Origin of the sequence: Pedobacter sp. UYP1, assembly GCF_040547305.1 — a bacterium.
Taxonomy (GTDB): Bacteria; Bacteroidota; Bacteroidia; order Sphingobacteriales; family Sphingobacteriaceae; genus Pedobacter.
In genome coordinates this window covers 576,210-691,552 of the sequence record NZ_JBEPPL010000001.1, presented here as the reverse complement: position 1 = coordinate 691,552, position 115,343 = coordinate 576,210, and the positions used below count along the sequence as shown (strand labels likewise).

General features: G+C 38.3%; 114 protein-coding genes and 1 pseudogene (1 of these 115 only partly in view). 61 read left to right on the top strand and 54 right to left on the bottom strand.

What is annotated here, in order from left to right:
* Positions 1-66: 66 nt before the first annotated feature.
* Positions 67-753: a response regulator transcription factor gene (locus tag ABIB30_RS03060; RefSeq protein WP_354299282.1), complete on the bottom strand. Its 687-nt coding sequence runs from the start codon at positions 751-753 to the stop codon at positions 67-69.
* The gene (locus ABIB30_RS03055; RefSeq protein ID WP_354299281.1) at positions 750-2,093 is read right to left on the bottom strand and encodes a sensor histidine kinase; all 1,344 of its coding nucleotides are present in this window, start codon (positions 2,091-2,093) and stop codon (positions 750-752) included. The genes ABIB30_RS03060 and ABIB30_RS03055 overlap by 4 nt, the downstream gene beginning before the upstream one ends.
* Before the next feature lie 127 nt (positions 2,094-2,220).
* On the opposite strand from ABIB30_RS03055, the gene ABIB30_RS03050 reads away from it, so the two are divergent.
* Complete coding sequence (locus tag ABIB30_RS03050; protein WP_354299280.1) at positions 2,221-4,659, top strand: outer membrane beta-barrel protein; 2,439 nt, start codon at positions 2,221-2,223, stop codon at positions 4,657-4,659.
* On the opposite strand, the gene ABIB30_RS03045 is transcribed toward ABIB30_RS03050, so the two are convergent.
* Positions 4,656-5,072 carry a MauE/DoxX family redox-associated membrane protein gene (locus ABIB30_RS03045; RefSeq protein ID WP_354299279.1) on the bottom strand — a complete coding sequence of 139 codons (417 nt, stop codon included), beginning with the start codon at positions 5,070-5,072 and terminating at the stop codon, positions 4,656-4,658. The genes ABIB30_RS03050 and ABIB30_RS03045 overlap by 4 nt on opposite strands.
* Before the next feature lie 193 nt (positions 5,073-5,265).
* Between ABIB30_RS03045 and ABIB30_RS03040 the strand changes: the two genes are divergently transcribed.
* The 3 genes from ABIB30_RS03040 (at position 5,266) to ABIB30_RS03030 (ending at position 9,744) form a co-directional block, all read left to right on the top strand.
* Positions 5,266-7,710 carry an outer membrane beta-barrel protein gene (locus tag ABIB30_RS03040; protein WP_354299278.1) on the top strand — a complete coding sequence of 815 codons (2,445 nt, stop codon included), beginning with the start codon at positions 5,266-5,268 and terminating at the stop codon, positions 7,708-7,710.
* A gap of 184 nt (positions 7,711-7,894) precedes the next feature.
* Positions 7,895-8,749, top strand: a complete 855-nt coding sequence (locus ABIB30_RS03035) for an SDR family NAD(P)-dependent oxidoreductase (protein ID WP_354299277.1) — start codon at positions 7,895-7,897, stop codon at positions 8,747-8,749.
* Positions 8,750-8,850: 101 nt separating this feature from the next.
* Entirely contained in the window at positions 8,851-9,744 is an 894-nt protein-coding gene (locus ABIB30_RS03030; protein ID WP_502931078.1) for a helix-turn-helix domain-containing protein, read from the top strand.
* 260 nt (positions 9,745-10,004) lie between these two features.
* Here ABIB30_RS03030 and ABIB30_RS03025 read toward each other — a convergent pair whose 3' ends face one another.
* A complete protein-coding gene (locus tag ABIB30_RS03025; protein ID WP_354299275.1) occupies positions 10,005-10,802 on the bottom strand; it encodes a M57 family metalloprotease in 798 nt (265 codons plus the stop codon).
* Between the two features lie 241 nt (positions 10,803-11,043).
* Here ABIB30_RS03025 and ABIB30_RS03020 point away from each other — a divergent pair, with 241 nt between their 5' ends.
* From ABIB30_RS03020 to ABIB30_RS03010, 3 genes are all read left to right on the top strand, one after another.
* Complete coding sequence (locus ABIB30_RS03020; RefSeq protein WP_354299274.1) at positions 11,044-11,877, top strand: AraC family transcriptional regulator; 834 nt, start codon at positions 11,044-11,046, stop codon at positions 11,875-11,877.
* Positions 11,878-12,005: 128 nt separating this feature from the next.
* Positions 12,006-12,806 carry an MBL fold metallo-hydrolase gene (locus ABIB30_RS03015; protein WP_354299273.1) on the top strand — a complete coding sequence of 267 codons (801 nt, stop codon included), beginning with the start codon at positions 12,006-12,008 and terminating at the stop codon, positions 12,804-12,806.
* Positions 12,807-12,949: 143 nt separating this feature from the next.
* Complete coding sequence (locus ABIB30_RS03010; RefSeq protein ID WP_354299272.1) at positions 12,950-13,585, top strand: OmpW/AlkL family protein; 636 nt, start codon at positions 12,950-12,952, stop codon at positions 13,583-13,585.
* 155 nt (positions 13,586-13,740) lie between these two features.
* On the opposite strand, the gene lepB is transcribed toward ABIB30_RS03010, so the two are convergent.
* On the bottom strand, positions 13,741-14,850 hold the full coding sequence (lepB, locus tag ABIB30_RS03005; RefSeq protein WP_354299271.1) for a signal peptidase I: 1,110 nt from the start codon (positions 14,848-14,850) through the stop codon (positions 13,741-13,743).
* Between the two features lie 386 nt (positions 14,851-15,236).
* Between lepB and ABIB30_RS03000 the strand changes: the two genes are divergently transcribed.
* Together ABIB30_RS03000 and ABIB30_RS02995 are read left to right on the top strand one after the other, a co-directional pair.
* Positions 15,237-15,530, top strand: coding sequence for a hypothetical protein (locus ABIB30_RS03000; protein WP_354299270.1), 294 nt, complete (start codon positions 15,237-15,239; stop codon positions 15,528-15,530).
* Complete coding sequence (locus ABIB30_RS02995) at positions 15,530-16,834, top strand: hypothetical protein (RefSeq protein WP_354299269.1); 1,305 nt, start codon at positions 15,530-15,532, stop codon at positions 16,832-16,834. Before ABIB30_RS03000 ends, ABIB30_RS02995 begins: the two co-directional genes overlap by 1 nt.
* Positions 16,835-16,918: 84 nt before the next feature.
* Here ABIB30_RS02995 and ABIB30_RS02990 read toward each other — a convergent pair whose 3' ends face one another.
* Both ABIB30_RS02990 and ABIB30_RS02985 read right to left on the bottom strand, forming a co-directional pair.
* Entirely contained in the window at positions 16,919-17,827 is a 909-nt protein-coding gene (locus ABIB30_RS02990) for a helix-turn-helix domain-containing protein (protein WP_354299268.1), read from the bottom strand.
* A 64-nt stretch (positions 17,828-17,891) separates the two neighbouring features.
* Positions 17,892-18,695 (bottom strand): SDR family oxidoreductase, encoded by an 804-nt coding sequence (locus ABIB30_RS02985; RefSeq protein WP_354299267.1) that lies wholly within the window; start codon positions 18,693-18,695, stop codon positions 17,892-17,894.
* Between the two features lie 202 nt (positions 18,696-18,897).
* Here ABIB30_RS02985 and ABIB30_RS02980 point away from each other — a divergent pair, with 202 nt between their 5' ends.
* The 4 genes from ABIB30_RS02980 to ABIB30_RS02965 all read left to right on the top strand — a co-directional run bounded on the left by ABIB30_RS02980 (position 18,898) and on the right by ABIB30_RS02965 (position 22,723).
* Positions 18,898-19,809 carry an SDR family oxidoreductase gene (locus ABIB30_RS02980; protein WP_354299266.1) on the top strand — a complete coding sequence of 304 codons (912 nt, stop codon included), beginning with the start codon at positions 18,898-18,900 and terminating at the stop codon, positions 19,807-19,809.
* A 152-nt stretch (positions 19,810-19,961) separates the two neighbouring features.
* Positions 19,962-20,852: an SDR family oxidoreductase gene (locus ABIB30_RS02975; protein WP_354299265.1), complete on the top strand. Its 891-nt coding sequence runs from the start codon at positions 19,962-19,964 to the stop codon at positions 20,850-20,852.
* Positions 20,821-21,783, top strand: coding sequence for an SDR family oxidoreductase (locus ABIB30_RS02970; protein ID WP_354299264.1), 963 nt, complete (start codon positions 20,821-20,823; stop codon positions 21,781-21,783). The genes ABIB30_RS02975 and ABIB30_RS02970 overlap by 32 nt, the downstream gene beginning before the upstream one ends.
* A 16-nt stretch (positions 21,784-21,799) precedes the next feature.
* Positions 21,800-22,723 (top strand): helix-turn-helix domain-containing protein, encoded by a 924-nt coding sequence (locus tag ABIB30_RS02965; protein WP_354299263.1) that lies wholly within the window; start codon positions 21,800-21,802, stop codon positions 22,721-22,723.
* A gap of 13 nt (positions 22,724-22,736) precedes the next feature.
* Here ABIB30_RS02965 and ABIB30_RS02960 read toward each other — a convergent pair whose 3' ends face one another.
* On the bottom strand, positions 22,737-23,411 hold the full coding sequence (locus ABIB30_RS02960) for a M15 family metallopeptidase (RefSeq protein WP_354299262.1): 675 nt from the start codon (positions 23,409-23,411) through the stop codon (positions 22,737-22,739).
* A gap of 169 nt (positions 23,412-23,580) precedes the next feature.
* On the opposite strand from ABIB30_RS02960, the gene ABIB30_RS02955 reads away from it, so the two are divergent.
* Both ABIB30_RS02955 and ABIB30_RS02950 read left to right on the top strand, forming a co-directional pair.
* On the top strand, positions 23,581-24,180 hold the full coding sequence (locus ABIB30_RS02955) for a hypothetical protein (RefSeq protein WP_354299261.1): 600 nt from the start codon (positions 23,581-23,583) through the stop codon (positions 24,178-24,180).
* 62 nt (positions 24,181-24,242) lie between these two features.
* The gene (locus tag ABIB30_RS02950; RefSeq protein ID WP_354299260.1) at positions 24,243-25,091 is read left to right on the top strand and encodes an NAD-dependent epimerase/dehydratase family protein; all 849 of its coding nucleotides are present in this window, start codon (positions 24,243-24,245) and stop codon (positions 25,089-25,091) included.
* Positions 25,092-25,398: 307 nt separating this feature from the next.
* On the opposite strand, the gene ABIB30_RS27265 is transcribed toward ABIB30_RS02950, so the two are convergent.
* Positions 25,399-25,545, bottom strand: coding sequence for a hypothetical protein (locus ABIB30_RS27265; RefSeq protein WP_502931077.1), 147 nt, complete (start codon positions 25,543-25,545; stop codon positions 25,399-25,401).
* A 337-nt stretch (positions 25,546-25,882) separates the two neighbouring features.
* On the opposite strand from ABIB30_RS27265, the gene ABIB30_RS02940 reads away from it, so the two are divergent.
* Positions 25,883-26,449: a PAS domain-containing protein gene (locus tag ABIB30_RS02940; RefSeq protein ID WP_354299259.1), complete on the top strand. Its 567-nt coding sequence runs from the start codon at positions 25,883-25,885 to the stop codon at positions 26,447-26,449.
* A 193-nt stretch (positions 26,450-26,642) separates the two neighbouring features.
* On the opposite strand, the gene ABIB30_RS02935 is transcribed toward ABIB30_RS02940, so the two are convergent.
* On the bottom strand, positions 26,643-27,014 hold the full coding sequence (locus ABIB30_RS02935; RefSeq protein ID WP_354299258.1) for a winged helix-turn-helix transcriptional regulator: 372 nt from the start codon (positions 27,012-27,014) through the stop codon (positions 26,643-26,645).
* Positions 27,015-27,138: 124 nt separating this feature from the next.
* On the opposite strand from ABIB30_RS02935, the gene ABIB30_RS02930 reads away from it, so the two are divergent.
* Together ABIB30_RS02930 and ABIB30_RS02925 are read left to right on the top strand one after the other, a co-directional pair.
* Positions 27,139-27,891: an SDR family NAD(P)-dependent oxidoreductase gene (locus ABIB30_RS02930; protein ID WP_354299257.1), complete on the top strand. Its 753-nt coding sequence runs from the start codon at positions 27,139-27,141 to the stop codon at positions 27,889-27,891.
* Positions 27,892-27,905: 14 nt separating this feature from the next.
* Positions 27,906-28,652, top strand: coding sequence for an SDR family NAD(P)-dependent oxidoreductase (locus ABIB30_RS02925; RefSeq protein ID WP_354299256.1), 747 nt, complete (start codon positions 27,906-27,908; stop codon positions 28,650-28,652).
* A gap of 107 nt (positions 28,653-28,759) precedes the next feature.
* On the opposite strand, the gene ABIB30_RS02920 is transcribed toward ABIB30_RS02925, so the two are convergent.
* Positions 28,760-29,767: a hypothetical protein gene (locus ABIB30_RS02920; protein WP_354299255.1), complete on the bottom strand. Its 1,008-nt coding sequence runs from the start codon at positions 29,765-29,767 to the stop codon at positions 28,760-28,762.
* Positions 29,768-29,876: 109 nt separating this feature from the next.
* Between ABIB30_RS02920 and ABIB30_RS02915 the strand changes: the two genes are divergently transcribed.
* Positions 29,877-30,437 carry a TetR/AcrR family transcriptional regulator gene (locus ABIB30_RS02915; RefSeq protein WP_354299254.1) on the top strand — a complete coding sequence of 187 codons (561 nt, stop codon included), beginning with the start codon at positions 29,877-29,879 and terminating at the stop codon, positions 30,435-30,437.
* A gap of 64 nt (positions 30,438-30,501) precedes the next feature.
* Here ABIB30_RS02915 and ABIB30_RS02910 read toward each other — a convergent pair whose 3' ends face one another.
* The 5 genes from ABIB30_RS02910 to ABIB30_RS02890 all read right to left on the bottom strand — a co-directional run bounded on the left by ABIB30_RS02910 (position 30,502) and on the right by ABIB30_RS02890 (position 35,541).
* Positions 30,502-30,765, bottom strand: a complete 264-nt coding sequence (locus ABIB30_RS02910; protein WP_068399623.1) for a hypothetical protein — start codon at positions 30,763-30,765, stop codon at positions 30,502-30,504.
* An 87-nt stretch (positions 30,766-30,852) separates the two neighbouring features.
* The gene (locus ABIB30_RS02905) at positions 30,853-31,701 is read right to left on the bottom strand and encodes an endo alpha-1,4 polygalactosaminidase (protein WP_354299253.1); all 849 of its coding nucleotides are present in this window, start codon (positions 31,699-31,701) and stop codon (positions 30,853-30,855) included.
* A 194-nt stretch (positions 31,702-31,895) separates the two neighbouring features.
* Positions 31,896-33,281 carry an MFS transporter gene (locus tag ABIB30_RS02900; RefSeq protein ID WP_354299252.1) on the bottom strand — a complete coding sequence of 462 codons (1,386 nt, stop codon included), beginning with the start codon at positions 33,279-33,281 and terminating at the stop codon, positions 31,896-31,898.
* Positions 33,282-33,399: 118 nt separating this feature from the next.
* Positions 33,400-34,701, bottom strand: a complete 1,302-nt coding sequence (locus ABIB30_RS02895) for a sensor histidine kinase (protein ID WP_354299251.1) — start codon at positions 34,699-34,701, stop codon at positions 33,400-33,402.
* A gap of 408 nt (positions 34,702-35,109) precedes the next feature.
* Positions 35,110-35,541: a hypothetical protein gene (locus ABIB30_RS02890; protein WP_354299250.1), complete on the bottom strand. Its 432-nt coding sequence runs from the start codon at positions 35,539-35,541 to the stop codon at positions 35,110-35,112.
* 171 nt (positions 35,542-35,712) lie between these two features.
* Between ABIB30_RS02890 and ABIB30_RS02885 the strand changes: the two genes are divergently transcribed.
* The 3 genes from ABIB30_RS02885 (at position 35,713) to ABIB30_RS02875 (ending at position 37,791) form a co-directional block, all read left to right on the top strand.
* On the top strand, positions 35,713-36,102 hold the full coding sequence (locus ABIB30_RS02885) for a tautomerase family protein (protein ID WP_354299249.1): 390 nt from the start codon (positions 35,713-35,715) through the stop codon (positions 36,100-36,102).
* 202 nt (positions 36,103-36,304) lie between these two features.
* Positions 36,305-36,916 (top strand): TetR/AcrR family transcriptional regulator, encoded by a 612-nt coding sequence (locus tag ABIB30_RS02880; protein WP_354299248.1) that lies wholly within the window; start codon positions 36,305-36,307, stop codon positions 36,914-36,916.
* A 35-nt stretch (positions 36,917-36,951) separates the two neighbouring features.
* Positions 36,952-37,791 carry a sialate O-acetylesterase gene (locus ABIB30_RS02875; protein ID WP_354299247.1) on the top strand — a complete coding sequence of 280 codons (840 nt, stop codon included), beginning with the start codon at positions 36,952-36,954 and terminating at the stop codon, positions 37,789-37,791.
* A gap of 59 nt (positions 37,792-37,850) precedes the next feature.
* Here ABIB30_RS02875 and ABIB30_RS02870 read toward each other — a convergent pair whose 3' ends face one another.
* From ABIB30_RS02870 to ABIB30_RS02860, 3 genes are all read right to left on the bottom strand, one after another.
* Positions 37,851-38,303 carry a VOC family protein gene (locus tag ABIB30_RS02870; RefSeq protein ID WP_354299246.1) on the bottom strand — a complete coding sequence of 151 codons (453 nt, stop codon included), beginning with the start codon at positions 38,301-38,303 and terminating at the stop codon, positions 37,851-37,853.
* A 91-nt stretch (positions 38,304-38,394) separates the two neighbouring features.
* Entirely contained in the window at positions 38,395-39,738 is a 1,344-nt protein-coding gene (locus ABIB30_RS02865) for a hypothetical protein (protein WP_354299245.1), read from the bottom strand.
* Positions 39,739-39,825: 87 nt separating this feature from the next.
* Entirely contained in the window at positions 39,826-40,194 is a 369-nt protein-coding gene (locus ABIB30_RS02860) for a winged helix-turn-helix transcriptional regulator (protein WP_354299244.1), read from the bottom strand.
* A 171-nt stretch (positions 40,195-40,365) separates the two neighbouring features.
* Between ABIB30_RS02860 and ABIB30_RS02855 the strand changes: the two genes are divergently transcribed.
* Positions 40,366-41,352 carry an MBL fold metallo-hydrolase gene (locus tag ABIB30_RS02855; RefSeq protein WP_354299243.1) on the top strand — a complete coding sequence of 329 codons (987 nt, stop codon included), beginning with the start codon at positions 40,366-40,368 and terminating at the stop codon, positions 41,350-41,352.
* A gap of 30 nt (positions 41,353-41,382) precedes the next feature.
* Here ABIB30_RS02855 and ABIB30_RS02850 read toward each other — a convergent pair whose 3' ends face one another.
* Positions 41,383-42,027 (bottom strand): CatA-like O-acetyltransferase, encoded by a 645-nt coding sequence (locus ABIB30_RS02850; RefSeq protein WP_354299242.1) that lies wholly within the window; start codon positions 42,025-42,027, stop codon positions 41,383-41,385.
* A gap of 212 nt (positions 42,028-42,239) precedes the next feature.
* Positions 42,240-42,635 (bottom strand): RidA family protein, encoded by a 396-nt coding sequence (locus ABIB30_RS02845; RefSeq protein WP_354299241.1) that lies wholly within the window; start codon positions 42,633-42,635, stop codon positions 42,240-42,242.
* A gap of 155 nt (positions 42,636-42,790) precedes the next feature.
* On the opposite strand from ABIB30_RS02845, the gene ABIB30_RS02840 reads away from it, so the two are divergent.
* The 6 genes from ABIB30_RS02840 (at position 42,791) to ABIB30_RS02815 (ending at position 47,336) form a co-directional block, all read left to right on the top strand.
* Positions 42,791-43,678, top strand: a complete 888-nt coding sequence (locus ABIB30_RS02840; RefSeq protein ID WP_354299240.1) for a helix-turn-helix domain-containing protein — start codon at positions 42,791-42,793, stop codon at positions 43,676-43,678.
* 234 nt (positions 43,679-43,912) lie between these two features.
* Positions 43,913-44,701: an alpha/beta fold hydrolase gene (locus tag ABIB30_RS02835; protein ID WP_354299239.1), complete on the top strand. Its 789-nt coding sequence runs from the start codon at positions 43,913-43,915 to the stop codon at positions 44,699-44,701.
* A 1-nt stretch (position 44,702) separates the two neighbouring features.
* Complete coding sequence (locus ABIB30_RS02830; RefSeq protein WP_354299238.1) at positions 44,703-45,824, top strand: PAS domain-containing sensor histidine kinase; 1,122 nt, start codon at positions 44,703-44,705, stop codon at positions 45,822-45,824.
* A 244-nt stretch (positions 45,825-46,068) separates the two neighbouring features.
* Complete coding sequence (locus ABIB30_RS02825; RefSeq protein ID WP_354299237.1) at positions 46,069-46,431, top strand: VOC family protein; 363 nt, start codon at positions 46,069-46,071, stop codon at positions 46,429-46,431.
* A gap of 10 nt (positions 46,432-46,441) precedes the next feature.
* The gene (locus tag ABIB30_RS02820) at positions 46,442-46,879 is read left to right on the top strand and encodes an EVE domain-containing protein (RefSeq protein WP_354299236.1); all 438 of its coding nucleotides are present in this window, start codon (positions 46,442-46,444) and stop codon (positions 46,877-46,879) included.
* Positions 46,872-47,336: a MarR family winged helix-turn-helix transcriptional regulator gene (locus ABIB30_RS02815; RefSeq protein WP_354299235.1), complete on the top strand. Its 465-nt coding sequence runs from the start codon at positions 46,872-46,874 to the stop codon at positions 47,334-47,336. Before ABIB30_RS02820 ends, ABIB30_RS02815 begins: the two co-directional genes overlap by 8 nt.
* Positions 47,337-47,433: 97 nt before the next feature.
* On the opposite strand, the gene ABIB30_RS02810 is transcribed toward ABIB30_RS02815, so the two are convergent.
* From ABIB30_RS02810 to ABIB30_RS02795, 4 genes are all read right to left on the bottom strand, one after another.
* Positions 47,434-47,946 (bottom strand): cupin domain-containing protein, encoded by a 513-nt coding sequence (locus ABIB30_RS02810; protein ID WP_354299234.1) that lies wholly within the window; start codon positions 47,944-47,946, stop codon positions 47,434-47,436.
* Entirely contained in the window at positions 47,943-48,332 is a 390-nt protein-coding gene (locus ABIB30_RS02805) for a DUF4267 domain-containing protein (protein ID WP_354299233.1), read from the bottom strand. The genes ABIB30_RS02810 and ABIB30_RS02805 overlap by 4 nt, the downstream gene beginning before the upstream one ends.
* A 79-nt stretch (positions 48,333-48,411) precedes the next feature.
* Positions 48,412-48,990, bottom strand: a complete 579-nt coding sequence (locus ABIB30_RS02800; protein ID WP_354299232.1) for a Crp/Fnr family transcriptional regulator — start codon at positions 48,988-48,990, stop codon at positions 48,412-48,414.
* A 201-nt stretch (positions 48,991-49,191) separates the two neighbouring features.
* Complete coding sequence (locus ABIB30_RS02795; RefSeq protein WP_354299231.1) at positions 49,192-49,560, bottom strand: VOC family protein; 369 nt, start codon at positions 49,558-49,560, stop codon at positions 49,192-49,194.
* A gap of 181 nt (positions 49,561-49,741) precedes the next feature.
* Between ABIB30_RS02795 and ABIB30_RS02790 the strand changes: the two genes are divergently transcribed.
* Together ABIB30_RS02790 and ABIB30_RS02785 are read left to right on the top strand one after the other, a co-directional pair.
* Complete coding sequence (locus tag ABIB30_RS02790) at positions 49,742-50,551, top strand: SDR family oxidoreductase (protein ID WP_354299230.1); 810 nt, start codon at positions 49,742-49,744, stop codon at positions 50,549-50,551.
* The gene (locus ABIB30_RS02785; protein ID WP_354299229.1) at positions 50,552-51,517 is read left to right on the top strand and encodes a helix-turn-helix domain-containing protein; all 966 of its coding nucleotides are present in this window, start codon (positions 50,552-50,554) and stop codon (positions 51,515-51,517) included.
* 10 nt (positions 51,518-51,527) lie between these two features.
* On the opposite strand, the gene ABIB30_RS02780 is transcribed toward ABIB30_RS02785, so the two are convergent.
* Positions 51,528-52,016, bottom strand: a complete 489-nt coding sequence (locus ABIB30_RS02780) for a cupin domain-containing protein (protein ID WP_354299228.1) — start codon at positions 52,014-52,016, stop codon at positions 51,528-51,530.
* Positions 52,017-52,232: 216 nt separating this feature from the next.
* Between ABIB30_RS02780 and ABIB30_RS02775 the strand changes: the two genes are divergently transcribed.
* Complete coding sequence (locus tag ABIB30_RS02775; protein WP_354299227.1) at positions 52,233-52,862, top strand: hypothetical protein; 630 nt, start codon at positions 52,233-52,235, stop codon at positions 52,860-52,862.
* Between the two features lie 100 nt (positions 52,863-52,962).
* Here ABIB30_RS02775 and ABIB30_RS02770 read toward each other — a convergent pair whose 3' ends face one another.
* On the bottom strand, positions 52,963-53,859 hold the full coding sequence (locus ABIB30_RS02770) for a helix-turn-helix domain-containing protein (RefSeq protein WP_354299226.1): 897 nt from the start codon (positions 53,857-53,859) through the stop codon (positions 52,963-52,965).
* A 185-nt stretch (positions 53,860-54,044) separates the two neighbouring features.
* On the opposite strand from ABIB30_RS02770, the gene ABIB30_RS02765 reads away from it, so the two are divergent.
* Positions 54,045-54,620 carry a sugar O-acetyltransferase gene (locus ABIB30_RS02765; RefSeq protein ID WP_354299225.1) on the top strand — a complete coding sequence of 192 codons (576 nt, stop codon included), beginning with the start codon at positions 54,045-54,047 and terminating at the stop codon, positions 54,618-54,620.
* Positions 54,621-54,816: 196 nt separating this feature from the next.
* Here the strand turns inward: ABIB30_RS02765 and ABIB30_RS02760 are convergent, their stop codons facing one another.
* A complete protein-coding gene (locus tag ABIB30_RS02760) occupies positions 54,817-55,161 on the bottom strand; it encodes a winged helix-turn-helix transcriptional regulator (protein ID WP_354299224.1) in 345 nt (114 codons plus the stop codon).
* Positions 55,162-55,289: 128 nt separating this feature from the next.
* Here ABIB30_RS02760 and ABIB30_RS02755 point away from each other — a divergent pair, with 128 nt between their 5' ends.
* Complete coding sequence (locus tag ABIB30_RS02755; protein WP_354299223.1) at positions 55,290-56,243, top strand: alpha/beta hydrolase family protein; 954 nt, start codon at positions 55,290-55,292, stop codon at positions 56,241-56,243.
* 193 nt (positions 56,244-56,436) lie between these two features.
* Here the strand turns inward: ABIB30_RS02755 and ABIB30_RS02750 are convergent, their stop codons facing one another.
* The 8 genes from ABIB30_RS02750 to ABIB30_RS02715 all read right to left on the bottom strand — a co-directional run bounded on the left by ABIB30_RS02750 (position 56,437) and on the right by ABIB30_RS02715 (position 67,651).
* Complete coding sequence (locus ABIB30_RS02750) at positions 56,437-57,201, bottom strand: CHASE3 domain-containing protein (protein WP_354299222.1); 765 nt, start codon at positions 57,199-57,201, stop codon at positions 56,437-56,439.
* Between the two features lie 219 nt (positions 57,202-57,420).
* Positions 57,421-58,176, bottom strand: coding sequence for a class I SAM-dependent methyltransferase (locus ABIB30_RS02745; RefSeq protein ID WP_354299221.1), 756 nt, complete (start codon positions 58,174-58,176; stop codon positions 57,421-57,423).
* A 105-nt stretch (positions 58,177-58,281) separates the two neighbouring features.
* Positions 58,282-59,787 (bottom strand): RagB/SusD family nutrient uptake outer membrane protein, encoded by a 1,506-nt coding sequence (locus ABIB30_RS02740; RefSeq protein WP_354299220.1) that lies wholly within the window; start codon positions 59,785-59,787, stop codon positions 58,282-58,284.
* 19 nt (positions 59,788-59,806) lie between these two features.
* Positions 59,807-62,893: a SusC/RagA family TonB-linked outer membrane protein gene (locus ABIB30_RS02735; RefSeq protein WP_354299219.1), complete on the bottom strand. Its 3,087-nt coding sequence runs from the start codon at positions 62,891-62,893 to the stop codon at positions 59,807-59,809.
* Between the two features lie 551 nt (positions 62,894-63,444).
* The gene (locus tag ABIB30_RS02730; protein ID WP_354299218.1) at positions 63,445-64,878 is read right to left on the bottom strand and encodes a TolC family protein; all 1,434 of its coding nucleotides are present in this window, start codon (positions 64,876-64,878) and stop codon (positions 63,445-63,447) included.
* Positions 64,879-64,886: 8 nt separating this feature from the next.
* Positions 64,887-66,248 (bottom strand): HlyD family secretion protein, encoded by a 1,362-nt coding sequence (locus ABIB30_RS02725; RefSeq protein ID WP_354299217.1) that lies wholly within the window; start codon positions 66,246-66,248, stop codon positions 64,887-64,889.
* Positions 66,241-67,248 (bottom strand): ABC transporter transmembrane domain-containing protein, encoded by a 1,008-nt coding sequence (locus ABIB30_RS02720; RefSeq protein WP_354299216.1) that lies wholly within the window; start codon positions 67,246-67,248, stop codon positions 66,241-66,243. Before ABIB30_RS02720 ends, ABIB30_RS02725 begins: the two co-directional genes overlap by 8 nt.
* Positions 67,249-67,300: 52 nt before the next feature.
* The gene (locus tag ABIB30_RS02715; RefSeq protein WP_354299215.1) at positions 67,301-67,651 is read right to left on the bottom strand and encodes a hypothetical protein; all 351 of its coding nucleotides are present in this window, start codon (positions 67,649-67,651) and stop codon (positions 67,301-67,303) included.
* Between the two features lie 334 nt (positions 67,652-67,985).
* Between ABIB30_RS02715 and ABIB30_RS02710 the strand changes: the two genes are divergently transcribed.
* Positions 67,986-69,377, top strand: coding sequence for a DASH family cryptochrome (locus ABIB30_RS02710; RefSeq protein WP_354299214.1), 1,392 nt, complete (start codon positions 67,986-67,988; stop codon positions 69,375-69,377).
* Between the two features lie 127 nt (positions 69,378-69,504).
* On the opposite strand, the gene ABIB30_RS02705 is transcribed toward ABIB30_RS02710, so the two are convergent.
* The gene (locus tag ABIB30_RS02705) at positions 69,505-70,098 is read right to left on the bottom strand and encodes a hypothetical protein (RefSeq protein WP_354299213.1); all 594 of its coding nucleotides are present in this window, start codon (positions 70,096-70,098) and stop codon (positions 69,505-69,507) included.
* A 172-nt stretch (positions 70,099-70,270) separates the two neighbouring features.
* Between ABIB30_RS02705 and ABIB30_RS02700 the strand changes: the two genes are divergently transcribed.
* On the top strand, positions 70,271-71,152 hold the full coding sequence (locus ABIB30_RS02700; protein WP_354299212.1) for an AraC family transcriptional regulator: 882 nt from the start codon (positions 70,271-70,273) through the stop codon (positions 71,150-71,152).
* Positions 71,153-71,329: 177 nt separating this feature from the next.
* Here the strand turns inward: ABIB30_RS02700 and ABIB30_RS02695 are convergent, their stop codons facing one another.
* The 4 genes from ABIB30_RS02695 to ABIB30_RS02680 form a co-directional block, all read right to left on the bottom strand.
* Positions 71,330-73,057 carry a RagB/SusD family nutrient uptake outer membrane protein gene (locus ABIB30_RS02695; RefSeq protein WP_354299211.1) on the bottom strand — a complete coding sequence of 576 codons (1,728 nt, stop codon included), beginning with the start codon at positions 73,055-73,057 and terminating at the stop codon, positions 71,330-71,332.
* Between the two features lie 9 nt (positions 73,058-73,066).
* Positions 73,067-76,069: a SusC/RagA family TonB-linked outer membrane protein gene (locus ABIB30_RS02690; protein WP_354299210.1), complete on the bottom strand. Its 3,003-nt coding sequence runs from the start codon at positions 76,067-76,069 to the stop codon at positions 73,067-73,069.
* 170 nt (positions 76,070-76,239) lie between these two features.
* Positions 76,240-77,838: a SusR-related protein gene (locus tag ABIB30_RS02685; RefSeq protein WP_354299209.1), complete on the bottom strand. Its 1,599-nt coding sequence runs from the start codon at positions 77,836-77,838 to the stop codon at positions 76,240-76,242.
* 261 nt (positions 77,839-78,099) lie between these two features.
* Positions 78,100-78,588, bottom strand: coding sequence for a hypothetical protein (locus ABIB30_RS02680; protein WP_354299208.1), 489 nt, complete (start codon positions 78,586-78,588; stop codon positions 78,100-78,102).
* Positions 78,589-79,035: 447 nt separating this feature from the next.
* On the opposite strand from ABIB30_RS02680, the gene ABIB30_RS02675 reads away from it, so the two are divergent.
* The 4 genes from ABIB30_RS02675 to ligD all read left to right on the top strand — a co-directional run bounded on the left by ABIB30_RS02675 (position 79,036) and on the right by ligD (position 87,526).
* Positions 79,036-79,770, top strand: a complete 735-nt coding sequence (locus tag ABIB30_RS02675) for an ImuA family protein (protein ID WP_354299207.1) — start codon at positions 79,036-79,038, stop codon at positions 79,768-79,770.
* A gap of 2 nt (positions 79,771-79,772) precedes the next feature.
* Positions 79,773-81,281, top strand: coding sequence for a Y-family DNA polymerase (locus ABIB30_RS02670; protein WP_354299206.1), 1,509 nt, complete (start codon positions 79,773-79,775; stop codon positions 81,279-81,281).
* A gap of 12 nt (positions 81,282-81,293) precedes the next feature.
* Positions 81,294-84,524 carry an error-prone DNA polymerase gene (locus ABIB30_RS02665; RefSeq protein ID WP_354299205.1) on the top strand — a complete coding sequence of 1,077 codons (3,231 nt, stop codon included), beginning with the start codon at positions 81,294-81,296 and terminating at the stop codon, positions 84,522-84,524.
* Between the two features lie 248 nt (positions 84,525-84,772).
* The gene (ligD, locus tag ABIB30_RS02660; RefSeq protein WP_354299204.1) at positions 84,773-87,526 is read left to right on the top strand and encodes a DNA ligase D; all 2,754 of its coding nucleotides are present in this window, start codon (positions 84,773-84,775) and stop codon (positions 87,524-87,526) included.
* Here ligD and ABIB30_RS02655 read toward each other — a convergent pair.
* On the bottom strand, positions 87,523-87,702 hold the full coding sequence (locus tag ABIB30_RS02655) for a hypothetical protein (RefSeq protein ID WP_354299203.1): 180 nt from the start codon (positions 87,700-87,702) through the stop codon (positions 87,523-87,525). The two genes, ligD and ABIB30_RS02655, sit on opposite strands and share 4 nt — an antisense overlap.
* A gap of 191 nt (positions 87,703-87,893) precedes the next feature.
* Between ABIB30_RS02655 and ABIB30_RS02650 the strand changes: the two genes are divergently transcribed.
* The 3 genes from ABIB30_RS02650 to ABIB30_RS02640 all read left to right on the top strand — a co-directional run bounded on the left by ABIB30_RS02650 (position 87,894) and on the right by ABIB30_RS02640 (position 91,225).
* Positions 87,894-88,682: a carbon-nitrogen hydrolase family protein gene (locus tag ABIB30_RS02650; RefSeq protein WP_354299202.1), complete on the top strand. Its 789-nt coding sequence runs from the start codon at positions 87,894-87,896 to the stop codon at positions 88,680-88,682.
* Positions 88,683-89,019: 337 nt separating this feature from the next.
* Positions 89,020-90,099: a GAF domain-containing protein gene (locus tag ABIB30_RS02645; protein WP_354299201.1), complete on the top strand. Its 1,080-nt coding sequence runs from the start codon at positions 89,020-89,022 to the stop codon at positions 90,097-90,099.
* Between the two features lie 28 nt (positions 90,100-90,127).
* The gene (locus ABIB30_RS02640) at positions 90,128-91,225 is read left to right on the top strand and encodes a GAF domain-containing protein (RefSeq protein WP_354299200.1); all 1,098 of its coding nucleotides are present in this window, start codon (positions 90,128-90,130) and stop codon (positions 91,223-91,225) included.
* Between the two features lie 76 nt (positions 91,226-91,301).
* On the opposite strand, the gene ABIB30_RS02635 is transcribed toward ABIB30_RS02640, so the two are convergent.
* The 4 genes from ABIB30_RS02635 to ABIB30_RS02620 form a co-directional block, all read right to left on the bottom strand.
* Positions 91,302-91,940 (bottom strand): DUF2306 domain-containing protein, encoded by a 639-nt coding sequence (locus tag ABIB30_RS02635; RefSeq protein WP_354299199.1) that lies wholly within the window; start codon positions 91,938-91,940, stop codon positions 91,302-91,304.
* Between the two features lie 66 nt (positions 91,941-92,006).
* Entirely contained in the window at positions 92,007-93,152 is a 1,146-nt protein-coding gene (locus tag ABIB30_RS02630; protein ID WP_354299198.1) for a helix-turn-helix domain-containing protein, read from the bottom strand.
* A 35-nt stretch (positions 93,153-93,187) separates the two neighbouring features.
* Positions 93,188-94,057 (bottom strand): DUF1932 domain-containing protein, encoded by an 870-nt coding sequence (locus ABIB30_RS02625; RefSeq protein WP_354299197.1) that lies wholly within the window; start codon positions 94,055-94,057, stop codon positions 93,188-93,190.
* 167 nt (positions 94,058-94,224) lie between these two features.
* On the bottom strand, positions 94,225-94,785 hold the full coding sequence (locus ABIB30_RS02620) for a chemotaxis protein CheB (RefSeq protein WP_354299196.1): 561 nt from the start codon (positions 94,783-94,785) through the stop codon (positions 94,225-94,227).
* A 177-nt stretch (positions 94,786-94,962) separates the two neighbouring features.
* On the opposite strand from ABIB30_RS02620, the gene ABIB30_RS02615 reads away from it, so the two are divergent.
* Positions 94,963-95,427, top strand: a complete 465-nt coding sequence (locus tag ABIB30_RS02615; protein WP_354299195.1) for a hypothetical protein — start codon at positions 94,963-94,965, stop codon at positions 95,425-95,427.
* A gap of 13 nt (positions 95,428-95,440) precedes the next feature.
* Here the strand turns inward: ABIB30_RS02615 and ABIB30_RS02610 are convergent, their stop codons facing one another.
* The gene (locus ABIB30_RS02610; RefSeq protein ID WP_502931081.1) at positions 95,441-95,803 is read right to left on the bottom strand and encodes a hypothetical protein; all 363 of its coding nucleotides are present in this window, start codon (positions 95,801-95,803) and stop codon (positions 95,441-95,443) included.
* A 700-nt stretch (positions 95,804-96,503) separates the two neighbouring features.
* Between ABIB30_RS02610 and ABIB30_RS02605 the strand changes: the two genes are divergently transcribed.
* On the top strand, positions 96,504-96,986 hold the full coding sequence (locus ABIB30_RS02605) for a hypothetical protein (protein ID WP_354299193.1): 483 nt from the start codon (positions 96,504-96,506) through the stop codon (positions 96,984-96,986).
* 104 nt (positions 96,987-97,090) lie between these two features.
* Here the strand turns inward: ABIB30_RS02605 and ABIB30_RS02600 are convergent, their stop codons facing one another.
* Positions 97,091-97,486, bottom strand: a complete 396-nt coding sequence (locus ABIB30_RS02600; RefSeq protein ID WP_354299192.1) for a winged helix-turn-helix transcriptional regulator — start codon at positions 97,484-97,486, stop codon at positions 97,091-97,093.
* 51 nt (positions 97,487-97,537) lie between these two features.
* Here ABIB30_RS02600 and ABIB30_RS02595 point away from each other — a divergent pair, with 51 nt between their 5' ends.
* The 4 genes and pseudogenes from ABIB30_RS02595 to ABIB30_RS02580 form a co-directional block, all read left to right on the top strand.
* Entirely contained in the window at positions 97,538-97,828 is a 291-nt protein-coding gene (locus ABIB30_RS02595) for a Rossmann-fold NAD(P)-binding domain-containing protein (protein ID WP_354299191.1), read from the top strand.
* A gap of 196 nt (positions 97,829-98,024) precedes the next feature.
* Positions 98,025-98,387 carry a helix-turn-helix domain-containing protein gene (locus ABIB30_RS02590; protein ID WP_354299190.1) on the top strand — a complete coding sequence of 121 codons (363 nt, stop codon included), beginning with the start codon at positions 98,025-98,027 and terminating at the stop codon, positions 98,385-98,387.
* Between the two features lie 58 nt (positions 98,388-98,445).
* A complete protein-coding gene (locus ABIB30_RS02585; protein WP_354299189.1) occupies positions 98,446-99,216 on the top strand; it encodes an SDR family NAD(P)-dependent oxidoreductase in 771 nt (256 codons plus the stop codon).
* A 515-nt stretch (positions 99,217-99,731) separates the two neighbouring features.
* Positions 99,732-100,034, top strand: a pseudogene (locus tag ABIB30_RS02580) (DUF6630 family protein); the annotation flags it as partial.
* Between the two features lie 319 nt (positions 100,035-100,353).
* Here the strand turns inward: ABIB30_RS02580 and ABIB30_RS02575 are convergent.
* Complete coding sequence (locus ABIB30_RS02575; RefSeq protein WP_111633128.1) at positions 100,354-101,106, bottom strand: SDR family NAD(P)-dependent oxidoreductase; 753 nt, start codon at positions 101,104-101,106, stop codon at positions 100,354-100,356.
* A gap of 92 nt (positions 101,107-101,198) precedes the next feature.
* The gene (locus ABIB30_RS02570; protein ID WP_354299187.1) at positions 101,199-101,786 is read right to left on the bottom strand and encodes a Crp/Fnr family transcriptional regulator; all 588 of its coding nucleotides are present in this window, start codon (positions 101,784-101,786) and stop codon (positions 101,199-101,201) included.
* Between the two features lie 229 nt (positions 101,787-102,015).
* Here ABIB30_RS02570 and ABIB30_RS02565 point away from each other — a divergent pair, with 229 nt between their 5' ends.
* Genes ABIB30_RS02565 through ABIB30_RS02555 form a run of 3 tightly spaced genes read left to right on the top strand, consistent with a single transcriptional unit; the run spans position 102,016 to position 104,678 of the window.
* On the top strand, positions 102,016-102,993 hold the full coding sequence (locus tag ABIB30_RS02565) for an aldo/keto reductase (RefSeq protein WP_354299186.1): 978 nt from the start codon (positions 102,016-102,018) through the stop codon (positions 102,991-102,993).
* 13 nt (positions 102,994-103,006) lie between these two features.
* A complete protein-coding gene (locus tag ABIB30_RS02560) occupies positions 103,007-103,744 on the top strand; it encodes an SDR family oxidoreductase (RefSeq protein ID WP_354299185.1) in 738 nt (245 codons plus the stop codon).
* Positions 103,745-103,763: 19 nt separating this feature from the next.
* On the top strand, positions 103,764-104,678 hold the full coding sequence (locus ABIB30_RS02555) for a helix-turn-helix domain-containing protein (RefSeq protein ID WP_354299184.1): 915 nt from the start codon (positions 103,764-103,766) through the stop codon (positions 104,676-104,678).
* A 138-nt stretch (positions 104,679-104,816) separates the two neighbouring features.
* On the opposite strand, the gene ABIB30_RS02550 is transcribed toward ABIB30_RS02555, so the two are convergent.
* From ABIB30_RS02550 to ABIB30_RS02535, 4 genes are all read right to left on the bottom strand, one after another.
* Positions 104,817-105,419, bottom strand: coding sequence for a hypothetical protein (locus ABIB30_RS02550; RefSeq protein ID WP_354299183.1), 603 nt, complete (start codon positions 105,417-105,419; stop codon positions 104,817-104,819).
* 138 nt (positions 105,420-105,557) lie between these two features.
* Positions 105,558-106,001 (bottom strand): carboxypeptidase-like regulatory domain-containing protein, encoded by a 444-nt coding sequence (locus ABIB30_RS02545; protein ID WP_354299182.1) that lies wholly within the window; start codon positions 105,999-106,001, stop codon positions 105,558-105,560.
* A gap of 72 nt (positions 106,002-106,073) precedes the next feature.
* The gene (locus tag ABIB30_RS02540; RefSeq protein ID WP_354299181.1) at positions 106,074-106,595 is read right to left on the bottom strand and encodes a hypothetical protein; all 522 of its coding nucleotides are present in this window, start codon (positions 106,593-106,595) and stop codon (positions 106,074-106,076) included.
* Between the two features lie 384 nt (positions 106,596-106,979).
* Entirely contained in the window at positions 106,980-107,534 is a 555-nt protein-coding gene (locus ABIB30_RS02535) for an SMI1/KNR4 family protein (protein WP_354299180.1), read from the bottom strand.
* A 450-nt stretch (positions 107,535-107,984) separates the two neighbouring features.
* On the opposite strand from ABIB30_RS02535, the gene ABIB30_RS02530 reads away from it, so the two are divergent.
* The 9 genes from ABIB30_RS02530 to ABIB30_RS02490 form a co-directional block, all read left to right on the top strand.
* Positions 107,985-109,868, top strand: coding sequence for a type VI secretion system Vgr family protein (locus tag ABIB30_RS02530; RefSeq protein WP_354299179.1), 1,884 nt, complete (start codon positions 107,985-107,987; stop codon positions 109,866-109,868).
* A gap of 1 nt (position 109,869) precedes the next feature.
* On the top strand, positions 109,870-110,730 hold the full coding sequence (locus tag ABIB30_RS02525; protein WP_354299178.1) for a hypothetical protein: 861 nt from the start codon (positions 109,870-109,872) through the stop codon (positions 110,728-110,730).
* Positions 110,731-110,733: 3 nt separating this feature from the next.
* Positions 110,734-112,308: a PAAR-like protein gene (locus ABIB30_RS02520; protein WP_354299177.1), complete on the top strand. Its 1,575-nt coding sequence runs from the start codon at positions 110,734-110,736 to the stop codon at positions 112,306-112,308.
* A 27-nt stretch (positions 112,309-112,335) separates the two neighbouring features.
* Positions 112,336-113,049, top strand: coding sequence for a PoNi-like cognate immunity protein (locus ABIB30_RS02515; protein WP_354299176.1), 714 nt, complete (start codon positions 112,336-112,338; stop codon positions 113,047-113,049).
* A gap of 6 nt (positions 113,050-113,055) precedes the next feature.
* Positions 113,056-113,562, top strand: coding sequence for a DUF6630 family protein (locus ABIB30_RS02510; protein WP_354299175.1), 507 nt, complete (start codon positions 113,056-113,058; stop codon positions 113,560-113,562).
* A gap of 133 nt (positions 113,563-113,695) precedes the next feature.
* Positions 113,696-114,169: an SMI1/KNR4 family protein gene (locus ABIB30_RS02505; RefSeq protein WP_354299174.1), complete on the top strand. Its 474-nt coding sequence runs from the start codon at positions 113,696-113,698 to the stop codon at positions 114,167-114,169.
* 138 nt (positions 114,170-114,307) lie between these two features.
* Positions 114,308-114,718, top strand: coding sequence for a hypothetical protein (locus tag ABIB30_RS02500; protein ID WP_354299173.1), 411 nt, complete (start codon positions 114,308-114,310; stop codon positions 114,716-114,718).
* Between the two features lie 178 nt (positions 114,719-114,896).
* Entirely contained in the window at positions 114,897-115,295 is a 399-nt protein-coding gene (locus tag ABIB30_RS02495; RefSeq protein ID WP_354299172.1) for a hypothetical protein, read from the top strand.
* 5 nt (positions 115,296-115,300) lie between these two features.
* Positions 115,301-115,343: the beginning of a hypothetical protein gene (locus ABIB30_RS02490; RefSeq protein ID WP_354299171.1), read on the top strand. 422 nt of this gene lie beyond the right edge of the window; 43 of the gene's 465 nt are visible here — the first part of the coding sequence; it begins with the start codon at positions 115,301-115,303; its stop codon lies off the right edge, out of view.

The window sequence follows — 115,343 nt, the reverse complement described above, 5'->3', positions numbered from 1 at the left end:
TTATGAATCTGAAAAAATGCTGTTTAGATCAAAATAGGCGGTATTTTCTCCGGAAAACTTGCAATGTCATCGGTTATCAATGATAAAACGGAAGCCAATTCCTCGTATACTTTCAATATGAATGGCTTTATCTTGTGCTAAATACTTTCTGAGGCGGCTGATAAACACATCCATACTCCGGCCGTTAAAGAAATCGGATTCTTTCCATAGGTGATTGAGTATATCATTTCGTTTTATAATCTGGTTCTGATGCAGACATAGGTAATGAAGTAAATCGGCCTCCTTTTCTGTAAGTATCTTTTGATCTTCGGAAGAAGTCAGTATTAAATTCCCTGGTTCGAATTTATAAATACCAATTTGAATGATTTCCTTGGCAACTGGATTAATCTTAGTTCGTTTTAAAATATTCCGGACGCGCTGAATCAACTCATCTGCGTCAAAGGGTTTTAATATATAATCATCGGCGCCAAGTTTGAGGCCATGGAGTATGTCTTCTTTTAGCTTACGGGCAGTTACAAACAGAAAGGGGAGTTGCGGATAAGTTTGTACTAGTTTTTCTGCCAAAGTAAATCCATCTTCTTTTGGCATCATTACATCAATGATCAAAATATCATAAGTTTCTCTTTTTAGTTCTTCGCGGGCTTCAATACCGTTATATACCCGGTGAGCTCGAAATTTGTTTATTTCCAGATATTGTTTCAACAGGTTTCCCAGATCAACATCATCTTCTACAATTAATACTTTGATATTCATACTGGTAAACTGATTATAAATGTACTGCCTTTGCCAGGTTTACTGCTCACAGTAAGCTCAGCGCTGAGCTGGAAGGTTGCTTGTTTAGCCAGGTATAATCCCAGGCCTAAACCTTTAACGGTATGCTTATTTTGCTCTGGAATGCGGTAAAACTTATCAAATATATGTTGTTGATATTGTATAGGGATACCAGCTCCCTGATCGGTGATTTCTATCTGATAATGAGTTTGGGTTTGGAAAGCAGTTAAATAAATTGATACCCCTTCTTCGCTGTATTTTGCAGCATTATCAACTAATATATTTAATATCTTTTCTAACGTTGCAGCATTGGTCAGTAACGTTCGCGGAATTGTCTCTATTTTAGCTATCAGCTCATGATTGGCCATAGCTAAATCTCCGGCATATTCCTGCAGAAAACTTGTGATCTCCAATTCTTTTTGCTCCACTTTTATTGCCGTTACCATCGCACTGTCCAGTACGCTATCCACTAGCTTCCTTATTTTTCCATGTTGCCTGTTTAATGATTGCAACAGATCATTCAACAGAGCAGGTTTTGCCTGTACTTCTTTTAGCAAAATGCTCTTCAGGATTATACTCACCGAACTTAAAGGAGTTTTCAGCTCATGCGTAATATTATTTGCAAAATCTGTTTTTATTTCTGCCAGTTTCTTCTGCCTGATCATTGCGCTAAAAACCAGATATAATAAAATAGTCACTGCTACAATTAAACCAATAGCGAGAAATAAGACACCAGACATCCGTTTGATAACTTCATTTTCCCGCCTGGAAATATCCATGAAATTTGATTGCCTGATTATAATACGTAAATCTTCTCCAGTGCTCAGCGTCACATCTCTATTTAAAATAATGGTATGCGCTGTATGGAAATCATCCCCGGAAAATACAACAGGCTTGGCAGGGGCAATCAGCAATGTATCGGATTTTCCATTGATCTCAAAGATGATTTCATCAAATTGTGATTTATAAACTATGCCTTCAAGGTTAGGTTTTTTATCCAGCATTTTTTTTAGATACCTATTGAATTGATGACCGCTTTCCTTCGTGTTGCTTTTTAATAATTTTATAAAACCAGGTTTGCTCATTGGGTTGGTCACATACTGGATCACAGTTTGCCGTAACTCAGCTCTGATTTGCTCTTCTACGAAAATCATAGCTTGGGTGTTGGTGACCCTGAGTATTTCTTCTTTTACCTCAGTATAAAAGTGATCTCTGGTAAGCCTGTAAGTATTCCTGACCAGATAAAACTGAATAAAGGATAAGGTGAATACAATAAGTATGCAGGCTATTAGAAGGGCCCTGGTTGTGTGATTCTTATTCATCTGATCTGTCAAATATAATGATACTACAATTATTTAAGTCATAACCCAATGACCATTAACTCTTCATTAACTCTTTATTAACCATCTCTTCTGTGGAACGAAGGCATTTTTGTTTCAACTCAAATAAATGATGATGAAACTTAGAATTATAACGCTATTGGTCACCTGGCTAATTACAATCTCAAATTTCGCGGCTGCACAAAGTAATTTACTATTAAGTGGTCAGGTTAATAGCAATATTCCATTGGATGGCGCTACTGTTTATCTTTATAAAATTGCGGATTCAGTACCAGTGCAAACTGCAATGACAGATTCAAAAGGAACATTTAGTTTAACTCATTTAAAAGCTGGGAATTATCGGATCGCTGTGATGATGATCGGATATTCAGTTTATAAGGGAGATAGTTTCCAATTACAAGGCAATACAGTTTTACCTGTAATTCAGCTGCAGCAAACTGGGCTGGCTTTACAAGAGGTGAAAATAAGCAGTCAGAAAGCCCTGGTTGAAAAAAAGATTGACCGTACCGTAATCAATGTAGAGGCAATGATCAGCAATGCAGGAAGTACTGTTTTGGAAGTGCTGGAAAAATCTCCTGGAATTATGGTTGATCAAAATGGTAAAGTAAGTTTAAAGGGAAAAGGCGCTACTATATTCATTGATGATAAGCCAACCTATCTTTCAGGAGCTGAATTGGAAAGCTATTTAAAGTCGCTTCCTTCGTCCACTGTTGACCAGATTGAACTGATGCCTAATCCACCTGCTAAATATGATGCGGCTGGAAATGGGGGGATTATCAATATCCGGACAAAGAAGAGCAAATTGAAAGGGTTTAATGGTGGGGTCAATCTGAGCTATGTCCAGGGGAAATATATGCGGACTAACAATAGTTTTAACTTCAATTACCGCTATCATAAAGTGAACCTGTTTGGTAATTTAGGTCTTGCTGTGATTAATAGCTATAGCGACCTGGATATTAACCGCCATTTCGAAAATATTAACGGGGAAATCGTTTCTAATTTCTTACAGAATTCTTTTTCCCGCACAAGGGGGCAAAGCTACACAAGCAAAGTTGGTATGGATTATTATTTATCTGACAAAACCACTTTTGGTATTGGTCTTACTGGGTTATACCGGCGTTTGAAACAGAAAATGCGCGTTAAAAGTGTTTTTACGAATGCTCAGAATTTGATTGACTCTACAGTGCTAGCTGATAACAGCGAGCGGAATAAATTTAGGAATATGGGTGTAAATTTAAACTACAGGCACTTATACGATAAAAATGGCAGAGAATTGACAGCGGATATAGATTATGTCAATTACAAAACTCAGAATGATCAATCATTTGATAATAATAGTTATCTGAAAGATGGACTGGCAGCAAACAATTATTTGTTAACCGGATCTCTGCCTGCCGGGATTAATATATATTCAGCTAAAATTGATTACTCACATCCTTTGAAGAGCGGCGTCAAATTGGAAACAGGATTAAAAACCAGTTATACACAGACGGACAATATTGCTGATTATTTTTATACAGTAAACCAGCTAACCAAACCTGATTACAATAAGACTAATCATTTTTTATACAAAGAGCATATCAATGCAGCTTATGTGAATGCGAATAAAGAGTTTAACCGTTTAACAGTACAGGCTGGACTGAGGCTGGAGAATACGGTTTCTAACGGACATCAATTAGGAAATATACAGAAGACGGATTCGACTTTTAAACGTAACTATACCGGACTGTTTCCTACTTTATATTTACAGTATAAATTGGATACCGCAAGTACTAATTTGTTAAGTATTGATTACGGACGGAGAATTGACAGACCTTACTATCAAGATTTAAATCCGTTTTTATCACCGATTGATAAGTTTACTTATTATACAGGGAATCCATTTTTGAAGCCATCTTATACAAATAGTATAGAACTTTCGCATACTTATAAAGGCAAGTTTACCACGTCTTTAAGTTATGGAAAATCAATAGATCAGGTAAATGAGACTATTGAAATTGTCAATGGTATTTATTACAGCAGGCCTGGTAATATTGGGAGTGCTATAGTGAAGTCGCTGTCTTTTGATGGTAGTTTTGATTTGGCTTCCTGGTTTAATTTTCACTTTTATGGACAGGTCATCAATATTCATACAGTCAGTGCATTTTATACTGGGGAACTGGATACGAAAGGGACATTCTTTTATTTAAAACCAATTTTACAGTTTAAAGCCGGAAAAGACTGGACGATACAGCTGGATGGTTATTACCAAAGTAAAGTAACGAATGCTCAGTTTGTTGCTGGCGAACAGAAGCGGATGAATGTAGCGGTTGCAAAAAAAATATCACCGAGTACCACAGTTAAACTGGTGGTTAATGATGTGTTTCATTCGTACGTGAATAGTGGTGTGATTAATAATTTAGCACTAACCAAAGCGGATTATCATAGTGTAGGGGACAGCCGTACCGCGGTTCTTTCTTTGAGCTACAGATTCGGTAAAGCTATTTCTAATCTGCGTAAACATGAGGGAAATGGAGCGGAAAGCGAACAGAAACGGGTAAAGAATTAATGCGGTAAACGTTCCAGCAAGATTACGCCGACTAGAGCGAGCACGGTCAGGGCAATATTCACTTTGAAATGTTTTCTCCATCCCATATGACTAAAAAGCCCTCCGCAAGGACAAGGATAACGGTCATATGCCTGGTACATTATTCCTGCTACGTAAATCGTGAAAATGAGCATCATCGTTAACGATAAATACATTCCAAATAATCTGGTGGTCGAGTTGATCAGGAGAATAATAATACCGATTTCAGTTAAAGGTAGTAATATAGTAAGGGGTGAAACAATCCATTTAGGGATTGCCTGACTGCGTAGTATTGCTCTGAAATATCTCAGGTTACGGAATTTTGGAAAGGAAGCGTAAGACCAAAGTGCAATGAAGATGCCAGTGATGGAATAAGTCAGGATTGTAAGTATCATATTTTTCCTTGTTGGTTAATACCAATGTCTGAAGATTTTCGGGCTATGGGTAGGGACAAAAGTCCCAAAATCAAGCGTTGTCAGTTGTAGCTCAGTATAGCGAATTAGAATTTTTATCGTTCCGATGGTTAAATTATCTTAACTTTCTCTCCACTATACTATAATATAACCGAAATATCATAGCTCTTTATTCATGACTGATTCTAACTTAAAGCAAAATATTCTGTTAATTTTTCTGCTGCTATGTTTCTCAACCGGCTTCGCACAAAGCAATAATAACAACATCATCTTAAAAGGTATCATCAAGAACGTCGATAACGTAGCAATTGATGGTGCAACTTTGTTTTTAAAAGATGGTCATACAGGTCAGGTCGTTAAACAAGAATTAACCAGTATAGATGGAACTTTTGCTTTTACTGCAGTTGCTGGAACCTATGTAATCTCGGTAAGTTATCTTGGTACATTGTCTTATCAGAGTGAGTTGCTGAAATTAGCTGGAAGTATAGATCTAGGAGTGATTAAAATTGAAACAACAGCACGTAGCTTAAAGGAAGTTGTTATTCAGAGTTCTGGAAATAAACCTATTGTAAAGATTGAAGGCAGGAAAATGATATATAATATCCAGAAGAGTGTAACTGCGCAGGGTACAAATGTACTGGAAGCCCTAAAGAAAACTCCAGGTGTAATTGTCAATCAGGATAACACAATTACGCTCAATGGGGCTAATGGTGCGCTGGTCATGATTAATGGCAGACAAACTTATTTACAGGCTGCGGAACTGGCACAACTGTTGAAAACTATGTCTTCCTCCGACTTAAAATCTATCGAGATTATTAGAAATCCGTCTGCAGAATACGATGCTTCCGGCACCGGTGGTATTATTAATCTTGTCCTTCAGAAGTCAATTGCTGAAGGTTTCAATGGGAGCATCAACAATGGGGTTGCATACGGGCAAACTTTGAAGCAAAATACCAATATGAATCTTAATTTCCGCGAAGGAAAAGTTAATCTCTTTGGCAGTTACAATCACAATTTTGGACATTTTGCGATGGACTATGACAATGACCGGACCACAAATGGAAAGATTTATCTGAACTTGAATCATGACGTAGATAAACGGCATAGTATAGGGTCAACTTTGGGTGCGGATTATGCGATAGACACGACCAAAACGATTGGAATAGTGATGAATGGTAATTTTTCGGGTGGTGGTGGTTTGATCACTCCTTTAACGAATATCTATGACCAGCCAACAGGCCAGCTTTTACAAACTTTAAAGAGTCAGAGTGACTATCCAGATCAAAAGGCCAACAGGTACAATTTCAACTTAAATTACCGGTATAAAAGTATTAATAATACGACCCTGGATATAGATGCAGATTATGGAATCTTCGATGCAGCGACAAAAAACCTGAGTACAAATAGTTTTTATGCTCCAAACGGCGATTTTCAATCCTCCAATAATTTCCTGGTGGCTAACAGCAGGGATATTAAATTGTATGCGGCTAAAATAGACTATGGCTTTCCAGTTGGGAAGGGCAGAATGGTAACTGGTGCAAAATTTTCTAGTGTAAACGCTAATAATATATTTGATCAGTATGATGTAAATGGCAGTGTAAATATCATTGACATAAACGTATCAAATACCTTTAAATATCAGGAACAAATAACTGCAGGATATTTAAAGTACGAGACACCTGTTAACGATAAACTCAGTATGGATATCGGTGTAAGATTGGAAAATACGCATTCTAAAGGAGATTTGCAGCCAAGAGAAGGTAGTAGCCAGTCGCCGGCTTTAGTAGTTAGAAATTATTTGAATGTGTTTCCAACAGCCGGAATTACTTATAAAACCGGGCATTCAGGTACTTATAATTTGAGTATTGCCCGTCGTATTGATCGTCCCGCTTATAATGATCTGAATCCATTTTCATATCCTGTTGACGAGCTTTCTTATTGGAAAGGAAATCCATTTCTTAAGCCTCAATATGCAAACATATTGTCACTTCAGTATAGTTATAAGAGTACAACGATATCCGCTGGTTATACCAAAACAAGCGATCTGAGTAGCGGAATAACTGAGGTTTTGGAAGAGAACAGAATTATTATGATACCCAGAAATATAGGGTTTCAAAATAACCTTAATCTGACCATTACCCAACAAATTACCTTGGCCAAATGGTGGAATGTGAGTTTGACGGGGATAGGGTATCGTTTAGAGAATAAGGTAGGAACTCTGGAATATGGAGATTATAGCCGCAGTCGTTTTGCAGGTACAATTAATATACAACAAACTTTTAACCTGCCTGGCCATATGACGGCTGAAGTTGCTGGTGTGGTGAACTCAAAGAATATAAGTAGTCTGAATACTTATATAAAAAGCAATTCACAGCTGGACCTTGGCTTGCAAAAGAATTTAATGAAAGATAAAGCAACAATCAGATTGGCAGTTACAGATCTGTGGAGGACAAATAAGATAAATACAGCTACACAACTGAATAATTTACTGCTTCATACCACCTATGTAGGGGAAAGCCGTCAGATACGCTTGAATTTTACCTATCGTTTTGGCAATAATAAGATCAAGACAAAAGATAACCGCGAATCGGGGCTGCAAAATGAATCACAAAGATTGTAATAACTCAATACCTGTTGAAATCCTCATTGCAAAGACTTGATTCTTTATCCCGCGCAGGTGAACAAGATGAACGAAGCAACATAAGTTCCATAATTCTCAATTTGGCTACAAATGTCCTCAATTGGGCTACATTCGGGAAATTCCATTTATCGACGTTTGTTGTGTAAAATAAAAAGCAAAAATTATGACACAACAAAATAATAATCCAGTTACCAGTAAAGTTTGGTTCATTACAGGAAGTTCACGAGGTTTTGGAAGGGTTTGGGCCGAAGCAGCACTTAAGCGAGGTGATAGAGTCGCAGCAACAGCTCGTCAATTGGCCAGTATTGCTGATCTTAAAGAAAAATACGGTGAAAATGTACTGACTTTAGCGCTGGATGTAACGAATGCTGAGCAGGTTAAGGCCGTTGTAGCACAAGCGCATGCCCACTTTGGCAAATTGGATATCGTATTAAACAATGCAGGTTACTCGTTAGTGGGTACTATAGAAGAAGGCAGCGCAGAAGATATCAGGGCAGAATATGAAACTAACGTATTAGGGCCAGTTGCAGTAATCCAGGCTGCTTTACCTTTGTTACGTAAACAGGGTGGTGGGCATATCCTTGGAACATCAAGCAATCTCGGCCATGTTACATTACCGGTTATTGGCTATTATTGTTCTTCAAAATGGGCATTCGAAGCAATTCACGAAAGTTTAGCTTTAGAAGTTAAAGCTTTCGGGATTAAGGTAACAATCATAGAGCCGGGTGCTTATGCGACAGAGTTTGGCAGTCCGGAATCTTTAAAATTTGCAGCAGGTCTTGATATTTATGAGGATTTCAAAATGCAATTTTTTAACAGTTTAAGAGAAATGGAAAGAGGCGATCCTGGTGCAACACCAGAAGCAATGTTTAAAGTCGTTGATTCGGAAAATCCACCTCTGCGAATTAATCTGGGTAGTAATAATTTATCATGGACACGTGCTGTATATGCGGAAAGAATGGCTACCTGGGAAGAATGGGATACTGTTGCTATAGCAGCGCAAGGTACTTCAAAGTAATTTTTCGGTAAACAATTAATTATAGCCGGTATTCAACAGTATTACCGGTTATAATTGCATTAAATTTAAATATGAAAAAGGAAGGGATAATCCATGTTAAAATGGAATCATTATCAGATATGCACCGGACCTTTGGTTTGCCTGCACCGTCACATCCATTAATTAGTTTAATAGACGGTGCAACAAACCGGGTCATTCTGGGTAGTTTGCCAACCTCCCATGTTTTAAATTTTTATAAAATTTCTTATAAGCCAAGTATTGGCGGCAAGTTAAAATATGGTCAGGATTATTATGACTTTGATGAAGGAGGTTTGTTATTTGCTGCACCTAACCAGGTTATTGGAAACCATGCGAACAATGATACAGAAATATGTTCCCAATATACTTTATTGATTCACCCGGACTTTTTCTGGAATTATCCTTTAGCAAAAAGAATAAAGCAATATGGTTTTTTTTCTTATTCGGCAAATGAAGCATTGCACCTGTCGGAAAAGGAGAAAGCAACGATTATTTCTATTTTTAAAATCATTGAAGAAGAGTTAAACAGCAGAATAGATGACTTTAGCCAGGATGTGATCATCTCCCAGGTTGAGTTATTATTAAACTATGCTAATCGATTTTACAAACGGCAATTCATCACAAGAAAAGCAGTTAGCAATAGTTTGCTGCAAAAGCTTGATGATATATTAGATGAGTATTTCAGGGGTGATAAATCTGCAGATCACGGAATACCAACAGTACACTACCTTTCTGAAAAACTGAATATATCACCGAGTTATTTGAGTGATATGTTAAGGTCGCTTACCGGGGAAAATACCCAGTATATTATACACCAAAAGATCATAGAAAAAGCGAAAGAAAAACTATCTGCCACAAGTTTATCAGTAAGTGAAGTTGCCTATGCGCTTGGATTTGGGCATCCGCAATCTTTCAATAAACTATTTAAGGCGAAAACTAAATTATCGCCTTTAGAGTTCAGGAAGTCATTTAACTGAGTCCAGAAGTTCATAAAACTTCAGTACGTGATTTTAATACTGGTTTGCAGGATGTTGTGTATTTACGTTAAGTGTCAATACATCTAAAATTACCTGGGATTCCCCGAATCATCCGGTACGATTTTAATAATCCTTCGCAGACATAGCCGCATTTAACCAGTACACTTTCAGCACGTGAATTTGTTTCAAGAACAACTGCTTATATTCTGAGATATGACATGAAGCAGCATAATAAGGCTTCATGTCATATCCTGGGGTTATCAGAATATTTTTGGATATAAATTCTTAGTAGCCAGAACATCTCCTGCAGTAAAGTTGCTCCAAGGTAATACAGTAGAATTCATCACAGATCCGGGATCTACAAGAGGAGTATCGAAGTAAGGGAAAGTTCCCCTGATAAATGATCCTTTGTTCTCATCAGTATGATTGAAACCGATCGTATGACCCATTTCATGTGTAATTGCAAAAAGCTTCTCACTCGCTGGCAAATTATTGAATTTGCTGTTGATCTCAATACTCTGGCCAGCTCTGCCATTTGATCCTGGCAGGTAAGCACGTGCAATCCAGTTCGCATCTTCATATCCCATGAATATCCTGACATCTCCACCGGCGCTGGATGCTAATAATGACATATTGAGTGTCATATAATAATGATCCTCCATGTTATTCCAGTTCATTACTGCGCCCAGGACTGCACTATTCCATTCAAATGGTACGCCCGCATCCATATAATACTTAATGTTCTTTTGATAAGGATCTTTGACCAGATAGGGTCCTCTCCAATGTTCGGTCTGCGGAGTGGTTTCATTTTTCATCCTCGTTTCCACTTCTTCCCTGGTAATTATAATGTCCTTTTCGAGGATGAATCTTCCGTCCTTATAAGCAATGTTTTCAGCTCTGAATCCTTTACCAGTGAGATAAGCAGTAAGCTGTTTAATATTATCTTCCGCTTTTGGATTTGTAGCGGCTTCATCCTTTTTACAGGAAGAGATAACCATACTCAGGCAGGCCATCGTAAACAGTAATTTGATTGTCTTTTTACAAATTTCTTTTTTCATGTTTTCCTTTGGTTAAATTTAGGTTAGATTTTTTATGAATATACGTATTATAAGTGTATTTATTATCTTTAATTTGTTTATGATTGGTATTGTCTGAAATATTATTCTTCTATGGTTAAATTTGTTGGAGAAGGATGAGCTGGGTTTGCAAGGATAAATGATAATTAAAAATCTTTTGTTTTGAGCGGCACAGACCTGGAAAACTTGTTTTAAGTTATATTTGCTGCAGATAGTTTTAATCATGATTTTCGAAAATGCCTCCAAAGAGTTTCTGTGCCTCATGGAACTGAATAATGAAAATAAACATACTGTTTTTGATTTTCGGGAAACAGATAAGACCTTGATCTGGAATACCGGTGATTTTCTAAATATTACTGTAGATAAGGTTCCATACCAATTGTCAAAGAATGAGCTCATCTTTTTAACGGAGTTTCACAAAATTGACGATATCGGGTTTGATACTGCCCGGATGGTTCGTTTTAACAAATCATTTTTCTGCATGATTGACCAGGATAATCAAGTGGGCAGTAAAGGATTGTTATTTTATGGCGCAGCGCATATACAAATAGTCAAAGTGGATATTACTGTAATTGAAGATTTTGAAGCCTCATGGGAAATCTTCTATAATGAAATGCAGCAGGAAGACATTCTCCAAAAAGAGATGTTGGAAACGATGCTTAAACGAATGCTAATTCTTTCGGTCAGAATTTTAAGAAAGTCAACCTATTTACATCAGCTGGAAAAAAGCCAGGTAGATATCATCAGAGAGTTTAATTTCCTGGTAGAGAGTCATTTTTATAAACACCATGACGTGGCATTTTATGCTTCAAAACTAAACAAGTCTCCAAAAACATTATCCAACTTATTTTCTAATACCTTTAACCGGTCTCCACTAGGTATTATTCACGATAGGATTATGATCCATGCTAGAAGACAAATCGATTACACCAGCTTTTCTATCAAGGAAATTGCGCATCAATTAGGTTATAAGGATATACAAACGTTTAGCAGATTCTTTAGAAATAAAGAAGGTATATCTCCAGCTCAGTACCGTGAAAAACACACATTGTCTTAAAGCTATACTATACTAACTATCAATTTCAGGAAGAATCGTTAACTCTTCGGGAATATCTGTCTATCAACTGCCTTGTTTTTAGCTGCACATTTGCTGCATCAGAAATTAAATGTAAAAAGGCAGAACTCATGAAAAGTACAAAAACCAGGTGGCGCAGATTAGGTTGGGCAGGAATAGAAATTGAGTGCGCAGGCGAAACGCTCCTCATAGATTATATACAGGACACTTCACAACTTGCCATGATCCGGACTCCAAATGAATCCTTTCCGGCTTCATCAAATCAAGGCTTTACCTCAGTCGCACTTTTAACCCACCTCCATGCAGATCATGCCGACCCCGGTGCATTGGCTTTGGCTCTTCGCAGTGGCGCACCGATCTTTCGTCCTGTACCTGCAACTGGAAGTGAGGCAGATCTTGCATTAACACAGCATGCAGAAAAAGAATTTAATAAATATATGCTCGCCACTGAAGTAGTAGGAGAATGGGAAGAACGGGAAGTAGGGCCATTTCGAATATTCTCAGCTCCGGCCGTTGATGGATTTGGTGATCCGCAGCTGAGCTGGATTGTTGAATGCGGAGGACATAGGATTATTCATGCTGGAGATACTTTATTTCATGGCTTTTGGTGGCGCATTGCCAATAAATTCGGGCCATTTGATATTGCTTTTTTGCCAATTAATGCACCGGTCGTTGATTTTCCGCCTCTTCAGCCAATGAGTCCTCTTGAAGCCGTGATGACACCGGAACAGGCGGCAATTGCAGCTCACATTTTGAAAACCAGATCTGTGGTTGCAATTCATTTTGGTTCCATGCATAAACCTCCGATGTATATCGAAACACCACATCCGGTAAAGCGTTTAAGTGATCAATTAAACGGGGTAGGAATCGGTATTATATTTGATGAACCAGGTGTATGGTTCGGACTTTGATAATTTAATCCCGTTATATATGCAAGTATTATACTGCTTATTGATAATTATTTCATGATATAGATCATGCTGAAAACTGTTTAAGCTCATTTGGAGGCTGGGTAGTCCTAAATACATTTGATCATAATTTAAATGATTTCATTATGAAAAAAGTATGGATACTAGCGCTTTTGGTAAGCGTGACATTGACAAGTTTGGCGCAACAAAAAGGGGAGTGGCGCGTAAGATTACGTGGAACAGTAGTTGCTCCTGATGCCAGTGCAACTATCAGTACAATAGGTGGATCGGCAGATATTAGCACAACGGTAATTCCTGAACTGGATTTTACTTATTTCTTAACTAAGAATTTCTCTGCAAATCTAATCCTAGGTACAACCCGCCATCAAATAACAGCGACAGAGACTGCTTTAGGAGATGTAAATGTTGGTAAAGTGTGGTTATTACCACCGACTTTAACATTTCTGTACCATGCGCCAGTTGCAAAAGGCATTTTACCTTATGTAGGTGCCGGTGTCAATTATACTATTTTTTATAGCGCTAAAAATGGACCTGCTATTGCGCATACTGACTATAAAAATAAATTTGCCTTCGCTGCACAGATTGGTAGTGACTTTGATATCGGCAAAAACTTATTCCTGAATATAGATGTAAAGAAAATCTGGCTAAGAACAGACGCAACAGTAACAACCATACCAAGCGTTGCTGGTGGAGCAACTGTAATTGCCAATACAAAAATAGACCCCTGGTTATTTAGCCTGGGTATCGGAAAGAGGTTCTAATATTAAGCGTGCGGGAAAAGAGTCAAGGTATTGAACAAGAATGAAAAGATTCTTAGTATTGAAAGTGAAAAGGGTTATTAGTCGATAATAACCCTTTTTTATGAAATATTTATAGAAAGTGATGGTTTTTAGGTTCAGCCTAAGTCAAAACTTTGTTAATCAATTGGTTTTAAAATCCTGTTCCACCTCACTTTATTCAGAAAATTTTTTGCCGAATCAATGCTCATCCAGGTAATTAAAGCTTTGCCAATTACATGGTCTTCTGGTACATATCCCCAGAAACGTGAATCCAGTGAATTGTGGCGATTGTCACCCATCATCCAGTAATAGTTCATTTTAAACGTATAGCTATCTGTTTTTTTACCATTGATCAGTATATCCTTTCCGGCTAATTCAACTTTATTGTGCTCATATAACTCAATTGCCCTGCGGTATAAGATTAAATTTTCTTGATTTAACGGTACTGACATGCCTATTTTCGGTAAAGTCAGCGGGCCAAAATTGTCTTCATTCCATTTGAACCTTTCGTTATGAGGGAAAACAGCTGCATCGTAGCTGCCCGCCGGCTCTACTACTGGTGTTACACTTTTGATGTAAGAGAATCCTTTAAAAGTTGTCAACTGTTCTTTCGGTATAATCATTTCATAAGTATTGATATCAATTTGCTGGCGGACTTCAATATTCATATCACGAAAAACGTCAGTATTAATCATATCTCCAGAGGTGATTACTTGATAAGATGTCTGAGCCTTTTCGGCATTTGGAGCAGCTTTTCCATTGATATAAACCTGCGAATTTACAATCGTCAGCACATCTCCAGGCGTGGCCTGACAACGTTTAATAAGGTTCGTTCTTACATCTACAGGTTTATCATAAGCAGGATCAGCTTCTTCAGGTTTATTGAACACCACAATATCCCCCTTTTTAATCTTTGTTAAACCTGGCAAGCGGAAGTATGGCAACTTTATACCATCCCAGTACGTTTTGATATGATATTTTGTAATTGTAGATTCCAGAAAAGGGTTTTGAACAGGTGTAAAGGGCATTCTTGGGCCATAGCTGATTTTGCTCACAAACAAATAATCTCCAGTAAGCAACGTTCCTTCCATTGAACCCGAAGGGATAGCATAGGCTGAGAATACCAGGCCCCGGATAATAGTCGAGGCGATAAGGGCAAATAACAAGGCATCAAACCATTCCCGTTTTTTTGTTTTTCTGGGTTTGGTTGTTCCTGTATTTCTCTTGAGGGGGAAATTCCATTTCATAACTTTAGTTTTTAGTAAGCTTTTGACAGTGCAATTGAAGGTTTGTTACAACGCTATCTTTAGAAGATTTACTTTGTTTCTTCAAATGACGGAGAGATTAAACCAGTTTAAATGAAATTGCTTTAGCCATTAAATATTCCATTTCTGCAATAAAAACCATTTGATCCATAAGCTTATCATGTAGATGTTCACTTATAACTAAAAGCACAGCATGTCATTAAGATCGTAATTAAATATCATCATATGATTAATCTGTAAAATTAAAAGATAACTTAATGATTTCATTTACAGCACTTTATTGTTATTTAATATTTAAAACACTTTAAGTGAATTTATATTGAAATTGACTACTTTTGTGAAAAATATTATATTTATAATTATACAAAATGAGAAAAAAATTTACTAAAAGTGTCTGTAGTTTATTTTTACTATTTGGACTAGCTACTACACTTTGTGGCTGTGCTAAGGATGTAGTTCAACCAGTTGCAATTAATCGTGAAAAAATGGAAAGAATTGAACGATTTATATCGATCATGTGGGAAGTTCCTAAAAAAGATATAGTATTCGATAACAAAAATAACGAATATATATTTGGTCAATTTAAATTTGATATAGAAAGAATGGAATACTTATACGACACGTCTAATAATTATAAAGCTAAATACGAAAACAATAAATAATGAAAAATATTAAAATAATTACTTTGCTATTTCTGTTTTCAATTATAGCCATCAAAGCAAATGCTGGTGTAGATATCACAAAGTTCATCATCGATAGTCAATATTTAACTAACAACCTTAAGTTAAGATTAAATCCTAGCGGAGAAACATCATTCACAGCTAAATTTACCGTGGTAAAAGGAATAGAAATAGGAATTACTAATGCTGTTCTTGAGGTCATCCTTCAGGAAGGATCAACACAAACAGTGATCAGCAATCAATTGACAAGATATAGTGGAGATTGGCCAAGTCAAAATAATGTATGGGAGGGCGCTATAGATTGTAAGCTTCCAGCTGGGAAAAAAACTGGGGATATTTATCTAAGACTTACCAGATATGAAGGGTCAGTAAAATCAGCAGTTACTCTTTCTGTAACTAAAACTAGCTTAGATGGTCCCACAGTACCAGTTGGGCCAAATAGACCCGCTCCTGCAACGCCTGCACCGGATATTGCTGGAGCAATACCTTTTCTTGAATATTATGGAGATAATTACAATCTATATTATTTAAGAACTGCCCCGCAGGGAATGCCTCCAATTTCTGTGTTCAGAGGCTTATTAGGATACGGTGCGCCTGAGAATACACCTGGGTCTGTACCCTTATACTGGTATTCTGAATATAAGAATCCGCCGGCAGATGAGTATTATACTATTAATAAACAAGAATATGAAAGACTTACTTATAATAGTACCCCTTTTAATGTCTTTACTACTCAAATAACAGGTACAAAACCAATATACTGTCACTGGAATCCTATAACTAAGACACACCGTTATATGAATGCTCCAGGCATGATAGGTAGTGAATGGGTATTTGAAGATGTGAAATTTTATATGTATCAAAACAAACAGATAACGACACATCCTTTGCCAGAAGTTGATTGTGAAGAGTTATATGAATATTACAATTATGGAAAAATAGATCACTATTTAACAACGAAAAAAATGGATTACGGAGACTGGAAATATGTCAAGGTATTAGGATATATATCTACCATTCAGAAACCAAATACCGTTCCTTTGTACCAGTATTATGCTAACAATAAAACTGATCATTACTATACGACTACTAAAAAAGATTATGGAGAGTGGATATACGAAGGTATTTTAGGATATGTGTATGCAGAAAGCCAGCCAACAACGGTTCCTATTTATGAGTTCTACGATTATTCTAATTTCGACCATTACTTTACTCCGGTAAACCGAAATTATCCAGGTTATGGGGCAGTGGGGTTAAGATTCCATATACTTCCATATCCTTACTAACAACTTACAATACTTTTCTAAGACCAGATTGATTTATGATTAAATCAATCTGGTCTTTTATAATATATTATCCTGCGTGATACCTTATAAATTAAACGATTGCCGGAACTTTAAAGGAGAAATGCTGGTTTTCTTTTTAAACAGTTTATTAAACGACTGCGGGTATTCAAAACCTAACTGGTAGGCAATTTCGGCAACAGTAAGATTAGTTATAGAAAGGTATTCTTTAGCCTTTTCGATCAGTTTTTCCTGGATGTGTTGCTGAGCACTTTGGCCGGTAAGATTACGTAAAAGATCACTTAAATAATATGGCGACATATGAAGTTGATCAGCCAGGGCTTCAACAGTAGGTGGGCCTGTTTTTAAGATTTTCTCCTCGTCAAAATATTCGTTTAGCAATAATTCCATTTTGGTTAGCACATCATGATTTACGGCTTTTCGGGTAATAAATTGTCGCTCATAAAACCGGTTGCAGTAACTTAATAATAAATCAATTTGAGAAAGGATGATATCCTGCGTATGCCGGTCAATATGCTGGTATTCTTCCTCGATCTTATGAAATATCTCTTCCACATTCTTTTCTTCTTTTTCCGAAAGATGCAATGCTTCATTTACAGCATATGAAAAGAACCCATAATTTTTGATTGCAGTTGCAAGCGGATGTTTGTATAGAAAATCAGGGTGGATCAATAATGCATATCCAGATGCGGGGCTGAGTATATCCATTTGATCCGCATCCAGCGACATTACCTGTTTAGGCGCAAGAAACGTCATTATACCTTTATTGTAATCATAATATTGCTGACCATATTTTGTTTTTCCTGCAATATTTCTTTTCAGAGATATACAATAGAAATTGACAGAAAACTGTCTCCATATCGGATCGTCTTTAAAACGCATATCTGAAATGCGAACTACACTCACCAGTGGATGTAAGGGCTCCGGTAAAGAAACCAAACGATGTTTTTCGGATATGGAATTAATAATTTTCATTTGAACTGGTTTTATAAATTTACAACAAGCAATGCAATTTTCTGTCAATTAGCTCTATTAGTTTTTATCCTGATATTTGCTTTCTTATTTCTTTCCTGAATTCTTCATTGCCAATTTCCAAACGGCGTGCATACATTGCTTTTGCATCTTCACCAGCCAAATAACGAACCTGATCCTTATTGTCGGTTGCTGCTTCAAAAACTACTTCGGCAATTTGTTCTGCAGTCGAAGCCATCTCCATCATTCCATCTATAGCCGAAAATAACTTGTCTTCTATTTCCTGATATTCAGGATGCGAACTTCTATCGAGTGATCTTCCTGTAAAATCTGTCGCAATACCACCAGGGGCAATAGTTTTAATCCCGATATTGTGCAAACCCAATTCAAATGACATGCTCTCTGACCAGCCCTCTATAGCAAATTTTGTGGCATGATAAATAGAATGCAACGGAAATCCAAATAGCCCGCCTATTGAGGTTGTACTGATAAATAAACCACTTTTCTTTTCCCTGAAATGAGGGATAAATGCCTGCGTAACCCGTAATACTCCCAAAAGATTAGTGTTGATCTGTCTTAAAATTTGTTCATCACTCAATGCTTCCATGGCGCCCATCAAGCCATACCCTGCATTGTTAAAGACTACATCGATAGTGTATAAAGAAATAGCCTTAGCTACAGTGGTTTTAATTTGTTCTGGATTGGTTACATCCATTGGTAAAATAGTTACATTTTCCAATTCAGTGAGTTCCATTTCCTTTTTCGGATCCCGCATCGTACCAATTACATTCCAACCTCTTGACTGAAATAATTTGGCAGTTGCTTTTCCCAAACCCGCCGATGCTCCTGTAATAAAAATTGTCTTTTTCATTTTTCTGCTTTTAATTTGTACACTACAAAGATTCTAGATAAATTAAAGACCTGTGTTTCCAAACCGGGGTTAATTGTATCCAAGTTTGGGTAAGAGATAATAATTTTGAACTGACTCCGCCATTTGGCTACAACAAGTAGGTATTTGGTTATTTTTCCCATTACATTGCTTCCGAAATTTGTCTCAGCAAAACACAAATTTTATGAACATTATACTTACAGGTTCCATCGGAAACATTGGAAAACCCCTTACCCAGACTTTAGTACAAAACGGTCATACCATAACAGTCATCAGTAGTCAAGCAGACCGGCAGCCTGCAATTGAAGCACTTGGTGCTCAAGCAGCAATTGGCTCCATGCAGGATGCTTCTTTTCTAGCCAGGACTTTTCAAGGTGCAGATATAGTATATCTTATGGAAACGCTCGATACCGCCGGCGGAGACGAATCTGATGAGGAAGTAGATTTTATTAGTATAATTAGCCAGATCGGGCTTAATTACAAGCAGGCGATCGAACAATCAGGAGTCAAAAAAGTAATCCACCTCAGCAGCATTGGCGCACACATGGATAAGGGCAATGGCTTTTTAGTATTTCACCATAATGTGGAGCATATATTGAAACAGTTGCCTGCTGAAGTATCTATTAAAACTTTACGCCCAGTAGGCTTCTATACCAATATGTTCTCCTTCATTTCAACTATCAAACACAGAGGCGCTATCATCTCTAACTACGGCGGTGATCAAAAAGAACCATGGGTTTCTCCTTTGGACATTGCGTCGGTGATAGCAGAAGAAATTGGACAGTCTTTTGAAGGAAGAACTATGCGTTATATTGCCAGCGACGAGGTGTCACCTAATGAAATTGCCCGGGCGCTTGGAGACGCAATCGGAAAGCCTGACTTGCAGTGGAAAGTCATTTCCGATGAGCAGCTTTTAAATTCTTGGTTAAGCGCCGGGTTTAACCCTCAGATTGCTCAAGGCTTCATAGAAATGCAAGCCAATCAGGGCACTGGCAAATTGTACGAAGACTACTACCGTAATCAACCGGTTTTGGGCAAAGTCAAACTTGCCGGATTTGCGAGAAACTTTGCTGCAGTTTACCAGCAGGAAGAATAAGTTTTATGCCACATAAATAAGATCATCAATGGGTGATTTAGCTTTAATTTCCCTTTGATGATTTTTACGGTTTTGGCTAAATCAAACGCAGATTTGGATAAATCCAGCTAACCAAAACAGCCCATGTTTGTATAAACAAAAGAAAGTTAATTATGCGTGTATTTGTCACCGGAGCCACAGGCTTCATTGGTACTGCCATTGTGCAGGAATTAATAAATGCAGGTCACCAGGTAACGGGACTTGCCCGTTCAGACGCCTCAGCAAAAAAGCTGATCGATGCTGGTGCGGAAGTTCATCGCGGAGACCTCGAAGACCCAGACAGTCTGCGTAGTGGCGCTGCTCAAGCAGACGCCGTTATCCACGCTGGTTTTATTCATGACTTTACCCGGTTTGCGGAGGTTTGCGAGGTGGATAAAGTTGCTATTGAAACTATTGGAGAGGTATTGGCAGGTTCTGATCGCCCGTTTATAGTTACCTCTGGTACAGCTCTGGTTAGCCCGGGAAAGCTCGCTACCGAAGATATCGCGCCTCCAATCGATCCCGCCTGGCCGCGTGCTTCTGAACAAACTGCAGATGCGGTGGCTAAACTGAATGTACGTGCAGCAGCCATTCGCTTATCGCCATCGGTACATAGCGACCAGGATAAACACGGATTTATACCCATATTGTTCAATATAGCCAAAGAAAAAGGAGTGTCAGCTTATATCGGCGATGGACAAAACCGCTGGAATGCTGTACATGTGCTGGATGCCGCTCATTTATTCCGGCTAGCCCTGGAAAACGCTACTCCAGGTACTCGCTATCATGCTTCTGCCGAGGAAGCTATCACACTTAAAACGATAGCAGAAGCCATAGGCAAACAACTGAATATTCCGATAGTTTCGGTAGCGCCTGAAGCAGCAGCTGAACATTTTGGATGGTTCTCGCACATGGCTGCTATTGACTGTCCTGCATCAAGTAAGTGGACACAAGAACATTTAAACTGGCAGCCAACGAACACTACCTTACTTGTTGATATCGAAAACGGCGTTTACACTAAATAAAGCAATGAAAATTATTATAACCGGTTCTTTAGGAAATATCAGCCAACCACTGACAGCAATATTAGTTAGACAGGGGCATACTGTAACCGTGGTCAGCAGTAACCCGGAGAAAAAAACAGCTATCGAAAAATCAGGTGCGGTACCTGCTATTGGCTCGATCTCTGATGTCAACTTTTTGACGCATACATTCAAAAATGCAGATGCTGTTTACGCCATGATACCCTTGAGTTTTACTGAGCCTGATCTGGGTGATTATTTACGGCGGATGGCACAGAATTATGCACAGGCACTCAAGGAAGCTGGTACCAAACGGATCGTGGTCATGAGCGGGTGGGCGGCAGATTTGGTTAAAGCCGAAAACGTCGAACACTTATTTGATGATTTGGACGCTTCCATTACGATCATGCGGCCGGGCTCATTTTATACCAATTTCTATCAATCCATAGACCTCATTAAAGGTAGGGGACTCCTGGGCAAATTCCTGACACTGCGTTACTCCGGCCTGTGGTCCTTGCTCACTGGCAAGACTGGTCTTTTGATGGGAAACTATGGTGGAGATGACCGGGTTGTTTTTGTTTCGCCAGCGGATATAGCAGATGCGGTTGCCCGGGAACTATTATTACTACCTAAAGGGAAAACAATCTGTTACGTGGGCAGCGAGGAAATGACCTGTAATGAAGCCGCAAAGATCATTGGCACAGCGATAGGTAAACCCTGGCTTAAATGGGTGCTGCTCTCGGATAAGGAGATGTTACAAGGGTTGAAGATGGCCAAATTGCCCGAAAAGCTCGCCGGGACACTGGTAGAAATGCAAGCGGCGATGCATAGCGGAAAAACGCTGGAGAATTTTCACAAGAACCAGCCAAAAATGGGTAAAGTCAAACTCGCTGATTTCGCACAAGAGTTCGCTGCAGTTTATCATAAAAAATAACGAAATTAGTATAGCTATGAATAATCACCAGCTTTTTCGCTTCCATACGATTACCGAATATCATCGGGCAGCGGGGCTGCTTAATCCTGCACATCCGCTCATTAGTCTGGTGCATATGGACGAGCTCAACAGGCCACTTGCCGAAGGCTCATTCAGTTTGATCTATGATTTTTATTCGGTCTCCATGAAAAGAGTCAAGAACACTAAATTTAAATATGGCCAGCAGGCCAGTGATTTTGACGACGGTGTATTGTTCTTTATGTCGCCCGGTCAGGTATTTGGGATGGAGATTGAAAAGGGGAGTGTGATACACCGTCCCGAAGGCTGGATGATCCTGATCCATCCTGATTTTTTGTGGAACACACCGCTCGCCAAAACCATTAAACAATACGAATTCTTTAATTACTCGGTTCATGAAGCGCTTTACTTATCTGATAAAGAAGAAACGATGCTCACAACTATTGCGCAAAATATCGAACAAGAGTACAATGCGAATATCGACCGTTTCAGCCAAAGCGTGATCATTGCTCAATTAGAGCTCTTACTTACTTATTCCGAAAGATTCTATCAGCGCCAGTTCATCACCAGAAAGATTACCAGCCACCAAGTATTGACCAAATTGGAAGATCTGCTGACCAATTATTTTAACAGCGGCGCATTGGCTCAAAAAGGGCTGCCCAGTGTGACTTATATTGCCGAGAACTTAAACATCTCACCAGGTTACCTCAGCGGTTTGCTTAAATCCCTTACCGGACAGAATACGCAGCAACATTTGCATAATAAGTTAATTGATCTGGCTAAAGAAAAACTCTCTACTACCAATCTATCGATCAGTGAGATTGCTTACGAATTGGGTTTTGAACATTTGCAATCCTTCAGCAAACTTTTCAAGACCAAGACCAGTTTTTCACCAATGGAGTTCAGGCATTCCTTTAATTAAATGCAGGTCTGTCTTAAAGACTTTTGAAAGGAATGTCCATCAACGCATAATTCTGCCACCCAATAAAATCATAGTGCCACCATTCGTTTTTGATGACCCTGAAACCATATGTCCGCATTGTTCGGATCAGGAAATCCCGGTTGCGGATAATGGCAGATGGTAATTTTTGGTAGGCCGCGGCGGCCTCGGGAGCAAAACTGTCATAGGGGGTGGGCATTGGAACTTCTTTCTTCGTTTTGAAATCGATCAGGGTAAGGTCTACCGCACAGCCGCGGTTGTGCTTCGAACCCTTTGCAGGGTTGGCTACAAAACGTTTATCAGAAGCTCTTTTGTAAAAGGAAACCGTGATAGCGTAAGGACGGTAAGCATCATAAATCTTTAATCCATATCCTCTTTTGCGGAGATCTGCCTGAATTTTTTTCAGCTGTTCTGCAACTGGCTTTCTGGTAAAAGCGCGCGCTTGCGAATACATAACCTGTTTCATGAAATTGTTTGCCGTTGCATATCGAATATCCAGAACCAAATCAGGAATTATTTTTTTGAGCTCTATTAATTCCTGATTTGGATCCCGTGCACAAGTGCTTTGATAGACTTTCAAGGAATTAATCACCTTCAAGCTGATCTTTTGCTGTGCAGACAGGGGATGTGTCAGCAGAGCAAAAAGCAATAATGCAGTTGTTTTTATCATGCTGCTGATCGGATATGACGGATAGTTCAATATCATTTATAATGAATTAAATTAATAATAATAACCTGAACGGATGAAGGTTATACGTTGAAGATAAAAATATTATATTTGATAATATGAATTGAACTTATTATCATTCAGTTGATGTAATCTTATAAAAAATAATTCTATGAAATATTTCTTTTTACTTCTGATAGGAATCACTGTTATCTCTTGTAACTCACAGACAAAAACTGATCTTTTAGCATTAAAATTTGATAAAAATGTATTCAGCATTGTTCAGGGAGATAAGCAATTGAAAAAGGATCAGGATCCTAATCTTGGATTGAGAAATTATACTACAAATAAACCAGATAATTATGTGCTGGGCGGCATTAAACTTAGTACCTATTCTTTTCCAGATGGAAACCTTGCAGATTATAATAATTTGTCTTTGTTTGTTGCGGATAATAATAAACCAAACTATTTAGGGTTTAACTATTCTTGTGTCAATCAAGAAGAAACGAAGTCGATTGTCGACTACTTAAAAAAGACATATCCAAATTACGAGCGAAGAAACACAAAAGGAAATGGCGAATCTTTTTTTTGGGATATACCCACCCTTAATGCATGGATTTTTATATATCAGGGAATCTCGAATGATAAGAACAATAAAAACTTTTTTACTACCAATTTTATTTATGTAAAAAGAGGTACACGGATGGAGAATAGTACTGACCCGAAAGTTATAACGATTAAGGAATATTATAATATGATGTATCCGGATTAATTATATAACCACATAAATGATGTTTAAGTACTCCGCTGCAAATTATTGAAAAGGTAACAATTATGAAATTACTAGTAACAGGCTCATCTGGTAAATTAGGTAGTGTAACTATTAAACTTCTAAGAGATTTTGGTCATGAGGCTATAGGTGTCGATATTGTAGATAGTCTAACGACAAATCTCATTGCTGATGTGAAAAATAAACATCAAGTATTCGAAATGACGAAAGGTATCGATGCAGTTATACATACTGCAGCTTTGCATGGCAGACACATGGATTTAAATTACTCCCGCGAAGATTTTGTAAATACAAATATCAATGGTACGCTGAATCTTTTGAACGCGTGTGTAGCCAATGGTATAAGCAAATTTTTGTTCACCAGTACCACATCTATTTATGGAAAATCTTTAGTAGATAGTAATCAGGCCGTTTGGGTGGATGAAAATTTACCTATACAACCAAGAGATATCTACGACATCACTAAGCAAACATGTGAAGAACTCTGCCGCGAGTTTTTCGAAAAAGAGAGTATACAAGCAACGGTGTACCGTGTCGGCCGTTTTCTTCGTGAACCTGATAACTTAATGTTGAACCATCGGCTTTACAGGGGGCTTGACGAAAGAGATGGAGCTGAAGCATTAAGACTGGCTTTAGATTACAACTTTAAGCAGTTTGAAATTTTTAATATTTCCAGCGGGTCACCTTTTTATAAAGAGGATTTGATTGGATTAAAGCATAATGCACCTATTGTAATTGCTAAATATTATCCTGCGGCAATTGAGTTATATAAACACAATAACTGGAAATTGCCGGAAAGTATTGACAGGGTATATTGCGCTGATAAAGCGAGGCACATATTGAACTATCAGCCTAAATATACTTTTGGATATCTTTTGAATGAACATTTATAAATTATACTGAGCAAGCAAATAGCAAGATTGCAAAAAGACAACAGGTTGTGATTACTCTACCCATTGCCTGTGCTAGTCTGCTTGCGATAGCTTTTCCGATTTCTTTAGTTCTTCCCGTTACCCAGGCAATTTCATCTTTAAATTCTGTGTTTGTTTGGCCATTAGTCGGGGAGATTTATTGAACCTAAAAGGAGTTTTTATTTTTTTTTGAAACTGAGACCTCCACATTCATCCCTGGCCGGATTAAATCTATAATCATCTTTAGATGAAGTGATTTTTATTTTTACAGGGATACGCTGTACTACTTTTACAAAATTTCCCGGAGCGTTGTCAGGAGGCAGTAATGCCATTTTTGCGTCAGTGGTACCTGCAAAATTATATACTTTACCACGAATAAATCAGGATAAGCGTCCACTTTAATCTGAACATCCTGACCACGTCTGATATATTCCATTTGTGTTTCTTTAAAATTAGCAGTTACATATAAACTTTTCTCATCGACCACAGAAAATAACGTTTGTCTGGCCTGTACAAGTTGTCCGTTTTGTACCCTTAAGAGAAAAGGTTATTTCAAAAGGCTATATCCGTGCGGCGTTTAAAAAGAAATACGGTATTAACCTGGGAAAACTGAAATTCTAAAAAGCTTCTGAATAAGCCAGATAGTTTTTATATGAAAACTAAATCAGCTATTCATTTGTAATGTATGTTTAAGGAAATGATGATATTATAAACTGGGCAATGGCAGTAAATCTCTTTGCTTACTTGTGATAGCTGATTCTATTTTTATATAAATGACAGGTAATCAACAATTTGAAGTAATTAAATCTCTATTGGGAGACTCAGGAACCTATTATCTTATAGCGGTAGATATGAATTCTAACTATAGCTATATAAATAGACGGTATGCAGACATTTTTAAACCTATCCATGGAGATCTTGTCGGTAAGCACTACGCCATAACTATGCATCCTGATGATCAGCAAACCTGTCAAATTGTTTCAGAAATGGCCTTTAACAATCCTGATTTGGTTTTTCCGGCAACTATTCGTAAATATGATGGACATGGCGGATTCATTATTACACGATGGGAGTACAAGGCTGTTTTTGATGATACAGGGATTCCTGCCGGAATTTATTGTATTGGTCATGATATCACAGAACTGATGAAAATTACCAGTGAACTCCAGCAGGTGAAAATAAGTCACTCTCATTTAGTACGACGGCATGTCGCAAATTTAATTGGACTTGGCAAAATAATGCAAAGTAGTACTGAGATTGGTGACATGCAAGATGCCGCAAAGATGATTATTCAAAGTGCAACCAACCTGGATGAGGTTATGAAAGAACTTTATAAATAATTTGTGTTTAGTCAAATTACAACATTTTTCACCTTTTACAAAAATGGTTGGTATATTTTTGCCGATTTATCAAATGCGTCAGCCACTTTTAATATTTTCATAGCCCCATCCTCGATCGGTCACTGTTAAAGTTGAGAATGATGAGCTATCCAGACAAGGGCAATATGCCCTGTCAGCGCTTTCCATATAGCAATCAAGTCATTTGTGAAGTTACTTCAACTTTACCTTTCTCTTTCGCAATTTTCTTATCTCCCCATTCTTTCAAATAGGTTATAAAAGGAATAAGTTCCAATCCGGTTTCCGACAAAGAATATTCCACCATAGGTGGTACCTGGTGATAGACTTTTCTGATAATTAAATCATCTTTTTCCAACTCCCTTAAGGTTTGTGTTAACATTTTGGTTGTCACATCTGCTAAAATCCTTCCCAACTCTCCAAACCGTATAACTTTATGCTCATTTAAAGACCATAAAATCCTGCCTTTATATTTGCCACCAATCCTTCTAAATGCATAATCCACTGAACAAGTTGGTGAGTCAGAACATTTCCTTGTCATTTTTGCCATTTCTGTAATATTAATATACTGATAATCAGTTTACTTACTTTTTGGTAGCTAGGCTACTAAAAAGTAGGTACTTTCCATAAAGATATATACAATTTAGTTTTGTAGTCTACTAAAGATTAATCAAATGACATTGAAATTAAAAGATAAAGTTGCTATAGTAACCGGAGCATCAAAAGGGATAGGCGCAGGTATTGCCAAAGCATATGCCTTGGCCGGAGCGAAAGTGGTTGTAAACTATGCTAAGGACAAAATCAGAGCTACGAAAATTGCTGATGAAATTGTGGCGCTTGGCGGTAAAGCAATTGCTGTTCAAGCCGATGTATCAAAAGCGACGGATGTTGAAAGGCTATTTAATGAAACCATAAAAACGTTTAATAAAGTAGACATCCTGGTCAATAACGCTGGTATTTATGATATTGTTATGCTCGAAGCTATTACAGTAGAACTTTTGCAGGCTAATATCAACACCAATTTAATAGGTGCTATCCTTTGTGCACAAAAAGCAGCTGAGGTTATGGAAAAGGATGGGGGTAATATTATTAATATTAGCTCTACTGTAAGTATAAACCCTATGCCAGGTACGCTAATCTATGCTGCAACAAAGGCAGCTATAGATAACGTAACTAAAGTACTTGCGAAAGAGCTAGGGCCAAAAAAGATAAGAGTCAATACAATATCGCCTGGTATAACCGAGACAGAAGGTGCTCATGAACAGGGTTTTATAGGGGGTGAGTGGGAAGCGCAACTTCTTGCGCAAATTCCATTAGGCCGGATAGCACAGCCCGTTGACATTGCCAAAGTTGCTGTTTTCTTAGCATCAGATGATGCTGGATGGGTGACTGGAGAAAGAATTCAAGTTTCTGGTGGACAATTATAAATAAATAAAAGTAGATGAAATTAAAAGACAAAGTGGCGGTCATTACCGGATCGTCAAAAGGAATTGGCGCTGGGATAGCTAAAGAATATGCAATAGAAGGTGCCAAAGTAGTGGTGAATTATTCATCCAGTAAAGAATCAGCAGATAAAGTTGTCGAAGAGATTATCCAAAATGGTGGAACAGCTATCGCAATACAGGCAGATATTTCAAAGATTACTGACATAAAAAAACTCTTTGAGGAGACTAAAAAAGCTTATGGCAGGTTAGATATCTTAGTCAACAATGCAAGTGTATGGAGGTATGAAAAATTAGAGGACATCAGTGAAGAAACCTTTCACTTACAGATTAATACCGGTCTTATGGCGCATATGTTTTGCGCACAACAAGCTGTGGCTATGTTTGGTGGAAGCGGAGGAAGTATCATTAACTTAAGTTCCACTATAAGTTTGAATCCAATACCAGGTACATTGATTTATTGCGCTATTAAAGCTGCTGTCGATAGTCTGGCAAAAACACTTGCTAAAGAACTTGGACCCCGAAATATAAGAGTCAATACCATAGCTCCAGGTATGACAGAATCAGAAGGTTCTACTGCAGATGGGAGACCTGGTAGTGAGATGGAAAAACAATTTCTTGCTTTGACACCACTAGGACGTATTGGGCTACCGATAGATATTGCAAAAGTTGCAGTTTTCCTGGCCTCAAACGATGCTGGATGGGTTACCGGCGAAAGAATTACTGTTTCAGGTGGCTTATTATAATCGTTTAGCAGTATCAAAAAGAGAAGGTTTGCCGAAGAGCTTAGCATAGCAAAGAACAATAACCTCTCTCTATTTATCATAGAGAGGGGTTATTGTCTTTGCTAATTTTAATTAAAACTCTCTTCAGTAATATGGAGATCAAACTCTTCCAAACGGCTCATGATATTAGCTGTTGACACAATAGTTTCAGGAAGATATATACCACCTTGCTGCGGAGCAGATTGGCCACCTAAACCAAATATCCCTTCCGTTATTAGAAATACACCAACGGCGGTTAAATGAGATACTCCTTTTGGATCAGAAATTACAGCCCGTAGCTTAGTTTTTTCTCCAGATAACAAGACACCTTCAATATCAATATACAGATCATGAGAGGCTGCCAGCCCATTTTTACTACCTATGGATTTCCCTGTAACGAAATCAAAGCGAATATTTTTGGCATTAGTAAAAGCAGCAATGCTTGGTACATCAAGTGTACTCATAGGATAACCGGTAATTGATGAATAATCAGTTAAACGAATTGTTCTGGCATTCTCTTTCGCGTCTACAAACTGCCAATTTCCATTTTGTCGCATTAATGCTCTGCCAACAAAGCTATCAACCTGACTCGCTACCAGGGGCCCAACAGGATCTAGCTCGTCATACAATCCGGCAGTTTCCACGCTGGTTATTTCGCTGAACCTGGCTGCTAGTTGTTTAGCAGCGAGTGTTATTATTCCTGCCTGCCAATGCGCCGCCAAAACAACAGGAGCGGAAAAAGTTTGATGCAGAGAAAGAAATACGGTCGGGGAAATATCCTCCGCCAGTTCAGTAATAGTAATACAAGCAATTCCATTCGAGACCGCAGTTTCCCTCAAAATGTTCTTATAATCCTCCACTGCTATAATGATAAGATCTAAAGCGCCATAAAGACTCAGTTCAAAACCATCTTCCAAATTAAGATAAGCAGTTTCTGCATTCGTCAATTCTTTAGCGAGCACTTCTCCATTCTGAGGATTTCTCCCAGCTAGAATTAATTTAATGGATTCATATTCTTTCCTGATCAGACGTGCAATGTTGGTTCCTACAAGTCCATAACCGCCAACAATTAAAATACGTTTTTTGTGTAATTCCATGAGATTATTTTAAAATATCATATAGGTCACATGACCTACTCAGGTAAATATAGGTCATGTGACCCATATGATGGATGTACTATTATTTTTCTTTATTTTTGAATGACAAATGGATAAAAAAGAGGAAAGGTTAAATCAAATTATAGTCGCAACAATAGATATTCTTAGTAAAGAAGGAGCAGACCAGCTTTCTATGAGGAAAGTTGCGAAAGCCGCAAATCTTTCTTTAAGTAATCTTCAATATTATTATAGAGATAAGAATTTGCTGTTAATAGCAACAGTAGAACAATATTTTCAATCGTGCAAAGTAGAAGTAACACATACTTTGAACGCGTTAAAAGCCGAAAGTACGCCTTCAATTGAAGTGTTTTTAGAGAAACTATTGAACTTACTGCTATTAAATGGTAAGTCTAATAATCAAACCATGATGTTTCAGGAGATATGGGCCTTGTCATCAAGAAATGATGAACTTAAACAAGCTGTAGAAACCTACTATAGAAATTATTGTACCTGGATGGTAGCGCTCATCGCTGCATTCTCTAAGCAACCTGAAGAAGTAGTAAGTTTGCTTGTACCCTATGCAGAAGGTTATACGATTGTAGGTACTGTGCTTCCTTTGAATAAAGAAAGTATCATTAAGCTATTAGTGAAACTAGTCTTAAAGATGTAAAACTATTTCACTAATAGCTAAGCTGGCTTAGTAACCAGGCGGGTTTAATAATGTTCTGCCTTGATTAAAGATTTTTATCTTTTGTAGCGGTAACTATTTCAGAAGTATGTGCAAAGTTGCCCTTGCGCCATCCATTGTTAGTAGCATCAGTGTTGGTAATATATGCACCCGTTTTGGTGTCTAAAATAACCACTCCATTTACTCCTACAGCTGTCTGATATCTTCCAACTGGTTCAGCACCATCCTGTTTGAAACTAAAAGCGCCGAATAATAGTGTTGCGATAAAAAGGCCAATTGTAACCGATTTAATGTCAATTGAATACTTCATAAGATTTAAGTTTAATTTGTGTGATAAAACTAATATACAAAATTGACAGCAAATTAATCAGAAACAGTCCAGGTAATCAATAGCTGATTAATTGCAGCGATCCACCCATTGCGATAAATCCCGTTTTTTTAATATTGCAGTATACTTGAGCTGTTTAGCTGAAGGGCAAACAGTTGCCTGGAAATTTGATTGGGACATTTTGTCGGTGTACTCAACAGCAAAAACAGGCTTGTTCAATTTGATGTAGCCAGACAACTGATTCTGCCAACCCTGCGCGAAAGCATCTTCTGTTAAAGCCCAGTCAAATTTAGAGGCATAATCCGCTGTTAATTCTTTGACATTTTTCTGTCCAATAGATAATCCGTTGCTATGTGCCAAACTGATCAGGTAATCTGCATATTTTCTGGTATCAGCTAACTGAATGTTAAAACCAGGATCATTATCATAACTATCCATATTGTCTGGTTCAATACCGTCAAATCCTTTTTTTAAGATCATATTTATTCTGGAGTTTAGCCAAGGTTTAAGCTTGTCTATCTGGCGGATATCCAGCCACTTTTCTTTTGGCCATTCAGGATATTGCTTTCCAATAACCTCAGCAGGAATTAACGAAGCATCATTGCGATCATTTTCAATAGTTCCGACCGACAGATAGGCAATTACCTTTTTTCCTTTGGCGTGCAAAGCTGCTACCGTCTCCGCACTGGTTGTAAAGGCATCTACATCTACTACATCGGCCGAAAAACTTGATGCGCTATTAATATCATCAAGCTGCCAGTCAAAACTAACACCCGCAGCAGGTTGCCACCAGGATGTCTTGTTCCCAGCAGGTTGCGAGGGGTCATTTGGAGATGCATCAACGTCCCTGTCTTTTTTGCATGCTACAGCTATGGTCGTAACTGCAACTAATAATAAAATTGATTTTTGATAATTCATTGTGTGTGTTTATTATGATTTTAAACATTCTAAACGGAAAAATATATTGGTTATTGTAATAGAATAGTTACATAAAATCTAATTGTTTCAAAGCGAAAAACAGCTGAAATGACAATGCTAAAAGGAATAAATTGAAAATTGACAGGATAATTATTATACCAGATAATCATTATAAAGGTAGGGAGTTAAGCTCTTCAGACACCTTTTTTAAGGTATTTCTGACTGAGAACAATGGTAACGATTGTGCACACAATAGCAGCAATAATACTTACCGTTATAGTATGTAAAATCGCAACTCCGCCATTTGCTGCAATAGCGCCAAAAACAGCCACCCCAATTGCACCAGCCGCCTGTCTAACCGTATTCAAAGCTGCAGAGGCAGTTCCTGAAAGTGTTTTGTCAACGCTGGAAAGAATACCAGTAGTCATCGACGGAACAGCAAGGCCCATACCTAAAGAAATAAGCAGGAATGGAATTGATAATTGCCAGAAAGAAGTATGCATACCAGCTGTAAACAGGCCTGAAAATCCAACTGCAAAAAGCGTTAGTCCTATCAGAATAGGGGTACGCAGACCATAACGGTTAATGATATTGCCGCTTAATAGATTAGAGATCACAAATCCGGCAGTCAAAGGTAAAAAGGCGAGGCCGGCTGTAAGCGGGGGATAGTGTAATATATTTTGCAAATAGAGGCTTAATATGAAAACCGTTCCATAGTAAAAACCATTGAGCACTGCGCCTAAAACTAACAATACATTGAACGAAACTGAATTAAAAAGATTCAATGGCAACATTGGATAACTCGCTTTATTTTCAATGATCAGAAAAGCAATAAAGGAGGCCCCGCCAAGCAATAAGCTACCATAAATTAATGGGTGGGTGAAGCCCAGTTTAGACCACTCAATCACTGCTGCAATCAGCAGCGTAATGGAAAGCATCCAGGCAACTTGTCCCGGTATATCAAATTTTCTAACAAGGGTTGGTTTAGTTTGTTTTTTAAGAAAAAAAGTAAGCAGGATGCCCGCAAGGCAGATAGGAGCATTGATGAAAAATATAAAACGCCAGTTGCTAAGTTTAATAAGTACCCCGCCAACTATTGGCCCCGCTGCAATGGCGGCACTTCCTGCTGCTGTCCACAAACCAATAGCTTTAGCTCTTTTGTTTGGTGTGTCAGCAAAGGTCTGGTTCAAAATAGCCAATGAACTAGGAATCATCGTTGCTGCACCAACACCTTGAAATACCCTTGCAGCAATCAATAGAAATGGGCTGGTCGCTAATCCACAAGCTATTGATGAGATCCCGAAAATGACCAAGCCAATCTGAAAGAGACGCTGGGCTCCAAAAAGATCACTTAAGTTTCCAGCAGATAACATCAGCACAGCAAAGGCAAGTGTATAGCCATCCACTATCCACTGCAAAATATTGATATCGACCTTATAAGTATCAGCAATTTGTGGTAGTGCAATATTTACAATGGAAACATCAAGCTGCGCAACGACAAAAGCAAGGCTGGTTATTACTATTGTTAAACCATAGGCTGGTGTCTGAGAAGATAATGTTGTCGGTTTGTTTAAACTCATTGTACTGAAAGATAAAATGTCGTCCTTTTTAATTTTACAAAGCTGAACAGAAAATGGCGTTTTACAATTGTCAATTGACAAAACACAGGATAAATACTTAAAATAGGCTCATCCAGCATTAATCTCTCTCATTGTAATTTATAAAAATAAAAAAGTGTGAACCAAATCCCGGATTACTTTCAAACCCTATTCTCCCGCCTTGCCGCTCTATAAACTCCTTGCATAATACCAAGCCTAAGCCAATTCCTCTTTCATTATCCGTACCAAATTCAGGTTCGGATTTAATAGAAAAAATATTTTCCTGTTTATCCAGCGGAATCCCTTTCCCATTGTCGCTAATACTTATTTTACATTCATCAGATAACACTTCGGCTTTGATCGTAACCTGTCCTCCATGCGGAGTGAATTTCAACGCATTGCTGATCAGGTTGCGTACTACCAGCTGGAGCATATTTACATCAGCAATGACTTCTAGTGCAGGAGGGATCTGATAATTCAAGGATATGTTTTTTTTTAAGGCATGGATACTTTCCATTTCTATTGTAGCCTGTAGTATTGTCATCAAATTCACAACAACCAGATCTACACTAGGGCCTTCCATCTGCGACTTAGACCAACGCAATAAATTGGTAAGCATTTCCATCGTATTGTTCGTAGATTTAAGCAATCCCTTTTCTAATAATAGCCGGTCTTCTGGATCTACTACACTTGTATTTAATAACTCCAGGTAGCCTTGTATGTTCAGGAGTGGAGTCCTCATGTCGTGTGAAATGATGGACATCAGTGTTTGCACTGCTATTGTTTTTTCTTCCGTAGCTTTTCGCTCTTTATCATAACTCCGCCTCATGAATTTGATGACGATATAAATTGTGATTACGGGTATAGGAAATGCCGTAATCCGGTCAATAAACTGCCCTTTTCCTGCAGTAAATGGATGTTTTACTAAAAAAGGATAATAATATTCAAGAAAATGTAATGCCAGGAAGCATGATAAATAAATGACTAACCATTTGATATGCTGGTGATACGGAGAAATTGTAAATACTAATAATAGATAAGCTGGCCATATCAGGTCCGTAGATCCATTGATTCCTGAATTAGCAAAGTAATTAAAGCCTAAAATTAAAACACCTACTAAACCGAATAATGTACTGTTATGTGCTTTACCATGAAACCTGGAATAATAGTACTGATGCGAAAAGAATAAACCAAGTATAAAAGTGGACAATGCAGCGATATAAAGACCTGCATATATATCATATGGCACATATAAACAAGCCAAAGCGATCAGGCCAGTACAGATAGAATGAAATATTCTACTTTCTAAAGAGAACGTTGCCGGACTCCCTATCAGTTCAACCCAGAAAGCATTTTTTTTTGAAAAGTGATCATTTAGAATACTGAAATTGAATTTTGGCATGAAGAAATATAAGCTACAATGACTGTCAAAATTAGAATTTTAGTTTACAAAACCTATGGCTTTTACTATTATATAGTATTCTTCTGGAATATGGCTGATAATGCCGCTGACTACACTATATAATGATGCTAAATTCTCAATACTATTACAACATCCCGCGATTCGGATATAGCTAATCATTCATTTCCAATGACCTTTTATATCAAAAAAAACAATGTTTATGAAACCAATTTTTGGCTCATCTTCTAGCGACTATCTAAAATAAGATTAAAGTTTCACCTTTAGAATTTAGACGGTCGTTTAGCTGGTGTAAGCACAAAGAGCTGATGCTATACCATTAAAATCTTCGTACTGCCTGACAGGTGTGAATTTACAACTCATCGTTATCAGGCAGCATGAGTTGTTTGATTAATTTAAAGTGGTTGTGCCAGACCATGCTTGATTACTTACAATATCTGTTAAATAAAATGCTATTGTTTTGTTAATAGGTTGTCCACTTGTCCAGGTTACTAACAGACTGCTTTGTCCTCCAAGATCTAATATCGTGTTCTTAGGAACAGTAATACTTATTTGATCGCCAATGCTCAAATCCAATATAGACTGACCACCATTATTTGTAACCACACTTTGTCCAGTATTCAGATTTTTAATCGTTGCCCTTTCAACTGGCACAACTATTCCTGAAGATGCTAGTTTTCTTGTCAGTGTAGTAGAAATACTAACTCTTGTTTGACTTTGAACTCTCATTTTTGGAAGTTCATGGGTTTTTTCTCTCTTTGTAGTGGCACTTGTTAATACTACTGCCAGTGCTACAAAGCAAAAATAAAAATGTGTTTTCATTTTAAGTTTTTTTTAGGTTTAAAATATTTACTACAAGTTATTTAAAAATTATTTTATTATAGTATTTATTTCATTACTCATGCAGGGCGTTGTTTTTCGTGCATTAAATACGCACCTGGCATTAGCTACTACCAATTTTTATTTCTAACTTATTTATCAATAGTTGAAATTATGCCTTATATACAAATAGAAGTCACCAAACATTACCCTACAGAGACTAAAAAACAATTAGCAAAAGCCATAGGAGAAGTTTACTCAAAGATCATGCAGGCGAGTGTGAAAAGAATAACAGTGACCATCAGAGAGCTAGGCGAGGGGAGTATTTGGAGATGCGGTGAGGACGATCCGGTACCCGCAGCAATTATGATGTGCGATATCCGTGAAGGACGTTCGAGGGAAACCAGGGAAATCCTGTCAAAAAAACTGATTGAAATCTGTAATGAGATTCTGGAACTGGAAGTAAATCAACTAAATATTGAATTCACTCAGCATTCCGGAGACGAAATGTATCATCAGTGGATGGGCCATCTAAGTAAAGACTGGTCCACAGACGAGGATTAATGATTTTTCCTCTTTTGAACCGTTTGGAATTTCCGAACACCTTTTAAGAACCCGGCGTCAGACAATTTCTCCTGATCAAAGCGGCTCAAATTGTTGATTTAATAATTGAAAAATTAATCATCAAGTCGTTCAACTCTTCAGTAAAATCAAAATAATTTGTAATTAAATGAATAATCATTTAGTTTTGAAAGATTATTAGATTATGCGGATCAGAGATATTAACAAACAACAATTAGTAAAGGAAAAAGCGATAGAAATCATCGTAAAACACGGTTTGGAAGGCTTTACTATTAATAAACTGGCAAAAGCCTGTGGTGTTTCGGTAGGCACACCTTACGTTTATTACAAAGATAAGGACGACCTTATTCTAAAGATAGTATTGGATGAAGGCGCAAAAATGGAAGACGCGATCAATAAGGATTTCGATCCAGACGCTTCATTGGAAGAGGGGTTGCGGATACAATGGCGCAACCGGTTCGACTATATGATGAAAAACCCGTTGCTGGGACAGTTTTTCGATCAGATCAGCAGTTCAACATACCATCAGCAATTTCTTGAAATGTTTACAAGCAGTACAGGTGCGTTCTTAAATAAGTTCAAAGAAAATATGGGACGTTTCATCAGTAACACTGTCATTCGGGGCGAAATGGATGACTTGCCCATAGATGTTTACTGGTCAATTGCATTTGGCCCGTTATATACTTTAATGCGCTTTCACCAACAAGGACGCAGTATAACAGGTGCTACGTTTCAGATTAATGAAGAGCTGGTATGGATCACCTTTAAATTAGCACTGAAGGCTTTGAAAAAATAGCCATTCTAATAACAAGTATTATAAATATAAAAAATATGATAAATTCCTTTTTGATGATAGGCCAGTCAAATATGGCTGGACGGGGATATTTGAAAGATGTTAAGCAGATCTATGATGAAAAGATCAAAATGCTGGTGAATGGGCGCTGGCAAACAATGACAGAACCAATTAATTTTGACAGGCCCAGTTCCGGTATAGGACTTGCGGCAACATTCGCCGGTGCCTGGAGATTAAAAAATGATCAGGAAGAAATCGGTTTTATACCATGTGCTGACGGAGGTACCAGCCTGGATGACTGGGCAGTTGGGGGCGTACTCTTTGAAAACGCTCTGTTCCAGGCAAAGCTTGCCCTAAGGAGGAGTAAATTGAGTGGGATCTTATGGCATCAGGGAGAAAATGATAGTTTTTGCGGGCTTTCCGCTCTTTATTATGATAAGTTGAGTATTATCGTTGATGCATTTCGCCATGAACTTGACGCACCAGCTATTCCATTTATTATCGGCGGCCTTGGCGATTTTTTAAGCGGTGGCAGGTACGGTAAATATTTTACAGAATATAACCAGGTTAATGATGCCCTTCAGAAATTCGCTGAAACAAAACCGAACTGCTATTTTGTAACAGCCAATGGGTTAACAGCTAACGCAGATGGGCTTCATTTTGACGCGGTATCGCAGCGCAGGTTTGGAATCCGGTATTTCGACTCATTTTTCGGGAAGAAAAATATTCTGGCACCACTAGCCAGCGAGGATGAATTAATCGAAACCATACAGAACAGGCCTTTAACGAAAAAAGAACAGGGTGCATTGTTAGAGATTGACTTTGCCTGCGGCAAAATTTCATTAGCTGATCTGGAAGAAAAGTTGGGCAATATTTAAAGGAGCTATTGTTATTACCACAGGGCTATTCCTGTGGTAATTTATTGCCATCGGATTGTTCATTTATTGATAAGTTGTTCTGCCAAGCCAATTAGAAGTCCATCCTTTGCCCGGATATAGCAGAGTTTATAAGAATTCTCATACCGCACTACTTCTCCAACAAGCTGAGCACCATGCTTGATGAGCCTGGCTACCAACTCGTCAATATCCTCAACAGTAAACATAGCGCGTAAATAACCCAGAGAGTTTACAGGAGCATTCCTGTGATCTGAGACAGTTGGAGGGGCTATAAATTTTGAAATCTCAAGCCGGCTGTGACCATCGGGGGTAATCATCATTGCAATCTCTACGCATTGAGAATCTAGTCCGGTAACCCGGCCAGCCCATTCTCCTTCAACCTTAGCCCGGCCTTCGAGCTTCAGGCCTATCTCTGTGAAAAAAGAAATAGCCTCATCAAGTGATTCCACAACGATTCCGACATTGTCCATTCGCAGTAATTTATTTTTTGCCATAGTTTTATCTATTTATAAAAAAAATCATAATTTCCTTGAACCTTATTTAAAAGACAATCCTTAACAAATCAAACTGCTATCAGCTCTAATTTTACCCCATCGGATCGGTCATTCTAAAAGTCACATTTCCCTTCCGTCCATTATAGCCATCGAAACCACTGCGTCCATCCCGACCATTTGACCCATTATTACCGTTCGGGTTTCCAACGCCTCCACTTCCTCCTGCACCACCTTTGCCAGCCTTGCCACCAGACCCACCTCTGCCTGGAATGCTGGATGCTTGAATCAGGTTTAAATAGGGGGTAACACCGGGAGAATAATTAATAGTAATATTTCCGCCGTTACCACCTGCATCGCCGTCCTGGCCATTTCCACCATCCTGACCATTTCCACCATCTCCACCCTGACCAGTTGTTGTATTGGTCGTAGTGGTTGTTGTTCCATCGCTATTTGTTTTTGTTTCTACATTCGTCGACACTGTGCCAGGGGACCCCGATCTACCCGCATTACCATCCGAGCCATTTAAACCGTCGCTTCCATTCCCACTTTTACTTGAAATCGCAATAGAACCGCCATTCGTATTCACCCAATAATTATAGATTTGATGCGTAGTCTGATTTTGAATCCTAATTTTTAACAATTGAGCATTGATAACCGGATCGTGATAAATATCTGCCATAACATTTAAATCATAGCCTGTTCCACTCGATCGCGCATTGAACTGATAGTTTGCAACATAATCCAGTAAAACGTTAAGTGTATCATTTATAGCAGTGTTTTTGGCTAATAAGGTGATCAACTGTATTTTATTGTTTTTAATTTTGGTAGGATCATTATCAATTTTTAAATCACCTTTTGATCTTGAAATATGAACACCATTAAATAGGAAAACAAAATCTTTTAAATTCTTCTTAACCGGGGCCCATTTGTCAAGAAACATTTTGTTATCAAAATATTTTCGCACACCAAACGGAACATGGTCGCCAGGTGCTTTCGAAAAATTCCCTGCGGTTAAAATATTGATGCTTTTTTCATAATTATAAGGTATTTTCTGCATGAATAACCACTTGTCTTTCCCACCTAAAAACCATTTTTTTGTATAGACATTAACCGTTAGTGAATCTCCTTTTTTATAGACTGTTCTGCTTCCTTTTATTTTAATTTTTCCATTTGAATAATTGCCGCTGTCTACTTCAATTTTATATTTCGACCAATCATCAAGACCATTTAAAAAACCTTTAGTTTGTGATTTTTGCCCTTTATCAGAAAGCACTACAATTCCTATAGGCAACGAATTGCCTTCTATGCGTAATACAGTCGGGTCATATTCAAGAAGATATTTTTGCGTGTCTGTTTTTGCGTTGCTCACAGGAGATTGAGCAATTACTGGCAGACACCAAATTAAAGAGACAAGGGTTGTAATAAAAAATTTCATAACTATTGATCAGACTAACTAGTTTCCGTTAAAACTAAGATAAACAAACGACTAAAAAGTTTAAGAGCCTGTTTAAATTTTAATTCACTAGGAAACCTTCTTTAACCCATTAACTACAGGCAAGTTCTGAGGATTACCCATGTATTGAGAACCCCAATCGTCCATTGTACTGATTACGGGTAATAATGAAGTTCCCAGGTCTGTTAGAAAATATTCTACTTTCGGAGGAAGCTCCGCGTAGACTACACGTATAATTATCCCAAATTCTTCCAATTCTTTAAGTTGCTGATGGAGTACCCTTCTGCTAGCCTTGGTGTTTAGCCTTTGTAATTCGCTGGGTCTTCTAGAGCCACGACTGATATTCAGTATTAAGCATGGTTTCCACTTACCACCTATAATCTCCATAATCATTGCCATACCACAATCCAGGTCTTTGGGAATCTTTCTTTCGTACATATACTGTGTGATTAGGTAATGCGATATAAAAGTAATTATTAAATCTAATATAGGGTATAGGGATAAATTTCGCCCTATATGATAATGAAGTACGTACTTGTTTAAGCATACTCATCCGCACACCTTTGCATACAATCTGTTAGCAATGGAGGTGGCAGATAGCCTATAAATATGAATCAATCATTTCACTTCACAAACTTTTTAAAATCACTTTTTACGATTGCAGTTGTTGCAGTAATGGCAACAACAACCAACGCACAACAAAAGGAATCCAAACCCCTTGCCCAACCAGGATATTATCAGATGAAATTGGGTGACTTTGAAATCATCGCTTTATCAGATGGCACAGTGCCCCAGCAACTAAGTAAACTTTTACGAACCAGTCCGCAGAAATTGAATAAAGCATTGTCCCTTAATTACCAAACAGACCCCGTTGAAGCTTCTGTGAATGCCTATCTGATCAAGGCTGATCATAAATTGATACTTGTAGATGCGGGAACAGCTGAATTATACGGTCCATCACTGGGACATTTGAGTGAAATTCTAAAAAGAGCTGGATACTCTCCTGATCAGGTAGATGCAGTATTAGTTACACATATCCATACCGATCATACTGGCGGACTAATGGAGGGAAAGCAAATGGTTTTCCCAAATGCTACAATCTATGTGAGTAAGGTAGAAGCAGATTTTTGGTTCAGTCCTGAAAACTACAAACAAGCAACTTCAGGAATGAAAAAATACTTTGTTGAAGCAACTACGAAAGTTGGGCCTTATATGAATGCAGGCAAAGTAAAAACCTACACCTATGGCAGCGAACTTTTTCCTGGAATAACTCCAATAGCCAGTCCTGGTCACACGCCCGGGCACAGCTTTTATGCAGTAGAAAGTAAAGGACAAAAAATAGTTTTCTGGGGCGATATTATACACTCAGCTGCTGTTCAATTTCCAGATCCATTCATAACTATCATTTATGACATAGATCCAAAGGCTGCTGTTACTGCCAGAAATAAAGCATTTGCAGAGGCCGCAAAAGATGGATACTGGGTTGCAGGAGATCATCTTTCATTCCCGGGAATTGGTCATGTCCGTAATGAAAAAGATGGGATTGGATATAGATGGATTCCCATTAATTACAGCACTTATTCGTCTGGTCAGTAAAGGTGTCTTGTCCTGAAAACAACTGACAAATTAGTAACGAATACTATTTGTTACAGGTTCGTCCATCAACTTTTGGAAAAGGTCGATAAATTGTCCAACATGTAAGCCGTCAACCAATGCATGATGCACATGGATAGACATCGGCATAGAACGAACCCCATTCTTCTCCGTCATTTTGCCGAAGGATATTTTTGGAGCACTATCTTTAAAGGCAAACGAACGGGCATGAGATACTGAAGTAAAATCAATCCAGGGTAGGGCAGAAAACCGGATCAAGTCTTGGCGGCTGGTACGCTCCAGGTCATTACGCCCTCTAACACGGGTCATTTCCTTTAAACCTATTTCCATAAAATCGTTAAAATCAGCAGCGTAATCATAAAACGCAAAACCAAAAGTGCCATTAGGCCGGTCGACAGTGGAACCCCCGTTAATGACATCATATAAAAATACCTCGTCATTTTCGATACGCAATCGGAATGCTTCTATTTGCTGAGCTGCTGCCAATGATTTATGGAGATAATAAAGAAAGAAAGATGTGCCGTTGGCCTTCGCATCCCGATAAGCTGCTGTACAATCAATAGCGATATTCACACCATAATAAGGTTCCTCGAACTCATTAAATAGCAAAAAATGTTCTTTTCTTGGCCAGGTTTCAATATCGATTTTCGTTTTCATACTCTTTAACTTGTTTTGTTGCGATCGCGGGCTAAATTAAGGATAAAATCCGCATTTCATTTAGCGATGGGATTGATAAACTAAAAGCTGTTCGCTTACCGAATGTTTTCTGTCGAATTAAGCTGCTATAAATCAAAAGAAGCCATCTAAATAATTTAGACAGCTTCTTTTGATTTCTTTGTAGTCCCGTGGAAATCATATGCCGAATTGAACTACATTTTTACTATAGCCGTAACTTCTATTTCAATTACTACATCGCTTCTAAATAAACTTTTCACCTCTAAAAGAGTACTTGCTGGTGGGTTGTCCAAATTAATAAACTGATCTCTGGCTTCTCTGTAACCAGCTATTTGGGAAATGTCAGAAGTGAAAATCCCAAGTTTTACAATATCATTGAGACTGGCACCACAAGTTTCTAAGATATCTTTGATATTTTCAAAAATCTGAATGGTTTGTGTTTTCACATCATTACCCACTAACTCACCTTGCTTATTATATGGAATTTGTCCGGATAGGATAATCATTTTCTGGTTCCCAAATGGGATTTCTACGGCTTGAGATAAACCTTTTATCGCAAATACTTTTTCTGAATTTTTAAATTGTAGCATAACTGTATGTGAATTATTTTTTTACAAAACTCTATTATATTTTGTGCAACAACATTGCTTAAAATGCCAGATTTCGTGACTTTTTGTGTCAACTAAAAAAAACTGGTTATAAATTGTTGGCCAATAGATTTTGTATTTTTGTGGAAAATCTTATCATGGATGTTATCAAACAAATAGGAGATCAAAATTCATTTCCAGGAACACATATTATTTTAACATCAAAAGAAATCGGTACAACTGAGATTTGTCGTCAACAGCATAAAACACCATTTCATAAGCAGAATATGTTGAAAGAACATTTTTTGTTATTTGCAGTAGAGGGAGTTAATGAACTGAGCATTGGGAACCGCATTTTTTCTTTAAAAAAGGGGGAAATGTTATTAATAAAAAAGGCTACTTATGTAGAGATCGTAAAAGCTGGTAATGCGCTGGATAATTTTATGTACGAAAGTGTTTCTTTCACGCTGAAGAAAGACATCATCATCGATTTTATTAAATTGATTGAACTGGATGAGTATTCAGGAAAACCAGTTGCTGATGACGAAATCCTGATTCATCCATATGGAGGACGCTTACAATCATTCCTTGCATCTTTAAAACCTTATTTTGACGATAATGAAGGTGTAAAAACAGGATTGTTCAAACTGAAAATCTTAGAATTACTCTACGACCTTTCGCAAGAAAATCCAGGATTCTTGCAACAATTGATCAACCTCAACCGGTATGAAACCCGGGATCTGGTAAAAACTATAGAAGCACATTACCTTAAGCCTTATACGCTTCAGGAATTAGCTTACATTTCAGGAAGAAGTTTGTCTGGTTTTCGCCGGGAGTTTGAATCTTTGTTTCAAACAACACCGGCGAAGTGGATACAAGAAAAGCGGTTGCAAAAAGCCAGAGACTTATTTCTTGCTACCCAACTGACAATTGCAAATATTTGCTATGAAGTTGGTTACGAAAATGTTTCTCATTTCTCCCGCTTATATAAAAGTCATTTCGGATACAGTCCGAGTGAAACCAAAAATCAGGTAATTTTGAAATAAGATCTTAAACACTGCTGTAAAAAGCAGTTGAAGCGGCTAAAAAGCCCCCCCCCAATAATTTGTGGAATACGCCAACATTATCTCATTTTTTAATTGATAATCAATCAGTTCTATTCAACTATTCATTTGTTTAAACAAATATTCGTATTTTTAAACAATTAGTGTGAAAATACGATTTAACTATATGTCTTTATAGAAATTGACTATTCATCTGGATTATAATAAAGAATTTCAATGAACGTACTTAGCAGAAACAACGTAGTCATAAAGGGGAATGGTACGTCACCAATGATGTTTGCACATGGTTTTGGTTGCGATCAAAATATGTGGCGCTTTATTACACCTGCATTTGAGGATTCTCATCAGATCATTTTATTCGATCATGTCGGAGCGGGGAAATCTGACCTGAAAGCATATGATCCGGCAAAGTATAAAGACTTAGACGGTTACGCTCAGGATATAGTCGAGATTGCTGAGGAGTTGAACTTAGAAGATATTATTTTTGTTGGGCACTCCGTTAGCGCCATGATGGGCATAGTTTCAGCAGAAAAGGCGCCTAACTTATTTAAAACATTAATTTTAGTCTCTCCATCCGCTTCTTTTATCAATGATGGAGATTATATAGGAGGATTTAGTAAGCTTGAAATTGAGGAACTTTTAGAGTCGTTAAATACAAACCATATGGGGTGGTCAATGACAATGGCTCCATTAATAATGGCCAATCCTGATAGGAGTGAGTTAGGTGAAGAATTAACGAACAGTTTTTGCCGTACCGACCCTACCATTGCTCAGCAATTTGCACGTGTAACTTTTCTCACCGACAGCCGCAGCATATTGAGTACATGTACCACACCCGCATTGATACTTCAATGTTCAGACGACATTATTGCACCTATTGAAGTTGGCGGGTACATTCATGAAAAAATGGGTGAAAGTAAGCTCTTGATTTTGGAAGCAACTGGTCATTGTCCTCATTTAAGTGCTCCTGAAGAAACTATATCAGCCATAAAAGCTTATTTATAATATGTCGTCAGATCCAGAAAAATTGAACAATCCAGGCCTAGAGAATAATTTTGAGGATTTTCTTGAACATTCATTATCCGGTCATATCTCTACAAACCCACGCGGCGAAATTATCAGAATAAACTCCAAATTACTGGAATGGTTAGGCTATAATAAAGAAGATCTGATTGGTAAGCGTATAACTAGCTTGCTGGCTATGGGCAGCAGAATTTTTTATGAGACCCATTTATCCCCTTTATTAAAATTGCAAGGATCTTTTGAAGAGGTAGCTGCTGAATTATTGTTAAAAGATGGCAGGAAGCTTCAGGTTCTTATAAACGGGTATGTTAGAAAAGATGAGCACAACAAACCATTATTTATACGTTTAAATCTCTACAGGGCTACAGAGAGAAAAGTTTATGAAGAAAATTTGCGTCTTGCGGTTATTGAGGCAGAAAAGACTTTAGTAAAAGAACGCGAACTATCGATATTAAGAGAGCAATTTATTGCTGTTTTAGGTCATGATTTAAGAAATCCTTTAGGCGCAATAAAAACGGGCGCATCGCTTTTAGCCCGATCTGCTTCATCAGACCGAGATAAATTAATTGTAGGCATGATTCAAAAAAGCAGCCTTCGTATGGAAGAATTGATAGCTAATGTTATGGATTTTGCCAGGGTACGTTTAGGAGGAGGGCTATCCCTGGATTTAAAAGATATACTCATCGAACCAATTATTTTACATGTAACAGAGGAATTGCGTATTACCTTTCCTGAGAGAATGGTAACTGTAGATTTTGAAGTTAGAAAGACCATTAATTGTGATGCAGACCGCATTTCACAATTGTTATCAAACTTGGTAGCAAATGCGCTTACACATGGATCACCACATGAACCCGTAAAAGTCATCGCCAAAATAGAGTTGAATTATTTCGAGCTTATCGTTTCGAATGGAGGTAAGCCGATCTCAGAAGATGCACTCGAAACATTATTTGAACCTTTTACCAGAGAAGCTAGTAGTCCAAGTCAGCAAGGATTGGGTTTAGGGTTGTATATCGCATCGCAAATTGCTAACGCACATGGTGGAACCCTAACAGCAACTTCCAATACTATTGAGACGCGCTTTACATTTCGTATGCCTGTTTAATCACCGGGTAGCAAAGGGGTTGAAGAGTTAAATTTAGCATTCTGAGATAGGTTATCCCCAGTTGTGAAAACCTCATGCTAATCCTGTTTAGTCAACTAATGATGAATATCATCTATTGTTAATGAGTGTGTTTAAAAATAATTGAACTTTTATATTTTTGAAGTGCTCTTTTTATTATAATTGACAAAATATCAGGATTATTGATGTCGCATATACTATATTTGTGACAACAAAAATAGACTAGATGAGAAAATTAGAATTTGCATCCCTGCAAGTTAGGGATCTTGAAACCTCGAAAGAATTTTACACCACAAAACTAGGGTTCGAAGAAGCAGGAATACCTAACCCACAGGCCTGTGTTTTTAGATACAACAAAGGCGAAGCAAGTTTTGCCATTAGAACACCTATCGGCAACCTGGAAGGAAAAGAGCTAGGCATCGGCACCTCACTCTGGTTCGCAATCGATGGGGAAATAGAGGACTTGCAAGCTCAGCTATTAGCAAATAATGTGACCCTGTTAGGGCCAGTTCAGGAAACACCTTTCGGGAAAATCATTATTGCCAAAGATCCTGACGGATATAATATCACTTTTTTGAAGTCAAACTAATCCTATTGATATGAACAGGGATAGAAAATACTGGATCATTGTGGCATCTAAAGACCATGTCAAAAACGGTATTGCAGAAGGAATTGCCCAGGCCTGCCATGGAAAGGTGTCGCCTTTGAAAAGAATGCGTAAGGATGATTTCATTCTCTATTATTCAGGAAAGCGGACCATGGGAAGACCTGAGATGTGTCAGGAATTTACTGCGATAGGAAAGGTTATGGATGATGAAATATACCAGGTCAAGGTATCCGAAGACTTTTGTCCATCAAGACGTAATATTGAATTTTTGCCAGGTAATGATGTTTCTATTTTGCCGTTAATTCCCGGACTGGATTTTATTCCTGACAAGAAAAGCTGGGGTTATCCATTCCGTTTTGGTTTCTTCGAAATCAACCAACATGACTTTGAACTGATTTCTTCACAGATGCTACAAAAAGAATATGTCTGAAAAAATTGAATTTCATTTTAAAAAGCCCGAAGACAGTCCCGGTTATCTTCTGGGGCAGCTAACCATGTTATGGCAGAGGAAATTAAAGCGTGTCTTAGATCCTTTAGACCTGACGCATACCCAGTTCGCGCTGCTTTGTGCATTAGCTTGGTTATCCAGGGAAAGTGACAAGGTTACGCAGGTCGATATAGCCAATCAGGGCAATGCAGACAGAATGATGGTATCAAAGGTATTGAGAACACTGGAAGAGAAGAATTTTATTACCCGACAAGAACACCCGACAGATACCAGGGCGAAAACCATCAAACTGACTTCGGACGGAGAAATAGTACTGCAAAAAGCCATTCTCTGTGTAGAAACTGCTGATCTAAATTTTTTTTACAAATCAGAAGCAGATTTAACTGCCTTTAATTCAAAGATGGCGGCATTGATTGAACAGAATAATAAAGAAATATAAAGTAAATTTTGATTAATGTTGTGGATAGAATTAGGTATAGCGTCATGCTTGATGGGAGGCATTGACGTTATACCTGTTTGTAACTGGATCATTGTATTTATTTACAATATTTCTTTATTAATTTATTCAGACTCCCTTTTTTGATAGCGGCTTTAGCAAAAAAATCAAATATCGGCTCGGCTATCTTTTGAAACCCTGCCATCCTGGAGTTGCTTAAGTATATAAATAGCACTAAATCTGAAAATTTACGTGGAGTTCCTGCTGTATTTACTAAGCCATCTTTCGCAAGCCCTTTTAAAATAAGCAATGAATTCTCAAAGTTTTTATTGCCAGGATTAAGGGTTGTCGTTACCCTACATTCCTCGTTAGAAATATTATGATAATAATGCTTTTCATTTGGTGCTATAGACACAATATCCCCCTTCTTTAAGTGGTGAATATCTTTACCTCTACCTACTTCAAGTGTCCCTTTTAAAACCTCAAATGTTTCTGAAAACAAAGTGTGGAAATGCCATGGAGTTTTTTCTCCCGGCAGAATATTTAACGCCAGTACACTGTTTTCATTGTTGTCTACTGAACTAATCAGTTTAATGTACCCTTGAGTCTTCATAGTGATTTTTTTGTTTTAGTTGCCAATAAGATTATCCCGGATACGGCACAAATGAGGATCGCAATGATATGTGGCATAGCTTGAAGAAAGCCATTGTAGCTTTTGCTAAGAACGATAAGCATATCGGTAACCGGAATCATTGTCCCTGCTAATAAAGTCACACCCAAAGCGCGTCTTTCATTCATCAATACAAATAAAAAGATCAGCAGCCCTGAAAATATGTCCCTGATACCTTTTATATATTGAAAAGAATAGTCGCCCTTTGCCTTAAAATGTATGCCATATCCGGCTGTAGCAACTTCAGGAGATAAGAAAAAGCGGGCTCCGAGAAAAATCATTCCCAGTCCCAGTAAAAGTGCGATTGTATAAGAAATTTTTGTTGACATGATAGTTTGTTTTAAATGTTAAATAATAACACAAAATTATCAGGTCAGCTGCCGGCATTAATGCACCTGGGTTAACAAATCAAAATCGGGTAAAAATTCTTTTACGGATACGGCTAAGCGATTGTGGCTTAACCCCAACAAACGAGGCTATATGGTATTGGGAAATTCTTTGTTGCAAGTCTGCATGTGCATTTAAAAACCGCTCATAGCGAAGTTCAGGAGTTTCTGTATAAAATGAATTGATATCTTGCAGTAGTTGTATAAAAACAGCTTCGATTGCTATCCTGCCAAACCTTTCCCCTTCACTAACGTTCGCATAGAGCAATTGCAGGTCATCGTACGAAATAGCTAAGACAATACTATCTTCTAAAGCTTGTATAATTTTTGAAGATGGTTTTTGAGGAAGAAAGCTTTCATAATTACATACATAATCATTTTCCTGAGAAAAGGCATATGTTTTTTCCTCACCATCGTGATTAATATAGTATCGCATTAATCCCTTTACAACAAATCCGACTTGTTTACAAATTCGTCCTTCTTCTAAAAAGAAATCTCCCTTTTTGTATATCTTTTCTTTAAACAAAGAGGTTACAATGCCTATTTCGGTTGGGTTTAGCGTTATTAGATTTTGTATACTATTGAGTAAGTTATTGATCATTTGGGTATTGCGCTGAAATTTCGTCTAACGTGTTTTTATCATGGTTTTAAAAGCTTTTGCATCCTTTGGCTCTATTGGTGTAGCGTCTGTTACATTGTAGCCGCAACGGGTTGGTGGCATAGTCGTTACAGAGAACAGCGGTTCATTATTTTCTTCCACAGGTAAAAGTATATTAATCGGGCAAAGCAGTGTACCCTAATATTAACTTACCAAAAAGCTACCAAAATGTATGAGCACACCTGCAGGATCAAGCATAAAACATTCCTCTCCCCAGCTTTCTTTTCTGATAGGAATTAACTTTACACCGTCATACTTTTTATCCACGGCGCTTGCTTGTAAATTTTGAAAAGTTAGAGCAACATCTTTTACTTCCAAAAAGACCATAGTGTTTTCTACCCAGTCTTTTTGATAGTAATTTTGCAGATAAAAACTTAATTTATCAGCTGTAAAAAGTGATAAATCAGGACTAATAACTACCTCTTCAAAACCAAGATCGCTGTAAAATGCCCTGGAAACGTTAAAGTTTTTCGCGCCAATAAACGGCCTTAAAGATTTCATTTCAAGTTTCATACATGCAATATATTAAATAATTCCTTCATCGCAATAAGATGTATTGACCACCTCCAATTTTCAAACAAACTAAATTCAAAACGTTAATCATACTTATCATTTTGGCTACAAGATTCTCCGGTTTCGCCACAAACCATGAATACCGCAAGATTAGATTTGTATTCAATTAAACAAAAGAAAAATGGCAAAAACGATATTTATCACGGGAGCTTCCGCAGGTATAGGTAAGGCTACTGCAAAACTTTTTGCGCGGAAAGGCTGGAATGTAATTGCGACAATGCGCAAGCCGGAAAACGAGAAAGAACTTAATCTTTTAGACAATGTAACCTTGCTGCCACTAGACGTAACAAACCTGGAACAGATTAAAGAAACGGCACAAAAAGCTTTGGCACTAGGCCCAATTGACGTCGTCTTTAATAATGCAGGTTATGCTTTACTAGGTGTACTGGAAGCCATTACAGATGAGCAGATAGTTGACCAGATGGAAACGAATTTCTTTGGTGTAGTTCGGGTAACTCAGGCTTTCATTCCATATTTCCGTGAAAAAGGCTCCGGTCTTTTTATTACTACCGGGTCTTCTGCCGGCTTAATGGGATTCCCGGTGAGTTCGATGTATGATGCAAGCAAATGGGCTCTTGAAGGTTGGAGTGAAAGCTTATCTTACGAATTAAGTGAAATTGGCGTTGGCATTAAAACCATTGAACCTGGATTGGTCGCGACTGAAATAGGAGACCGGTCAGTAATCGTTTCTCACCCGGCTTACGAAGATTTGATGGATAAATTTACGGCACTAACGACATATGGTGAAAATGTCACAACAGCAGAGCAGATTGCAGAAGTCGTTTATGGTGCCGCTACCGATGGCAAAGATACTTTGCGTTATGTGTGCGGTGAAGATGCTAAAAGTCTGTATGCCCAAAGGCTGGCAAATGGTGACGAAGCTTTCAGAATAGGGATTAAACAAATGCTTAACACCAATCAGGCAATTTAAATGACATTGCCGGTAGATATCTTTGATCATATTTACCGGCAGGATTTAGTTATGGAGCAGCGGAATAAATTACGGGTTTTTCAATCTATTACACAAATGCAACGTGTTTTTGGTTTACCACAACCCTTGCATCCAATGATTAGCATGCTTGACTACAGCAGAGTAGAAATCACTAAGGAGATGCTATCGGCGCCTTTCGTGATGAATTTATACAACATAACCTATAACGAATCGGCTGGTTGTAAAATGAAATATGGGCAAACAGTTTATGATTTTCAAGAAGGTGGTATGTTTTTCACATCACCGGGTCAACCGTTAACTGGCATAGAGACTGCTGATGCGACTTCAGGTTTTACCTTACTGATCCATCCTGATTTTTTAAGGAATTATACGCTGGACACCAAGATTAAAACTTACGGTTTTTTTGAATATTCGGTAAATGAGTCTTTGCATCTATCTGGTAAGGAAAAACCGATTATTAACGCTATAGGTAAAAATATAGGCGATGAACTGGAAACGGCCATAGACGATACTAGTCAGGATGTGCTGATTTCACAAATAGAGTTACTATTAAGCTACAGCCAGCGCTTTTATAAACGCCAGTTCATTACGAGAAAGCCAATGAATAACGCTTTGCTTGAAAAGCTGGATAAGCTGCTGGATACTTATTTCAACGATGAAACGGCATTGATTCACGGCTTGCCAACAGTTCAGTTTCTTGCGGAGAAGCTAAATATATCACCAAAATATTTGGGCGACGTATTGCGGGCGCTAACCGGTCACAATACGCAGCAGCACATTCATCTCAAGCTTATCGAAAAAGCTAAAGAAGTACTGACTACAAGCAATCTTACCGTTGGTGAAATTGCCTTTCAGTTAGGTTTCGAACACCCGCAATCATTTAACAAATTATTTAAATTAAAGACCAATCTGTCACCGCTGGAATTTAGGGCAAGCTTTAATTAACGCATAATGTCTAAAATCGGCATAACCTCTCGATCAGATTTTTCTGTAATGGATAAATGCTGCTCAACGAACTTTTAGTTGCCATTTCGAACTCTGAAAAATCGAAACCAGGTGCAACTGCGCAGCTCACCAATGCAAAACCTAATTTTGACGGAACCTCCGCTGCAAACCAACAATTCGGTTCGATGATAGCTTGTAAATTACCACTTTCTGAATCACTAAGCTCTATACACTTATAACCCCCGTTTGTATCTAAAACATGGATATTTACTGCCTGACCACTATGAAAGTACCAAAGCTCATCAGACTTTAAGCGATGAAAACCAGAGAAATCGTTGCCTTCAAGTAAATAATATATCGATGTGCAGGCGCTTTTTAATTCACTTTCATTGTTCCGATAAACTTCAGACTGAGATCTGAAAGTTTCTTTATAATAACCACCTTCAGGATGTGGTTGAAGACCCAGGCGGTCTATCCAGTAGCTAGCATTGTTTTTCATATATTTTTGTAAACTTATTTACCATTATAAATAACGCATTCTTATCGGGAATAATATAATAGCTTCACCAAATAGCCGGGATTTGTTAGGATTGCCGGAGATATAACTTTGACAATGACACTCTGTACCATGGTCTTGGGGTTTAAGGGAAATTACGCAAATTAAATATGTTCGTATATTTATGAGTACCTGTCGGTTTCAAAAAAACATGAAATTATGAAAAAATATTATCTATGCTTTGTATTCATTTTCTTCTCATCCCAAATGAATTTATTCGCTCAAAATATTAAAAAGAAAGACAATTATACTTATCAAGTGAGAGAAGAAGAAGGCGACTTAAATAATGACGGTAAAGTGGATAAAATAATTGTAAAAATGGATACCATAGATGAAACAAGGCCATTAATATTACAAATTTTCCTGTCTCATCCAAATGGAAAATTAACCTTAGCTGTATCTTCCACCAAAATAATTGAGCCACAATATCCCATTGAAAAGCAAGGAAAACATAATGAATACCAAATTCCAAATTTCTTCATTGAAAAAGGGATTTTAAGGATGTGGAGTGAAATTAAAGGAGGGAATATTACTTGCGATTTCAAATATCGCAAAGGAAATTTTGAATTAATTAATGTAGAAAAGGTAACTCATAATACCGCCAAAGGGTACATAGACGAATATACAATATTTACAGAAACTAAATTCAACTTAATTACTGGGCTTAGGACCGAAACTGATGACGTGTTAGGTTCAGGAAAAATATTAAATAAAAGGAAAAAAACAGTTTTAATCAGGCCGTTACCGAAAATACAGGATTTCAAATATTCTGATAAAAAACTATATTAAAAAACCGGCCTGCTAAGGTAATAGCTAATACAGTGTTATGGTATCAATGTGTCCTATAATTTGATATCTATACTAAAGTCGGACTATGTTGTTGAAAGAATCAATTCAGATTTCTAAATTGATTAGGTGTCAGTCCTGTTTTTTGCTTAAACAGCCTTGTAAAATGCTGTTGGTATTTAAAACCAAGATCACCAGCTATTTCATTAAAAGTTTTTGAACGGTCAAAAATATAGATTTTTGCCTGGGCTATCATTTTGGACTGTATATAATCCAACGCAGTACTGCCTGTCTCTTTTTTGATCAGGTCTCCAAAATAGTTAGGGGACAAGTGCAATTGCCCTGCACAATAAGCAACACTTGGCAGTCCCAGTTGCGAAGCCTTTTCTGAGTGAAAATAGTCGGTCAATAGCTTTTCGAACCTTACCAGTATATCCTTATTTGCATGGCTGCGGGTTATAAACTGACGATCATAAAACCGCGTACAGTAGTTCAGGAACAGCTCTATAATGGAAACAATCAAAGTCTTGCTGTGCTTATCGATATTCTGCTCTATTTCTTCCGAAATCTTTTCCAGAGATTCCATTATTGTTTTTTGTTCCTTTTTTGAAAGGTGGAGAGCCTCGTTCACCTCATACGAAAAGAAGTTATATTCCCTGATGGTTTTTCCCAAACTTGTTCCCTTGAGAAGATCGGGATGGAAAACAAGCCCATAACCTGAAGGGATTACTGCCTCGCCATTGCTGTCTATTCCGTAAACCTGTCCAGGCGAAACAAATACCATAGTTCCATCCTCATAATCATAGCTCTGGCATCCGTAGGTCATATTTCCACACTTTATATTCTTAAAAAATATCGCATAGATGCCCATATAATGTCTGTAGTGGATAATGGTAGGTACTTCATTGAAATTAATAACACTTACCAAAGGATGCAGCGTGTCAACCCCAACATAATCATTATACTGACGGACGGTATCCAGTCTTTTCACTTCTTCCATAGCATTAAATGTACAGCTCAAATTTAACCCTAATTGTTTAGCTCTGGTATAGAATCAGTAAAAATGGTAAACATTACTGTATTCTATATAAAACTGAAACAAGACTAACTATCGATATTTGTAATGTGCATTTCTGGTGAAAGTAAGCTCACCCAGGTAGGCACACTAACTTAAATTCGATAACAATGATTGTAGTAGTTGAGCAAGGGGGTATTTTTGAGAGATTAAGATCGGGTGAACCTATAAGGTTGGACGACCCTGAGTATTACAAAATAAGTGAGGTAGTAGACCGGACAATGAAATTTTCGCAACAGCTAAATACCTCGATCGACATCAGTTCAATACGCAATTTGCTTAGTGAAATCATTGGTGCCAGAATTGATGAAAGCACTACTATTTTTGCTCCATTTTATACCAACTTCGGAAGATTTACCAGTATAGGAAAGAACGTGTTCATCAACCACGCCTGTTCATTTCTCGATATGGGTGGTATTACACTAGAAGATGATGTACTGATTGGGCCAAGAGTTAACCTCGTGACTGAGAATCATCCGTTAGACCCAGCAGATAGACGTGCCTTGATCACAAAGCCAATCCTTATTAAAAAGAATGCCTGGATTGGCGCAGGAGCAACCATACTTCCAGGAGTAACCATTGGGGAAAATGCGGTAGTAGCGGCAGGTTCAGTTGTTTCCAAAGACGTTCCGGCTAATGTTGTCGTAGGCGGCGTCCCCGCAAAAACTATCAAATCAATATACTAAAGCAAGGGGATAATATATGTCCAAAGGTGGTTCGTCATCAACTGCAACGCACCCTACATTGAGCAGTAATACAAAATTCGATAAATTCCATTTGACAAGCTGGAAACTTTCTTTATCAAACACCTGCAAAAAAGGCGGGAAATATAATTCTTTTTTACGCCTTTATATTAATATGATATTGGTTCCCTATTCATTATTATATTTTTACGCTCATCGCTTTGATTACTCTTTCGCGATGCTGCATTCCCCACGACGCCATTTCATTGATGATCGGCTTAAGCGAATAACCGTACGCTGTTAACTCATACTCTACTGTTACCGGTTTGGTGTTCAATACCGTACGCGTCACCAGGCCATGCAACTCTAACTCCTGCAATTCTTTAGAGAGCATTTTTGCTGCGATACCATCTATGCTTCCTATCAACTCCATGAAGCGTTTTTTACCGAAGCTCAGTGAGCCAATCAGCCTTATTTTCCATTTCCCGCTTAATACATCCATCGTATCGCGAATTGCCAAATGATGCGTGGAACAGGCGTCCATATCCAAGAGCTCTTCTTTATCCATTTTAATGATAGTTTCTTTGAGGAAACCAGTTTCCATAAGTAAACCCATTACAAAGATAAACCATAGTCATTATATATTTGCTATTGAATTTTAAGCATAAACACATGAATCATATTGTAAAATTTCCTCCAGTTGTTTCCGTCAGCCCGATTACCCTGGAAACTTCGGGCCGCGACTATCCGCTGCAGGTACGGGCCTCGGTGCCTGCTTATGGTGAACAACTACCTATCATTGTTTTTTCACATGGTTTTGGCTCTTCTATGGATGCATACGCTCCCCTGGTCAATTATTGGGCCGCTCATGGTTTCGTTGTTATTCAGCCGACTTTTCTTGATTCGGGAACAATCAACCCTGACCCTAAGGCCGGACATAGTGAGGCCATCCAGGCCTACTTGCAAGATCCGCGAAAACTAATGATGTGGCGTTATCGTGTTGAAGATGTAAAGCACGTGCTTGATCAGGTTGACTTGATAGAAAATTCTGTTCCTGGTTTAAAAGGACGCCTTGACCAAAGCCGGATTGCAGCAGCAGGCCATTCGTTTGGAGCTCAGACAACAGCTACGTTATTAGGCACGAGAGTGATCAATGCCGATAGAAGTTTAAGTGAAGATATGCACGATCCGAGGATAAAAGCAGGTGTACTTCTTAGTGCAGGCGGCCGCGGTGGCGAAGCGCTAAGTCCATTTGCCAATGAACATTTTCCGCATCTGAACCAAAGCTACGCTCAAATGAATACGCCGGCGCTTGTTGTTGCCGGAGACCAGGATAAATCTCCATTGACGACCATGGGGCCTGAATGGTTTACCGATGCTTATAAGCTAAGTCCCGGGGCAAATAGCCTGATTACCCTGATTGGTGGGGAGCATATGCTTGGCGGGATTTCAGGCTATTTAGTGACAGAAACAACCGATCAGAGCCCTGCCCGGGTAGAGGCTGTACAACAACTTACCACAGCTTACCTGCGCTCCGTTCTTTATCCAGGTGATCTGGCATGGCCTTTAGCTTGCACTTACTTTCAAGAGCGCCCTAATCCAATAGCTCAAATCATTAATAAATGATTTTCATGGATGGAATAGGGTAGTGGTAAGCTTCTATTCCGGGAACAAGAGAAGTGGGATCAGGCTTAGGCTTCTGGAAAGTAAAACGATTAGGCATGTTCTGCCTTTCCAATTATCGGAATGCTAAAATAAATGTTGAGCCCTTACCTTTAAATTGTTTATTACAGGTTTATCCCAATAAAAAAAAAGTATTTTACAGGAGATCCCGCTTATCTATACGGACAGAATAGTCCCCGTTAGAAATTTTTTCTGCCACATCTGAAATCTTATCAATTTGCCTCTCCATAGTTTTTTTTCGTTCTGACAACTCCATCTCCAGCTTTTCAGCCATGGAATTATTCTTCTGGATTTTCATATAAAAGAAAAGTGTCATTAACAAAGCAATCAGGGAGGCAAATCCTATAAAAATAGGTGTCACTGAGGCAAACTTGTCCATTTTTGCATTGCGTATTACCATAAGTTTAACTTCACGGTCATTCATCGTCTTTATTACTATTCTGGCAGAATCCATGATAGCCTTTCCCCTGACTAAAGTGCTTATAGTAGATAAACGACCCTGCTTTTTGTCTGTGATTGTCCTTTCGATAATGTCAAACTTCTCATTAATTAATCTTTTAAGAAGCGGGAAATCATTTTGCTGAGATTTGTTATCACTGGTTAACTGCTGAGCAGTGTTATAAAAGTTAAAAACGTCATCCTTTGAACCAGTATAGGGTTCCAAAAATGTTTCTTCACCTGTTAATAAATAGCCACGTTGTCCTGTTTCAGCATCCTTCATCCTTGAAATCAAGTTTTCCAGAGATGAGCTGACTTGTGAAGTATGTTCTACCCATTGCTGGCTATCCAGCAATTGCAAAATACTTAAATAAGAAATTACTGAACTCAATAACAAAACAAATAAACTGGCGCCAAAACCGAAAATAAGGTTACGCTTGGCATTTTTATAATTTTTACGCATTTTCAAATGTAGAAGAGATATTAACAATATATAAGCAAGGTGGCAAAAGTAAGGGATTAGCAATGAAAACCAACGGTGTGAAAAAAATTGATCAAAAAAAATATTCTGCTGGTTAATTAACTTCAATCCCAGGTACTATTGTGTTCAAGTATTTGCGCTGAACCATTTTATGTTTTTTTAACACTAATGGGTTTCTACGGTTACCATATTGTAAATCCTTTATTTGAATGACGCAAAGAACAGTTTTGCATCATATTCCAATTTCACAAATCCATCTTGCTGATGATCGGTGAAAATCTTCTTTACGCTTCCAGCCAAATCTGAATATCCGGCTTCTCCCTGGATGGGAGAGTAGCTTGAAGACCTGAAATATCCCATAAGTTCATCTTCATTAAGAGAGCGACTATGGTAGATCTCTTGCTGAACAATCTCCGATTGATTAAAGAATTGCTGGATCTTCAAAAGATCTATTTTTTCAACGTGAGGTTTTTTATCGGAATAATTGTTTTTCAGTGCCTGGTATACTTTTAAGAATTGACTTTTCTGCTGCAGAATATTCCAGATTAGCAGAACGTGACCTCCAGGTTTTATAATTCTTTTAAACTCTTGCCTGGTCTGTTTGGGATCAAACCAATGAAACGATTGCGCAACAGTGATCAAATCAACGCTATTAGTTGCAAGCCCTGTATTTTCCGCTTTTCCATTAATACTTTTAAGATTGGGATATTCCTTTAAAAAAATATCGGATCTATCCCTCATCTCTTTATTCGGTTCTACAGCAGAAACCTTATAACCCTTCTTTAATAAGAGTTCGGTGAAAATTCCTGTCCCAGACCCAATGTCAGCAATTAATTTACTTCTATCAAGACCTATATTCTGTTCAAGATAAGTCACAATTGCCTCGGGATATCCTGGCCTGTATTTTTGATAATCTTCTGAATGGTTTGAAAACCTTCCTATAGAGTTATGATTCATTTTAATTTATTTTTTGGTAACTGCTCCCAAAAGTCAGCTCAAATTTGGGAGCAGTGTACGATTGTATAACGTTTACATTTACTTATTCATTCGATCTGTCTCTGATTATTTGTTAATATTGAGATTGGTATTTAACTCAGACTGAGGTACGTTGAACAAATAATATGGGCTGTTTGGAATAAAAGCTGTTCCATCCGGGAACTTTAAAGTGGTGTGCTGTTTTGCATTCACGAGCTTACTTGTGCCATCAGGAGTAATTACAGTAACTTTAACAGGTTGGCCATTCGCGTCGTTATATGGAAGTCTCTGAACTGCCGACTGGGTTCTCAAAATATCTGATAAAGCAAATCCTTCTCCCCATAGCTCTTTTCTCCTTTCAATCAGAATAGCATCAATTACATCCTGCTGACTTTTACCTATAAGGCTATACAGATTGGAATTTCTTGCCTTGCGCAATTCGTTGAGGTATTGTACCGCGCTAATTAGATCCGCATTTCTTGCATAGCCCTCTGCTTGTATCAAGGTCATTTCAGAGGAGCGCATTAAAACGATATCACCTGTCTGGTCTGCCCGGAATTTAAATTTAGCATAGCGCAGATAACCTTCCCGGCCTGGCAGTCCATCCCAGGAAAACAGTTTTGTTCTGATATCATTTTCGTCAAACAAGGTTTTAAAGTTAGGGTCTGCCATAAAACTATAGTAATAGGAAGAAGAAGAACTTACATCCAGAAAGTTAAAGGTATAACTGGCGGTATTCTGATCCGGTTTTTGTCCGTGTCCCCAAATCCATTCACTATTGGTCAGGTCATTAAATCCACTGTAGTAATCAGACGTGCTCATATAAGCATAATTTTTTCTCGCCAGCCCTGCTTTTTCAGCTGCAAGAGCCCATTTGCCGATATTTAAATATGTTCTGGCCTGTAAACCATGTACCACATCAATATTGATCTTGTACTTTGTTGCATCAGGTCTGGTATAGGCACCAAGAAGAGTTTCTGCCTGCGTAAGATCTGATGTGATCAAAGTGTAAATATCCTGTAAAGTGGATTTTGGTTTTCCTTCAGTATCGGCTGCGGTTGGGGTAGTATAAATAGGTACTGCTTTAGCCTGAGGATCTTTCAGATATGAAAACTGATAGTATGTAGCCAGGTTTAAATAGCTGTTTGCCCTTAAAGCAAGAGCCTGGCCTTTGATCTGGGCTTTTTTTTCTGCTGATCCGCTTGCAGCATCAATTTTGGTAATAATATTATTGCAGTTGTCAATCACTTTGTACAAAATTGTCCATATCGCATTTAATCTGGTTTGGTTATTGGCTCCTGTAAAAGGATAAGCATCTCTGTAACCATATTTATTGGTAATAATAGCTACATCATCGCCCATCGCATCACTCGTCCTCAGTATAGTCGTATAACCTGGATTTGCATAAGAAAAATAGGTGTCATTCATATAGGACCATGTCCCGTTAAGAACAGTCTCAATATTGTCTGCACTGGTATAAATTAAACTTTCAGGAACAGCATCTGTTGGAGCTGTAGTAAGCTCTTTTTTACAGCTGGCCAGGCCTAGTAAAAATGCAAAGACTAATAGAGGGGTAATTATATTGAGTTTCATGTTGTAAAATTAAGATCTGTTAAAAAGTTAAATTCATACCTGCCGAGAATGTACGGATGGCTGGATATCTGTAATAAGTAGCTCCCTGAACAGTTTGTTCAGGATCCATTCCTTTATGACCATAAAAGGTGAGCAGGTTTTCACCTGTCAGGAAAAATTTCAAATTGTTGATCCCTATTTTTTCTGATACGGCTTTAGGTATACGATAGCCGAGGCTTACACTTTTTAAACGGGCATAAGTAGCACTGTACAAAAAACGGGTAGAAGCCTGTGTCCATCCAAGGTTGTCTGTAGTTAAACGGGGAACATCTGTATTGGGATTTTCAGGCGTCCAGTGATTCAGCATTTCGGCAGACCACGATGCTCCTGGATTACTCCCGTTCTGCATTAATGAAATGTAGTCATTGTCCAGTATTTTACCTCCGATACTATAAGAAAGCATAGCCGAAAGTTCAAATTGTTTGTAGCTGAAGGTGTTTGTAATCCCGCCGGTAAGCTTGGGCAGGGAGCTGTCCTGTACGTATTGTGTAGCTTTGCTATAATCATTCGTTGTTACTTTCTGTCCACTACTGTTGGTTGTATACCAGAGGGGGTTACCATTAGCCGGGTCTACACCAGCCCACTCCCTTAAATAAAAATCATAAATGGAGCCGCCAACACTTAGTAATTTATTTCCTGAAATAAGGTTATTCTGAGGCAGGTCAGTGATTTTGTTTTTATAGTGCGTGGCATTTAAGCTGACAGACCATCTGAAGTCAGGCGTGATTACCGGAATCGCATTGATCTGTAATTCGACCCCTGTGTTTTTTAACGCGCCAATATTTGCATCTATATAGGTAAATCCCGTTGATGTTGCTTTTGGCCTTCTGAAAAGCAGGTCTTTTGACCTTCTGTTAAAATATTCAATAGTACCGCTGACCCGGTCTTTAAAAATTCCAAAATCCACGCCTGCATTAAAATTAAGATTGGTTTCCCATTTTAAATTTGGCGTTGCAAGGCGGCTTGTAACCAACCCATTCTCGCCTAAATTGTTATTCACATTATAAAGTGCTTCATAAGCATAATAAACACCAATATTGTCATTTCCCTGTGCACCATAACTGGTTCTGAAAGTTAGATTACTCAACCACGGTGTATCCTTAAGAAAATCTTCCTTTGATGCTCTCCACGAACCACCAAGCGACCAGAATGTGCCCCATCTGCTTTGAGGGGAGAATCTTGAAGATCCGTCAGATCTTACTGACGCTGATACCAGGTATTTACTTTTGTAATCATATTCGGCCCTGCCAAAAAAGCTCAGTAAGGTATAGTCTAAAGCATATCCGCCAAAACTATTCAGCTGTGAAGCTGCATCAGGCTCATACAATCCGGGAAGGACAAAACCCTGTCTGCTTCCGGACATGATCCGCGAGTTATATTTATAGATTTCCTGACCGCCCAGAACACTTAAGTGATGATCCTGATTAAAGGTCTTTTCATAAGTCAGGATATTATTCCACGTGTAGGAATAAGTACGCGTGACCTGCCTGTTAATGGAACCTTTGATCTCTGCACTTTCACCCAATAGGGGATTGGCATAATCATTTTCATTAGTATTGGTATAATCTCCGCTGTAAGTAGTTTTGAATTTTAATTCAGGCAAGATCGTGGCTTCCAGGAAAGTCCTTGCAGCTACGTTATCTTTAAATATTTCATTTTTGTCCAGTCCAACAGTAGCAGCCAGGTTACTTCTCGGAATTGCTGCATTGGGGCGGTAAGCACCAAAGTCAAATACCTTATTTCCTGCGCCGTCTAATTTATATGAACCATCACCATTGCGTTCATAAACAGGATAAAAGCTTGGTATAGATCTGGAAAAGTTAATTACATTAGCCGTATTGCTATCCTCAGATACAGGGTAATCCTGTTTTGAGTTTGAGGCAGAAATATTCAGTCCGGCCTTTAGCCATTTCTTTGCCTGTGTTGTCAGGTTGACCCTGGCATTGTAACGTTTAAATCCCGATCCTAAAGCAATCCCGCGATCGTTGAGGTAACCGCCAGAAATATAATACTGGCTTTTTTCGCCGCCTCCGCTAAAACTCAGGTCGCCCTGTGTCCTTAAAGCAGTCTGTTCAACTGCTTTTTGCCAGTTATCATTCCATAACGGAACTGCTCCCGGTACGATTTTACCATTCTGTCCTACAGGTTGGGGGTATTTTGAACCATAAGGATTAATGCCAAGGTCTGTCAGTATATTTTCACTTGCAGTTGTACGCGCCTGCGCATCAGTTAAACCATTGGTAAGCTGTTTGTTTTTTAGGGCAAGCCAATAACTTTCAAAATACTGATCTGTATTCATTTGCTTATAGTCTTTTACCGCCCTGTTTGATACCCCTTCTGTAAAATTTGCGCTGATTTGTGTATCCGGCGAACTCTTTCCATTTTTGGTCGTAATAATAATCACTCCATTAGCACCTCTGGAACCGTAAAGCGCACTGGAAGCTGCATCTTTCAGTATACTCACAGAAGAAATATCATTTATATTAATAGAACTTATATCTCCTGAAAATGGATTGCCATCTACTACATATAAAGGATCACTGGAAGCGTTGATAGAGCCAATACCCCTGATCCGGATTGTTGCTGTAGTTCCAGGCTGACCACTTTGGGATGTAGCCTGTACACCAGGTGCTATGCCCTGCAATGCACTACTGATATTGGAGACCTGCCTGTTTTCGAGCTGCTCACTTTTGATCTGTGAAACAGACCCAACGTAACTGGAGCGTTTGGCAGTACCATAGGCGATAACGACTACCTCATTTAATGAATTAGGAGTATTGGATAAGGTGACATTAAGGATACTCCCTATTGCAGGAAGTTCTTTTGTTTCATAACCTAAAAAGTTAAATATCAACGTTTCCTGATCAGACGGAATATTCAGGCGATAACCTCCGGCTTGATCAGTGGTTGTTCCGGAATTTTTTCCTTTAATACGGATACTTACTCCTGAAAGAGGCAGACCGGTTTCGTTTTCAATTACTTTTCCAGCTATGCTCCTCGTTTGCTGGGCATAACTAATCTGATGACTGAATAAAAATAGGAATAAGATGGACAGGCTTATTTTCATAAGAATATAATTATTGATTTTATGGGCCAGCGGGCCCGGTTTGTGTTTAAATTAAAAGGCATAGGAATTCCATCAACATCAGAACAGACGCCGTTTAAAGAATTATATTAAAATTAAAGGAGGTTTAGCAGGTACATCAACTACTTGTGCAACAAGCAATTTTTTTTAGTTCAACTGCAGAAAAAGAGATAGGGGATGACGGAAAAAAATGTAGAAAGTTCTTCATATAAATTAGTGTTAAATAGAATATAAATAAATTCTGTAAGCTTTGATCGTGCAAATATATTAAAATACTACTATTTTAGTAGACTAATGTTTATTATCTTTAAGTTTTGCTAAAAAGAACCTGATTTTTTTAAAAGAAATATTTTTTATGTGATAATTGACGCAGGACTAATTGCTTGCTAAACACAGGCTAGAACAGCAGGGCATCAGGAAACTGTCTCGTCCGGAAAAGTCTTTACAGTTGGGAGCTGTTAATACTTTTCCGGACGAGACACTGTCGCATAGTCAACCATCCATATCAGATTATTATCCTATATAAATTCCAGCTATAAATGAAACAACATCCTGCTACCCGCCTTATAATAAAGCTCTGCCAATGTTTTCTGATAACCTGAAATCATTTCTTCCCGCTTGATTTTCATGTCAATCAATTTAGACTCACGGCTGTTGATCAGAAACAAAGTACTTTCACCCAGATCAAACTTAGAAGATTCACCATTCAACAGCACTTCCTGGTTTGAAATGCTTCTCACCTGGACCGCAAGCTGTTCACCGTAGGCATTTAAATGATTGTAACTGGTCAGTACCGAATTCCTGATTTCACGGTTGGATTGCTGCATATCATATGCTAATTCCTGTTGCTTGATCTTCACCTCTCTTAACTTACCCCGCTCCGCACGAAGGAAAAGGGGTAGTGCAAATTCGAATCCGAGCTTATAATTGCCCATCTTGAAATCGTAATTATCAGGAACGTAGCTGGTAAAACTTCTACGGTTAGATAATAACGATCCGCTTACATTAAGTTTAGGTTTCAGCATTTCTTTTCTGTAAGAGCGCTCCACCGCAAGCTGCTCTCCTTTAATACGCAGCTTGATCAGTTCAGGATGGCTCCCGGCTGCAAATTCCAGCAAAGTATCTAATACTTGCCTTTGAGGTTTATTATGCAATTGTATTACCCGAAGCGGGCGGGCCTTCTCTGGTAATTCCAGGGGCTCTGCTTCATCGTTCCATAAATGATTAGATAAAGTAAGCCTGGCATTCAGAAGATCTATTTTCATCTTTTCATACTGAATCATTCTGTCCTGCACTGTAATAGCTGCTTCAACCGAGTCAATGCTCGCCTTATCGCCCAAACTTGTTTGCCTGCTTATTGCCTTAAATCTTGTCTGTGCAAGCTCCAGTCCTTCATTGATCAGTTGAAACTGATTATAAAAGAAATACCAGTTCCAGTAGTCCTTAACGATACTATACCAAATGGCATTGATCTGCTTTACACGTTCGGCTTCTGCATAGTTGACCATAATTTTTGCCTGCCTTAAGGTATTTCTTCTGCCATCTATCAACAAACCCTGCCCCAAAGGAATACTGAGGCCAATACCCGCCAAACCAGCTGTAGAAGTATAGGTTTCCGGGTTTACATAATCGCCAACATTACGGTCGTATCCTAATTTAAGATCCGCACCGGCAAGCCAAAGCGGTACTTTCAGTTCGCTTACCCAGCGATTATAATAGGTCTTATTGCCAAACATCTTCCTGTCGAAACCAGCTCTGATTCCAGGATCGAAATAACCAAGCGATTGCATCACATTCGCGCGTGCAGCTTCACTCAGCAGCGCTGCCTGCTTCACTATAGGGTGATTGCGAAATACCATTACCTCCAGATCCTGTAACATAAATACATCGGCAGTATCAGTTTGCGATTGTGCAAAGGAGCTCGGCAAACCAGATAATGATATAATTAAGATGAATAACAACTTCATAAATGTCTCTATTTAACCTGATTACCAATACTTTTTGGTTCTCTCTCCAAACTTGGAGGGAAACCATTTAATTGTCGCCATATCTCGTACCAAACTGGTACAGAATTTAAAATGACCCTGCCAAACACCCCAGATCCCTGTCTAAGCTGAACCGGCCATGGCTCATCAGTCTGAGGAACCGGAACCATCTGCTTAACCAGTACGCGGTAAGTACCATTTGCGCTAATCATTCTATCTATTGAAAATACCCTGCCGGCAAATGTGCCCACAGCTACCGATGGCCAGCCAGAAAACTGTACCGAAGGCCATCCCACAAATTGTAAACGAACTTCACTACCTTCTTGCATTAGCGGCACATCCATTGCATTCACGTAAATTTCTGCCGCTACCAAAGGGTTTTCAGGTTGCAATGTAGCAACCGATTCCCCTTCCTTAATCATCTCACCAATCCCTGCTTTCGTGGTTTTAATCACGTAACCATCCTGAGGCGCACGAACGACATACAAATCTCTGCGAAAATCAATACTTGCAATCTCGTTGCGTAATTTTGCGATATCGCCCTGGGCGCTGGCCTCTCCCGATAGTGCAGTTCCCATATCAGATTGCGCTTTAGCCAGAGATTCCTGATATTTAGCTCTGATGTTATCCAATTCGATCTGTGCATTAAGCATCGACTGTTTCGAACTGTTCAGCTTATTATCCTGCGCAATAAGCTTCGCATTATCATTTTGCACATTCAGACGGCGGGTCTCGATATCAGTAAGAGAAAACAAGCCATCTTTAAATCCTTGTTCGTAACGCGCTAAACGGGATTGACTGACGCGATAGAACTGACGCAGGGCTTGTAGATCTGCACTATCGCTTTGAACATAGTTCATGCTCTGTTTCACTTTATTTTCTGCGGTTACCAGCTGAAAGTTTAATCCGCGGCCAAGAGCGCTGATTTGATCTTCAGTAGCACGCATTTTTTGTCTTGCTGCCGCTTCGCTTCCTTGCTTTGCTTTTAGCTGCTCCTTCAATCTAAGCGGAAGCTCATTATCAAAATAAGATTGACTAATCTCTGATATCAGCAATATGGTATCGCCTTGCCGCACCTTTTGCCCTTCGCTTACATGCCAGCGTTCTATTCGGCCACCAATTTGGTTTTGAATAGTCTGAGGCCTATCCTGAGGTCTTAAAGCAGTAACAGTACCCTTACCCGGAATAGTTTGCCGCCATGGCAGAAATAAAATACCAAGCGAAAGTAAAAATGCAACCAGCATGATCCTTTCCAATACCAGTACCTTACGCATGCGCAATAAAGACTGGCTGGTCTTATCTCCAAGGTTTTCCCAATTGGCCTGGTGATTTACCTGACGATGATTACCCATGGTTTACCTCCTGTCCATCTTCCAGTTCCATATCAGTTACTACCGCCAACTTTTCTGCACTGGTTACCATATCGAATATAGTATTCATACTGGTCATTAGTTTTTCTACCGCATAGCTGATCTGAACAACAATCACTTCAGCCGCCACAAACTGACCGAAGGTCATTTGCCTGTCGATGACAAAATAAGAGCCCATCAAAAGCAGGGCGCCCATTAATACCGCCCGTATGACTATAGAACTGGCAAAAAATTTACGTAAAATCTTAAAGTGGCCGGTACGCGCTTTTAGGTAGCTGGAAGTGATATCATCTGTCTTTTCCATCGCCTCCTTCATTTTGCCTTGGTTGCCACGATAATGATCCAGGTTTGCTGCTATATCTTCTAAGTAAGCTACCACTTCGTATTTATACCCGGATTCCTCTATACTAGTTCGCACAGCATCTTTATAGTAAAGTGCAACCACAATAGCCAGAACCAATGTAATAAAGATTCCGAAGGCCATATACACCGGGTGGTAAAATGAGAGTAAAATAGCACTGAAAAAAATCAGCACCGCTGAGGATATCATTTCTACAACTAATTTGGCAAGTCCCTTTTGGATCGTCAGAATGTCAAAGAAACGGTTGACCAGTTCCGGTGGATATTCTCCGGATAATTCAGACTTTTTGATCCGTGGCAAACGATACGCAAACTCCAGAGCGGTTCTTGCGAATATCTTTTGCTCAACAAGCTCAACAAGGGTTAGCTGACCAATGAGCAGCAGACCACCGATCAATATTCCAATCAGTACTACCCCAATTAAAATATAGGTAGAACTATACATTGAACCATTGCTCAGCAAATTGAAAATTGCTGTTGTACCTAAAGGCAGGGTCAGTCCGAGCAATCCGATCAATACCGCGTAAAAAAATATGTAATTAATGGTGGATCGCTCAAAATGGAGTATTCCAACCAGGCGTTGCCAGGGCCTGAGCGCCGGCACATCATGTTTTTTGTTCATGATAATCTTTAAAGTTTAAGTGTCAGGGAAAATAGAATTACCTACCCGTATTTTATACGCGTAGAAAGCCTGCCGCATTTTCAGGCGGTTCAGTGGATATTGCGATATGGGGCTCTGAGAGTTTAGCCAATAAATAGACCTTATTATGGGCTTCCGTAGCTATGGAAATTTTTGACCAAGGCTGATCCGTTTCCGGCGATTCCAAAGACCACATTTTTTTTGCGGATCTATCAGATTTCTCCTTCTTTGTATTCTTTTCTACATCAGTTAGGGACTCGTCTTCCATTGCCAGATAAAAAGCCGACCATTTACCAATGGAAACTGTTGCTTTAAGGCCAAAACCAAAAAACAACACCATACTGAATAAGCAAATCACAATTTTATAGCTGAAAACGGTTACCATCTGGCCGCAAATATATTATTGCAGAGATTACGCTAAACGAATTTCGTGATTTCGTAAAGCATTTGACGGAATCATGACCACAATATTAGAACCCGATTAGAAAAGCCCGTTTAAATAAAGAAAAGAGAATAAATGACTAAAAAAATAGTCCTTCGTTTACAATGTCAAGGTTTAAAAAATGCATAAACTATTTCTTGAGATGGTTTATGTGGCATATCGAAGAACATTAATATGATTATAATGTTAGAGATAAACGTGGTACAAATTTGTTATATACTAACGGATTTACTTAGCGGACTGGAAATTATTGTAAATAATCAGCTTAATAATAAAGATGGCAAAACGGGGCTTAGTTTGGTTTAAAAACGATTTGAGGTTACACGATAATGAAGTGCTGTCGAAGGCTCAAAAGGAATGTAAAGATTTGGTTTTCTGCTATTGCATTGAGGAAAAAGACTACCAACAGTCTGGCAATGGTTTTCGTAGAGCTAATATTATCCGGTTCAAGTTTATGCAGCAATCCGTTATTAATCTGAGGGGAAATCTGCAGCAGTTGGGCGGTCATTTAATTATCGGCCAGGAGTCGGCAATGCTCACAATATCCCAGCTTGTTAAAGAATTTGAGATTACTGATATTTATGCAGAACAGGAGTATGCACCCTTCGAAGTGGATTTAGCTTCGAAAATTGTGGCTGGTTTACCAGAAATTGAATTTCATTTCCTGTGGGGTAAGACCCTGTACCACAAAGATGATATTCCCTTTGAAATTTCTAAAATCCCTCTTACAAGTAAGGCTTATAGAATACCGGTTGCTAAAAAATCAGGCCCGAGAGAAACTATCAGCATACCAACCAGGTTAAATGGTGTAAAGAATATTAAAAATGTAGAATTCCCTTCTTATTCAGCTTATGGATTTAGTGAAAACGAGTATGAGCATTCACACCCTTTTCTGGAAGGCGGCGAAGATGCAGCACTGGAACGACTGGAATATTACACCTTTAAATCTGAACTTCTCACAGGATACAGGTGGAGCAGGAATAAATCAGATGGATTGGATTATAGTTCGAAACTTTCTCCCTACCTGGCCTTGGGATGTATTTCTCCCCGGCAAATATATAGCAGGGTAAAAGAGTATGAAGAAAAGGTCAGGAAAAATCAAAGTACCTGGTGGCTGATTTTTGAATTGGTTTGGAGGGATTACTTTACATTTAAGGGAATGCGGATTGGAACTTCAATTTTTTCAACTCAGGGTTTTAAAAATAAAAAGCTTGTCTGGGAAAATGATCCTGAGAAATTTGAACGATGGTGCCAGGGGAGTACTGGTATCCCCTTTATTGATGCACATATGCTACAGCTAAATCAAACAGGGTATATGAGTAATCGTGGAAGGGTAAATTGTGCGAGCTACCTGGTGCATGATCTAAAAATAAACTGGACCTGGGGTGCCGCTTATTTCGAATCAAAACTAATCGATTACGATGTCAGCTCAAATTGGATGAACTGGCATATGCAGGCCTTTGAAATCTGGTATACCAATCCGGTACATCAATCCAATAAATATAAAGCGCAGGATTTTATCAGGCTGTGGATCCCGGAACTGTCCAAACTAAACAACATCGAGGTATTAATTCCCTGGGAATTTGAGACCGTTAATTACATTAAGCCGATTGAAGTATATCCAAAGTGGAATAGGGCAATCAATTTGATAAAAAAAATACCAATTTAACGGCAAGGTGAAACCAATAATAATAAATAAACCATTTAATTTAAATAGTCAGTTGAACTGGCAGACGATTCAAATTAAATGGTTTATTTACTACAACCAGACAAATCCAATAGAAAAATCATTCGATTTATCTAACATCTATCGTGCTGTTAAACGCTTGATCTTTAGAGGTGATAACAAAAGTTAATTTGCTGGAAAGGGCTTTGCCAATATTAAATTTTCTAACCAATTTTGCTGAATCGTTATAAATATCCGTGTAAAGTTGATTGTTGAATTCATCGAAAATCACAATTTCAACCGGAGCCTTATTGGTATAATCTAAATTAAGGGTGATCACTCCATCTTTCTTTGTCAACACTGGTTTAAAAGCTTCTTTATTTGAAGCTGTAGAAAGAGAAGCTTTATTATTTTCAATATTAATTTGATATTCAACCGATTTTAAACCTGTTTCTAATTTCATTATATAATTTCCATCAGGAAAATCAGTTAAGTCGTAAGTTTTGCTGGATCCGCTTAATTCATGACCTTTTTTCTCATATAGGATTTCATCATTCAGGCCATAAAAGGTTACTTTCATGTCTTGCGTCTCATTTATAGAAAGACGAATAGTTTTTCTTTCTACACTGTTAACTTTTAATGCAAGGTCATCATTATTTGCATATGTATTTACACTAGTAAAAAGGATGGCAGCTATCAGGCTAATTTTAAGTAGATTTTTCATATCATTAATTTTAGAAGAGTTAGTAATTATTTGATGGGTCTAAGTTATTGACAATGAGTTAGTATAATTGACTGCATATTTTCCGATAGTTATGCTATATTAACATTAATAGGCATTTTTTCTTGTTAAAACTCATAATAAAGTATACTTTTGATTTGTCAATTGAAAAAATATGAAAGCAATAAAGCCTGGATACGAGGTAGTTGAGTCTTCTTTTGGAAGCTCTTTCTATTATTCTAAATATTCAATGAATTCCAATAACAAAGCTCATGTATGGCATTACCACCAGGAAATCGAAATGGTTTTTGTAAATGGCGGGGCTGGAAAAAGACAAATTGGGAGTCACATATCTTATTATACCGATGGAGACTTAATATTAATTGGAAGCAATCTCCCACATTGTGGCTTTACTGATTACAATACCGGGAACAAGAACGAAACGGTCATCCAGATGAAACCAGATTTTCTTGGAGCAGGATTTCTGGATTTACAAGAAACAAAATGTATACAAGAACTTTTTGACAAGGCCAGGGGAGGAATTGCTTTTGGAAATGAAATCAAGAAAGCCGTTGGCAAACAGATAGAGAAAATGGAGGGTTTATTACCTTTTGAAAGACTGTTGGCACTATTAGCCGTTTTAAAAGAACTTCAAAACTCTACCGATTATAGAATTTTAAATGCTTCCGGGTTTTCACTCGAAACGCAGGTTCAGGATAACGATAGAATTAATATGGTTCTCAATTATGTTAAAGATAATTTCAAGACACCAATAAGTTTAGAAAATGTAGCTGCGATGGCAAGTATGACGGTGCCTTCTTTCTGCAGATATTTTAAAAAAATGACTAAAAAAACGTTTACTGCTTTTGTTAATGAATACCGTGTTGTACATGCTTCAAAACTTTTAGCTGAAAAACCAACTAGTATCGCAAATATTTGTTATGAAAGCGGGTTTAATAATTTTAGTCATTTCAACAAGTTATTTAAAGAATTTACTGGTAAAAATGCTTCACAATATAGAAAAGAACTAAATTCAGTAATTTATGAAACTGTTTAGTTTTTGAAAAAACAGCCATATGTGCTACTATCAAAGTTAGTAATGCAGATGCTTGATAGCATTGCTAATTTTGTTCGTAAAAAATAGGTTGAAGAACCGGATTTTAACATTGTGAGACACGTTATCACGAAATGTAATAACCCATCTCACAATGCATCTTGCCAGAACTATTGAATTCTAATACCCAGGATTTTGTTTGAGCTGAGGATTAACATTCAGAATATCTCTGCCAATAGGGAATATTTCTGTATGCTTATCTGCATCTGGTTTTTTATCCCACCAGGTCCCTGTACTGAAAACTCCCCATCTGATCAGGTCCGTTCTCCTGCGGTTCTCTCCGAAAAATTCCCTTCCCCATTCATCAAGCATCTCCTGATCAGTAAGCTGGCTGCCATCTGTGCGGTACAAACTAGGCGACCCTGCCGGAAAATTACGTTGCCTCACTTGATTCAGCAATCCTGCTGCGCCAGCTCTGTCACCTTTTCGGTATAAACATTCTGCCAGGGTATAATAAATCTCTGAAAGTCTTACCTCCGCATAGGCAGAAGTAATCCGATTAGGATCCGGAGTTGGATAAAGGGGATACTTCACAAAAAAGACTCCGGAATTATGATCAGCATGGTTCATATTAGACTGTTTATCTGCTATTCTTGTTCCAGGTTTTGCATCAAGAAACATACCCACCTGGTCGCGGATAAACAGCGCGTAAGGGCCCTTATTTCCACGTACCGTATCCGCCTTGGATACGCCATTCACATTACGTGTAAAAGGTAAATAGCCATATAAAAACATACCTTCCCTGGTACTATTGCCGAGATTGCGGTACTTTTTCAGGCGGACGTCGTCTGGATAACGCTGAAACTTAACAAACGGCTTGCCCAGTTCAAAACTATATTCTACGCTATCTACATCTCTTCCCGGCTGCATTGCATAACGGGGATTGGCCTGGCCGAAGTCAGTAAAACCACAGTACAATGGAGCTGCATCATAGGTCAGCGAATTAAAATACATACCGCCATCATACTGCCAATGGGTTCGTGCCAGTGTGCCCGGGAAACCATAAATCACTTCAGATGGCATCAATGCATTTGTATAATCGAAAGGCGCATCCCATCTATTATCAAGCGCATAACTACCATATTTACCGCTAATGATATCGCGGCATACCGCTTCGCATTCCGCAAACTTATCAGTACCAGTATAAACTTTTGCATTCAGATATAACCTGGCCAATAATGACGCCGCACCAGCTTTAGTCCACCTGCCGATGCCCTGATTGCTCAACTGAGCGCGTATAGGCAAGCCAGGTAAAGCCTCGGTTAGTTCTTTTTCAATATAGGCAAAGGTTTCCTGAGGTGTAGATTGAGGGTTACCCTGCGTAGAATTCTTTACATCAGTAATAATTTCTATGTTCCGGTAAAAATCAAATGCTCTCAGATAAAACCAAGCTCTAAGGGTGCGCAGTTCAGCTTTAAAATCAGTCAGCTCTTCAGGTTTCACGCCCAGCTTAACAGGATCAGTTATGCTCTCCATATCCTGCAGAGAATTGGTAGCTAATACAATACCCTGGTAAAAATTAGTCCAGACCCCACTTGTGAAGCCATCTACCGAGGTCCATGTATGATAATGCATACGCTGATATTCACCACCATTTTGCCAGTCGCCCTGACGGTTATAAGTACCTATTTCATCAGTGCTATTCTCTGTGGCAGCATACAGATCATTACCCTGTATACTCCAGTATCCATGCTCAAAAGGGCGGAGAAAGTCGCGTATAACATCATCACGCCTGGTAAGAAACCCCGTGGCGTCAACTTTATCGTATACTTTTTCATCAAGCTTTGTGCAGCAATTAAATAGAACTGACAACAAGAAAGCACTGCTATATAATTTATATATTTTCATAATCGAAGTTTAAAATGTAGCCTGTAGTCCAAAAATCACCTGTAAAGTAGAAGGGTAATAACTCAATGTTCCGTTTCCATCGCCGTCAGTTCTCAGACCTGGCCTTAAGCCATTAACCTGTACCTGATCGGGATCTCCGCCAGTGTAGGCTGTAAAAGTATGCAGGTTCCTCGCGGCCGTATATACCCGTACAGCTTTAAGATACCTTGATTTTAGAGGCTGTGTATAGCCCAGCGAAACGTTGTCTATCTTTAAGAACGCACCCGGCTCCAGGAAATAATCTGAGGCAATAGAAGTAGTAGCGCTATTGGTTAGTTTTGAATATTTGCTATCCACATTATAAGCTGATTTAAGCACATTCGCATCCGACTGAGCCGAAGGTGTACCTAAATAAAAGGCAGGAGTATTGAAGATCTTATAGCCAAAAGATCCGCGTAAAAAGATATTCAGGTCAAATCGCTTATACTGAAAGCTATTGTTAAATGATCCTGTTAATTTTGGCAAACCATTGCCAACAAACTGCTTGTCATCACTTGATGCCTGATTCGCGGGTACAACTGAACCATCTTTCTTGTAAACCAGCAAGGCACCCGTTTCGTCCACACCAGCCGATCGCAGCATGTAAAACTCTCCAATCCTGTGACCCTCCTGTATACGCTGTATTGTTCCCGGCGAGCCTGGTGCAGGCAGTGAGCCTACATCCTGGAAGACCGCACCTTTATATAGCGCATTAGAAAACGAAAGGAACTTGTTATCATTAAAAGCTACAGCGACACTTGCAGTATAGCTGAAAGCATCACGCTTAATTATACTTCCATTGAGGGTGATCTCAACACCACTATTTCGCATCGTACCTACATTAGTAAAGGTTTGTGACTGTGAATTCGGTGGCAATGGTACATTATAATACCCAAGCAGGTCTTTATTGGTTCGTCTATAGTAATCAATCGAACCATTCAGCCTGCTGTTAAATAATGTAAAATCAATTCCCGCATTAAAATTCACCGACTTCTCCCAACTCAAGTCGGGGTTGATATTGGAAGATGGACCGTAAACCTGATAAGGTATGCCATTAAAAGGGAAATAGCCTGCACCGCTGTACAACAACTGAGACAAATAATTTCCAAAATCCTGATTACCTGTCACACCATAATCAGCCCTTACTTTCAATTCATTTATCCAGGGCAGGCTTCCCTTCATGAAATCTTCTTCAGAGACACGCCAGGCGCCCGAAACAGCAGGGAAATTACCCCATTTATGATTATTTCCAAATTTAGTAGACCCCTCATGTCTTAAACTTGCGGTTAAGATATAACGATTATCATAATCATAATTCAGCCTGCCGAAGAATGCAATCAATTTAGAACTGTTTTGTGTAGAGCCGACTGCAGATTGTCCCTGTCCGGCAGCCCCGCCATTATAAAGTCCTGAACCCAGATTGTTCCAGAGGTAACTGTCAAATGGGAAATCATAATTTTGTGCAGAAAATTGCTTGTAATTATAGGCTGAAAAAGAGTACCCACCCATTAATTTGAAATGGTGCTTATTCAGGTTAAGATTATAGTTGCCTGTCCACTCCACATTCTTCTGGTCATTTTCTTCCTGACTCTGTTTAGCAAAATTGGTTTGAGTAGTTTTATTGGCATGAACAATAGTTGAAAGGGTAGAAGGGCTGAAATTCATGCTTCTTGCCGAGCGGCTGATTTGTGAAATCGTTATCATTGAGGTCAAACCTTTCAAAAGCTTTGCCTTTAATGAGGCATTGATATCCATTTCCTTGATATCGCCGTCCGACTTAATCAGCCTTCCATTCTCGACAGGATTATTGGAAAAGAAGCCGGTATTGATATAATTATACTTTCCCTGCTCATCATAAATGGGGTAGGTAGGGTTAAGTGTCAGCGCATTATTGAAGTTTCCCTCATCGGCATTACTTGTATTCATGTAACGCGGCGCAATATTCAGTGTTCCGGTAAACATATCGTTGTCCGTGGTATGGCTGATACTCACCCTTGCACCATATTCTCTTTTATGGGCCCTGAGGTCAATACCATCCGCATTTCGATAGTCTGCTGAAGCAAAGTAATTTGTTTTTTCAGAACCACCTGACATTTGAATCGTATGTTTCTGGCTAAAGGCCGGCGAATTAGTTACAGCTTTCATCCAGTCGGTCCGTGCACCATAATCCTGACCCAGCTTGTTTTGAACGCGGTTGGTTACAAATTCTTCAGGCGACAGGTTCTGTAGCCGGTTGGTCACATAATCAAAACTTGCATAGCCGTCATAAAACATGTGCGACTGCGAAGTTCCTTTTTTAGTGGTAACAATAATCACCCCATTACTGCCACGCGTTCCATAAATAGCAGAGGCAGCACCACCTTTTAGAACATCTATACTTTCAATATCGTTCTGGTTGATATTATCAATATTCCCACCCGGAACACCATTCACAACATACAATGGACCCAAACCAGCATTGCGTGAGGAAGCTCCGCGAAGCTGCAGAGAAGGGCTTGAATTTGGGTCACCGCTAGCAGTATTAGTAATAATTAATCCTGCAACTTTGCCCTGCAGTGACATCAATGGGTTATTGGCAGAGACCGGTAACAGGTCTTTCCCAGATACGTGAGTAATTGCACTAGATACCTCTCGCCTGTCGAGCGTACCATAACCAACACTAACTACCACCACCTCATTAAGCGCATTGCTTGCCTGAGTAAGGGATACGTTCATTTCATTACCTTCCGGCAAGTCTATCGTGCGGGAAGTATAGCCAATAAAGGTAAAAGAAAGACGCGTTACAGATGGAGGTACTTTGAGCGTAAATCTTCCCGTAGCATCAGTAAGCGTGCCCGCCGCAGTTCCTCTCGCGGTAACGCTCACACCGGCTAAAGGTAGCTGGTCTGTAGTACTCACCCTGCCAGTAATTGTGCGGTTCTGGGCGAATACGGTAGTCGATAGTAACATAAAAAGCACGATTGTGCTCAGATAGGGTACAAGTCTTTTTTTCATACAGAAATATTTGGTTGAAGCGTAGGTTCGCTGAAACGATGCAAGTAAGGCGGTTGAAGAGTTAATTACAAGCAGAACGGAGGCTGGTCATCAAAAATCTAAGTTGTAAAACTTGTAATTAGCTAACAGTCATTCATTTGATAAATAAATTGAGCTGTAAAATCTAACTTTTATCCTTCATTTGAGACGAGTTCAATGCTCATAATCTGCTGCTCAAAGTCATCGGCAGTCACCAATGCTTTTGATTTTGCGCGGAAACGATAAGTATAAACTGTATTAACAGTATATTGAAGAATAGAAGCGATCATTTCATTCTTGTTAATCCCTAATCTCATCAGCGCAAATATTCGTAACTGTGCGTTTAATGCACCTGTAGATTTCGGTCTGATGCGATCTTCTTTCCCAAACATTGCGTTTACCGCATTCACAAAATCAGGAAATAGTTTGAGGAAAATTCTGTCGAATGTAGCGAAAAATTCGTGCCGCTCTGACGGAATATCTACCTGGTCCAGAAGTCGGAGCAATTCATCAACACTGCCAGATTTCGCCTTGCGCTGCACATTAATTTTAAGTTTGTCCAGTTTCGCAATGTACCTGGACAACTCACTGAAAAAATAGCCGATATACTCTTCTTTAATCCTTCCAGCTTCCCATAACTGCTGATTTTTTCCTGCAAGTACACGATTTGTTTCCCTGATTATCTGCTCTGCTGCCCTTACTTTTTTGAGTTGTACGAAAACGATAAAACAAAGCAGAGTTACAATTATTGCAAATCCGGCAATGCAGCTAAAGTAAATCAGAAAAAGATGTCGTTCCTCTGCTGCCAGCCTGTCCCGTACTGCTGCTACCGTTGAAAGCATATGAGTCACTTGATACCGTTGCATACGTCCGCCAAATTTGTTCGCTTGCTGCAAAGCCTGCCGCAGAAAAAAGTAAGCTTCATCAATTTGCCCTTGTTCATATAAGGCCTTACCCAGATTAAGTAATGCCAATGCCCTGTAGGTAGAAGTTTGAAGATCATTGATAGCTGCTGTAGCTAACAACCTGATTTTTTCCGGCCCCCTTCGATATTTGCTCAACCCGGTTACAACCATAGCTTCTTCGTGCGAGCTAAGTTTGCGTTTAAAGAGGTTAAGAAAATAAGAAGAGGGATGGCGCCCGTGTTTTGGTTGCTGCTGTGCTTCTAAAATAGCATGTTCAAAAGTTCCGGGCTCGCATAAGGATATAGCGGAATCCAGGTAGAGGTACTTTTTGCGCAGATCATCAGGCGCATAAATCTTATCATCATTGTATTTTGCAAGATCAGAATAGGCCCATGAATATAAAATGTAATAGGATTTTTTAACTGAGCTATCCAACAGGCGTGGATTGGTTTTCCGCAAGCAGTCAAACGTTTCCTTGAACATTCCCGCGGTGATTAATGTCTTCCCCAATCGCAGCCGATTCTCAGCCAGCTTTTTCTTATCGTGCATAGCAATACTTAGCTGCATCAGCTTCCTTGCATAGAAGTAAGTAGAATCAAACTGGTAATCCCGAAATATCTCGTACAATGCTACTGCCGCTTTATATTCCTGCACACGATCCAGCTTCTTCGATAATTGATATGCCTTTCGGAGTTTTGCTATTTTATATTCAGCTTTCTTATCATAGCGGTCCTTTCCTGCAATTTCTGTTTTTAATACAGTCAACAAACTATCTGCCGGAGTTACAGAAAATACTTTAAAAGGAAAAATAAAGAGGAAAAGGATCAATGAAATACACTGGCTCATAAAAAATGGTTAGATCGCAAATCTAAACGATAATTTTTTATACTGCCGTTATGTTTAATTTGTAACAGTTAGCGCGCTGATCAGTTTTAAGAATTCAGGGCTTCTTTAAGTTCACCTCTTTAGCTTAGAAATTACAGGAATGGGCAATAGGGTGGACTACGCTCCGTAAAATTTTTATATAAAGTGGCCCCCAAATTTTTTGTCCAACTTTAGGGGCCCACTTCAAAATGATAGTGCCTTTTTTATAAATTAATAATCAGCTTAGAATGTAAATCTTAAAGCCAGACCAAACCTTCCGGCCTCACTACCAAGAAATGGATTATCACCAACATATATACTTGGTCTCCAGTCAAACGCCAATGCCAAAGGCGCACCTCTGAATTTGTAGTCTAAACCAACAACAGGAACTAAATAAAATGCAGTGTAGTTTTCATTAGAAAAGAATCTTTTTCTATCATAAATCTGCACTTTTGGTCCACCACCAATGTACCAATCAAGTCCGCGGGCACCTTTGATCGGGGCATTGTATTGCAGGAAAGCCTGAAGTACAGTTGTGTTTCCGCCAAATAAAACTTCCGCCTGCAAAGCTGTATTCCTGTTAAAATGTGTCCTCAATGACGGGCCTACCAAAGTTGTACCATCACCAAAGTCCAATCCCAGACCTAAACCTGTCTTGTAATTTTGTGCTTTAACATTCATTGTGGCTACCGTTAATGCCAGACATCCTAAAATTGTAAATAATTTTTTCATAATCCTTATTGTACTATATTTTTAATTCTTTGACTGCCTTACAACTTTAGTGCCGTGATGTTTTTCATTCATTGAGTTCTGGATCAAGTTTTATAGATTGAAAACCTTGTTTATAAATCAACTGATGAAAGTTGCAAAAGATAAGCTTGCATTCTATTTATAACCAAAATGTTAGGAGTACAAGGCTGTAAAATAGACTTTTTCTGATGACATAAAATTGAACGGAATAATTTCAAATTATCAGGTAACAATATTTCTGTGCCACTTAATCTTTTTAAACCAAGTCTGGATATGAATGAAAATCAATACAGGTTCACGACCGGATTCAAATCTCCCATCAAAATCAAATCTTTTCAAAAATAATTTGTAATACTATATATTTTAGCATTAATTTTGTGAATCTATTTTTATTACTAATATAATGAGTAAATGATAAGTGGGAGTAATATGAATACGAAACAAGAATTGATTAATAAACTGCAAAAGGATATTCTTTTGTGGCAAGGCTTTAAGCCGCAGGTACCTGGGGCTGCAGAGACTATTGGTTTGGGAGAGATTGAATTAGCCTTTCCAAATGGGGTTTTTCCTAAAAAGGCGATTCATGAATTCATTAGTGTGCTACCGGAACAATCGGCTGCCACTGATGGCTTTATTGGTGCATTGCTATCCATTTTGATGAAAGACGGAGCGGCTTGCGTTTGGATCAGTACCGCCCGAAAGTTATTTCCAGTTTCTCTGCGGCTGTTCAATGTAGACCCCGAACGCATCATTTTTATTGATGTAACCAGAGAAAAAGATGCGCTATGGGTCGCAGAAGAAGCTATAAAATGCGACGGACTTGCAGCTGTTGTTGTGGAATTGAGTGAGCTGAGCTTAATTGAATCCAGAAGGCTGCAGTTAGCCGTGGAAGAAACTGGCGTAACAGGCTTTGTTTTGCGTAAAGATGCTACAAAGCAAGCCAGTAATGTTGCCACAGCACGTTGGAAGATCACGCCAGTACCCAGTGAAACTGAAGAAGAGATGCCGGGTGTTGGCTTCCCCAGGTGGAATATAGAGTTGACTAAAGTTAGAAACGGTAATCCAGGAAATTGGATTTTAGAATGGGCCGGTGACCGGTTTGTTGAAGTACAGGTTCAACAAAAAACATTATGGCACGATAAAGAAGAAAGACAAATTGGTTAAAAATGCAAAAACGTTACGTTTATATATGGTTCCGCCACTTACTGGCCGACTGGCAGCTTATACGCCGCCCGGAACTTAAAGACGTACCATTTGTTTTTGCCTCTCCAGATCATGGCCGAAACATGATTAGCGCGGTCAGCCCTTTAGCATTAACACATGGAGTTGAAGTGGGTATGCGTGCAGCAGACGCTAAAGCGATTTGTCAAGATCTGGAATTATTGGATGATAAATCCGGGAGAGCTGCCAAGCTTTTAAAAGGAATCGGAGAATGGTGCGTACGGTATTCGCCAATAGTAATGATAGACGACTTTTCAGTGGAAGGATTAATCATGGATGTAAGTGGCTGCACACATCTTTGGGGTGGAGAGCGTGAATACCTGAAGGAAATTGTAGCGCGGTTAAAAAGCAAAGGCTATCATGTCCGGCTTGCCATGGCAGACACTATTGGTACTGCCTGGGCAATAGCGCGTTTCGGTGCAATTACCCCACTTATCACTTCAGGCGAGCACAAAGACGCTTTACTTTCTTTACCACCAGAAGCGCTGCGGTTACCAGAAATCATTTTGACCAGGTTAAGTAAACTTGGGTTTTACCAGATCAAAACCTTTATTGGTATGCCTCGCTCGGTATTGCGAAGGCGTTTCGGAGAGGAATTTCTGCAAAGAATGGGGCAGGCTTTGGGCACGGTCGATGAAGTCATTATACCTCTCCAGGTTCCCGTACCTTTTCAGGAACGTCTGCATTCCATGGAGCCAATAAAAACGCGTACCGGAATTGAAATTGCAATTACCCGATTGTTAGAGAATTTATGCCTGAGCATGCAAAATCAGGGAAAAGGTTTGCGAACTGGAGTCTTAACCTGTTACCGGATTGACGGTAAAGTTATCCAGATAGCTATAGGCACCAGTGGTGCTACCGATAATGTAGTTCATTTGTTTAAGCTTTTTCAGATTAAAATTGAACAGATAAGGCCTGCTTTGGGTATTGAATTATTTGTGATGGAAGCTTCCAAAGTAGATGAAGTTACACCCGGGCAGGAAGTACTTTGGACAGGGAAGGCAGGGTTGAAAAACCAGAGTGTTATCCGTTTGCTAGACCGGGTGGCTAATAAAATGGGTGCTGGAGTGATTAGCCGCTATGTTCCAGCTACGCATTATTGGCCAGAGCGGTCTGCAAAAAAATCTTTATTGATTACTGAATTGCCCGGCAGTGAGTGGCGCATAGACAAACCCCGACCAACAGAGTTACTGAAACAACCACATCCAGTAGAGGTAATGGCAATCATACCCGATCATCCGCCAAAATTTTTCATTTATAAAGGGATGAAACATCTGGTTGTTAAAGCAGATGGACCAGAACGTATTGAACGGGAATGGTGGTTAGATGAGGGAGAGCACCGTGATTATTATCAGGTGGAAGACGAACATGGACAGCGGTATTGGCTGTTTCGTTCCGGTCATTACGGTGATCACCAGGTTTATAAATGGTTTTTACATGGCTTTTTTGCCTAAGGATAAAGAAAGATGGAATACAGCGAATTACAAGTTACCTCTAATTTTAGTTTCCTCAGAGGAGCATCGCATCCTCATGAAATGGTAAACCAGGCGGCAGCTTTTGGCTATCAAAAAATTGCAATCACAGACCGCAACACACTGGCAGGTATTGTTCGTGCGCATGTAGCCGCGAAGGATAAAGAAATCAAAATCATTCCTGCCTGCCGGCTAGATTTACTTGATGGGCCGGGTTTACTGGCTTATCCAACAGATAGGGAAGGATACGGCAGACTTTCCGCTTTATTGACCAAAGGCAATCTCCGGGCAGAAAAGGGACAATGCCATTTGCATAAAGCAGATGTTTATGAACATGCCAAAGGCATTCTTTTTACGGTAGTTATGCCAAATCAACTGAACCGTCACTTTAACTTTGAAGATTCTTTTATTCAGCATGTCAATGAATATAAAGAAGCTTTGGACAGGCAGCTATACCTTTCCGCTACACGCAGCTATTTAGGCAACGACGATAAACTGATCTTTCGCATTGAACAACTCTCAAAGCGATATAATATCCCTGCTATAGCCACAAACAATGTGCACTACCATGAACCTTCACGCAGAGAATTGCAAGATATTCTTACCTGTGTCAGAGAAAAATGTACTATCCATGATGCCGGGTTCCGCTTAAATCAAAATGCAGAACGCTTTATGAAGCCAGTGGCAGAAATGCATAGGTTGTTCCGTAAATACCCTGATACGGTTCGCAATACCATGGTCATAGCTGAAGCATGCACATTTTCTCTCGATGAGTTGAAATATATTTATCCTGAAGAGATCAACCAAAGCGGTCGCAGCCCAATGGAAGAGTTGGAGCACCTAACCTGGAAAGGTGCTCATGAATTTTATGGCGAAGTAATCCCCGAGAAAGTCGTGAATATGGTAAACCACGAAATGGAATTTGTCAAACAGATGGACTACGCTAACTATTTTCTCTTTGTGGAGGATATTGTGAGGGAAGCGCGTAGTCGGAACATACTTTGCCAGGGACGTGGTTCGGCAGCGAATTCTGCCATTTGTTTTTGTTTAGGAATCACTTCTGTTAACCCAATGAAGTTTGATTTACTGTTTGAGCGCTTTATTTCTCCTGCCAGAAATGAACCACCAGATATTGACGTTGATTTTGAACATGAACGCCGGGAAGAAATCATGCAGTACGTATATAACAAATACGGGCGGGATCGTGCTGCGATTGTTGCTACAGTTACTCAACTTCACCAAAAAGGAGCGCTCCGTGACGTAGGCAAGGCCATGGGCTTATCTGTAGATACAATCAATAGGCTATCAAATTCAGTATGGAAATTTACTGATGAATGGTTTGAGGGTAAAAGACTTACTGAGCAAGGCTTGAACCCAAACGATCCGCATCTCAGGAAAACGCTCGAATTGACTTCGCAAATGATGGGTTTCCCAAGGCAGCTTGGGCAGCATACCGGCGGTTTTGTGGTCACCAATGGAAAGTTGACCGATCTCTGTCCAATCTTAAATGCCCGGATGGATGCCCGTACAAATATCGAATGGAATAAGGATGATATTGATGCACTGGGATTTTTGAAAGTAGATGTTCTCGCATTAGGGATGTTAACTTGTATACGTAAGGCTTTTGATGAATGTAAGCAGCATTATGGATTGAACTTAACTCTGGCCAATGTTCCACAGGATGACCCCGGAGTTTACGATATGATCTGTCTTGCAGATACGCTGGGAGTTTTTCAGATTGAAAGCCGGGCACAAATGTCCATGCTTCCGCGGTTAAAACCAAGAGGATTTTATGACCTGGTAATTGAAGTGGCCATTGTTAGACCGGGGCCTATTCAGGGCGACATGGTGCATCCATATCTGCGCAGGCGTAATAAGGAGGAAGCAGTTGAATATCCAATGCCCGAATTGGAAGAGATTTTAGGACGCACATTAGGTGTTCCACTGTTCCAGGAGCAGGCCATGAAAATTGCTATCGTTGCTGCGGGATTTACACCTGCTGAAGCTGATGGCCTGAGGCGAAGTATGGCCACTTTTAAATCTATAGGGCTGGTTAATCAATATGAAAAACAGCTTATTGATGGCATGACAAAAAAAGGATACACAGAGGAATTTGCTAAAAGGATTTTTAAACAACTTGAAGGTTTCGGTAGCTATGGTTTTCCCGAAAGCCATGCCGCAAGCTTTGCGCTATTGGTTTATGTTTCCTGTTGGCTGAAACATTATTATCCTGATGCTTTTGCAATTGCATTACTCAATAGTATGCCAATGGGGTTTTATCAACCCGCACAAATTGTAATCGATGCACAAAAGCATGGCGTAGAAGTTCGCCCACCAGATATTAATCGCTCTACCTGGGACAACCTGCTGGAAGAAAAATCCGGTAAATATTATGCAATTCGGCTGGGCTTTCGTCAAATCAAAGGAGTAGGGCAGGAAGAGATGGATATTTTAGTAGATCGCCGTAGTGTTGGTTACAAAACTGTAACTGCTTTGCGAGATGCCGGGATAGCAATAAATACTTTAGAAAGACTGGCTGATGCTGACGCGTTCCGGTCTATGGGACTTGACCGGAGAAAAGCACTTTGGGAGGTAGCAGCTTTACAAGATATGCCTGTTGAAATATTCAAAGGACAGCCCTCTGAAAGTGTTTTGGAAACGCAGGTAGAATTACCCCTGATGACGCAAGGCGAGCATGTAGTTGAGGATTATGCTAGTGTTGGCCTGTCGCTAAAGGCACATCCTGTTAGCTTCGTCCGTCCGCAGCTGGAAATGTTACGTAGTATTACTACACATGCAGCTACTCATAATGCTCAAAATGGGCAACTTATAAAAGTTGCAGGACTAGTGCTTGTCCGGCAGCGTCCAGGAACTGCTAAAGGAGTTTGCTTTATTACGATAGAAGATGAGACTGGTTTCACGAATCTTGTTGTGTTTCAGCAGCTTTTTGATCAGTACCGAAAGGAAATTTTGAATTCCAAATTGCTTATGGTAGAAGGGAAGTTGCAACGGGAAGGCTTAGTCGTACATGTTATCGTTACTAAATGTTTTGATTTAACGAAGTTGCTGGGCAAGTTGGTACAAAGAGAGAATGATGACTTGCCGTTATTGACTTTAGCCCGCGCAGATGAAAAGAGCGCTCCTTATCCCACACAAAATAAGAAGATACAAACTCGTGAAGACGGTTCAAAAGAGGTGTTTTATGGGGGGAGGAATTTTAAATAGCATTAAAATACCAAAAAGTTACAAGCTGTAATACTATTTAAAAGAAGCGAAAAATTATAAGTACCAGATGCCATGTCTTTTAGTTCCTGAATATTGAATAATAGAATTATAAACAACTTTAATAAAAAGGTGTTATAGCCTGAAAAATATAATTGAAAACAGCTCAGTCTGTTTCAACCAAAATTTTCATAAAGTTCTATGCTAGCTACGGCATGCAGGTGTAAATATAATGCTAAATTTTATTGATCATGAGTCTGGAAAAATATAAAGAAAAAAGAGATTTCACCAAGACTGCTGAACCTAAATCAGGAAAACCTAAGCAGAGTGATAAGCTACAGTTCGTAATTCAAAAACACGACGCTTCCCGTTTACATTATGATTTTCGTTTGGAAATCGATGGCGTGCTCAAAAGCTGGGCCGTACCTAAGGGGCCTTCAACCGACCCAAAGGCTAAGCGCCTGGCAATGATGGTAGAAGACCATCCATTTGACTATAAGGATTTTGAGGGTATCATACCTAAGGGTGAGTATGGCGGAGGAACAGTCATCGTCTGGGATGAGGGCAGTTATGAACCTATTGAGAAGATCAAAGGTAAAAAGGCGCAAGAAAAACACTTACTGGAGCAGCTAAACTCAGGATCACTGAAGATTATTCTGCACGGAGAAAAGCTAAAAGGGGAATTTGCATTGGTAAAGACTCACGGTATGGGAGAGAATGCCTGGCTTTTAATCAAACATAAAGATGATTACGCTAATACCAGTGATATTACCAAAAAAGATAAATCGGTACTTTCTGAAAAGACCATCAAACAGATGGAGAAAACCAGTGATCAGGTTTGGCAGCACGGACAATCCGAAAAATTAGATCAGAAAAAAAATAATAAAGCAGCAGCGAGTAAAGTTGCAGCAGCTAATTTCGAACCCGATGTCACAGTTGATCCGCCAAAAAAAGAACCCAAAGAAATTAGCGCGCTCATTAAAAAAGGGAAAAAATCAAAGATTCCAATTGGGATGAAACCTATGCTCGCTACCTTGGTAGATGAGCCCTTTGATGATCCTGAATGGATTTATGAGGTTAAATGGGATGGTTACCGTGCTTTAGGCTTTTCTCTGAAAAATGGAGATGTTCAACTGCTTTCACGTAACAATAAACCTTTCAATGAGAAGTTTTACCCCATTTGCGAAGTGTTACAGAGCTGGAAGCTGGATATTGTTGTTGATGGCGAGATCCTGGTGCTGAACAACAAAGGCGTTTCTAACTTTGGTAAATTGCAAAACTGGCGTAGCGAGGCAGATGGAGAACTGGTTTATTATGTTTTTGATCTGATTTGGTATAACGGTATCGACCTTACTGAACTTCCGCTGTCTTCAAGGCAGGAGATTTTAGCCTCGGTACTTCCCCAAAACGATGACCGTATTAGATTGAGTAAAGTTTTCAAGGCGAAAGGCACAGAGTTTTTCCATGCAGCTGAGAAAATGGGACTTGAAGGGATCATGGCTAAAAGATCCGATAGTCCCTATTTAAAGGATGACCGTTCACGTGACTGGCTGAAAATCAAAGTGCACAAACGTCAGGAGGTAGTGATTGCTGGTTTTACTAAAAATCAAGGCACAGCTAAAGCTTTTAGTTCACTGCTATTAGGCGTATACGAAAATGGCCACTTGCAGTACGTGGGTAAAGTAGGAACAGGTTTCAATACTAAAGATCAGCAAGAGATGATGGCGCAGTTTCGTCCGCTGATTATTGAGAAAAGTCCGTTTTCTGAAATTCCAGATGTCAATAAGCCTTCCAGATTCCGGCCCAATCCACCTAAAGCTAAGGCTACCTGGCTAAAGCCTGAACTGGTCTGTGAGGTTGCATTTTCGGAAGTAACGACCGACGGTGTTTTTCGCCAACCATCTTTCAAAGGAATGCGTGTTGATAAAAAAGCAAAAGAGGTAATCCGGGAAACTGAAGTAGAAACCAAAGCTGTTGTAGAGTTGGATACACCTGATGCAGCCGAAACTAAGCCCGTTCATAAAGACCAGCATGCCGGAGCCATCAGGCCGCCAAAATCTACTGGACGTAAAACTTTATTGAACCCAAAAGATGAAACCCAGGTGCGCAAGATAAATGGACACGAGCTGAAATTTACACATTTAAGTAAAATATACTGGCCTGATGATAAGGTGAGTAAGAGGGATATGTTCAACTATTATTATCAGGTAGCAGATTATATCCTTCCATATCTAAAAGATAGGCCAATGTCGCTAAACCGTTTTCCAGGTGGGATACGTAGCAAAGGTTTTTATCAAAAGGATGTGAAAGGAAAAGCACCAGATTGGGCTGATACTTTTCCCTATACCACCAGTGATGGGGAGCATAAAGAATATTTGCTGGGTAATGATGAGGCGGCTTTACTTTGGATGGCCTCACTAGGCTGTATTGAAATGAATCCATGGTTTTCAAGAAGTATTTCTCCAGATAATCCTGACTACTGCGTGATTGATTTAGACCCTGATAAAAATACTTTTGACCAGGTCATTCATGTGGCGCAAATGGTCAAACAGGTACTTGATCAAATAGAAGTGCCCTGTTACCCCAAAACTTCTGGTTCAACAGGGATACACATTTATATTCCGCTAGGTGCAAAATATACCTATGATCAATCGCAGCTGTTTGCGAAGCTGATTGTAAAATTAATCCATCAGCAGGTACCTGAGTTTACCAGTTTAGAAAGAATGATAGCTAACCGTGATGGTAAAATGTACCTGGATTTTTTACAGAACCGGCCCGGTGCTACCATAGCAGGACCTTACTCCCTGAGACCTAAGCCCGGAGCCACAGTTTCTATGCCATTAGACTGGGATGAAGTAAAAGCCGGAATGCAGATGAAAGATTTTACAATTTTCAATGCAGTGGACAGACTTAAAGAAACGGGAGACCTTTTTAAAGGTGTTTTGGGTAAGGGAATAGATCTGGCTAAGGCTGTAGAAAAAGCAAAGTCGGTGTTTGATGACTAATCTCTACTATTACCTTTTGAATTTTCCTGAAGGATTTGATCGGTTTTCTCTTTCAAATTTTTCAGGTTTTCAAGAACTTCCTTACTTTTTGCTTTTAATTGAGCTGATCGTTTAAGAATATATGCCGTCTTAGCGATTGTTGTTTTTTGATCAGCATTGTTGTTTTGACTTTCCATATCGGGGTAATTTAAATAGCCCTCACCTTTCCTGCTTTCTGTATTGAAAACCGGAGTTTTATAAAGTGTTAAGTCATTAAAGTAATAAAATTAAGAAACGATTTTTAATCGTCTGCAAACATCGGATTATGTGAGGATCTGCCTTACTATGAAATAGATTGATCTTTAAATTTTTCAATTACCTTTATTTTATGAAAATAGCTTTAGCATCCCCTCCATTTCCGAAAAATATAAATGATGGTTTACAGACACTTGAGAAGATGGTGATAGAGGCTGTTGATATGAATGCTGAAATTATCTGTTTCCCAGAATCTTATCTTCCAGGATACCCGGGGATGGGCTATCCCAAAGCAGACCAGACTAGCGAAAGCCTGACTACAGCGTTAAACGAAGTGTGCAGAATTGCAGCTGAGAACTCAATTGCCATAATTGTTCCTATGGATTGGTATATCAATAAACAACTTGTCAACCTGGCTTATGTTATTTCCGAAAAAGGTGAAATATTAGGTTATCAAACCAAAAACCAATTAGATCCTTCAGAGGATACTATTTGGGTACCGGGTTCGGAGAGATCTATATTTGAGATTAAAGATGTCAAATTTGGTATAACTATATGCCACGAAGGATTTCGCTATCCTGAATCAGTTAGGTGGGCGGCACAACACGGTGCCCAGCTCGTTTTTCATCCTCACTTTTCTGGAAGTAATACGAATGGAATAAAGCTAACGGAATGGGGCAGTAAAAGCAACCCATACTATGAAAAAGCAATGATGATGAGAGCTTTGGAAAACACGATTTATTTTGCCAGCGTTAATTATTCATCCCTTTACCCTGAATCAGCAAGTTCGTTAATCGACCCTTCCGGAAATTGTGTACTCCATGAAGTTTATGGGAGGGCTGGCATAATTGTTGGAGAAATTGATCCTGATCAAGCCACTGGCCTGTTGGCCAAAAGATTTAAAAACTCCTTATACAGTTAATAATGGGGTAAGTTTCTTTAACTGAAACATGCAGCTGCTTCATACTTTGATCTTATTTATTTCTCTTAGTTGTAACGCCTTTTGTCTCTTCTGCTTTTTCGCAGCAATATCACCTTATTCGGTATAGTCTTTGCTAAGAACCGCTTGGAAGGCATTTACGTAGGTTTACAAAATTAGTGCAAGTGCGGGCTGGTTATTATTAATTTAATAAGTTTTGCCTTTATTTCCACGCTCAGTAAACCTTAATGGAGGTTTATACATTATTACTATGAAAGGGAATTAAGATATGTCAGATAGCAAATTAAAAATGGGGAATACAGTAAACCGTTTTTTGCACATGAAGATTGATAGAGAGGACGAACTGCAGCAAATCGTCGAGCTGGCAGCCAATATATGTAACGTACCGATAGCGATGATTACATTTATAGATAATCAGACGCAACACATCAAATTCAAATTCGGCATTGATCATAGCGAAATTTCTTTGAATGATACGTTTTGTAAGCATACTGTTAAGCAAAAAGAATTGTTAATTATTCCTGATACACTGGTGGATGATCGGGTGAAGAATAACCCAGCTGTAGTTCACCAGCCCCACCTCCGCTTTTACGCAGGGTCGCCGTTAACTACTCACGATGACTATAATATAGGTACATTATGCGTTTACGATATACAGCCTAAAGCGCTGACAATCATTGAGAAAAAGATGTTGAAACGGCTTGCTCGGCAGGTTACCCGCTTGCTGGAGTTTGATGCCAGCCTCCAGCTATTGAAAGAACAATATGAGTTTTCACGTGTAGAAGAAATTAAACTCCGCTCTTTCTTTGAAAGTTCAGGTTGCTGCCATTTGCTGCTGGACACTAACCTGCGTGTGCTTTCTTTTAACAATACCATGGTCAATTTACTCAAGAACAACTATCAGCTAACAATTGCAGAAGAGATGGAGGTTAATGATTTTATTGAACCTGGGTTTGTTGACGAGTTCATCAAGAATTGTAAACGCGCATTAATGGGAGAAAATGTCAATATTGAAACCCTGATGGAATCGCCAAAAGGAAGTAACCTGTGGCATCTTATTTTCGAGCCTGCTTTTGATTCAATAGGGACTATTATAGGTATTACTTATAGTGCAACTGATATTACACAAATGGTAAGGGATGAAAAAATGGTTGTAGAACAAGGAGAATCTCTCCGCCAGATCAATCGTATTCTCTCAGCCGACTTACATCATCCTCTTGAAGTTATCAAAGATGCAGTGGCTACTATGAAACAGCAAGGTTACCCTGATGGTGCCATAGAGTTTAAATTACTGGAAAAGTCATGTGATGAACTTTTGAATAAAGGCAGTCTGATCATTTTATCAGAGGAAGGAAACTTTGGGAATGTGCCTTCATCAGTAAACTCTTCCACATCTTAAATTATAATTAGCTAAATTACATTCTTAGATGCCATATAATGAGTTAAAACGATTGGAGGCGGTAAATCGATTTCTAAAGGTTCAGGTTGATAAACAAGAAGAATTTAAAGAGATCGCTCAGTTAGCAGCAGATATTTGCGACGTACCAAACGCGCTAATCACGCTAATAGGTCAGGATACAGAGTATATTTTATTTAATGATAAGTTTATACCCAGCTCTGGCAGGGATCAATCTTTTTGTCATTTCGTAGTAGAAAGTGCAACCATAATGATTGTTCCAGATGCTCAACTGGACCCTAATCTTAAAAATTATGATGCAGTAAGGAGGGAGGCTGGTATCCGCTTTTATGCAGGCGCACCGCTAACTACTAACGACGGACAAACACTGGGAAGTTTATGTGTTTTTGATCAAAAGCCAGGACAACTTACCGAAATCCAAAAAAAGATGCTGCAAAATCTAGCCAAACAGGTCATCCAGTTGCTGGATTTTGAAAGCAATCTTCACTTTCTAAAAGAACAATATTTGAATGCCAAAAAGCTTGAATTGAAAATGAGTTCATTTTTTGAAAGCACCACGAGCAATCACTTATTGCTGGATAGGGATTTGAACATAATTTGCTGTAATAAAGCAGTTAAACTATTGGTCAAGAAAGCTTATGATGTTGAAATACACCCAGGCATGAATATTATGCAGTTCATTGATGCTAATTATATGGCTGACTTTATTAATAATTGCGGCATTACGTTATCAGGAGAAAGTATCAGACTGGAACTTTTACACCATTATGGAGTATCCTCCAGTTGGTTTATAGATAGTTATGATCCAGCTAGAAACAACAATGGTGAAATTATCGGCATATCTTATAATTCCATTGACATTTCCAAAAGAATAGCCTCCCAGCAGACCGCTTTAGCTCAGCACCGTAAACTCGACCATATTGCATTTATACAGTCTCACGAATTTCGCAGACCGGTAGCAACGATCAAGGGCATGCTTAATCTGATGGAAATGGATGGATATGATGAGAATTATCCATTGTTAAAAGTGATCAGAAATAGCGTAAATGAGATAGACGATAGTATAGTTGAAATCGTAAATTTTACAGTTAAAAATGGTGAAAACTAAGCGATGTTATTTTCGAATTCTGATCAGAGGCTAATAACTATCTCAGACGGGCAGTCTATGTTGCTGTTCTTTCATTTTATTCTACCTCGGCTTTAAAAATAGCATGGACAATAAAGCCGATAGCAATTAAACTTCCCAGCACTGAAGGGAGAAACTGGCTATAAGGTTGGTATTGTGGGAGTACTGTTCCTGTAAAAGCGGAAAGAAGCCCACTAAAAGCACTAACCATTTTTAGGATATGCTCATATAGCCAGAGTTTACCATATACTTCTTTTGGAACCAGATATCTGCCGAAGTCATAACCAATTGCCATCAAAAGATAGCTAACTGTACTGTAAATAATGACAGGTGACCAGATCATGCCGATTGCACTGAAGTACCAGATAAAGAAGGTAACCGAGGCCAGGGCCAGGAGTGCCATAAAGATATCCAGAACCTTAGGTATGTTTGACCTGCAACGGACTGCACGGAAGCCTGAGAAGCCCATATAGCCGCTTAATACAGTAATGACCAAAAGGAAACTGTTAAGTTTGAATACAAGTACACCAAGCAGGCCAGTAAAAATAACAATGCCCAGAAGTATGAGGAAGATCTTTCCGGATATTCTGTGAACACTACCTTGTTTCTTTTTAATTAGGACAAATATCCCGGTCAACAGAGCTAGTGAACCAGCTGTGACATGAATGATGATGTTGATTTTATGAAGGGGTTCCATTTGTTTTTTCTTCAAAGGAACCGCTCTGCCCGGTCAGTTCCGCCCCAGCTTATAAGTTGGGACTTATCAATTCTTATTGTTCTGTTTTTGGTATTCAAGTGGTACTATACCAGTTTGTGTTTTGAAGATCCTGTTGAAGGCTGATTTAGAACGGAAACCGCATTCGTAAGCTATTCCAAGGATAGAGAGATGAGAGAGGCCGGGATCTAAAAGCTTTGTTTTTACTTCCTCAACCCTGTAGGTATTGACAAAAACAAAAAAGTTATTTGCTGATTTCTGGTTGATAGCCTGTGAAAGTTGGTTTGGGTTTACACCAATCTGTTGCGCCAGTATGGAGAGACTAAGGTCATCCCTGAGATATGGTTTTTCCTTTTCCATATGCCCAAGTAACCTCTGGTATAACTGTGCAGCAGAAATTTCATCAAGGCCAGTTTTTTTGTACGGGGTAGGCTCTGCTGGTTTTTCATCGGGTATTTCTTTTTTTGTTGTGCTTGTTGTACTTTCCTGCCACATACCCATATAGCCGATAATAAATACATAAATAGAGAGAGCCGCTCCAACATAAATAAAAAGGTTTTCAGTGTTGACAATCTGCTGTTGCCTACCGAACCGGATTAACAGAAATAATAGAATAAACAGTACAAGTATGGAAATGACCAACCATTTAAGCCAGTTTAAGCTGATCCTTTCGGTATAGGAATAATGATCGGGAAGATTTTTCCGGTAAGCCCGGAGGACTGTTAAGCCCATGAGTGCGTATATTCCTGGTATAACTGCCATTGGCAGGGTGAAAATATAAACGGCGGTTGCGGGGACAGCGGGTGAGAAGTGAGGATAGCCGTACCTGATCGATATTCCATTAGGATAAATAAAACTTGATGCAATAGTGACGGTAAGATAGAACACCCAGGGAGCTAGATAAACTATGTGTTTTTTAAGATCTGGCACTTTACCAAAAGAAATGCTGCTGATATATTGAAAGAGGGCCGGAGCGGTCAATAATGGGATTGAAAAAGCTATGATCCCTGAAAAACCATTCGTAACAGTACTTGCTGAAAGGTTGTCTAAATAAAAGAATAGTTGGATACTTACCAGGATCAACCAGGCGATAAGCCATTTGTTAGCTGGTTGGTTAGCTCTTTTTTTACGCAATAACAGGACTAGAAAGAGCCCTTGGACAGCGCCGGTAAATATGATATATTTTAGGATCATGAGGTCAGCGTAAAAATTAGCGGTACAAAATGATACTATTCCTCACTTAATTTTTTGAAATTCTGAAAAGTTTCAATGACTTGTTCAGGTTTCTCATTTTCAAAGATCTGTGATTGGTAAACCCTGTCAAATGTTTCGGCAATTCCAGACGCAATTGTATGAGGAAGGTTTTCATTTTTAAGCATTTCGATCAGACCTTTCATCTCATCGATTCTTCTGAAAAGATGCTGCGGGTAAGTCGGTGTGATTTTTATAAGATCCTTATAAGTACCAGGAAGGAATTCCTGAAGGCTGTCATTCAATTCGTCCAGAATACCAAAGTGCGCAGCCGCAGTCATGGTTTCAAAAAATAAAGCATTCATCCCTTTATTAACCATGGAGAACAGCAATTTATAGGCTGAGGAGGCTTCAGTTTTCTCGCCTGCATCTTTTATTTTAAAAACGTGTCTAAACAGACTTATAAAATCATTTCTGTGACTGCCACTTACAATCAAAACAGCCTTATCCGGTATATCTTTTGAAGGCCCCATTACTGCTCCATTCACAAACGGAATATCCATTGGCAGCAATAATTTTTCAATGTACAAAGCTAAAGAAGCCGTATTAGAGTTTAAGTCGACATACAGTGGACGATTTGAGGAATTCTGTAGACATAACATGATATTTTCTGCAAGTTTCAAACTGCCTTTCGGACTTGTAAGAGAAAATATGATATCTGCATGTTCCACGGTATTCTGCAGGGAGCCGGTATCTTCAATTCCTGCATCCTGAATATTTATAAGTGTCTTTTCAGACCTTCCATCTCCAGCGGTAATTACTCTGAAATTATTTTTGATTAAAGCTTTTGCAATCTGAGTTCCCATATCTCCCGGGGAAAGAAGTGCAATTACTGGCTGAGACTGCATATATGATGATTTATTTGCGTGAATATGTTACTGGCATAAATTTACTTCTTTTTTAATTTTTAAAAATAATTGATTGCCAAAAAAGCAATTTAGCAATGATTATGGTTTCCCCCAGTTTAGGCGAGTCTGGTTTTATAATTACGGACAGGTAGGCGCTTGCGTACTTTTTACATAAATGATCTAAGTTGCCTGGCAATCTCACCTGGTCTTTCTATAGCTATTGGATGATCTCCACCGATAACTGACAACGGCATTCCTGGAATTTCAGCAGAATTTGGACTTTGCACCAAAACCTTTCCACCGTTATCTTTAATCATTTTTGCACCACTCACTCCGTCATTGCCTCCGCCTGAAAGTATAATGCCAATTGCCTTTTCCTTAAAATCATTGGCAAGAGATTCAAAAAGGGTATTCACACATGAATTGAAAATCCTCTCATCTCTTTTTTGCACTTTCAGATACCCGTCTCTAACAGTTACTGTAGTGTTTTCAATGACGACGTAGATTTTTCCAATTTCTAATTTTATATCTTTTTCTACTCTAATCACTGGAAGTGGTGTATGCCTGGAAAGAATCTGATTCAATTTACTTGGGCGATCACGCATTAAATGGGTCGCTACAATAAATGCTGATTTAATATTTAAAGGTAGGTTGTCGAAAAATTCAATTAATGCAGGAATACCACCAGCAGAAGCACCTATCCCTATGGTGAAAAATGTCTTTGTCATAAATTATCAATTTGAGATGATAACTTCAACAAATTAGCTACTCAGTTGTTTATATTATAAAATAACAAGGTTAAAGCCAAAAGCTTGACTCACCAATTTCCTGGATGTTGGACAATAATAATATGTTTATAAAGACTTCATCCCTCAAATAAAATTATAATAACCCACTACCAAGTTATGGTTAAACCTAATGCTGACATCCGCTTATCTACACTCATTCATAAGTACGATTTGCATACAGTCCTTATCTCTAAAGTAATAAATGGAATTGAAACACTTGATCTTAGTCTTTTAGGAAATGGTGCTAATAAAATCCCATTGTTAGTCGGTGGTCAGGTTAAATTGAGATTTGAAGTTGCAAATTTACTAGGGGTAGATGAGGTTCAAAATGCGGATACACTTTTCCGGTTTAATAAAGGCATTCAATTTAATATGGGATATCTATCTCTAGAGTCTTTCAACTTAGAATGGAAAAAAATTAGCTCTATTTTAAGGACTGAAATTCTTGAATTAGACAATGAAAATCTATTCACCTACTCGGAAGACGATCCCGAAATGAAAGGCACTTTTTTTGATCTGTTATCAGGTATTATTGAGAGAGAGGCGAGTATTATTTCAATATTAACTAGATTATTAATTTAGATACATTATGCTTTTAATAAAACGTTGTAAAAAGCGTACAAATCGAGACCGGAGAAGCATAATGTTGTTCCATCACGTTTCGGATATCTGTCCGTATAGGCTCGTGCAACTGGAGGATCTGTAAAAACATATTTCGGTTACATTCTGCTACATCATATAGTAATTCCATAACTTTTAAGCGAAGCTGGCCAGGATGAACCACAGAATGATCAAAAAAATATGGTTTAAGAGAATGGGCAAATGCAACCAGAAATTCATTCATTCGATAAACGCCTGTTTTGATTTCGCCTTCAGGTTTTGAAACCTTAATATCTGAAGTTGACAGAAATGACTTTAGAAGGTCATCTTTGATGCTGAACATTAAGCTGTCGTAGATATTATCATTATCTGCATTCCGAATTTGTGATATTTTACAGCAGTTGCTTTCTTTAGCAAAATCATATCGTTCTTACTTAGCTTATATTCTTGTTTTCCATAAGTGAGAACAACAGATCCTTACAGGACAATAAGGAGTAAATGCTGTTCGCGATACATTGTTCCTTTAACTTCCGTACTATGTATGCACTGCTCGATACAGAACAACCATCTAACATCAGGGAGTTTTGCGGAGCATCACAACCAATCAATGAAGTTGGAACTTTAATAATTTTTTTCATTTAATTGTTTTTTGATGTAATATGGCGTTATACAATCGATGGTACCTGATTAGTGGTGTTTCCTGAATTATGATATTTAATCTTAACTGGAATTTATCATATCGATAATTGGCAATCCGCCTTCAAAACCTTTAAGTTGCAATAATGAAATATAATTAATCTTGATTCTATTGCATCTTATCATACAAAGGTATAACTCATTTATGCATGTTTATGTTCTTTTAAGGTCAAATATTTTTACTAAATAGTCCATGTTTTAAACCGTTATCCCACATTTAAATGCGTAGTCCGGACTAAATTTTAGATAATCTCCTGGCTAGGACATTGAGCGAGGCTAGACTTTTTTATTATTTCTTTAAACATGTTATCGCATAAAACATTTTGCCACTTAAAGTTGTATATATATTACAAATTTGAATTATGAGAGCTCTTTTAACTGTGTTGATTTTATGCGTTGTGTTTATCGGTTGTAAAAAGGATAAAAAGCCTGTCGAGCAAATATCAGCCGTTTCAGGGAAACTCTACGGTGTCCCTTTTAACGCAAAAGTGATTATAGAAAAATATAACAGCTTTTTTAGGATGCCCAAATATACGCAAGACCAACTTTTTTCTATATACATTTCTCCAGATGCCGATAAATCATGCGAAAGTTCAGTGCAATCTTTTTTGATTCGTTTAAGCGTCCCTAAAAAAGTAGGTCGGTTCTCGCAAGATGATGTTTACGTGCTTATTACAGATCCCCGGGACGTAACTGGTCAATCGGGATCCTTATTTAATTCAGAAAATACGATAATTGAAGTGACGTCGATTACATCAGATAAGATCATAGGTAAAGTAGATATAAAAGGCTTAGATGCTGACACTGAATTCAAAGGTAGCTTTGAGGCAGCGATTTGCAAGTAATTACAAATATCCCGGTATCAATATAACTGCTGCTCATTTCAACATTCTTTTAAATGAGAAAATAATAGGAAGTATGTTCAGCATGTCGGAATAAGGTGATCAATTCAACGGGGTATTATAATTGCTTCGCGCCTATTTGAACCCGTTGATATTACTGGCAATCCAGAACCAAAGGGGGGGGGCTGGATAAGCAAACCTTTACCCAGAAGTGTCAATTCGTATTCGACCCTTGGTAGTACTTCCGGATAAATACTTCGGCTTATCAAGCCGTCCCGCTCAAGTTCGCGGAGACATTTGGTTAACATCCTTTGACTTATGCCATTGATATGCTGCTGTATTGCTAAAAAACGCATTCGTCCATCTACTCCTAAAGCATGTACAATAAATAAGGACCATTTATTACCAACATGATTCAATATATCTTTTTTAAGATCATCCTGATCTTTGTTTAATACCTTGCAGATTTCATCCCAGGCTTTGTTGATTTCATCATCATTCATATAATTATCGGTCTTTATATATTTTGCAGCATAATATTTTCAAAGGTGATCATGTTTTTCAGGGAACCAGTCATAGAGAACAGTATTGTCTATACCGGAGGTGACACGATACCATATGTACAATTAGCTGATATTGCAGAATCCCTATCCGGTGAAAAGTTTAAGCGCAGCGTGATAACCATCAGTGAATTAGACAATGACTTGAAAAATGATCCGAATAATTTTGTGAAAAAATACCAGCATATTTTTGGCAATGGTTCAGGTGTATCCTGGAGTTTGGATCAAACATTCAATTTCCAGAAAGGAATAGAGACAATGTCTGCAAAAAATGGGCGCAGTTAAATATTAAATGGAAGTTGATTCCACCCAGGATATTAACGAGAGTTTATAGCACTTCTAATTACTGATCAGATTAGTAAGTATCTGTCCCAAGTTTGATTCATCCCCATTGTATTTTTGATCATGTTTCATATATTGTCAACGTTATGTCAGCACATAACTGATCATCACTTACATAAATTGAACGAACTTTCCCCCAATGAACCGGCCAGAACAAATAAAAGAAAACTATCTGCAATTGATCGACAAACATTTGGATGACCTTATACACAACCGTGCAGATTATATGTTCGAAATTGAGGACTTTGCAGAGCAACTGCATATTCATTCTACGCATCTGAGCAACACTATAAAAGCCCTGACAGGTACTACACCTTGCGGCCTTTATCAAACTAAGATTTTGAGTGTAGCTAAATTACTTTTACAACGGCCAGGGCTTACTATTCGCCAGGTAGCGCTAATGCTGGACTTCGAACCATCACAGTTCACTAAATGGTTTAAACGATTTCATGGTATATCTCCAAAGGAGTATCGTTCTCATTCAGTAAATAACAAATACTGAAATCATGACCATTTTGCGGTTAGATTAACACTTAGCTTTGATTAAAATTTTTATAATTATGTACAAAGAACAGGTGTTAATCACTGGTGGAAGCAAAGGTATAGGCCTTGGATTAGCCAAATGCTTTTTGAACGCTGGATGTAGAGTTTTAATTACCGGCAGAGATCTTAAGAAACTTGAACAGGCAGCAATTGCAATACCAGGCCTGGAAATCTATCAAAACGATATTAGTGAACCTGTCGAACGCGAGGCACTAGCGATACATATTAGGAAGGTCATGCCTGGAATAACTTATCTGATTAATAATGCAGGCATGCAGAGGCGAATACCTTTAGTAGAAGATAACGCTCCTTGGGCTGAACGACAAATGGAGATCGATACTTTACTTTCTGGACCTATCCATTTGAATCATTTACTTATCCCCGTTTTATTAAAAGCCGGAAAGCATAGTACGCTAATTAATGTTACTTCTGGCGGCGCTTACGTACCACAAGTCTTTGCACCAGTTTACAGTGCCTGTAAAGCAGCACTTCATCATTATACGCTCATTTTGAGGCATGCGCTCAGTCAAACCTCATGTCGTGTGGTAGAACTGATTCCTCCTGCAGTCCGAACGGAACTTGCCGGACCCGGGCAAAGCCATGGTGCAACGATTGAAGACTTTTGTAAAAGTATATTCGCAGATTTAAAGCAACCCGGAAAGCTCGACATCGGATATGCGCAAACTACTGACCTAAAGACACAGCTATCCGGCAGACTTGTTGAAGAACTGATGAAAGCTAGTGCTGCAAGATTTCCCGTAGCGACCTATATGGATTGTGATGAATGATTAATCTTTCCAACTTTTCTGGAGGCTGGTTTTTCAGCCACCTCGCATTTCACATCATTCTCGCTTAAACAGGAATTTAATGGGCACCATTATTTTGAGCTTAGATTTAATTGAATGGTATGATGATAATGCTATTGGATTTTTTGGGTTTACTTTTTTCCATTCAAATCTATTTTAATCAGGGGCTAAATCTAAATTGGATTTGAGCTTTAGGTCAAATCCAATTTATAAAGCTATTTGATAAAATTACTTTTTAGACCTTCTTTTCGTTTTGATTACTGGATCAGGGAAATTAGATGTATCCGGTTTAAGATAGAAGTCATTTTAATTGTATCTCCTTTTGATACTTTAATTGAATTAGTTTTACATGGTCTGAAACCTACAAAAGCCGCCAATATTCTGTATTTTCCTGGCTTAACACTATAAGTAAATCTACCTGATATATCAACTTCAGTATTATTATTATAATGCTTATGATTCCAAACAGATGCGCCTAGTGTAAGCTTCAACGAAGAAAAAAGCTAATTGAAATGGATTGTAAAGAAGGTTTTTCTTCCTTTATTAATGAGATATATTCGGTTCTTCCTGATAATGAAATTGGCCGATCCGCAAAAAAAGCGCTTATTAATTTAAGTGTTGATGATGGCGATGATCCAGATCATTTTCTGCCTGAAATTTCCGCTCTATTGAATGAATACAATCTTTTAATAATCATGTTGGATATTGACTCGGATAGCTACCCGTTAATAATTCTGAGTAAAACTGAATATTCAAATTTGGAGAGACCGAATCAAAATGGATTTTTGAAAAAATTATAAGGATGATTTGGAGCTTTGTCTGTTAATGATATAAATCAAGAAATGCTGAATAAAAAGCTTGAATTAGAAAAATTTGAGATATAGCTTTTTGAAATGGATGATAGGCTTGAACTCTTATTAGATAATTCGGAGAAAAACGGGTATTCTCTAGATTATAATAGAACACCTTGATGGGATTTTTAGTGTTTTGAGACAGATTTTGAATAAATAATGAGATTTTTATTTATATACCAATTACTTTCCTCAATAATTTATAGCTGATTCTTTCGCATCTGATATTCACTGGCACGAGTTTAAACTCGTGCCAGTGAACAGGAAATTACTTAGCTAAGTAGGTCATGCCACCATCAACAAGAAGTTCGGAGCCAAGCAAGAAAGAAGAATCTTCAGAAGCAAGGAAAACTGCTGTTTTACCAATATCTGATGGCTGCCCGATCCTGCCTATCGGCATTACACCTGCAAACTGTGTTTTCACAGCTTCGATTTGTTCCGCAGGAACGAACTTATCAAATGCAGGAGTGTCTGTAGTACCTGGAGTTATTACATTTACCCTGATCTTTCTTTCCAGCAGGTCGTTTGAAAAGCTTTTTGCCAAAAAGATCACGGCAGCTTTTGCAGCGCCGTAAAGCCCAAACGATGGGTATGCCCGATGTGCGGCATTTGACCCGATAAGAATTACAGACCCTCCATCATTCATATAAGGCAGCGCTTTTTGTACAGTGAAGTAAACGCTTTTCAAGTTAAGATCCATGGTCTTATCGTAATCAGCTTCGCTCACATCTGCTACAGTTCCGGTTGTTCCTGCACCTGCATTGGCCACTAGTATATCTATTTTACCGAACTTTTTGGCTGTATCTTTAAATACTCTTTCTAAATCGGCGAGGTTAGTTACATCTGCATTGATGGCTATAAAATCATTGCCTAGCTGAGCAGCTGAATTTTCCAAAGTTTGATGATTTCTGCCAACAATAGCTCCGGCAGCGCCTTCACTTTTAAATGCTTCGGCAATACCAAATCCAATACCGCTATTGCCGCCTGTAATTACGGCTACTTTGTTTTTTAATTTACTCATGATCTTTACTATTTAATGTTAATCCAAAGATGCGCCTGTGCGACGACCTGCATCTTGATATAAGTCATTAAATACGCTTGACAAAGATCAATTTATTTTGAGGAGTTCTTCCTGATCCGGCTCAAGGTTTCTGGTGTTAAACCCAGGTAGGAAGCAATTAAATTTTGCGGGAACCGCTGTATAAAGTGCGGATAATCGTTAACGAGTTCTTGAAATCGTTCTTCGCCAGTTTGACTGATGGAAGATTGCATTCTTTTCTGGGCAGCTATGGTGTTATTTTGACTAAGCACGTTTTGCATCGCTGAAAAGGCAGGAATGGGCTTTATGAATTCCTCTACCATGCCATGGGTTATTTGTAAGATCTCCATATCCTCCAGTGCCTCTATGTTAAAACGGCTTGGTGTTAATTTGTAAAAACTTTCAAAATCAGCTAACCACCAGTTTTCAACACTTAATTTTAATATATGCTCATGTCCTTTTTCATCTACCGTAAATGTCTTGGCAGCGCCTTTCACAATGAATCCAGTATATTTACATACATCCCCTTCCTGTAAAAAGTATTGTCGCTTCCGGATTTTTTTTGGTTTGAAATGTGAGATGAATACTTGCTTATCATCCGCTGAAAGTGTTTTGCCGGAAAGTATTTGAACGTAATTGAACAGCGCTTGAAAATTATGCATCTTTAGAGTTCTTAAGGAGAATCTTCAAAAATAAAACTTTCAACCTATTTTTTGATGCTTTTTTAGTTATTCAAACTTGTTCTTATTCAGTTGCACTAATTTATAGTGTTTAAAAAACGTTTGAAAATCTGACTACAACAATTACCAATCCAACTACTTTTTATAGCGAGACAATCAAGAATTTTGTTCTAGAAATAAGTCAGTTTTAGAAATAATTAACTAAAGAATTATGCAAAAGAGAAAATTAGGAAATAGTGGGTTAGAAGTTTCCGCATTAGGCTTTGGCTGTATGGGTTTAAACTTTTTAGATGGCAAAGGTCTTGATAAAAAAGATGCCATCGCACTACTATGCAACGCAGTTGAAAGAGGTATTACATTTTTTGATACCGCAGAAGCCTACGGGCCTTACACCAATGAAGAAATTGTTGGCGAGGCACTACAGCCTTATAGAAAAGATGTAGTAATAGCCACAAAATTTGGTTGTAAAGATGCCAGACCAGCAGCAGGTTTAGACAGCAGACCTGAAACTATAAGAGCAGTAACCGAAGCATCTCTAAAAAGATTAAAAACAGATTATATTGATTTGTTGTATCAGCACAGAGTTGACCCTGATGTTCCGATAGAAGATGTTGCAGGAACAGTGAAAGACCTGATACAAGAGGGTAAAGTGAAATATTTCGGTTTATCGGAAGCAAGCGCTAAAACTATCCGGAAAGCACATTCAATTCAACCTGTATCAGCATTACAAAGCGAATACTCATTGTTTTGGCGTGAGCCGGAAGATGAAATCATACCTGCTTTAGAAGAGCTGGGAATTGGTTTCGTTCCATTCAGTCCGTTGGGCAAAGGCTTCCTCACAGGTATAATAAACAAAAAATTAGAGGATATTGACCGAAGAAATATTATTCCTCGTTTCAGCGAAGAAAACATAAAGGCCAACCTGGCTTTAGTAGATGCACTCTCAGAAATTGCTCAACAAAAAAATATTACAACCAGCCAATTAGCATTAGCTTGGCTGTTAGCTCAAAAGCCCTGGATAGCACCAATCCCCGGGACTACAAAATTGCATCGTTTAGAGGAAAACATTGTCAGTATAAATATTGTATTAACAGCCGATGAACTTGCAAAAATTGATACAACGGTAAACGGAATTACACTTGCAGGCGACCGCTATCCTGAATTTTTAGAAAAACAAATAGACAAATAAAAAGCTGACATCAATGCAAAATATTAAAGGAAAAGTAGTTGCTATTACAGGTGCAAGTAGTGGAATGGGCAAAGCCATTGCGATAGAATTAGCAAAAAACGGTGCAAAGGTTGTTTTGGGTGCAAGGCGAACAGGCCAATTACAACAAATTGTTGAAGAAATTAAAAGCACAGGTGGTGAAGCCACGTATGCTAAAATTGATGTAAAGAATAAAGCCGATTTAGTCCGGTTTGTAAATACAGCAGTTGAGAGATACGGAGCATTAGATGTCATTGTAAACAATGCAGGTATCAGTCAATTAAGCCGTATTGACGAGTTGGATATTGATGATTGGGAAGAAATGATTGACATTAACCTCAAAGGCGTTTTGTATGGGATGGCGGCTGCAATTCCGATTTTCAAACAACAACAATCCGGGCATATCGTCAATATTATTTCAACTTCAGGAATAAAGATTGTCCCAATGCAGGGCGTCTATGCAGGAACTAAAAATGCCATTCGAACTATTGCAGAAGCGTTTCGTCAGGAGTCAGACGGAAACATACGCATTACAGGCGTTTCACCCGGATTTGTGAAAACAGATTTTGCTGACAATATAAAAAACGAAGAAATGAAAACAGCTATTCAAAGAGGAATGGAACAAATTGCCATAGATCCTGTAGCCATTGCCAATGCTGTAATTTATGCAATAAGTCAACCTGACGATGTTGAAATTGGCGATATTGTTATTCGTCCGTCAAAACAAAATTGATTAAATTCGTAAACGAAAAATGCAACAACAAGCTAACATCAGTCACATTAAAAGTATATCACAATTGGTGCGGGTGTTGGGGTTTCCTGCGCCATTGCACCCACTGATTGCATTGGTTGATTATAATAATGTTCCGATTGAAATGTTTCCAAAAGGGCAAAAAGTAAGTCTTGATTTTTACAAGATTTCCTTTAAGCCTACATTCACAGGACACATAAAATACGGACAGGGATATTACGATTTTGAAGAGGGCGGACTAGCATTTTTGAAGCCAAAACAAATTGTTTTTCCACCGGAAGACATAGAAAGCTATGAAGGTACCGCTTTGTATTTTCATCCGGACTTTATCCGGAATTATCCGTTAGGAAAAACAATAAATCAATACGGCTTTTTCTCTTATGATATTTCAGAGGCCTTATTTCTATCGGCAAAAGAAAAAGAAATCATAGCCAATTTATTTGCTACAATAGCCAATGAATTAGAAAACAATATTGACAATTTCAGCCAGGATGTGTTGGTGTCTCAAATAGAATTGTTATTGAACTACAGCAATCGTTTTTACAACAGGCAATTCATCACCAGGAAAGCAATCAATCACGACATCATAACTTCTTTGGATGAACTCTTAAATAGCTATTTTGATGGAGAAAACAGTCTGAAGAACGGCTTGCCATCAGTGAAATATATCAGTACAGAATTAAAGCTATCGCAACGCTATTTGAGTGACATGTTGAGTTCATTGACAGGGCTAAACACACAACAATACATTCAGAACGCAGTCATAGAAAAAGCTAAAGAAAAATTATCAACTACAAATCTTTCCGTTTCGGAAATTGCTTATGAATTGGGCTTCGAGCATTCACAATCGTTTAGCAAGCTTTTCAAGACAAAGACAAATTTTTCGCCTTTGGAGTTCAGACATTCGTTTAATTAAAGGCGGCAGAAAGCAAATGAGTAAAAGCCGCTATGTTAGTTTCATTTCAAAGGGTTGAAGCACAAAATAAGAAAGAAAAATTAGATGGGATCTCAGCTTTAACTCAGATCCCATCTTACCAATAAAAATGTAATTTTCTTATCTGATATTTAGAATCTGCACTACATATGGGTTTAAGTATACAATATCTTTGCTTGCTCTTTCTGTATTTTTATCTTTCGTTGATTTGTATATTCTATGTCCAACAGGAACTTTTGAATCTTCTAAGTTATTATAGGGATTTGTAGAGTATAGTGAATAAGCAGCATTCACTGCACTTTGCATAGTTATTATTAGGTTGCCATCCTGATTCTTTTGAGTTTCTTTTGCAGTGCCAGAAATGTTGGAAATTAAAATAGGAATAACTAGTGTTAACCTTTTTCTGTTTTTTAATAACTTATTATAATTTATAGCGTATAGTTCTTTGTAGGCTGGAAATAGTTTATATGCCAGGCTATCGTTAGCGATGATTTGTGTCACTACTGATTTTCCTGGATTCTTTTGAACAAGATCTATTTTGAAATTAATCGCATACAATGCTATACTGTCCTTAAGGACTTCACTTTTAAAGCCTCTGTTTATAATCAAGTTAATTCGCTTTAAGTAATTATCATTTTTGGCTATTTTAATTGATTCCTGAGCATTTGAAAAAAGAGGGATTACATTTAGTAACAATAATATTATTTTGATATATATTTTCATAATTGAATGATATGATGGTACTGCTATTGGATTTTTTGGGTTTACTTTTTTCCATTCAAGTCTATTTTAATCGGGGCCTAAATATAAATTGGATTTGAGTTTTAGGGCAAATCCAATTTATAAGGCTATTTGATAAAATTACTTTTTAGACCTTCTTTTCGTTTTGATTACTGGATCAGGGAAATTAGATGTATCTGGTTTAAGATAGAAGTCAATTTCAATTGTATCTCCTTTTGATACTGTAATTGAATTAGTTTTACATGGTCTGAAACCTACGAAACTTGCTAAAATTCTGTATTTTCCTGGCTTAATACTATAAATAAATTTACCGGATATATCAACTTTAGTGTTATTATTGTAATGCTTATGATTCCAAACAGATGCGCCTAGTACCGGACTCTTTGTTCCAAACTCATAAACATATCCTGAAATAACTGGATTGTGATTTAAGGAAGTTTTCTTTATATTCAGTTCGTAAAGACTCTCTTTAGTTTTTATTAATCCTTGTTTAGTAGAGCAGCTGGCAGTAAGGATTATCAGAGCAGAAATTACGGCTACGTTTATTAAGCTTTTTACAGTCATAATTTTAGTTTTAACAACCCCAGATTACTTTTAATTCCCTCATGAATGATAGCTATAATAGCTACATAAATATTAGTACTGAATGTCTCCTAGCGTTACGGAACGCGTCGGAAGAATATTTATTTTTTTAGATTTTTCAAAATAATCTTTTGATGGAATTAGCTTTTTGAAATCTTCGAGAAATTCAGGAGTTATTAATATACCATAATTTCCATCTTTTGTTATTAATATTGGTAAGACATAGATAGAATTTTTATACTGGTTGAAAATCTTCTTTCGGTCTTTTTTTATTTCATTAGCGACTTTTTCGTACCTTATTAAACTATCGACATGACTCGATGGATTGGTAAAATCAACTTTATTGACCTTACCAAAGCTATCTATGGAAACTATAATTGAAAACAGAACAGACTGTTTTTCTCGAGGTAAGGCATCAAAATTAAAGGTTCCTTCTACCAAAATTCCACTTAGCACAGACCTATATATTTGTTCCTCTGCCGTTGTAACTTGATATTTTGCCTTGATATTTTGAGCTCTTGCTTGAGATAATGTCAGAATTATTATAGATAAAAGTAATGATATATTTATTTTCATAATTTTAAATTTAAGGGCAATAACTACCTTTCGATGGTGTAGATAAATTAGTTGGCTTTGTAGAGTAAAGAGTATTAATCTTTACAAAATTAACGAAGTATAATCATTAAGCTGAGCGGAAATTATTTTTTTACACCAAAAGAGGTTTTCACGCGGTGAAAATCCAGCGAATCTGGAAACCCGTATTTTTCTAAACTTAATTTAGGACGATTCGCTTGATAGTTTCGTAAAAGCATTTCTTGCAAATCAAAATTTACTAAATGAATTGGAAGATTATGAAATTCATTTAGGTTGACTATGATCCTATAGGTAAGCTTGAAATTAAAAGGCTACTGTTTTTTTGAGCTGACGCAAAACCAATGCTGGTAGCAGTGCTTTTTTGTATTATTCTAAAATGAATTTCTTCGGATAATTTTCAACTTCTTCAACTTCAAAATATTCGTCAAATTCTTCCTTTTGTTTGGTTTCATAGAAGTCAATTATTTTACTAAAAAACGTTTCAAGTGTCGGTGCAATAACGTTCCTATCATTGTCAGCGTGCCAAAATTCTATTAATTGTCCTTGTTGTTCAGTAAAAACTCCTTTTAGGTCATAACAGATACTGTCGCCACCTCCATTTTGAAAAATTGGTATCCAGTTTTCATTCCACCAATTGTCGATTTCGAAGTCAAAACCAATCATTGATGTAAGTTCGGAAGCATCATAAAGCGCTTGATGTAAAGGAATAAACCCTGAATTATTTACAAAAGCTTCATAACAACCAGGTTTTTGCCCGTTCTTCCATCTGTATAGAGCTCGTAAATCCTTTGGTATTTTAATTTTATAATATTCCTCTAATTTATCTATTTGAGAGTCGTCCAAAGGCTCATTAAGTTCCAGATAAAATTCAGATCTTAATGTCGATAAATATTTATCTGATTTTTGAATTATTTCTTCCATTCGTTTGGTGTGCGTTTCGGTTTTATAGCATTACTGCTAACTGGCAGGGCGTTCGTTCGGGCAGGCTTTCGAATCTGGAACGTCTGCCTAAAATAAGAAATCTCCATAGAAGAAATATGGTGCCAAAAGAATATTGCTTCAATTGAATGCTGGAATGAATCAAATTGTAATGTTACTGTGAACCTATACTGATAACGAAAAACCAGTAGTGTCTAGGTAGAAATTCATTGCTTACATTGTCGAGGTTTAATATCATGTCCTGAGAAGCTAAATTCGAAAATTAAGATTTCAGTCTATATTGAAGGTTTTGATAGTCAGTGTATTAGGTGCATAAGCTAAATGCATAAACCTCGGCAATAACTCTTTTTGCCATGCGTTAGCGCCAATTTGCGTAAAAAACTTTATATCAGGTAATTAAGGGATATATTATTGATAATAAATCCTAATACCATGGAAATCAATCTCATAAAGGAAATACATATTGGTGATAAAGCCATCTTGCATTTCACATCATTCTCGCTTAAACAGGAATTTAATGCGCACCATTATTTTGAGCTTAGATTTAATCATGATCAGCTGGGATTGCCTGGCTTAGTCACTTTAGATGATAGCCGGGATTTTGTAGGAGAGACTTTAACCGCCTCAATCGGGTATCTAACTGAGCCTCCGCAAAACTTTGCTGGAATAGTTACTAAAGTGGAACTCACCCAGAGTAACGGTTACCATGGTATTTTGATCGTGAGCGGATATAGTCCAACGATATTGATTGACAGAGGGCCCGATCTGGGGTCTTACCTGAACAAATCGCTAAATGATATTGTTTCGTTAGCCACTCATGATACACCGGCCAATGATTTGCGTATTGTAGCCAATGCAAGTCGTAAAGCTCCAATAGACTACGTAATTCAATACAGAGAGAGTGACTTTGAGTTTCTGAACCGGCTAAGTGGTGAATACTATGAGTGGTTTTTCTATGATGGCGTGAACCTTAACTTCGGTAAACCTGACCAGCAAAAGGAAGTTGCCTTATTTTATGGAAGAGATGTACACAGCCTGCAATACGGAATGGAGGTTGCCCCGATTAAAAATAAAAGGTTTGCTTACAACCCAAAGCAAGACGAAATGCTTCAAAGTGAGAGTACCGGGCAGGCCAATGGGAGATCAGACCTTATTCACGCTATAAATGCTTCTAACAAGATCTATAGTAAAACCTTTAATCAGCCCTCAACTATCAGAGTGGATAATGGCAGTGATATTAAAAACCAGGTAGATAATGAAGAGAAGGCAAGCATCAGTAAATTATTAAAAATAACAGGCTCAGGTGATAATCCGCAAGTGGCATTAGGGTCAATTGTAGAAATAACGATGAGCTTAAAACAGGGGATTACTTTTGCCACTGAAAGTCTTGGTCAATTCCTGATCACTTCTGTAGAGCATACCATTGATGAAAGAGGTCATTATAAGAATAAGTTTGAAGGTTTAGTTTCGACAACCGAACGGATAGCAGTTGCGAACTATCAACGCCCAAATCCTGATATGCAATTGGCAGATGTACTGGACAATGATGATCCGCAAGGGCAGGGGCGTGTAAAGGTTAAATTTAAATGGGCTTGTCAAACTAACGATCCAACAGAATGGCTGCGGGTAATGAGCCCAAATGCAGGTACAGGTGAAACTGGTGTGAACAGAGGTTTCCATGTGATCCCGGAAAAAGGAGACCAGGTGATGATCTCTTTCGAAGAAGGGAATATTGCCAGACCAGTGGTATTGGGAAGCGTATATCATGGTAAAAGTGGCGATAGTAAAGGATTTAAAAACAGCAATACTAAAGGGCTGACTTCAAGGAAAGGGAGTGCGTTATCATTTGATGATTTAAGCCACGCATTATTGTTAGGTACCAGTGCAGCAAACTTTGTAAATATCAAAAATGGTCAGGGCCGGATTACTGCTCAGGCTCATGATCAAATTGTTATCCATACCGGTGAGAGTACCATTACGCTGAATAAAGATGGTCATGTTGCGATTACCGGGAAAACATTGAGTGTTAATTTTAGCGAGAGTATCGATATACAGTCTGCTAAAATTACCATTGGTAATCTTGCTCCAGAAGAGGGGGCAACTCCCGAACAAACAGCCGCAGCTACTAAAACCCTCGATATAAAAGCAGAGACCATCACTTCAGAAGCAAAAGATCTGATAGATGAAAAAGCTAAAGCAATAAACATTAGTGCTACCGAAACAGATCTTACGCTGGATGGACAGAATAATATATCCATTAGTGCAACTACAGTGGCTTCAATAAATGGTGGTAAGGTAGAAATCAACAAAGGCTAATATGCTGATAGAGAAAGAATATATGGTCGATGTCAAATTGGATAAACCACTAACCAGGTCATATCGTGTTAGCCAGGAGACTACTTACACGCTAGAATCTTTTACCTATCATAATCAAATAGAAACGGATCTGTTGATGACTCTTGATCGTAAAACTGAGTCTGGTCATGTATTTACTATTCAACTATTAAGACAGTGGCAGTTGAAAAAGGATGGCACTGAACCACTTGACCTGGATATGGCGCAGCTAAGAAAAAAACTAATTGTCGAAACTGATAGAAACTGTAGTATCCTTCATGTTTTGAATTTATCGGATATTAAAAAGCTGTGGATAGAGATAAAACCTTCAATTGCTGAAAAATATGAGAAGGATTTACAGAGTAAAGCTATTATTAATAGTGCGATTGCATTTTTATATAACGATGGAGAATTAGAAAGGATTTTAAAGACATCCTATCTGTATCATGGATTATTACCAGGCTTGTATGCTGAAAATTTTAAAAAGGAGAGTGATTATGCTATTGATGGCTATAGAAACATAACGAATGCGATAGGAGCTATTGCGCTTCCTTTTAAAACGGTAGCTAAACTGGCAGATTATGATGCTCAGACAGATAATTGTACGATAAAAATAGAGGGTGAAATTGATCAGGAAAATTTAGATAAAGATGGAGTAGCTAAACTTTTACGAAGGATGACGGATGTTTATAATCTGAATACTCGTTTGGATGGTTTTCATCTGGAAAGCTACATTTTTGATCAGGATCATTTGATTTCTGAATCGTCACAGTTAACGCAATATGCTATAGAAGGTACGTTAATGTACCGGACTGTATGTACAATCTTGCCTCTAAATAATTAAGCCATGGCAAAGAAATATGTTCCCGATGGTGTTTATCTGGTTTGCAATAAAGGACTTGGTTTTTGCAAGCTAAAAGTAACGAATCATAAGAGTGTTAGTTTATTTGGCAATAATTCTGCGACAGAAGCAGATAAGCTTCCAAATGTAAATATTGGATGTATGGGCGTGTGCTCCGTAACGAAATCAATTTGTCAACCGTTACCTACTCTGTGGAGCGGGGTACAAGAAAGTATAACAATTGGTCCATACCGTAAGCTGCTTGAAGATTCTAAATTGGGATGTGGGCTTGGAGGGCAGATTAGCATCTATTTTACTTTGCCCGATGCGATGTCTGCTATCAATAAAAATAGCAGTGCGATTAAAAGCGCCGGGATTAAAAATATCGGGGCAAAGGTTGATGACTGGTTTCAAAAGCAATTTGATGCACAAGAAAAAATTAATAATGCAGGTCCTGTAAGTGGATTAGCTAACTTTAAGCTTGGGTTATCTGAGGGGGTTTATGGTGGTATCAAAGGAATTGGTGAGGGATTAGTCTTTCTTGGTGAACTGGAAAATAAAGTAATTGATGCAGGAATAGATGCTGCGCTGCATCCTGTAGAAACAGCGGGTAAAATTAAAGATGCAGCAATAGCGACGAAAGACGCTACAGCAAAAGCTTATGATTGGGTAACTAATGAAGATAATTTAAAAAAGACTGCACAAGCAGTTGGTGAGGCACATAGAAACGCTTATAATTGGGTAACTACTCCTGGGAATTTGGAAGGTGCAGCAAAAACAGCTTTAACTAAAACCGGAGAAGGATTAAAACAGGCCAAAGATTGGGCGGTAAAACAGAATCCCAGGGATTGGGGCAGATATACTGGCCGTGGAGGTTTTGAAGCTGCATTAATGTTTACTGGTGTGGGTGAGGTTAAGGCGGTTGTTAGTGGGGCAGAGGCGGTTAATGTTGCTGCTAAGGTTGGTGAAGGAGCGAATGTGCTGGCCAAAACGGGTGAAGCAGTTAACCTGGCTGAAAAAGCAACAGAAGGAGCTAACTTGTTAGACAAAGCTGTTGATGCTAAAAGATTGGGAGAGGTAGTTTCTAAAAGTGCGGATGACCTTGTGAAGGAGGCAATGAATAAGTTTGATCCTCTTACGATGTCAGCCAAACAAAAAGGGAATTTTGGTGAGATGGTAGCCAAGAAAAATATGACAGAAAATCCGCTACTAAAGAAAAAGGGATACGATCTAAAACGTATAGGTGACGAAGCACCTACGGGGTTGGATGATAAAATTAAAAAAGGAATTGACGGTATTTACGAAAATGCCAGTCCACCTCCAAAATTTGTCATAGATGAAGCAAAATATGGTACATCACAATTAAGTAAAGGTGCTAAAGATGGCGCTCAAATGAGTGATGGCTGGATCAAAGGAAGCAAAAGACTAGAGAAACAAGTAGGGCCTAAAAAAGCAAGAGAAATTGAACGCGCACTTAAAAATAACGAAGTTGATCGAGTTTTAAGCAAGGTTGATGATACTGGAAAAGTCACAACTTATAACATAGACAAAAGTGGAAATATTGGTACGCTATGGCCTTAATAATAAAATAATAAATATTTTTATACAATGGATATACGAGATAAATTAAATTCAAAGGAAAATTATCAGGAAATTATCGAGCAGCAAAGAGAATATATTCAGGAAGAGCTTGATGATTTAGAGGGATACAATCCAGAAGAGACCGAAAAAATACGCGATACTTATCAGACTTTGATGAAATATTCATTGGATAATTTGATAGCGGCTTATTCGATGGGAGAGGCTATTGAAGTCATTGAAAAAGAGTATTTAATAATCATAGACTATTTTCAGCATGCCTGGTCACAATCAAACGGCTATGTTCAGATGGTTTGGATGCTGTCTATTGGAACAATGCTAAATGTAGAACAGGAACAATTTTTAAAACTTGTTGAATGTGTAAAAAAGGACAATCCAAATGATTTTCTTATAGATTTCTTGATAAGTAGTAGGATAGGAAATTGGACAAATCACGAAAGTTTTAAATTTCCCAGACCATATAAAAGTATTTTAGAAGTGGTTAATTTAGCTAAAGATGATAAAGTCAAAGCTTCGGAAAGGTTATTACAATACCTCCAAAAAGATTGGTATAAGGGACATTCAGATAGTGGCTGGTATGATGCACATAAAAGTAAGTGGAACATTTATACCGGTTATTGGAGTTTCGAAAGCGGGGCTATTGCCAAAATACTTGGTTTAGACGATTCTGTATTAAAAGATCAACAATATTATCCTTATGACCTGGTGCATTGGAAAGCTTAGAAAAATATGAATCAAATAGAACTTATTCAACAGCTTTCCGAGATATTACTGTCACCTGATCACCATGGAATAGAGGCTGAAATCATCCTTAGTTACCGTAAACCTGATGATTATTTACAACTCTTTAAACAAGAGTTGTTATTACGAGGTATAGAATCAAAAATTCCTGAGTTACCTTTAATAGCCTTAGTAAATGGTCTTCAACGGAGAAACAAGCTAGTTGAAATGGATTGGAAGGAAGATTTTTCTTCCTTTATTAACGAGATATATTCGATTCTTCCTGATAATGAAATTGGCCGATCTGCAAAAAAAGCGCTTATTGATTTAAGTGTTGATGATGACGATGATCCAGATGGTTTTCTGCCTGAAATTTCTGCTCTCTTGAATGAACACAGTCTTTTACTAATCATGTTGGATATTGATTCGGATAGCTACCCGTTAATAATTCTGAGTAAAGCTGAATATTCAAATCTACAGGAACCGAATCAAAATGGATTTTTGAAAAAAATGTAAGGATGATTTAGATTTTTTGTCTGTTAATGAGATAAATGAAGAAATGCTGAATAAAAAGCTAGAACTGGAGGAATTTGAGATATGGCTTTCTGAAATGGACGATAGGCTTGAACACAACTATTAAATACTTGAAATGCTAGATTTTCGAACATTAATTCCATTTAGGGTTAATAATACTGCTGATGAAAATAATCGAGATCATATTTTTTATCCTGTAGATAGTGATCGGATTAAAGTTATTGTGGAAAATTTGGGTTTTTCTTTACCTGAAGAATTGATTGACTTTTATCAGAAAATTGGTTACGGTTTCTTTTGGCAAAAAAATATGGACAGTTTTGATAGACTCTTATCACCACTACAAGTTGTTCAAATAACTTTAAAAGAAGACCATTATGAAGGAGATCCTGACTTAGAAGTTTATGATGATATGTATGATGGGGATAAATTGCTTTTTTTCGAAATAAATGAAGGCGTTTATCTAGCGATTGATAAGGAAGCTAAGAATGGTAAAAATAAGATTTATTATTTTGATACAGAGGTTTTTGATTCACTTGAAAGCTTCATAAATGCATTTCTTGCAAATCAAAATTTACTAAATGAGTTGTAAGATTGAGATATTCATTTAGATTGGGTATAATCTATTAAACTTGAAAACCTGTCAGCAAACTTAGTCGATTTTCATATGGAATTGTAGTAAATTAAACTTCTATAAGGAACACTGAAATCTATAATGCCAATCAAAATAATGGATTATTATAAAATTTCATCAGAACTGAAAAAAGTATTTGAAGAAGCTATCGAGATTGCTTTGGATACAGTCAGTACAGAAAATTCCGAATTGCATTCTTTTGTGATTTACGGAAAAAACAGTGATAAATTGGAAAGATTTGCTTGTGATTCTGGTGATGAGGCCCTGGATGCCGCAATAGAATTCATAGAAGAGATTGATGATGGGTCAGAAAACGTTGTGTATGCATTTAAGGAAACAATTGAGTTAAATGATGGGGAATTTGACACCATTGTTGTTCATGTTTATGGAATCGATGAAGATACCGGCTATTCTTTTGGGCAATTGTATCGAGTTAATGATCACAAAATCCAGCTGATGAATGAAAAAGTGTTTTTGGGTAAAATTAGAAATGTTCTTGTTTTCTAGTTTGTTACTACGTATATCTTTAAAAAAAAATGCTTCTTAATCACTTATGCTTTAAAAACTAAATAAAATAATTACTATATCGGATATATACTTCCAAACCAGTTACAACATTACTATGACTGTATAAAATTTATCAAAAGAAGAATTGCAAGAAAAGTTTGAACTTTTTCTCTTTAATATGGATGATATACTTGAAGCATTTGTTGAAAAACTTGAATCAAAGGGGATTACCGTAGATTATTCTTTGAATAGTTTAACATTATTGGAATTCTACTTAAGTGAGAATAAAGTTACCATTAAAGATGATGACTACAACGATGCTTCGGAGTATTTAGGAGAAGTTGTTAGGTTAAAATATGGCGGGAAATGGATATGCAATCTGGATGACAAAGATAACTCTCTGTATTATGGATACCCAGTAAATGCAGGGCATAGTAAGTTTGACGTGTTATTTTCCCCGTTCCATTCCGTTAGAATCTATTTAATCAGACCAAGAGAAAATCATTTTAAGATAGCTATCGAAAGTGATATTAATCCAGAACCGCTAAATCTTGATCGATTTCCAACAGAAGATTAGTCATTATGAGTTTAAAAGATTTAACAGAAAAAGAACTGAATGAGAAAT

What these genes read in the sequence shown, in the direction of transcription:
- ABIB30_RS03060 (WP_354299282.1), bottom strand. Translation starts at nt 753, where the DNA reads ATGAATATCAAAGTATTAATTGTAGAAGATGATGTTGATCTGGGAAAC.
- ABIB30_RS03055 (WP_354299281.1), bottom strand. Translation starts at nt 2,093, where the DNA reads ATGAATAAGAATCACACAACCAGGGCCCTTCTAATAGCCTGCATACTT.
- ABIB30_RS03050 (WP_354299280.1), top strand. Translation starts at nt 2,221, where the DNA reads ATGATGATGAAACTTAGAATTATAACGCTATTGGTCACCTGGCTAATT.
- ABIB30_RS03045 (WP_354299279.1), bottom strand. Translation starts at nt 5,072, where the DNA reads ATGATACTTACAATCCTGACTTATTCCATCACTGGCATCTTCATTGCA.
- ABIB30_RS03040 (WP_354299278.1), top strand. Translation starts at nt 5,266, where the DNA reads ATGACTGATTCTAACTTAAAGCAAAATATTCTGTTAATTTTTCTGCTG.
- ABIB30_RS03035 (WP_354299277.1), top strand. Translation starts at nt 7,895, where the DNA reads ATGACACAACAAAATAATAATCCAGTTACCAGTAAAGTTTGGTTCATT.
- ABIB30_RS03030 (WP_502931078.1), top strand. Translation starts at nt 8,851, where the DNA reads ATGGAATCATTATCAGATATGCACCGGACCTTTGGTTTGCCTGCACCG.
- ABIB30_RS03025 (WP_354299275.1), bottom strand. Translation starts at nt 10,802, where the DNA reads ATGAAAAAAGAAATTTGTAAAAAGACAATCAAATTACTGTTTACGATG.
- ABIB30_RS03020 (WP_354299274.1), top strand. Translation starts at nt 11,044, where the DNA reads ATGATTTTCGAAAATGCCTCCAAAGAGTTTCTGTGCCTCATGGAACTG.
- ABIB30_RS03015 (WP_354299273.1), top strand. Translation starts at nt 12,006, where the DNA reads ATGAAAAGTACAAAAACCAGGTGGCGCAGATTAGGTTGGGCAGGAATA.
- ABIB30_RS03010 (WP_354299272.1), top strand. Translation starts at nt 12,950, where the DNA reads ATGAAAAAAGTATGGATACTAGCGCTTTTGGTAAGCGTGACATTGACA.
- lepB (WP_354299271.1), bottom strand. Translation starts at nt 14,850, where the DNA reads ATGAAATGGAATTTCCCCCTCAAGAGAAATACAGGAACAACCAAACCC.
- ABIB30_RS03000 (WP_354299270.1), top strand. Translation starts at nt 15,237, where the DNA reads ATGAGAAAAAAATTTACTAAAAGTGTCTGTAGTTTATTTTTACTATTT.
- ABIB30_RS02995 (WP_354299269.1), top strand. Translation starts at nt 15,530, where the DNA reads ATGAAAAATATTAAAATAATTACTTTGCTATTTCTGTTTTCAATTATA.
- ABIB30_RS02990 (WP_354299268.1), bottom strand. Translation starts at nt 17,827, where the DNA reads ATGAAAATTATTAATTCCATATCCGAAAAACATCGTTTGGTTTCTTTA.
- ABIB30_RS02985 (WP_354299267.1), bottom strand. Translation starts at nt 18,695, where the DNA reads ATGAAAAAGACAATTTTTATTACAGGAGCATCGGCGGGTTTGGGAAAA.
- ABIB30_RS02980 (WP_354299266.1), top strand. Translation starts at nt 18,898, where the DNA reads ATGAACATTATACTTACAGGTTCCATCGGAAACATTGGAAAACCCCTT.
- ABIB30_RS02975 (WP_354299265.1), top strand. Translation starts at nt 19,962, where the DNA reads ATGCGTGTATTTGTCACCGGAGCCACAGGCTTCATTGGTACTGCCATT.
- ABIB30_RS02965 (WP_354299263.1), top strand. Translation starts at nt 21,800, where the DNA reads ATGAATAATCACCAGCTTTTTCGCTTCCATACGATTACCGAATATCAT.
- ABIB30_RS02960 (WP_354299262.1), bottom strand. Translation starts at nt 23,411, where the DNA reads ATGATAAAAACAACTGCATTATTGCTTTTTGCTCTGCTGACACATCCC.
- ABIB30_RS02955 (WP_354299261.1), top strand. Translation starts at nt 23,581, where the DNA reads ATGAAATATTTCTTTTTACTTCTGATAGGAATCACTGTTATCTCTTGT.
- ABIB30_RS02950 (WP_354299260.1), top strand. Translation starts at nt 24,243, where the DNA reads ATGAAATTACTAGTAACAGGCTCATCTGGTAAATTAGGTAGTGTAACT.
- ABIB30_RS27265 (WP_502931077.1), bottom strand. Translation starts at nt 25,545, where the DNA reads ATGGAATATATCAGACGTGGTCAGGATGTTCAGATTAAAGTGGACGCT.
- ABIB30_RS02940 (WP_354299259.1), top strand. Translation starts at nt 25,883, where the DNA reads ATGACAGGTAATCAACAATTTGAAGTAATTAAATCTCTATTGGGAGAC.
- ABIB30_RS02935 (WP_354299258.1), bottom strand. Translation starts at nt 27,014, where the DNA reads ATGGCAAAAATGACAAGGAAATGTTCTGACTCACCAACTTGTTCAGTG.
- ABIB30_RS02930 (WP_354299257.1), top strand. Translation starts at nt 27,139, where the DNA reads ATGACATTGAAATTAAAAGATAAAGTTGCTATAGTAACCGGAGCATCA.
- ABIB30_RS02925 (WP_354299256.1), top strand. Translation starts at nt 27,906, where the DNA reads ATGAAATTAAAAGACAAAGTGGCGGTCATTACCGGATCGTCAAAAGGA.
- ABIB30_RS02920 (WP_354299255.1), bottom strand. Translation starts at nt 29,767, where the DNA reads ATGGAATTACACAAAAAACGTATTTTAATTGTTGGCGGTTATGGACTT.
- ABIB30_RS02915 (WP_354299254.1), top strand. Translation starts at nt 29,877, where the DNA reads ATGGATAAAAAAGAGGAAAGGTTAAATCAAATTATAGTCGCAACAATA.
- ABIB30_RS02910 (WP_068399623.1), bottom strand. Translation starts at nt 30,765, where the DNA reads ATGAAGTATTCAATTGACATTAAATCGGTTACAATTGGCCTTTTTATC.
- ABIB30_RS02905 (WP_354299253.1), bottom strand. Translation starts at nt 31,701, where the DNA reads ATGAATTATCAAAAATCAATTTTATTATTAGTTGCAGTTACGACCATA.
- ABIB30_RS02900 (WP_354299252.1), bottom strand. Translation starts at nt 33,281, where the DNA reads ATGAGTTTAAACAAACCGACAACATTATCTTCTCAGACACCAGCCTAT.
- ABIB30_RS02895 (WP_354299251.1), bottom strand. Translation starts at nt 34,701, where the DNA reads ATGCCAAAATTCAATTTCAGTATTCTAAATGATCACTTTTCAAAAAAA.
- ABIB30_RS02890 (WP_354299250.1), bottom strand. Translation starts at nt 35,541, where the DNA reads ATGAAAACACATTTTTATTTTTGCTTTGTAGCACTGGCAGTAGTATTA.
- ABIB30_RS02885 (WP_354299249.1), top strand. Translation starts at nt 35,713, where the DNA reads ATGCCTTATATACAAATAGAAGTCACCAAACATTACCCTACAGAGACT.
- ABIB30_RS02880 (WP_354299248.1), top strand. Translation starts at nt 36,305, where the DNA reads ATGCGGATCAGAGATATTAACAAACAACAATTAGTAAAGGAAAAAGCG.
- ABIB30_RS02875 (WP_354299247.1), top strand. Translation starts at nt 36,952, where the DNA reads ATGATAAATTCCTTTTTGATGATAGGCCAGTCAAATATGGCTGGACGG.
- ABIB30_RS02870 (WP_354299246.1), bottom strand. Translation starts at nt 38,303, where the DNA reads ATGGCAAAAAATAAATTACTGCGAATGGACAATGTCGGAATCGTTGTG.
- ABIB30_RS02865 (WP_354299245.1), bottom strand. Translation starts at nt 39,738, where the DNA reads ATGAAATTTTTTATTACAACCCTTGTCTCTTTAATTTGGTGTCTGCCA.
- ABIB30_RS02860 (WP_354299244.1), bottom strand. Translation starts at nt 40,194, where the DNA reads ATGTACGAAAGAAAGATTCCCAAAGACCTGGATTGTGGTATGGCAATG.
- ABIB30_RS02855 (WP_354299243.1), top strand. Translation starts at nt 40,366, where the DNA reads ATGAATCAATCATTTCACTTCACAAACTTTTTAAAATCACTTTTTACG.
- ABIB30_RS02850 (WP_354299242.1), bottom strand. Translation starts at nt 42,027, where the DNA reads ATGAAAACGAAAATCGATATTGAAACCTGGCCAAGAAAAGAACATTTT.
- ABIB30_RS02845 (WP_354299241.1), bottom strand. Translation starts at nt 42,635, where the DNA reads ATGCTACAATTTAAAAATTCAGAAAAAGTATTTGCGATAAAAGGTTTA.
- ABIB30_RS02840 (WP_354299240.1), top strand. Translation starts at nt 42,791, where the DNA reads ATGGATGTTATCAAACAAATAGGAGATCAAAATTCATTTCCAGGAACA.
- ABIB30_RS02835 (WP_354299239.1), top strand. Translation starts at nt 43,913, where the DNA reads ATGAACGTACTTAGCAGAAACAACGTAGTCATAAAGGGGAATGGTACG.
- ABIB30_RS02830 (WP_354299238.1), top strand. Translation starts at nt 44,703, where the DNA reads ATGTCGTCAGATCCAGAAAAATTGAACAATCCAGGCCTAGAGAATAAT.
- ABIB30_RS02825 (WP_354299237.1), top strand. Translation starts at nt 46,069, where the DNA reads ATGAGAAAATTAGAATTTGCATCCCTGCAAGTTAGGGATCTTGAAACC.
- ABIB30_RS02820 (WP_354299236.1), top strand. Translation starts at nt 46,442, where the DNA reads ATGAACAGGGATAGAAAATACTGGATCATTGTGGCATCTAAAGACCAT.
- ABIB30_RS02815 (WP_354299235.1), top strand. Translation starts at nt 46,872, where the DNA reads ATGTCTGAAAAAATTGAATTTCATTTTAAAAAGCCCGAAGACAGTCCC.
- ABIB30_RS02810 (WP_354299234.1), bottom strand. Translation starts at nt 47,946, where the DNA reads ATGAAGACTCAAGGGTACATTAAACTGATTAGTTCAGTAGACAACAAT.
- ABIB30_RS02805 (WP_354299233.1), bottom strand. Translation starts at nt 48,332, where the DNA reads ATGTCAACAAAAATTTCTTATACAATCGCACTTTTACTGGGACTGGGA.
- ABIB30_RS02800 (WP_354299232.1), bottom strand. Translation starts at nt 48,990, where the DNA reads ATGATCAATAACTTACTCAATAGTATACAAAATCTAATAACGCTAAAC.
- ABIB30_RS02795 (WP_354299231.1), bottom strand. Translation starts at nt 49,560, where the DNA reads ATGAAACTTGAAATGAAATCTTTAAGGCCGTTTATTGGCGCGAAAAAC.
- ABIB30_RS02790 (WP_354299230.1), top strand. Translation starts at nt 49,742, where the DNA reads ATGGCAAAAACGATATTTATCACGGGAGCTTCCGCAGGTATAGGTAAG.
- ABIB30_RS02785 (WP_354299229.1), top strand. Translation starts at nt 50,552, where the DNA reads ATGACATTGCCGGTAGATATCTTTGATCATATTTACCGGCAGGATTTA.
- ABIB30_RS02780 (WP_354299228.1), bottom strand. Translation starts at nt 52,016, where the DNA reads ATGAAAAACAATGCTAGCTACTGGATAGACCGCCTGGGTCTTCAACCA.
- ABIB30_RS02775 (WP_354299227.1), top strand. Translation starts at nt 52,233, where the DNA reads ATGAAAAAATATTATCTATGCTTTGTATTCATTTTCTTCTCATCCCAA.
- ABIB30_RS02770 (WP_354299226.1), bottom strand. Translation starts at nt 53,859, where the DNA reads ATGGAAGAAGTGAAAAGACTGGATACCGTCCGTCAGTATAATGATTAT.
- ABIB30_RS02765 (WP_354299225.1), top strand. Translation starts at nt 54,045, where the DNA reads ATGATTGTAGTAGTTGAGCAAGGGGGTATTTTTGAGAGATTAAGATCG.
- ABIB30_RS02760 (WP_354299224.1), bottom strand. Translation starts at nt 55,161, where the DNA reads ATGGACGCCTGTTCCACGCATCATTTGGCAATTCGCGATACGATGGAT.
- ABIB30_RS02755 (WP_354299223.1), top strand. Translation starts at nt 55,290, where the DNA reads ATGAATCATATTGTAAAATTTCCTCCAGTTGTTTCCGTCAGCCCGATT.
- ABIB30_RS02750 (WP_354299222.1), bottom strand. Translation starts at nt 57,201, where the DNA reads ATGCGTAAAAATTATAAAAATGCCAAGCGTAACCTTATTTTCGGTTTT.
- ABIB30_RS02745 (WP_354299221.1), bottom strand. Translation starts at nt 58,176, where the DNA reads ATGAATCATAACTCTATAGGAAGGTTTTCAAACCATTCAGAAGATTAT.
- ABIB30_RS02740 (WP_354299220.1), bottom strand. Translation starts at nt 59,787, where the DNA reads ATGAAACTCAATATAATTACCCCTCTATTAGTCTTTGCATTTTTACTA.
- ABIB30_RS02735 (WP_354299219.1), bottom strand. Translation starts at nt 62,893, where the DNA reads ATGAAAATAAGCCTGTCCATCTTATTCCTATTTTTATTCAGTCATCAG.
- ABIB30_RS02730 (WP_354299218.1), bottom strand. Translation starts at nt 64,878, where the DNA reads ATGAAGTTGTTATTCATCTTAATTATATCATTATCTGGTTTGCCGAGC.
- ABIB30_RS02725 (WP_354299217.1), bottom strand. Translation starts at nt 66,248, where the DNA reads ATGGGTAATCATCGTCAGGTAAATCACCAGGCCAATTGGGAAAACCTT.
- ABIB30_RS02720 (WP_354299216.1), bottom strand. Translation starts at nt 67,248, where the DNA reads ATGAACAAAAAACATGATGTGCCGGCGCTCAGGCCCTGGCAACGCCTG.
- ABIB30_RS02715 (WP_354299215.1), bottom strand. Translation starts at nt 67,651, where the DNA reads ATGGTAACCGTTTTCAGCTATAAAATTGTGATTTGCTTATTCAGTATG.
- ABIB30_RS02710 (WP_354299214.1), top strand. Translation starts at nt 67,986, where the DNA reads ATGGCAAAACGGGGCTTAGTTTGGTTTAAAAACGATTTGAGGTTACAC.
- ABIB30_RS02705 (WP_354299213.1), bottom strand. Translation starts at nt 70,098, where the DNA reads ATGAAAAATCTACTTAAAATTAGCCTGATAGCTGCCATCCTTTTTACT.
- ABIB30_RS02700 (WP_354299212.1), top strand. Translation starts at nt 70,271, where the DNA reads ATGAAAGCAATAAAGCCTGGATACGAGGTAGTTGAGTCTTCTTTTGGA.
- ABIB30_RS02695 (WP_354299211.1), bottom strand. Translation starts at nt 73,057, where the DNA reads ATGAAAATATATAAATTATATAGCAGTGCTTTCTTGTTGTCAGTTCTA.
- ABIB30_RS02690 (WP_354299210.1), bottom strand. Translation starts at nt 76,069, where the DNA reads ATGAAAAAAAGACTTGTACCCTATCTGAGCACAATCGTGCTTTTTATG.
- ABIB30_RS02685 (WP_354299209.1), bottom strand. Translation starts at nt 77,838, where the DNA reads ATGAGCCAGTGTATTTCATTGATCCTTTTCCTCTTTATTTTTCCTTTT.
- ABIB30_RS02680 (WP_354299208.1), bottom strand. Translation starts at nt 78,588, where the DNA reads ATGAAAAAATTATTTACAATTTTAGGATGTCTGGCATTAACGGTAGCC.
- ABIB30_RS02675 (WP_354299207.1), top strand. Translation starts at nt 79,036, where the DNA reads ATGAATACGAAACAAGAATTGATTAATAAACTGCAAAAGGATATTCTT.
- ABIB30_RS02670 (WP_354299206.1), top strand. Translation starts at nt 79,773, where the DNA reads ATGCAAAAACGTTACGTTTATATATGGTTCCGCCACTTACTGGCCGAC.
- ABIB30_RS02665 (WP_354299205.1), top strand. Translation starts at nt 81,294, where the DNA reads ATGGAATACAGCGAATTACAAGTTACCTCTAATTTTAGTTTCCTCAGA.
- ligD (WP_354299204.1), top strand. Translation starts at nt 84,773, where the DNA reads ATGAGTCTGGAAAAATATAAAGAAAAAAGAGATTTCACCAAGACTGCT.
- ABIB30_RS02655 (WP_354299203.1), bottom strand. Translation starts at nt 87,702, where the DNA reads ATGGAAAGTCAAAACAACAATGCTGATCAAAAAACAACAATCGCTAAG.
- ABIB30_RS02650 (WP_354299202.1), top strand. Translation starts at nt 87,894, where the DNA reads ATGAAAATAGCTTTAGCATCCCCTCCATTTCCGAAAAATATAAATGAT.
- ABIB30_RS02645 (WP_354299201.1), top strand. Translation starts at nt 89,020, where the DNA reads ATGAAGATTGATAGAGAGGACGAACTGCAGCAAATCGTCGAGCTGGCA.
- ABIB30_RS02640 (WP_354299200.1), top strand. Translation starts at nt 90,128, where the DNA reads ATGCCATATAATGAGTTAAAACGATTGGAGGCGGTAAATCGATTTCTA.
- ABIB30_RS02635 (WP_354299199.1), bottom strand. Translation starts at nt 91,940, where the DNA reads ATGGAACCCCTTCATAAAATCAACATCATCATTCATGTCACAGCTGGT.
- ABIB30_RS02630 (WP_354299198.1), bottom strand. Translation starts at nt 93,152, where the DNA reads ATGATCCTAAAATATATCATATTTACCGGCGCTGTCCAAGGGCTCTTT.
- ABIB30_RS02625 (WP_354299197.1), bottom strand. Translation starts at nt 94,057, where the DNA reads ATGCAGTCTCAGCCAGTAATTGCACTTCTTTCCCCGGGAGATATGGGA.
- ABIB30_RS02620 (WP_354299196.1), bottom strand. Translation starts at nt 94,785, where the DNA reads ATGACAAAGACATTTTTCACCATAGGGATAGGTGCTTCTGCTGGTGGT.
- ABIB30_RS02615 (WP_354299195.1), top strand. Translation starts at nt 94,963, where the DNA reads ATGGTTAAACCTAATGCTGACATCCGCTTATCTACACTCATTCATAAG.
- ABIB30_RS02605 (WP_354299193.1), top strand. Translation starts at nt 96,504, where the DNA reads ATGAGAGCTCTTTTAACTGTGTTGATTTTATGCGTTGTGTTTATCGGT.
- ABIB30_RS02600 (WP_354299192.1), bottom strand. Translation starts at nt 97,486, where the DNA reads ATGAATGATGATGAAATCAACAAAGCCTGGGATGAAATCTGCAAGGTA.
- ABIB30_RS02595 (WP_354299191.1), top strand. Translation starts at nt 97,538, where the DNA reads ATGTTTTTCAGGGAACCAGTCATAGAGAACAGTATTGTCTATACCGGA.
- ABIB30_RS02590 (WP_354299190.1), top strand. Translation starts at nt 98,025, where the DNA reads ATGAACCGGCCAGAACAAATAAAAGAAAACTATCTGCAATTGATCGAC.
- ABIB30_RS02585 (WP_354299189.1), top strand. Translation starts at nt 98,446, where the DNA reads ATGTACAAAGAACAGGTGTTAATCACTGGTGGAAGCAAAGGTATAGGC.
- ABIB30_RS02575 (WP_111633128.1), bottom strand. Translation starts at nt 101,106, where the DNA reads ATGAGTAAATTAAAAAACAAAGTAGCCGTAATTACAGGCGGCAATAGC.
- ABIB30_RS02570 (WP_354299187.1), bottom strand. Translation starts at nt 101,786, where the DNA reads ATGCATAATTTTCAAGCGCTGTTCAATTACGTTCAAATACTTTCCGGC.
- ABIB30_RS02565 (WP_354299186.1), top strand. Translation starts at nt 102,016, where the DNA reads ATGCAAAAGAGAAAATTAGGAAATAGTGGGTTAGAAGTTTCCGCATTA.
- ABIB30_RS02560 (WP_354299185.1), top strand. Translation starts at nt 103,007, where the DNA reads ATGCAAAATATTAAAGGAAAAGTAGTTGCTATTACAGGTGCAAGTAGT.
- ABIB30_RS02555 (WP_354299184.1), top strand. Translation starts at nt 103,764, where the DNA reads ATGCAACAACAAGCTAACATCAGTCACATTAAAAGTATATCACAATTG.
- ABIB30_RS02550 (WP_354299183.1), bottom strand. Translation starts at nt 105,419, where the DNA reads ATGAAAATATATATCAAAATAATATTATTGTTACTAAATGTAATCCCT.
- ABIB30_RS02545 (WP_354299182.1), bottom strand. Translation starts at nt 106,001, where the DNA reads ATGACTGTAAAAAGCTTAATAAACGTAGCCGTAATTTCTGCTCTGATA.
- ABIB30_RS02540 (WP_354299181.1), bottom strand. Translation starts at nt 106,595, where the DNA reads ATGAAAATAAATATATCATTACTTTTATCTATAATAATTCTGACATTA.
- ABIB30_RS02535 (WP_354299180.1), bottom strand. Translation starts at nt 107,534, where the DNA reads ATGGAAGAAATAATTCAAAAATCAGATAAATATTTATCGACATTAAGA.
- ABIB30_RS02530 (WP_354299179.1), top strand. Translation starts at nt 107,985, where the DNA reads ATGGAAATCAATCTCATAAAGGAAATACATATTGGTGATAAAGCCATC.
- ABIB30_RS02525 (WP_354299178.1), top strand. Translation starts at nt 109,870, where the DNA reads ATGCTGATAGAGAAAGAATATATGGTCGATGTCAAATTGGATAAACCA.
- ABIB30_RS02520 (WP_354299177.1), top strand. Translation starts at nt 110,734, where the DNA reads ATGGCAAAGAAATATGTTCCCGATGGTGTTTATCTGGTTTGCAATAAA.
- ABIB30_RS02515 (WP_354299176.1), top strand. Translation starts at nt 112,336, where the DNA reads ATGGATATACGAGATAAATTAAATTCAAAGGAAAATTATCAGGAAATT.
- ABIB30_RS02510 (WP_354299175.1), top strand. Translation starts at nt 113,056, where the DNA reads ATGAATCAAATAGAACTTATTCAACAGCTTTCCGAGATATTACTGTCA.
- ABIB30_RS02505 (WP_354299174.1), top strand. Translation starts at nt 113,696, where the DNA reads ATGCTAGATTTTCGAACATTAATTCCATTTAGGGTTAATAATACTGCT.
- ABIB30_RS02500 (WP_354299173.1), top strand. Translation starts at nt 114,308, where the DNA reads ATGGATTATTATAAAATTTCATCAGAACTGAAAAAAGTATTTGAAGAA.
- ABIB30_RS02495 (WP_354299172.1), top strand. Translation starts at nt 114,897, where the DNA reads ATGGATGATATACTTGAAGCATTTGTTGAAAAACTTGAATCAAAGGGG.